We start from the raw sequence: 105139 nt of genomic DNA, 5'->3' as shown, positions 1-105139 counted from the left end.
GTCGCCTGCCAATGCCTGCTGCAAGCCGCCGCACAGAACATCAAGAAGATCGCCATGGTCCTGACAAAGACGCCAAAGGCAGCCAGCGCATGAGCGGCTACAGCCGTTTGCAACTCCTCGCCAGTGCAGTCACAAAACGCGACCCCCTCCCAAAAACAAAACCCGCCGAAAAATATGGCGGGTTTGTCAGCGGTCTGACGGGGCCTTCGGGCCCCGTTTTTTTGTTTCCCGTCATGCAAGAGCATAATAAATTACATAAAAGTTGCTAGTGTAAATATATTACAAATATTAATTGGGAAAAATATTATAAATAGTTTATTGTTACTAAGTAAAGTAATCCATAATTAGTGTCAGAATAGACACATATGCTTTCATAAAGGACTATTTATTCTAAAATTGGAATTGATGATTTTGAATAATTCATTCTATCACGTCTCGTCTGAAAAATTCTGGAGACAGTGAAATGAAAATCAAGAGCTTGTTGTTCGGCTCGACCGCAGCGCTGGTTGCTACCACGGGGGCATATGCTGCGGATGCTATTGTAGCGCCGGAGCCTGAATCCGTTGAATATGTTCGCGTTTGCGATGCCTATGGCGCGGGATTTTTCTACATTCCGGGCACAGAAACCTGCCTGCGCATATCCGGCTATGTCCGCTACGACTTGAAGGGCGGCGATAATGTCTACGGTCGCGGCTTTGTCGATGATAAGGGTAAGGTCGATACGGGCCGTGATACCTGGGAGAACAAGGCCCGCTTTACGCTGCGTCTCTCCACGGCTTCGGAAACCGAGCTCGGCACCCTGAAGACCTATGCCGAAACCCGATATGATTGGGCCGATGGTGTTGATGGTTCGACCGGTTCTCTGCGCTTTGCCTATATCCAGCTTGGCGGCCTGCGTCTCGGTCTCGATGAATCAGCTTTCGTTACCTTTCCGGGTTATCTCGGCGACGTCAAGAACGATGACGTGATCCTCGCTGGCGGTTATCGCACCAATCTGATCAGCTATACGTTCACCGGCGGCAACGGCTTCTCCGCCATCCTGTCGCTCGAACAGGGCAACAATGAAGATACGGACAATAAATACGGCTTCAACGGCGTCATCAAGGATTACACGCCGCATGTTGTCGGTGGCCTGAAATACGAAGGCGGTTGGGGCAAGATCGCAGGCGTCGCCGCCTATGATGCCCGTAACGAAGAGTGGGCAGGGAAGGTTCGCGCCGACGTGAACATTACGGACCGTTTCTCGGTTTGGGCAATGGGCGGCTACAAGTCCAACAAGGACGAATACATCACGCAGACCGACAGCAGCGGCAACGTGCTTGGCTCGGTTCGCGCGATCAGCAGCTTCTACGGCACCTGGGGCGGCGATTGGGCTGTCTGGGGTGGTGCAGCATTCAAGGCGACCGATAAGGCCGTCATCAATGCGCAGGTCGCCTATGATGGCACCAGCACTTTCGCCGCCACTGCCAACGTAGCCTATGAAATGGTTCCGGGCTTCACGGTTACGCCGGAAGTTTCCTATACCAAGTGGCAGGACAGCAAGTCCTACCTCAACGGCAAGGATGCCGTTCAGGGCATGGTCCGCTTCCAGCGCTCCTTCTGATGCTGATATGGGAGGCCGGAGTGGCCTCCCATTTTGCCTGAGCATTTCCGAGCAAAAGTGTGAAACGGTTTGCGTTCGTAAATGCGGAGAAATCCACTAGGTGTGCGGCCCCACGATTCCGTTAAAACAGGAACCGCTCCAAGCAATAAATTTATCTGCTTGCTCCGATGTGACAGCCTGGGAATACTTTAAAAATTTATTGCCTCGATAAAATATCGAGTTGAATAGAATATTATTGAAAAACGAAATGAAATAACGGTCAGACCATTTTTAGTATGGAAAAATTGTAATTTGCATTTTTATGTTCTTATACTATGTTTGATGAACCATTCGATAGCGTAGAAGGACTGCGCTGTTTACAATTCTGATCTCCAGTCGGATGAATGGTACGGCGAGCTTCGGCTCGCCGTTTTTGTTTTCGGCGCATTGGAGCGCGAGAAATGGAAAAGGCCGGACTGATCCGGCCTTTCCACTGTGTGGCTGCGTTGGAGATACTATGGACTGACTGGCACGTCCTAGAGCATTTCCAGCAAAAGTGTGAAACTGTTTGCGTTCGGAAATGCGGAGAAAAAAATAGATAGAGCGGTTCTGACGATTCCGTTAAAATAGGAACCGCTCTATCGCGAGAGCTTCATGTGCCGGTTGACGTCCTTATAGAGCAGGTAGCGGAACTTGCCCGGACCGCCTGCGTAACAGGCCTGCGGGCAGAAGGCGCGCAGCCACATGAAGTCGCCGGCTTCCACTTCCACCCAGTCCTGATTGAGCCGATAGACCGCCTTGCCTTCCAGCACGTAAAGCCCGTGTTCCATCACATGGGTTTCGGCAAAAGGAATGACGCCGCCCGGCTCAAGCGTGACGATGGTTACATGCATGTCATGGCGCAGATCGTTCGGGTCGACAAAGCGCGTCGTGGCCCATGCGCCATTGGTATCCGGCATGGGATTGGGGGCGATGTCCTTTTCGTTGAGGAAGAGCGGCTCTGGAACGTCGAGGCCGTCGACATATTCATACGCTTTGCGCACCCAGTGGAAACGGGCCGTCGCCGCGCCGTTGTTGCGCAACGTCCAGCCGCTCTTCGGCGGCAGATAGGCATAGCCGCCCTCGGTCAGCGTGTGGGTCTTGCCTGCAACCGTTACCGAAACCTCGCCTTCCACCACGAACAGCACGCCTTCCGCGCCTTCATCCAGTTCGGCGCGGTCGCTGCCGCCGCCCGGCTGCACTTCCATGATGTATTGCGAGAAGGTCTCGGCAAAGCCGGAGAGGGGACGCGCGATCACCCAGGCCCGTGTCTTGTCCCAGAAGGGCAGGAAACTGGTCACGATGTCGCTGAACGTACCCTTGGGGATGATCGCATAGGCTTCGGTGAACATGGCGCGATCGGTGAGAAGCTGGGTCTGCGGCGGCAATCCGCCCGTCGGTGCATAATAGGTGCGAGTGTTCTTGTCGTTGCCCATGGGGAATTCCTTATGTGAGAAGCTGGCATTCGCGGCGCGTCAAAAGGCCAGTCATGAAATCGTAGATTGAAAGCGCCCGGAAGCGAACCTTCCGGGCGGCGGGGATCAGTAGAGCGCTTCGGGCAGAATATCCTTGAGGCGCAGGTGAGCGATGCGTTCCACCTGGGCGCAGGCCGTTTCAAATTCCGTATCGCGGTCATTGGAAACGCGGCGCTGGAAGGTGTCGAGGATTTCCTTCTTGTTGCGTCCCCTTACAGCGATAATGAAGGGAAAGCCGAATTTCGCGGTATAGGCGTCGTTCAGTTCGGTGAATGCCTGCTTCTCCGCGTCGGTCAGCGCGTCGAGACCGGCCCCGGCCTGCTCGGCGGTGGATTCCGCAGTCAGCCGCTTTGCCTGCGCCAGCTTGCCCGCAAGGTCGGGGTGCGCTTTCAGCACAGCCAGCCGTTCTTCAGGCGTGGCGGCGCGGAACACCTTGGTCATGGCTGCGGCGAGGCCAGAAGCGGTATCTTCCTCAAGGGTAAAGCCCGCATCATAGGCCCGTTCCGCGATCCATGGCGAATGCTCGAAAATGCTGCCATAGCGCGCGACGAATTCATCTTTACCGGCCTTCGATGGCACGACATCGGCAGTGACAGGCTTGTAGTTTTCGTGCCAGTGGCGGGCAATATCGACGCGCTTGGCGACCCATACCTTGTCGTGGCTCTGCACGTAATCCAGGAACCGTTCGAGCGCTGCGACACGGCCAGGGCGCCCGACAAGGCGGCAATGCAGGCCGATGGACATCATCTTCGGCGCGCCTTCCGCGCCTTCGCGGTAAAGCACGTCGAACGTGTCTTTCAGATAGGTGAAGAACTGGTCGCCGGAGTTGAAGCCCTGCGGCGTTGCAAAACGCATGTCATTGGCGTCCAGCGTATAGGGCACGATCAGATGCGGGCCTTTCGGCCCCTGAACCCAGTAAGGCAGTTCGTCGGCATAGGAATCGGCGGAATAGAGGAAACCGCCTTCTTCCATCACCAGTTTCAGCGTGTTGTCGGAAGGTTTGCCCTGATAGATGCCGAGCGGACGCGAGCCGGTGAGTTCGGTGTGAAGACGAACGGCTTCGCGGATATGTTCGCGCTCGATCTCTTCGGGAACATCCTTATATTCCCACCAGCGCAAGCCGTGGCTGGCGATTTCCCAGTCGGCTTCCTTCATGGCTGCGACGGCTTCCGGATTGCGCGCCATGGCAAGTGTCACGCCATAGACGGTAACGGGCATGTTGCGGCGGGTGAAGGCGCGCCACAGGCGCCAGAAGCCGGAACGGGCGCCATATTCGTAGATGGATTCCATGTTGAGGTTGCGCTGGTCTTTCCAGGCTTGCGCGCCGACAATCTCGGACAGGAGGCATTCGGAGGCCGGATCGCCGTCGAGAACGCAGGATTCGCCGCCTTCCTCATAGTTGACGACGAATTGAACAGCGATATTGGCTCCTCCCGGCCAGCGCGGATCTGGCGTGTTGCGCCCGTAGCCGACGAGATTGCGCGGATATTTCATTGCAAATCTTCCCTCATTTCGTTCATTTCGCCTATGATAATAAAGATTTACCGCTCTTATTCCCCTTCAAAAATTTGAAAGACATCCAACGATACCCATCTTCCCCTATGCAGCAGATAGCGAAATACTGAATGCTGGGAACATGGTGTGGTTTGCGGCCCCCATAGCCAGCGGCGACGTTGGGCAGAAATAAACCACCAGAAATCAAAAGCTTGCAACATTTTCCAGTGTTCGTCACGAGAGAATCAGCAAGCTGCAGGAGTGCAAATGGGTCAGGAAAAGAGCGGTAGTGGCCGGTTGACGACGCATGTCCTCGATACGGTAAGCGGCAAACCGGCGGCAAATCTGCGCATCGAATTGCGCCGCGTCGGAAATCAACAGGCAGAGACCATCCGGGAAATCCGCACCAATGACGACGGCCGTTGCGGCGAGCCGCTGCTGTCGGGCGAGAATTTGCGGACAGGCTCCTACGAGCTTCTCTTCCATGTCGGCGAATATTTCGGCAAGACCGAAGGTGTCGTGCCGTTCCTCGATGTCGTTCCCCTGCGCTTTGGCATTTCCGATGAAAAGGCGCATTATCATGTGCCGCTTCTCGTTTCGCCCTTTTCCTATTCCACCTATCGCGGGAGCTAAGCGCCATGAACCAGCCGGTGCATCAGTCTGTGCGACACACCATCCGCTTTCTTCTGAACGGTGAAAAGATCGAACTCGACCGTGTTTCGCCGACCGAAACGCTGCTCGACTATTTGCGCCTGTCCGCCAAGCTGCGTGGCACCAAGGAAGGTTGCGGCGAAGGCGATTGTGGCGCGTGCACGGTGCTGGTCGGCAAGATTTGCGATGGCAAGCTCGTTTATGAAAGCGTCAATGCCTGCATCCGCTTCATGGGTTCGCTCGATGGCTGCCATGTGGTGACAATCGAGCATCTGCGCGGCAGCGACGGCGGCCTGCATCCGGTGCAAAAGGCTATGATCGAGTTTCACGGCTCGCAATGCGGCTTCTGCACACCGGGCTTCGTCATGTCGCTCTATGCTTTGTGGATGCGCGAACCGAAGCCTGCCGATGCGCAGATTGAAAAGGCCTTGCAGGGCAATCTTTGCCGCTGTACGGGCTACGAGGCCATCATGCGTGCCGCCCGCGCCATTTCCGACTATGGCACGGCCATGGAAGACCCGCTCGCAGCCGAGCGCGCCCATGTTCTTGAACAATTGACGGCGATGCGTGATGGCGTGCGGGTGGAAGTGGGCGAAGGCAAGGATCGGTTGATCGTGCCTGCCGATCTCGACGATTTTGCCACCATTCTGGCGGCCGAACCAAAGGCGACCATCGTTGCGGGTTCGACCGATGTGGGCCTGTGGGTTACGAAGATGATGCGCGACATTTCTCCGGTCGTCTTCATCGGCCATCTGGAGGAACTGCGCTCCATCCGCGAGGACAATGGCGTTGTCACCATCGGCGCAGGCGTGACCTATACGGAAGCGTTCGGTTTTCTCGCAAAGCGCATTCCCCAGCTTGGGCAACTCATCAACCGCATCGGCGGCGAGCAGGTGCGCAATATGGGCACGATCGGCGGCAATATCGCCAATGGTTCGCCGATTGGCGACACCCCGCCACCCCTGATCGCACTCAATGCTACGCTGACCTTGCGCAAAGGGGCGGAGCGCCGCACCATACCGCTGGAAGAGTTCTTCATCGCCTATGGCAAGCAGGATCGTCAGCCGGGCGAATTCGTCGAAGCCGTGCATGTGACGGTTCCGGCGAAAGGCAGCCATTTTGCCATTTACAAGGTGTCGAAGCGCTTCGAGGAAGACATCACCGCGACGCTGGGTAGCTTCCACCTGACGCTCGACGCGGTGGGCAATGTGGAAACAATTCGCATCGCCTATGGCGGCATGGCGGCCACGCCGAAGCGGGCAAACGCGGTGGAAGCGGCACTAATGGGCAAACCATGGACCGAGGCCACGGTAGAAGCGGCATTGGAAGCCTATTCGCAAGATTATACGCCCTTGAGCGATATGCGCGCGACGGCGGATTACCGGCTGCTCGCGGCGCGCAATCTGTTGCGGCGTTTCTTCGCCGAAACGGAAGGCAGTTACACGCCGCTGCGCGCGGCGGAAATCGCTGTGGCGTGAGGAGGCAATCATGAACAAGCATCCTGCAAGTGAATTGAAAGCTGCCCGCATTGTCGGCGGCGTTGCGACCGACCAGAAGCATGACTCCGCCCACAAGCATGTGACGGGAACGGCCGTCTATATCGACGATATTCCGGAGCCCGAAGGCACGTTGCATATCGGGATCGGCTATTCCTCCGTCGCACATGGCTCTTTCAAGTCGATTGATTTGTCGGCAGTGCGCGCCGCGCCCGGCGTGATCGACGTGCTGACCTATAAGGACGTGCCCGGCGAAAACGACGTCTCGCCCTCGGGCATGCATGACGATCCGATCTTTGCCGTCGACAAGGTCGAGTTCCACGGCCAGCCGATCTTTGCGGTGATCGCCAAAACCCGCGATCAGGCACGCCGCGCCGCGCGTCTGGCGAAAATCGAATATGAGGAAACGCCGGGTATCTATTCCATCAGCGCGCTGGACGGTCTGAAGGACAGGCTCGTCACCACGCCGCTGACGCTGAAGCGCGGCGATGCACGCGCGGCCATCGACGCCGCGCCGCATCGCATCAAGAACCGCATGTATCTCGGCGGGCAGGATCACTTTTATCTGGAAGGCCAGGTTTCGCTGGCCGTCCCCGGCGAGGACGAGGACGTCACCGTCTATTGTTCCACGCAGGGACCGACTGAAACCCAGCATCTGGTTGCGCACGCGCTCGGCGTTCCGAGCCATTCCGTGACGGTGGAAGTGCGCCGCATGGGCGGTGGTTTCGGCGGCAAGGAAACGCAGGCCAACCAGTGGGCGGCGATTGCGGCAATTGCCGCCAAGAAGCACAAGCGCGCCATGAAGATCAGGCTCGACCGCGACGAGGACATGACCTCGACCGGCAAGCGCCACGACTTCATCATCGACTATGAAGTCGGCTTCGACGACGACGGCAATATTCTGGGCATCGACTATCTGTTTGCGCTGAATGCCGGTTTCTCGGCAGACCTTTCCGGGCCGGTCGGCGACCGCGCATTGTTTCACTGTGACAATGCCTATTTCTTCCCGGCGGTGCATGCGCAGTCGGCGCCGCTCTATACGAACACGGTTTCCAACACAGCGTTTCGCGGCTTTGGCGGCCCGCAGGGCATGGTCGGCGCGGAACGCGTGATCGATGAGGTGGCGTTCGCCGTCGGCAAGGACCCGCTCGAAATCCGCAAGCGCAATTTCTACGACGAGATGGGGAAGGATGGCACGCGCAATGTCACGCCCTACCACCAGAAGGTCGAGGATTGCATCATCCAGCGCATCGTTGCGGAACTGGAGGAAAGCGCGGATTACGCAAAGCGCCGCGAGGCGATCCGCGAATTCAACGCGAAAAGCCGCTATATGAAACGCGGTATCGCACTGACGCCGGTAAAATTCGGCATTTCCTTCACCAAGACGGAGTCCAATCAGGCTGGCGCTCTGGTGCATGTCTATAATGACGGCTCGGTGCATATGAACCATGGCGGCACGGAAATGGGGCAGGGGCTTCATATGAAGGTGGCGCAGGTTGTGGCCGAGGAATTCCAGATCGACATCGACCGGGTGAAGATCACCGCGACCACCACCGCCAAGGTGCCCAACACGGCGCCGACGGCGGCTTCTTCCGGTGCCGATTTGAACGGCATGGCAGCGCAGGACGCCGCCCGCCAGATCAAGAAACGCCTCATCCATTTTGCGGCACAGCAATATCAGGTGCCGGAAGATCAGATCGTCTTTCTTCCCAACCGCGTTCGGGTCGGCAATCAGGAAATCAGCTTCAACGATCTTGTGAAGCAGGCTTTTATCGGTCGCGTGCAGCTTTCGGCGGCAGGCCATTACAAGACGCCGAAAATCCACTGGGACCGCGCCAAGGGCCGCGGCCACGCCTTCTATTACTATGCTTACGGAGCGGCCTGTTCCGAAGTTTCCGTCGATACTCTGACTGGCGAATATGTGGTGGAGCGCACCGATATTCTGCATGATACGGGGCGTTCCCTGAACCGCGCCATCGATATCGGCCAGGTTGAAGGCGGCTTCGTGCAAGGCATGGGCTGGCTGACGACCGAGGAGCTTGTATGGGACGACAAGGGGCGGCTTCGCACCCATGCGCCTTCCACCTACAAGATCCCGCTGGCTTCCGACCGGCCCAAGATCTTCAATGTCGCGCTGACCGACTGGTCGGAAGCCTATGAGCCGACGATCCATCGCTCCAAGGCCGTCGGCGAGCCGCCGCTGCCGCTGGGCCTGTCGGTGCTGCATGCTCTGGCCGATGCCGTCGCCAGCGTTGCCGATCACAAGGTCTGCCCGCGTCTTGATGCGCCTGCGACGCCGGAACGTGTGCTGATGGCCATCGAACGGCTCCGCAAACAAAAGGGCTAGGGAAATGCCGGGCGCACGCGACGATATCCGGGCTTTTCTCAACCGGCGTTCTGCCCGGAATTCTCAGGACTGCGTGCTGGTTGAAGTCACCGACGTGAAAGGCTCCGCGCCCCGCAATGCGGGGGCGTGGATGCTGGTGGCCCGCAACATGATCTTCCGGACTATCGGCGGCGGTCAGCTTGAATATATGGCGATCGATCATGCCCGGAAAATCCTGGCTGGCGGCAAGGACACACCCATGGACGTTCCACCCATGAATGTGGCATTGGGCCCGGAAATCGGCCAGTGCTGCGGCGGAAGGGTGGGCTTGAGCTTCAGGCGGGTGAACCGCGGGCTGACGGATGAACTTGTCAGCAAGGTGGATGCTGAAATAGCAACGCGTCCGCATGTCTATATCTTCGGTGCGGGCCATGTCGGTAATGCGCTGGCCCATGCGCTTTCGCTTACACCCGTCCGGGTCGTTCTGGTGGATACACGGGAAGCAGAGCTGATGGCCTGCGATGTGCCGGGGGTCGAAACCTGTCTTTCAGCCATGCCCGAGCAGGTGGTGCGTTCCGCGCCGCCGGGCAGCGCTTTCATCATCCTCACCCACGACCATGCGCTGGATTTCCTGATCGCCGCCGAAGCATTGCAGCGGCGCGATGCGGTCTATGTCGGCATGATCGGTTCGAAGACCAAGAAGGCCACTTTCAAAAATTGGTTGAAACGCGAGGTCGCAGACGAAGATTTATTTGAAAATCTCGTGTGTCCGGTCGGCGGTACGGTCGTGAAGGATAAAAGACCGGAAGTAATCGCGGCGCTGGCCGCAGCCGAAGTCCTGACAGCTGTTCTGGCATCCGCCCGTATAGCGCAGCCCGCCTGATCCGGCGGGCTTTTTCAACTGCATTAGAGCGGTTTGAACCGCCCTATGCCAAAGCCTCGCGGATCAGCCGCTGGCACCGTTCCGTCATGAAATCGATGATGAGGCGCACCTTCGGGTCCTGAAAGCGCTTGTGCGGATAGATCGCAGCAAGCTGGATCGGGGCCGGTGGCGTGCTTTCGAGGATGGGGACCAGCCGTCCGTCGCGGATATATTCCTTCACTTCGAACAGCGGCTTGTTGATGATGCCCCGCCCGCCGAGCGCCCATTGCGTCAGCACGTCGCCGTCGTCCGAGTCGTAAGGCCCGGTGACTTCGAACTTGCGCAACCCTTCCGGCGTTTGCAGCGACCAGTAATATTCCTTCGAGCCCGGAAAGCGCAGCAGAAGACAATCATGCTTGTCGCCAAGCAGCTCGTCCGGTGACTGCGGAACCCCGTGTTTCTCCAGATATTCAGGCGCCGCGCAGATCACGCGCTCGCAATTCATGATGCCGCGCATGCGCAGGTTCGAGTTTTCCAGAACGCCGAGCTTGAAGGCCACATCGACACCTTCGCTCATGATGTCCACTTCATGATCCGACAGGCGAAGCCGCACTTCGATATCCGGATATTTGTCGTGAAACTCCGGAATGCCGGATGCAATCAGCCGTCTGCCGAAGCCGAGTGGCGCGGTGATGCGAATCGATCCCTTCGGATTTTTCGCCAGTTCCGCCACGGCCGCTTCCGCTTCATCCACAGCTTCGAGGATTTTCAATGCGCCGTCATAGAATACGCGGCCATGTTCGGTCGGCGTGAGTTTGCGCGTCGTCCTGTTGAAGAGCCTCACTCCCAGATGCTTCTCCAACTCCTTGATTCGATTGCTTGCAACTGCCGGCGATGCGCGCTGGTCGCGCCCCGCCGCAGATAGATTTCCCAATTCGACAACGCGCACAAAAACGCGCAGATTATCAAGATATGACATGCGGACTTCCACCAATTGTATATTTTTTTTTGAAAGTGCTGGTCGTGATGTGACGTTCCCTGAACCTGATTCCTTTGGCACATAATGCAACAACGAACAATGGGCTAAGAATTGGCTCAAGAAACGGGATAAGAAATGGGAGTCCCTGATGTATGATTTTGCCGTAGCCTGGGACTGGCTGGGCTTCGCAGCGCGGTGGCTGCACGTGATTACCGCGATTGCGTGGATCGGCTCGTCCTTTTATTTCATCGCGCTCGATCTGGGCTTGCGCCAGCGTCCCGGCTTGCCGGAAGGTGCGCATGGCGAGGAATGGCAGGTCCATGGCGGTGGTTTCTACCACATCCAGAAATATCTCGTCGCGCCCGCGCAGATGCCGGAACACCTGACCTGGTTCAAATGGGAATCCTATGCCACATGGCTGTCGGGCTTCACGCTGCTCTGCATCGTCTATTATGCTGGCGCTGATCTGTACCTGATCGATCCGAATGTTCTCGATGTTTCGCGCCCGGTCGCCATCGGCATTTCGATTGCTTCGCTGGCCTTCGGCTGGATCGCCTACAACACGATCTGCAAGCTCATGCTCGGCAAGAGTGACACGCTTTTGATGGTGCTTCTCTATGTCATCCTCGTGCTGGTGGCCTGGGGTTATACGCACCTGTTCACCGGACGCGCAGCCTTCCTGCATCTGGGCGCATTCACCGCGACGATCATGTCCGCCAACGTGTTCATGATCATCATTCCGAACCAGAAGATCGTGGTGGCCGATCTGATCGCTGGCCGCAAGCCGGACCCGAAATACGGCAAGATCGCCAAGCAGCGCTCGACGCATAACAACTATCTGACGCTGCCGGTTCTGTTCCTGATGCTGTCGAACCACTATCCGCTGGCTTTCGGAACCGAGTTCAACTGGATCATCGCTTCGCTGGTGTTCCTGATGGGCGTCACGATCCGCCACTGGTTCAACACGCAGCACGCTCGCAAGGGCAGCCCGACCTGGACCTGGCTCGTCACGGTCATCCTGTTCATCGTCATCATCTGGCTCTCGACGGTGCCGAAGGTGCTGACCGGCAAGCCGGAAGAACAGAAGGTCTCGGCCTTGCAGCAGTCTTTCATCTCGGACCCGCACTTCGGAAAAGTGCGGGATACTGTTCTGGGGCGCTGCGCCATGTGCCACGCCAAGGAGCCGGGCTGGGAAGGCATTATTGCGCCGCCGAAGGGCGTTGTGCTGGAAACCGACCGGGACATTGCGGCCCATGCGCGTGAAATCTATTTGCAGGCAGGCCGCTCTCATGCCATGCCGCCCGCCAATGTGACCGGCGTGAGCGCTGAAGAGCGCCAGCTTCTTGCCTCCTGGTATCAGTCCGCCACGCAAGGCCAGAAATAAGGACAATTTGATGACCAAGCTTCTGATCCGCGGCCGCGTGCTGACCTTTCGTGACGAGCCGCAAAGCCTCGATGACAAGGCCGCCTACCGCTATATCGAAGACGGCGCCGTTCTGGTCGAAGATGGCCGTATCCTGCGTCTTGGGGATTATGCTGAAGTAAGTCGCGAGGCAGGCAGCGACGTAAAAGTCGCCGACCATCGCCCGCACCTGATCCTGCCGGGCTTCATCGATACGCATATCCATTATCCGCAGACGCAGGTCGTCGCTTCCTATGCGGCCAATCTGCTGGAATGGCTCAACACCTATACGTTCGTGGCCGAGCAGAAATTTGCCGACGAGCAGCATGCCGAATTTATCGCGGAGCGCTTTCTTGACGAGCTGATCCGCCACGGCACCACCACGGCGGTTGCCTATTGCTCGGTGCATCCGCAGAGCGTCGATGCTTATTTCCGCGCCTCGCAGCATCGCAACATGCGCATGCTCGGCGGCAAGGTGATGATGGACCGCAATGCGCCGCCTGCACTTTGCGATACGGCGCAGTCCGGCTATGACGATACGAAAGCGCTGATCGCGCGCTGGCAGGGCAAGGGCCGCCTCGATTATGTGATAACGCCGCGCTTCGCGATCACCTCCACGCCGGAACAGCTTGAGGCAAGCCAGGCGCTTGTCCGGGAACACCCCGGCAGCTACATCCAGACGCATCTGTCGGAAAACCACGACGAGATCACCTTCACCAAGTCGCTCTACCCGGATGCGCCGGATTACCTCGGCATTTACGAGCATTACGGCCTTCTGGGAAACAAGACCCTGCTCGGCCATTCCATCCATCTGGAAGAACGCGAAGTGCGCGTCATGGCGGAAACCGGCTCGGTTGCCGTCTTCTGCCCGACCTCGAACCTGTTCCTCGGCTCTGGCCTTTTCGACCGGGATCGCCTGAAAGCATCGGGCGTGCGCATGGCGGTGGCGACCGATGTCGGCGGCGGCACCAGTTTCTCCATGCTGCGCACCATGGATGAGGGTTACAAGGTTCTGCAATTGCGCGAACAGCGCCTGAACCCGTTCCAGTCCTTCTATATGATGACGCTTGGCAATGCCCGCGCGCTTTCGATGGAAGACAGGATCGGCACGCTGGATGAAGGCACGGAAGCCGATATCGTCGTGCTGGATTCGTCCGCCACGTCACCGATGCGGCTGCGCATGGCGGCTGGCGCGACGCTGGAGCAGGAGCTCTTCCTGTTGCAGACATTGGGCGATGACCGTGCCGTCATCGAAACCTATGTGGCGGGAAAGCCGCTCAAGGCTGAACTATAAAGCTTCATCGCTGCGCTTCCCCCTCATCCTGAGGTGCGGAGCGAAGCGAAGCCTCGAAGGACGAGGGCACGCGCAGCGCGGTTTCCCTCAGCCCTTCGAGACGCTCCCCTTCGACAAGCTCGGGGAAGCTCCTCAGGATGAGGGAAAGAGGGGCGCAGAGCGTCGATTAGCCCAAATTCACTGTGCGCGTTAAAACTCTTCCGGGCGCTTGCCGCCGATAGCTCTGGTGAGTTCGTCGGCGGTTGCGCGGATCAGCGGCCCGAATTCCTCAAGCTTCTTTTTCGGCAGGCGTACGGCAGGGCCGGAAACGGAAATGCCCGCAATCGCCTCTCCATATTCATTGAAGATGGGAGCGGCGATGCAGCACATGCCGAGCGTGTGCTCTTCATCGTCAACAGACCAGCCACGCGTCCGGGTGGCCTGAATGTCTTTCAACAGCGCAGGCAGGCTGTCGAGCGTGCGCTGCGTAAAATGTTCCAGCGTGCGCCCCGAAAGCGCATGCGCGATTTCCTTGTCCGACCAGGTGGACAATATGGCCTTGCCGATCCCGGATGCATGGATAGGCCCGCGCCGTCCGGGCCGGAAAAAGGCGCGCATCGGCGCATGGCTTTCAATCTGCGAGATAAACACCACATCGCCGCCGTCCTCGACGCCGATATTGGCGGTCTCGCCTGTCGTTTCCATCAATGTCTTGAGATAGGGCCGTGACAGAATGCCGAGCTTGCGGAACCGGCGAAAGGCATTGCCGATTTCAAAAGCCTTCACGCCGATAGTCCAGTCTCCGCTTTCCAGATCGTGGGAAACCATCCCATGATTTGCCAGCGACGACAGAAGCCGGTGCACGGTCGAAGGGGCCATGCCGCTCTCCTCGGCGAGGTCGGTCAGCGTTGACCCGTCATTTTCAGCAATCAGCGCCAAAAGCTTCAGGCTCCGGTCGAGAACCTGCACAGACGAGGGCGCAGCGTTTTCCGCCGCCTTGCGACCCCGCTTTACCTTTGCCTGCTCCATCGACTGTCTCCGAATCCCGCCTCAACTCAGAAAATACCACTATCGCATCCATTGCCGGTCGGAAAGGGAGCTGCGGATTATCTCCATTCCGTTGAAAATCTTTATTTCCATATAATGGTATGCATTTCCATTTTTTGATAATAGCATTGGTAAATGGATTAGAGTTCCATAGGAGGAATGGCCATGGCCAGAATGCGTGCAGTCGATGCAGCCGTGCTTGTGCTGGAAAAAGAAGGGATCAATTGTGCCTTCGGTGTACCGGGCGCAGCGATCAATCCATTTTATTCGGCGATGAAGGCGCGCGGCTCGATCCGCCACATACTGGCGCGTCATGTCGAGGGCGCTTCGCATATGGCGGAAGGCTATACGCGCGCCAAGCATGGCAATATAGGCCTGTGCATCGGCACCTCCGGCCCCGCCGGAACGGATATGATTACGGGTCTCTATTCGGCTTCCGCCGATTCGATCCCGATCCTCTGCATCACCGGGCAGGCCCCGCGCGCGCGTCTCGACAAGGAAGACTTTCAGGCGGTCGATATCGCCAAGATCGCAGCCCCTGTCACCAAGTGGGCGGTAACGGTCATGGAACCGGCATTGGTGCCTTACGTCTTCCAGAAGGCGTTCCATATCATGAAGTCGGGCCGTCCCGGTCCGGTCCTGATCGACCTGCCGATTGACGTCCAGCTTGCCGAAATCGAATTCGACATCGACACCTATCAGCCGATGGAAGCCTACAAGCCCGCCGCAACGCGGGCGCAGGCTGAAAAGGCGCTCGCCATGCTGAACGAGGCGGAACGCCCGTTGATCGTCGCGGGCGGCGGCATCATCAATGCCGGTGCATCCGATCTTCTGGTCGAATTCGCCGAGATTACCGGCATTCCGGTCATCCCGACCCTGATGGGCTGGGGCGTCATTCCTGACGATCATCGCCTGATGGCGGGCATGTGCGGCCTCCAGACCTCGCACCGCTATGGCAATGCCAATCTGCTGGCCTCCGATGTCGTCATCGGCATCGGCAACCGCTGGGCGAACCGTCATACGGGCAATGTCGACACCTACCGGAAGGACCGCAAGTTCATCCATATCGACATCGAGCCGACCCAGATCGGCCGTGTCTTCGCGCCGGATTTCGGCATCGTTTCGGATGCGGGCAAGGCGCTGAAGCTGCTGCTCGACATTGCGACGGAATGGAAGTCGGCAGGCAAGCTGCGCGACTGGTCGGGCTGGGCGAAGGAATGCCAGGAGCGCAAGCGCACCATGCTGCGCAAGACGCATTTCGACCAGACGCCGCTGAAGCCGCAGCGTGTTTATGAAGAGATGAACAAGGCGTTCGGCCGCGACACCTGCTATGTGACGACCATCGGCCTCAGCCAGATCGCGGGCGCGCAGTTCCTGCATGTCTATCGTCCGCGCAACTGGATAAATTGCGGTCAGGCCGGTCCGCTTGGCTGGACGCTGCCTGCGGCTCTGGGGGTTCGGGCTGCCGATCCCGATCGCCCGATTGTTGCGCTTTCCGGCGATTATGATTTCCAGTTCCTCATCGAAGAACTGGCGGTCGGGGCACAGCACAAGCTGCCTTACATCCATGTGGTCGTGAACAATTCCTATCTCGGCCTCATCCGGCAGGCGCAGCGCGGCTTCAACATGGATTTCGAAGTGAGCCTAGCCTTCGACAACATCAATGCCGATGGCGATGCGGAAAAGGGCTATGGCGTCGATCACGTGGCGGTCGCTGAAGGTCTCGGCTGCAAGGCGATCCGGGTGCGCAGCCCCAACCAGTTCGCCGAAAGTTTTGAACAGGCAAAAGCGCTGATGGCCGAGCATCAGGTGCCGGTTGTTCTGGAATTCATCCTCGAACGCGTTACCAATATTTCCATGGGTGTCGACATCGATCAGGTTGTCGAATTCGAGGAACTGGCCGAACGTGGCGAAGATGCGCCGACTGCGATTGCGGCATTGTTGGACTAAATTCAGAGGAGATAAGAAATGCCGAGATTTGCAGCCAATCTCACCATGCTTTTCAACGAAGTGCCTTTCATGGACCGCTTTGCGCTGGCCGCAAAGGCCGGGTTCACTGGGGTGGAATATCTCTTCCCCTATGAGTTCAACCGGCATGAGCTGAAGGCAGCACTGACCAAACACAACCTGGCGCAAGTCCTGCACAATCTGCCTGCGGGCAACTGGGCTGGCGGCGAGCGCGGCATTGCGGTTCTGCCGGATCGTATAGACGATTTCCGGCGCGGCGTGGCCGATGCCATCGATTACGCCACGACGCTCAACTGTTCGCAGGTCAACTGTCTTTCCGGCATCGCGCCGCAGGGCGTGGACCCAGATGTGCTGCGCGCCACTTTCGTCAGCAATCTGCGCCTGGCCGCGAAGGAACTGGGCAAGCACGGCATTCGCCTGCTGATCGAGCCGATCAATCACTACGACATTCCCGGCTTCTATCTCAACACGGTGGAGCAGGCGGTTTCGATCATCGATGAAGTGGGCAGCAACAACCTGTTCATCCAGTATGACCTTTACCACCAGCAGCGCACGCGCGGCGAATTGGTCGCCACCTACGAACGCTACAAGCCGCTCATCGCCCATATCCAGCTTGCCGACAATCCGGGCCGCAATGAGCCGGGCACCGGCGAGATCAATTATCCGAACGTGTTCGAAGCGCTGAAAAACGCTGGATACAAGGGCTGGATCGGCTGCGAATACAAGCCGAAGACCACCACCGAGGAAGGTCTGGGCTGGTTCAAGCAGTATGAAGCCGAACGGCTGACTGCATAATTTTGATTAGGGAGTAAACGACATGGCCAAGATAGGCTTCATCGGACTGGGGATCATGGGTACGCCGATGGCGCGTCATTTGCAGGATGCGGGACACCAGATCTTCACCTCACGGTTCAATCCTCCGCCGCGTCAGGAGCTGATCGATAACGGCCTGCAGATTGTGGAAACGCCAAAGGCCGTTGCCGAAGAATGCGACACGATTATTCTCATGCTTCCCGATACGCCGCAGGTGGCCGAAGTCATCTTCGGGGAGGGCGGCGCAATCGGCGGTCTTGGCCAGGGCAAGCTGCTCATCGACATGAGCTCGATTTCGCCCATCGAAACGAAGGAATTTGCAAAGAAAGTCCGCGCCACCGGTGCGGAATATATCGATGCGCCGGTTTCTGGAGGTGAGGTTGGCGCGAAGAACGCAAGCCTTTCCATCATGGCGGGCGGTTCGCAGGAATCGTTCGACCGTGCCCTGCCGCTCCTGAAGCTCATGGGCAAGAACATTACCCTCGTCGGCGATTGCGGCGACGGCCAGACCACCAAGGTTGCAAACCAGATCATCGTCGCACTCAATATTGAGGCGGTTGCCGAAGCGCTGGTTTTTGCTTCCAAGGCGGGCGCTGACCCGGCAAAGGTGCGCGAAGCCCTGATGGGCGGCTTTGCATCGTCGCGCATTCTCGAAGTGCATGGCGAACGCATGATCAAGCGCACTTTCGATCCGGGTTTCCGCATTTCGCTGCACCAGAAGGATTTGAACCTTGCGCTGCAAGGCGCAAAGGCGCTTGGTGTTTCGCTGCCGAACACGGCCACGGCGCAGGAACTGTTCAATTCCTGCGCGGCGCATGGCGATGACGGTCTCGACCATTCGGGTCTGGTGCGTGCACTGGAGAGGATGGCGAACCACGACGTCGCTTGACGTCTCAGGCGAACTCTCTGGAGGGAGAGGGCGGAGCTGGCTGCTTGGAGGAGGTGGCCGGCTCCATTGATTTTATATCTCGGGCGGGGAATAGTGCCGCCGTAACATGCCAGCATCGGGAAACTCATGACTGCCATCACCGATCCCAAGAAGTTTCTGACCAGTCTGTTCGACGCTGCCGTTGCGGCTGCCGATCCTGAGCTGGTGATCCGCGCCAATCTTCCGGCCAAGCCGAAAGGGCGCACGATTGTCATCGGCGCGGGCAAGGGCTCGGCCCAGATGGCGGCGGCTTTCGAGCGGGCGTGGGCCGAAAAATATGACGCTCCATTGGAGGGCGTGGTGGTCACGCGCTATGGCTACGGCGCGCCTTGTGAGCGTATCGAGATCATCGAAGCGGCGCATCCGGTCCCCGATGAAGCGGGGCTTGCCGCCTCCAGGCGGCTGTTCGATGCCGTGTCGAACCTGACCGAAGATGACCTCGTGGTGGCACTCATCTCCGGCGGCGGGTCCGCCCTGTTGCCGTCGCCCCCTGACGGGCTGACGCTGGAGGACGAAATCACCGTCAACAAGGCATTGCTTGCCTCTGGCGCGCCGATTTCGGCAATGAATGCTGTTCGCAAGCACTTGTCCACCATCAAGGGCGGCAGGCTCGCCGCCGCCGCGCATCCGGCAACGGTGTTCTCGCTCGTTGTCTCGGATATTCCGGGCGACAATCCGGCCTTCGTGGCTTCCGGCCCGACCGTGCCGGACTCCACCAGCCGCGACGAGGCTTTGAAAATCATCGAACGCTACCGGCTGGATTTGCCCGAAGCCGTTCTTGCCCATATCAGGAGCGAAGCCGCCCACGCGCCGAAGCCGGACGACAAAGTTTTCGCCCGAAACGAAGTGCGCGTGATTGCATCCGCCGCCGTTTCGCTGGAAGCGGCGGTGAAGGAGGCGGCGCGCCACGGTGTGGAAGCGGTGATCCTGTCGGACGCAATGGAAGGTGAGGCGCGGGAAGTGGCGCATGTCCACGCGGCGATTGCCCGTGAGGTGGCCGACCGCGACCGTCCGTTCAAAAAGCCGGTGGTCATTCTGTCAGGCGGCGAAACCACTGTCACCATTCGTGGGAAAGGCGGCAAGGGCGGACGCAACAGCGAGTTCCTGCTGTCCTTCGCCCTCGATATCGATGGCTATGACAATATCCATGCGCTTGCCGCCGACACGGATGGCATCGATGGTTCGGAAGACAATGCGGGCGCTTTTGCCGATGGTTCCACGGTTTCGCGCTTGCAAAAAGCGGGCGAGGATGGTGCGGCGCGTCTCGCCAACAACGATGCATGGACGGCATTCGACTCTATCGGCGATCTGTTCGTGCCGGGACCGACCGGCACGAATGTTAATGACCTGCGCGCGATTTTGATATCGGGCTAGTTTCGTCATCAAGGAGAATGCGGTTTGCCGCTCCGTCGAGGTCCTCATACTGGCCGTTTTTCAACGACCAGAGAAAGGCGACAAGGCCAAGCAGGCCCAGAAACAGCGCAATGGGGATGAGAAAGATAAGTCCGCTCATTTGTGCGCTTCCTTGATGGCGGCAACAGGCGCGATTGCTTTCTGCGTCTGCTGCTTTTGTTTTGCGGCCCGCAACCGCAATGCGTTGCTGACGACCACGATGGACGACAGCGACATGGAAAGCGCTGCCACCAGCGGGGTGACATAGCCGAAAATCGCTATCGGCACGGCGATTATATTATAGCCGATGGAAAGCGCAAAGTTCTGGCTGATCAACCGGCCCGCTTCCTTCGATACGGCAAAGGCAAGCGGCACTGCCGACAGGCTTTCACGCAGGAAGACGAAATCGGCTGCATTGCGGCCAATGTCGGCAGCGGTGGCAGGCGCCATGGAAACATGGGCGGCAACAAGGGCCGGAGCGTCGTTCAAGCCGTCGCCGACCATCAGCACCTTGCTTCCTTCCGCCGACAGTTTCTGCACCAGTTCCGACTTGTCGGCAGGCAGCACCTCCGCGCGGAAATTGTCGACGCCAAGATAACCTGCAAGCCTCTCGACGGCAGGCAGCCGGTCACCGGAAATGATGCCGAGCTTCAATCCGTTTCGCTTCAGTGTGGCGATGGCGCCCGCAGCGTCTTCACGCGGCTGATCCTCAAAACGGAAGGTCTGGACCAGCTTGCCATCAATGGAAAGACAGGTTTCAGGGCCGTCGGCATGAGGCAGGGCGGCGCTCTTGTCCGCCCAGTCGCGCTTGCCAAGCCGATAGACGGCACCGTTCAGCTCCGCTTCGATACCGGCACCCGGCACTTCCTCGATACGGGTAAAGGCCGTCATCGGCTTTGCGCCGGAGAATAGCGCCAGCGCCCGCGACAGCGGATGGCGCGAATAAAGCGACAGTTCGGCGGCGATTTCCAGATTGTTGGGATCGATGGCGTCGGCATTGATCAGCCGAGGCTGACCGAGGGTCAATGTGCCGGTCTTGTCGAAAATGGCGGTGTCGACTTCGGCCATCCGCTCCATGGCGGAGCCGTCCTTGATCATGATGCCGTTTTCGAACAGGCGGCGCGCCGCGACCACCTGAACGATCGGCACTGCAAGGGCGAGCGCACAGGGACAGGTGATGATGAGGGTGCAGATCGCGATATAGATCGAGCGATACCAGTCGCCGCCGGTGTAGAACATCCAGCCGACAAAGGCCGCGAAAGCGATGCTATGGACCATCGGCACGTAAAGCTCGGAAGCGCGGTCGGCAAGGCGACGGTAGTAGGCGCGCCCGCCTTCCGCGACATCCATCAGCCGCACCATTTCAGCCAGGAAGGAATCCTTGGCTTCCGCCGTCGCGCGAATGACGAGCGGCGTGGAAAGATTGAGCGTGCCGGCGCGGATATCCGAGCCGGGGCCGACAGGCACCGCATCGCTTTCACCCGATGCAATGGCGCAATCGAGTTCCGAACGGCCTTCCTCCACCTTGGCATCGACCGGAACCCGCTCGCCTGCTGCAAGGATGATGCGCATTCCGGGGCGGATTTCGTTGACCGGCAGGTAATTGCGTTCGTCATTTTCGCCGATCACCACCGCGCCGCGAGAACCCAGTTGCGCCAGACCGCGCACGGCGGAACGGGCACGGGCGCGCATCATATAGTCGAGCGTGCGGCCGATCAGCAGGAAGAACAGCAATGTCACCGACGCATCGAAATAGGCGTGCTGGCCGTGATGCAGGGTTTCATAAACGCTCATGCCGAAGGCAAGCGTGATGGCGAGCGCAATCGGCACATCCATGTTGACGCGTCCCGCGCGCAGCGCATTCCATGCGGAAACATAGAAAATGCGGCCCGAATAGATCAGCGTCGGCAGGGCGATAAGGCCGGAAATCCAGTGGAACATGTCGCGGGTCGCGGCATCCGCGCCCGACCAGACCGCAACGGACAGCAGCATCACATTGCTGGAAGCGAAGGCCGCGACGCCAAGCGCGATCAGAAGTCGCGTGAAGGTCGGGTCTTTCTCCTGCGCCATGTCGAAAATATGCGCCTCGTAACCGAGCCTGCGCAATGGGTCGACGACATTGGGCGGCGTCTCGCCGTCCTTCCAGCGCACGGTCACGCGGCGCGCCGTCAGGTTGACGCGAACATAGGCAACGCCCGAAATCTTCCCGAGCGTCTCCTCGATATTCTTGATGCACAGGCCGCAGTGAACGCCGGGAACCGACAGGTCGAGCTGGCGCAGGCCATCGCCGAGCGCACGGCTTGCGACCTGCATTTCATCTGTCGAAACGGCCTGAACGACGGTCGCTATCTGTGCATTCTCGACGCAGCAGCTCATAGTATCCTCCCATCCTTCACCAGAACGCGGATGATATGGCGATAAGGGTCTTCAAGACCGGCATCGGCATTCACTTCCATGATCCATGCGCCTTCGCCAAGTTCCAGCGGCGCGGTCAGCACGCCGGGTTCGCGAACGGTGAGCGTGACCTTGGTGTCGTGCTCATCACCGACCGGGCGCTTGAATTCCACGGTGCCGCCGGTCATGGCGACCGCCTTGCCGTCGCGGTCGGCCAGCTGCCAGGCAAAGACGCCGTTTTCAAAAGAAGGCTTCGACTGCCAGTTCAGCGCGGCCTGTTCCTTACCAGTCTCAGCCTTGTCGTTGAATTCCTGGCTGGCGACATAGGTGTTCTGCACGACCAGCCCGCTCCAGCTATGGATCGCGTTATAGGCCATGGTCAGGTTGACCGCGATAATGACACCGAAGAAGGCAACCATAATGCCCAGCATGTGCCAGCCGGTGAACGTGCCTGCGGTTTTCGACTTGATCGACATTATCTGCCCTCCGGTGCCATGAAAGTTGCCTTGTAGCGTGCATGTTCCGCGCCGTCCGCGTCACGCACTTCGATTTCATAGTCGTGGCGATGTTCGGTAATCGCATCATGCGGCAGGGTGACGAACACGCGCAATGTCTTCAGACGGTCCGGCTCCACCGGAATATCGTAATTGCCGCCCGCATCTGCGGTTTCATCCTGAACGGTCAGCGTTGCCCCCGGCAGTCCTTCTATGGAAAGGCGGAAGGTGCGCGGCGTCGGGATCATGTTGAGCAGCTTGACTGTATAACCATTGCGGATCGATCCGTCCGACAGAAGCACATATTGCGGATTGCGGTCATGCAGCACGTTGATGCCGATACGCTGGCGCGTCGACAGCGAGATGACGAGCGTCAGGCCGATCAGCGCCCATATGGCGAAATAGAACATGCTGCGCGGGCGCAGCACCTTCTTCCACGACAGGCTCTGCACCTTGTCAGAAAAGCTGTTCGGCGCCTTGTAGACCCGGGCGGGATCGATAGAAGCCGTGCCGTTATTGGTCGCGAGCGCCATGTTTGCATTGTAATCGGCAAGCGTCGCATAGGAAATGAGGCCGCGCGGCTTGTCGATCTTGTCCATCACCGAATTGCAGGCGTCGATACACAGCGCGCAGGTGATGCACTCAAGCTGCTGGCCGTCGCGAATGTCGATGCCCATCGGGCAGGCGGCGACACAGGCATTGCAATCCACGCAATCGCCCACGGTTTCGCCCGCCGCAATCGCCTTCTTGGAGTGACGCGAACGCGGCTCGCCGCGCCAGTCATTATAGGTGACGGTGAGCGAATTTTCATCCAGCATCGCGGCCTGAATGCGCGGCCACGGGCACATATAGGTGCAGACCTGCTCGCGCATCAGCCCGCCGAAAACATAGGTGGTGGCGGTGAGGATGGCGACGGTGAAATAGGCGACGGGCGCCGCCTTTCCGGTCACAAAATCCATGAGCAGCTGCGGCGCGTCGGCAAAATAGAAAATCCATGCACCGCCCGTCAGCACGCCGATCAGCAGCCAGACGGAATGTTTCGTCACGCGCTTCCAGAGCTTGTCGAAGGTCCATGGCGCCTTGTCGAGCTTCATGCGGGCGTTGCGGTCGCCTTCGATGGCGCGCTCGACGACGAGATAAAGATCGACCCAGACGGTTTGCGGGCAGGTATAGCCGCACCAGGCGCGGCCCGCGACGGAGGTCACGAGAAACAGGCCGAGGCCCGCCATGATGAGCAGGCCCGCGACGTAGTAGAATTCCTGCGGCCAGATTTCGATGAAGAAGAAATAGAAGCGGCGGTTGGCGAGATCGATCAGCACTGCCTGATCGGGCGCATAGGGACCGCGATCCCAGCGCAGCCAGGGCGTCAGATAGTAGATGCCGAGCGTAATGAGCATGACAATCCACTTGAAGCGCCGGAACTCGCCCTGCACGCGCTTCGGAAACACTTTCACCCGCGCCGCATAAAGCGATTGGCGGGTCTTGGGGGAATTGACTGCCTGAACGTCAATGCGTTCGACATCGTCTGACATTTTTCGCTCCTGCCGCACTGGGCCCTGGGCAAGCTCAGAGGCTAAAGGGGAGTAGGGGAATATGGGAGTAAGGGAGTATGAGAAGGGGAGTGTCGTTTCGGACGTTCACAACCAAAACATACTCCCCTATTCCCCTACTGCCTTACTCCCTTTTCTTCATTCACCTCCGCCCAACGAATGGACGAAGATGGCAAGCTGCTTGACGGTAGCATCGCCAAGGCGCGTCTCCCATGCGGGCATGACGCCATGCTTGGGATGCGAGACCTGACGCGCGATGGCGTCCTCGCCGGAACCATAGAACCAGATGGCATCGGTGAGGTCCGGTGCGCCGAACTCACGCAGTCCCTTGGCGTCCGCGCCATGGCAGACAGCGCAGTTTTCAGTGAAAACCTTCTTGCCTTCCGGCACCATGTCGGGATTGTGCGGCGTGCCCGACAGGCTCACCACATAGGCGGCGACATCGCGGATCTGCTGCGGTTCCAGCACGTCGGCAAAAGCCGGCATTTCGGAAACGCGGGTGTCGGCATCGTCCTTCGAACGCACGCCATGACGGATGGTCGTCACGATGTCGTCGATGGAACCGCCCCACAGCCAGTCGTCGTCGTTGAGGTTCGGATAGCCGGGCGCACCTTGCGCGCCGGAGCCATGACATTGCACGCAATTGACGCGGAAGGCAGCAGCGCCACCGGCAATCGCATATTGGCGCAGGTTTTCATCCGCCAGAATCTCGTGCACGTCCTTGGCCTTGATCTGGTCGATGATGCCCTGCTTTTCTGCTGCAACCTGCTGCATTTCCTGATGCAGCGCACCACGGCTCGACCAGCCGAGCATGCCGCCGGTTGAACTGGAAATCAGCGGCCAGGCCGGATAGGCGATCACATAGGCAAGCGCCCAGAAGATGGTCGCGTAGAATGTCCACAGCCACCAGCGGGGCATTGGATTGTCGAGTTCCTTGATGCCGTCCCATTCGTGGCCGGTGGTCGCGACGCCGGTTACTTCGTCGATTTGCTTGTCAGTCATTTGCGTCATCCTTGAAAGGAATGTCCTTCGCGTGGTCGGCTAGCTGCTTGCTGCCTGGCCGGAAGGCGTAGAGAACGACGAAGAGAAAAAAGAGCGCCATGCCGAGCAGACCCCAGCTATCGGCGAAAGTGCGCATGGTATTGTAATCCATCGCTAAATCTCCGCTTTATCTCGCTTTGGGGGACTGGTCGTAGGTCGAGAAATCGACCAGCGTGCCGAGCATCTGGAGATAGGCGATGAGTGCGTCCATCTCCGAGATCATCTGCGGGTTGCCGTCGAAATCACCGACCTTGGCCTTGGGATAGCGTGCCTCGACGCCGGACGTGTCGGCATCCGGCGTGGCCTGTGCCTTCAGATCGTCAAGCGCGTTGTCGATCATTTCCTGGCTGTAGGGCACGCCAACCGCCACATTGGCCTTCAGATTGGCCGCAATGTTGGAAGCCTCCAGCGGACGGTCCTTCAGGAAGGCATAGCTTGGCATGACCGATTCCGGCACCACGTCGCGCGGGCGGACGAGATGCTGCACGTGCCACTCGTTCGAATAGCGGCCGCCGACGCGCGCGAGGTCAGGCCCCGTGCGCTTGGAGCCCCACTGGAACGAATGGTCGTACATGGATTCCGCCGCAAGGCTGTAATGGCCATAGCGCTCGACCTCGTCACGGAAAGGACGGATCATCTGGCTGTGGCAGAGATAGCAGCCTTCACGCACATAGACGTCGCGGCCCGCCAGTTCCAGCGGTGAATAGGGGCGCATGCCCTCCACCTTCTCGATGGTGTTTTCGAGATAGAAGAGCGGTGCGATTTCAACGATGCCACCGACCGTGACCACGGCGAGCGATGCGATCAGCAGCAGCGTTGCATTTTTCTCCAGCTTGGAGTGGTTCTTTAGTATCGACATAAATCACACGCTCCTTATTCGGCAGGCTGCATGACCGCACCGGCAACAGTCCGGGTGCCGCCCATCGGCGCTTCGTTGCGCAGATTGCCGCGAATGGTCTGATAGACGTTCCATGCCATCACGAGGCCACCGGCGAGGTAGAGCACGCCGCCAAGCGTACGGATGACGTAGTAGGGGAACATGGCGAGCACGGTTTCCGCGAAGGAATAGACGAGGAAGCCCTGATCGTCGTATTCGCGCCACATCAGGCCCTGCTGGATACCGGCAACCCACATGGCCGCCGCATAGAGGACGATGCCGAGCGTCGCCAGCCAGAAGTGCCAGTTGACCATGCGGATCGAATAGAGCCGCTGACGGTTCCACAGCTTCGGCGCCAGATAGTATACGGCGGCGAACGAAATCATGCCGTTCCAGCCGAGCGCGCCCGCATGAACATGACCGATGGTCCAGTCCGTATAGTGCGACAGCGAGTTGACGGCCTTGATCGACAGCATCGGGCCTTCAAAGGTCGCCATGCCGTAGAAGGCGATGGCCGCGACCATCAGGCGGATGATCGGATCGGTGCGGACCTTGTCCCATGCGCCCGAAAGCGTCATCAGGCCGTTGATCATGCCACCCCAGGACGGCATCCACAGCATGATGGAGAAGACCATGCCGAGCGTCTGCGCCCAATCGGGAACAGCGGTGTAGTGCAGATGGTGCGGGCCAGCCCAGATATAGAGGAAGATGATCGACCAGAAGTGCACGATGGACAGGCGGTAGGAATAGACCGGACGCTCTGCCTGCTTCGGCACGAAATAATACATCATGGCCAGGAAGGGCACCGTCAGGAAGAAGGCGACGGCGTTGTGGCCATACCACCACTGGGTCACTGCATCCTGCACGCCTGCAAAGGCGGAATAGCTCTTCACGCCGAGGAACGAGACCGGAATCGCCAGGTTGTTGACGATGTGCAGCATGGCGATGGTGATGATGAAGGACAGGTAGAACCAGTTCGCCACATAGATATGCGGCTCCTTGCGCTTCAGGATCGTGCCGAGGAAGACGACCAGATAGGCGACCCAGACGATGGTGAGCCAGATGTCGACATACCATTCTGGTTCCGCATATTCACGGCTCTGCGTGATGCCGAGCAGGTAGCCGGTCGCGGCCATCACGATGAAGAGCTGATAGCCCCAGAACACGAACCATGCGAGGTCGCCGCCGATGAGGCGGGCGCGGCAGGTACGCTGCACGACATAGAAGGACGATGCGATCAGCGCATTGCCGCCGAAGGCGAAGATCACCGCAGAAGTGTGCAGCGGACGCAGACGGCCGAAGTTCAGATAGGGTTCCAGATTGAGATCGGGAAAGGCGAGCTGCGCGGCGATAACCACACCGACCAGAAAACCGGCCACACCCCAGAAAACCGTTGCGATGACACCATAGCGGATCGGGCCGTCCATATAGGTGGACTGGTCGACCTTTTTGGGCGTCAGGCCGTAATTGGCATTCCGCATCAGAAGAATGGTGAAGATGGCCAGTGTAGCGAACAGAATCCACATATGGTTTCTGAACAGCTCATCATGGGAAAATCCGGCCAGAAGCACGGCAAAAAGTGCTCCCAGACCGGAAAGGACTGTTCCAGCGGCGTAGTTCATGAAATCCCCTCGCAGCGCATGACAAGAGCTGCCTCGGATGAGACAGCAATAGCGATAGGTTTCCTATCTGCGCCCGGGAGGCGGGTGTCATTGATCTAAATCAAAGAGCGGCGGAAAGAATTGTGGCAGCGCCGAAGGCGGTCGTGTTTCCGCCTTCCGGCAGATCAGCCGATCGGTATGCCGGGAACGACGAATTCCGCCCGAAGACCGCCCTCGGGGCGGTTTTGCAGCTGAAATTCGCCGCTCATCCGCTCAACTGCCATCTTCACGATGGCGAGGCCAAGGCCGCTGCCGGTCTCGTTGCGGTGCGTGCCGCGGAAGAAGCGCTCGGTCACATGCGGCATTTCGCCTTCGGGAATGCCAGGGCCGCCATCCTCCACGACAAGCCGCAGCTTTCCGTTTTCCGTCTCGATGCGGCAATGCACGGTTCCGTCCTTCGGCGAGTGATTGACTGCATTTTCAATCAGGTTGCGCGCCGCAAGCGTGAAGAGATGCGGGGAGGGCAGTTGCACCAGAGGCATGTTTTGCGGCAGTTCGATGGAAACGCCGCGCTGCGCCGCGAGCATCCGCATGTCGGTGGAAACCGCGACCAGAAGCTGGCACGCCGGTTCATATGCGGATGTTTCCAATTCCTCGCCGGTTTCGAGTGCCGCCAGATCGAGCAACTGGTTGACAAGGCGGCTGGTGCGGTCGACGCCCGCCGCGATCTGGCGCACCGCATTGGCGCGCATGGTGTCATCCTTTGCGCTTTCGGCAATCTGCGCCTGTGTCTTGAGCCCGGCAAGCGGCGTCTTCAACTCATGCGCGGCGAAGATCGCAAAGTTGCGCTCGCGCTCGCGCGCTTCTTCAACGCGATGGAAAAGCCCGTTCAGCGCCGTGACGGCGGGCGCAATTTCGCTTGGCAAATTCTGTTCGGGAAGCGGCCGCAAATCCTCCGCCCGCCGCTTGGAAAGCACCGACGCAAGGCGGCTCAGCGGATTGAGGCCGCGCCGCACGCACAGCCAGATCATGAGCGCCAGAACGGGCAGCATCAAGAGGGCGGGCAGGACAAGGCCGGTCACGACATTCCGCACCAGCCTTTCGCGAACGCTCAGGCTGTCGCCCACCATGACGCGCAGGCCAAGCTGGGTATTTTCCACCGCGAATACCCGCCAGCGGTCGCCCGCAACTTCGGTATTGGAAAAGCCGTTCGCCACATTGGTAAGCCGCACGCCGGGCGCGCTTTCGGAGCGGCCCACCAGCTTGCCGTCGAGCGCCCATATCTGGCAGAACAGCTGCCGGTCATAGAGCGGAAAATCCGGCATCGGCTTCAGCGAGAGCTGCCCGCCATCGCCTTCCGGCCCCACCTCCACCCGATGCTCGGTCAGAAGCGAATTGACCATGCGCGCGGCCTCCATCAGGCGTGCATCGAGCACTTTTTCAAGCTGCGACTGGGTGCTGATATGAATCCACACCACCGCGAAAAGCCAGACAAGGCATGTCACGCCGATCAGTATGCCGGTCAGGCGGCTGCGAATGGAATTCATGCGTTTTTCCCTGCCAGACGGTAGCCGACCCCGCGCACCGTTTCGATGAAATCAGAACCGAGTTTCGAGCGCAGATGGTGGATATGCACTTCCACCGCATTGCTTTCCACTTCCTCCTGCCAGCCATAAAGCGCCTCTTCCAGCGAGGATTTGGAGAAGGTGGCAGCGGGTCGCTCCATCAAGGCGCGCAGGATCGAGAATTCGCGCCGGGTCAGCCGGACGGGTTCGCCATGGAAACGCACCGACATTTCCGCCGGGTCGAGCTCGACGCCGCGCCACTCAAGCAGGGCATTGGCGCGTCCGGCGCCCCGGCGCGCAACTGCGCGCACGCGGGCCGCAAGCTCGTGCAGATCGAAGGGCTTGCCGACATAATCGTCCGCACCGGCATCAAGGCCCGCAATGCGCTCGGGCACCTGGTCGCGCGCGGTCAGCAGCAGAACCGGCGTCTCGTCGCGGGCGCGCCGCATGGATTTCAGAATATCGAGGCCGGAACCATCGGGCAGCATCAGGTCGAGCACCACGGCATTGTAATTCTGCGCGGCAAGCGCTGCTTCCGCATCGCCGCAACTGGAAACGGCATCCACGGTGAACCCGGCAAGCCCCAGCCCGACGGTCAGTCCGTCGAGAAGGATTATGTCGTCTTCCACCACGAGTATGCGCATGAAATCCCGTTTCCGCCTTTATTGATGTTTAACCCGGCACGGGCTTTTCCCCGCGTCACCTTAAGGCTGCCTTAAGGTGACGGGCACATTCGGCTCTTGCAACATGATAAATTTGTCCCGAATCGAATTTGTGCGGAAAATCATAATGCGTTTCCTTGCGAGCCTTGCCGGCTTCTTCATCAGTTTGTTTCTCGCGCTTGGCCCGGCATTGGCCGCGAACCCCCTGCCGGTCGATCAGGCTTTCCGCCTGAGCGTAACGAAGGATACGGATGGCCGTCTTGTGCTCAACTGGCAGATTGCAAACGGTTATTATCTTTATCGCGACCACATAGAGGCGAAGGACGGGCAGGGAAACGCGCTTGCCGTCGACACGCAACCCGGCCTGCCGAAAGACGACCCGAATTTCGGGCGGCTTGAAGTCTATTACACCCACGCCACAGCAAGCGTGAAGGCGGATGGCAAGCCGCTGGAACTGACCTATCAGGGCTGTCAGGAAGACGGCATCTGCTACCGTCCGGAAACGAGGACCATCGATCCGGTCACGCTCGCAATATCGAGCGAAATGGGGCAGAAGGCCAAGGCGTTGACGCAGGCATCGGTATTTGCTCCGGCTGCATCGCAACCAACCCCGCAAGACATGGCCTTCGCCCTTGCACCCGAAAAGGGCATGGTCGAGGGGCTGCTTGACCGGGGCGGCACCGGGCTGGTGATCGCCGCATTTCTGGCTTTCGGCGTGCTGCTTGCCTTCACCCCTTGCGTTTTTCCCATCTATCCCATCCTGGCCGGAACGCTGGCGCGGGAAGGGGAGAAACTGACGGCAAAGCGCGGCTTCGTGCTTTCGTCCGTCTATGTCGTCAGCCTGGCGCTGGGCTTCGCCGTGGTCGGCGCAATCGCAGGCTGGTCGGGGCAGAATCTGCAAATGGTGCTGCAATCGAAATGGACTGCCCTTGCCCTCGCCGGAATCTTCACGCTTCTGGCGTTGTCCATGTTCGGCCTGTTCCAGATCCAGCTTCCCAATTCATGGGTCAGCGCGATTTCGTCGCGGACCGGCCAGCGCACGGGTTCAAAACGCTCGGCAGCGATTCTCGGCTTCTCGTCGGTGCTGATTGTCGGCCCTTGCGTGACGGCGCCGCTCGCAGGGGCGCTGCTCTATATCGCGCAGACCGCCAATGTCGCGCTCGGCGCTTCCGCCCTCTTTGCGCTTGGCATCGGCAAGGGACTGCCGCTCATTGCTTTCGCAACGCTCGGCGCAGGCACGCTTCCACGCGCAGGCGCATGGATGGAAACGGTGAAGCAGGTTTTCGGCTTCGGTTTTCTCGCCACCGCAATCTTCATGGCCGCGCCGCTGTTGCCGCCCGGCGTGGACATGGTGCTGTGGGCGCTTCTGCTTTTCGGGGCTGCAAGTTTCGCATTCCTCAAAATTCCGGGGCGCAGCGTTGTCGCCCGCACCATCGGCACGGCAGCTTTCGTTTACGGTGTCATTTTGATGCTTGGCGTGGCTTCTGGTGGAAAAGACCCGTTGCAACCGCTGGCCGCATTCGGTAACCGTGGCGGCAATCAGAATCTGGCCGCGCTGCAATTTGCGCCGGTCGAGACTGTTTCTTCCCTTCAGGAGAAACTTGGCAAAGCGCGCGGCGACAAGCCGACGCTTGTCTATTTCACGGCGGATTGGTGCGTGAGCTGTTCCACCGTGGAGCGCCGGGTTTTGCCCGATGCTGACGTGAAGAAGGCGCTGGAAGGCTATCAGCTGGTCAAGGCAGATATTTCTGAATTGACCCAAGGCAATGCCGACCTGATGGCAAAGCTTGGTGTAGCCGGTCCGCCGACGATGATCTTCTTCGATCGCATCAGCAAGGAAGCGGAAGGGACCAGATTGGTGGGCGATGTCACGGCCGCCTCTATCGAACGTTCGGTCGGCCTTGTGAGCGCGGGCCGGAAGCAATGATCACTGTATTGAAACTGGCCTGGGGGCTTTGAAATTGACTGTATCTGATGAAAAGCGGGGTGCCCGGGCATCCCTGGTGCGGATCGCGCTTGTGGCCTGCTTGCCATTTGTTGCCGCGGCATGCACGACCGCGTCGGCGGACCGGCCCATTGCCGTCACCATGCCGCAGCCGGCGGCCGTCGCGCCCGAACCTGTCGCAGCCGAGCCGGTGAGCCAGCCTGCACCGGAAGTGCAAACGGCAAGAAGCGAGTATGCCTCCATGTATGGCGCGGTGAACGACCGCGGCAATCTCATCCCGGCGCTCGATGTCAACAAGATCTCGGAGCGCAATCTGCGCCGCGAAGTCGACTATGTCACGAATGAACCTGTCGGCACCATCGTCGTTGATCCCTATGCGCGCTATCTCTACCTCGTGCAGCCGGGCGGCAAGGCGATCCGTTATTCGGTGGGCGTTGGCCGCGCGGGCCTGACTTTCTCGGGCGATGCCAAGGTCGCCTACAAGGCGCAGTGGCCGCGCTGGACGCCGACCGCCAACATGATCAAGCGCAATCCGGAGCATTACGCAAAATACGCGAAGGGCCTTGAGGGCGGCATCCGCAACCCGCTCGGTGCCCGCGCGCTTTATCTCTATCGCGATGGCAAGGACACGCTTTACCGCATCCACGGCACCAACGAGCCCTGGTCTGTGGGCAAGGCCGCATCGTCCGGCTGCATCCGCCTCTATAATCAGGACATCCTCGATCTCTACAAGCGCGCCAATTCCGGTGCGCGTGTCGTCGTGTTGGATAAATCCCAATCGGGCAAAGGAGCAAGCTCATGATGAACCGTCGTCAGATACTGGCCGCAACGGCGGCAGGTGCCGCAACGATTGCCATTTCGGGCGGCGAAAGCCTCGCACAGCGCGTGCCGACGGTTGCGGAAGTACTCTACGACAAGGAAATCCCGGTTCTGGGCAACCCGAACGGCAATGTCACCATCGTGGAATATTTCGACTACCAATGCCCCTACTGCAAGAAGGGGCATGGCGAGTTGATGCGCGTGGTCAAGAATGACGGCAATGTCCGCCTCGTCATGAAGGACTGGATCATCTTCGGCGACACCTCGGCCTATGCCGCGCGTCTGGTTCTGGCTGCGGAAAAGTCCGGCAACTATGTGAAGGCCATGGAAGCGCTGATGGCAACGCCAGGCCGCCTTACGCCGGAACAGGTGGACGTGGCGCTGAAGAAGGGTGGGCTTGATCCGGTAAAGCTGAACGCTGCCTATAAGGCCGATTCCAAGCGCATCAATGCCATTCTTGAGCGCAATATGGATCAGGGCGAAGCCTTCAATTTTGGCGGCACGCCATCCTTCGTCATCGGCACCAAGCTTTATGGCGGTGTCATGAAGGAGCCGGAACTGCTCGAAGCGATCAAGGAAGCGCGGAAGTCCTGAACTCGGATGATTGACGAAAGGGCGGAGTAAAATTCCGCCCTTTTTGATTCAGGCTCCAAGCGAAGGCGCTGGCGGCAATATCTTCACCAGTTGTTGGCAACGGAAGTGCAATCGATGTTCGAAAAGCCTGTTTCCAAACGTCTGCTGGAAGATCACGTTGCACCGTACAGTGATCCCATTGCCTTTAGCCAGGGGCAGGCTGTATCCCTGACCGGGAAAGCTGAAATCTGGGACGGCTACCGATGGCTATGGGCTGTCGGACCCGATGGCCGTGCGGGATGGATTCCCGATGATTGCATCACCTTCGTAGATGGCCGGGCCGTCACCCTGCGCGATTATTCCGCCATGGAACTGACCTGCAATAAAGGTGCTACGCTCTTTGTTATCGAGGAAACGCATGGATGGGCATGGTGCCGCGCGCCCAATGGGGTCTGCGGCTGGGTGCCGTTGAACAAGCTTGCCTGACTTTTCTCGCGAGCCGACAACAGATTTCGCTTGCGAATCGCATAAGTGTACGCTTATGTGTTCGTATGAATGAGAGCGATATATTCAATGACATATTCCGGGCGCTTGCCGACCCGACCCGCCGGATGATCTTCGAGAAGCTGGCAGCGGGCAGCATGAATGCAAGCGCGCTGCGGGAAGGCATGACAATCAGCCAGCCTGCCATGTCGCAGCATCTGGCGGTGTTGCGCGGCGCGGGACTGGTGCGCGAGGAACGCGAAGGGCGCTTCGTCAATTATGAAGTCGATCCGAACGGGCTCTCCCTCATCGCCAACTGGCTTGCGAAATACCGCGCCTACTGGCCGGAACGTATCGACGCTCTCAAAACCTTGCTGAAGGATATGGACCAATGACCGACCGGCAGGAAGAACACCGCGAAAATGGCATCGAGCTGGAATATGAGCTGGATGCCGCGCCGCAGAAAGTCTGGCGCGCGATCAGCATTCCGGAGTTTCGCGAAAACTGGCTCCCATCCGAGGCATTGGCCGATCCCGAACCTGCTTCCTGCAAGCCCGGCGAGGAGATCAGCTACCGGATGCGGGAAAGCCAGCCGCCCTTTCTGGAAAGCATGGTCACGTTCCGCATCGTGCCGGGCATTGCCGGTGGCACCTGCCTGCGCGTCATCCATGAATTGAACGATGCGCGGGTGAAACATGCCGCACCGGTTGCCGCCAACAGCAACCGGATGCCGGTCATGCGCGCCGCCTGAAGCACCCACATCCTGATTTTGGAAGAGAGGAGTTCGCCCATGCGCGAAACGATGCAACTCGTCCCTATGGTCGTCGAACAGTCGAGCCGCGGCGAAAGGTCGTTCGATATCTATTCGCGCCTGCTGCGCGAGCGGATCATCTTTCTCAACGGCGAAGTGAACGACACCGTATCCGCGCTGATCTGCGCGCAATTGCTGTTTCTGGAAGCGGAAAATTCCAAGCAGCCGATCAATCTCTATATCAATTCGCCGGGCGGCGTCGTGACCAGCGGCCTCGCCATCTATGACACGATGCGCTATGTCCGCGCGCCGGTGCACACGCTATGCATGGGGACGGCGCGTTCCATGGGGTCCTTTCTGCTGATGGCGGGCGAGCCCGGCCATCGCGCCGCCCTTCCCAATGCCAACCTGCTGGTACACCAGCCCTCCGGCGGCTTTCAGGGGCAGGCATCGGACATTTTCATCCATGCCGAGGAAGCCCAGCGAACCAAGCGGCTGATGACGCGGCTTTATGCAGAACATTGCGGGCGCACCTATGAAGAGGTGGAACGCGCGCTTGACCGCGATAATTTCATGACCGCCGAGCAAGGGCTCGAATGGGGATTGATCGACCGCATTCTTGAGCACCGATCTGAGTGAACCGGACCGGTGCTCAAGCGGAGCCTGTCCGGAAACCGCTTTGCACTTTTCGGGATACGCCTTGGAACGGCGAGAAGTTGCTGCGGCCTGAAAAAGCGACGGCCTTCTGTCGTCGGCTGCCGTTGTATATGTCCGTCGGGGACAGTATCAACGCAGGATGGATAGAAATCACGCAGCAATCCCCGAAGAAGCGGCGAAGGCCCTGACCGTTCTGCAAGAATGTCTGGGGCCGTCCTTGCAGGCCGTATATCTGCACGGCTCCGCCGTGAATGGCGGTCTTCGCCCCAACAGCGATGTCGATCTGCTGGCGGTCAGCGACCGGCCACTGGCACCCGAAACCGGGGCGCATCTCGTTGACCGTCTGATGCAGATTTCTGGCCGGCACCCGGCCAGACCCGGCCTGCCAAGATGCCTGGAAGTGATGATCTTTCTGCGGCAGGATCTTGCTGAACCCGGCTATCCCGCGCGTTGCGCCTTCATTTATGGAGAATGGCTGCGCGACGAATTCGAGGCGGGAACCGTGCCGCAGCCGCACACCGATCCCGAATATACGCTGGTGCTGGCGCAAGCCGCTCAGGAAGCCATAAGCCTCGTTGGCCCCGTGCGCGAACATCTTCTGCCGCCCATGCCGCACGAAGATGTTCGGCGGGCGATTGCCGATGCTTTGCCTGCCCTCGTCGGCAATCTTTCAGGCGACGAGCGCAACGTCCTGCTGACGCTTGCCCGCATGTGGTACACGCTCGAAACCGGAAAATTCGCGCCGAAAGATGCCGCTGCCGAATGGGCACTGCCGCGTGTTTCGCCCGAAACCGCGTCGGTCCTTGCGCTCGCGCAGGCGGCCTATCGCGGCGCTGCCCTGGACGACTGGCGGAATCGCCCGACGCTCGCACAACAGGCAGCGGACGAGCTGGCGCAGCATGTGTGGTCTCTGGCCTGAAAACCGTCAGGCCGCAGTTTGCTTTTGCCGCCGTTCGGGTACGGGAAGGCTGTCGGGAATATCGGAATGCAGGAAGTGCAGAAGCGTGTCCTGAACCGATGACAGCCGGTGCACGCAATCGCGCCAGCCGAACGGAATGTCCTTGGGCATGGGCGGTATCCGGCGCGGTTGCTCTCCTTCCTCCAGCTCGCAATTGGCGATGACCACCTGCAAGGCTTCCGCCAGCCATGGCGGCGGCGGGGCTTCCTTCTTGCGCAGCGCATTGCCCAGCGCTTCGCCGAACAGCAGCGCCGATGCGTAGAGGCGGATGCCGCGACGGTCGTAGCGGCCTGCCATTTCCGTCACCTCGCGCGCCACCAGCCGCCCGCGCAGCGACCAGCGCGCGTTGCTGCGCGCCAGCGCAATACCGTCGCCGAGAGCGATCACCGCCCGGTGCGCCGATGTAAACTGGTTGATCGCACTTTGCGCCCGCACCGGGTCCTGCTTTTCCAGCGCGATAGCCGATTGTTTAAGCCCGTTTGCAAGACGGTCGATCAGGCCGCGAGCCGCCTTGTCGATCAGAAGCAGCGGGCTCGGCGTCATCAAAATCTGGCTGAACAGCAAGCCCACGCCCGCGCCCACCAGAACATCCACCAGCCGTGTCACGCCAGCGACCTGCGGCCCCATGGCAAGAACCAGGATCGCCGAAACGCCCGACTGGATGGCAATTGCAGGCGCCATGCCGAAAGAGGTTGCCAGCACCATGGCAACGAAAGTCACGATGCTTGTGTGGAAGACCGGAACTGTTTCCCGCAAGAGCAGCGAAAGCTCGCCCACCAGCACGCCGGTCGTGACCCCGACGATCACGCCAATCGCCTGCTTGCCATGGTTGGGCAGGTTCGGCGCCAGACAGATCACCGCCGTTACCATGGCAAAGACGGGTTTCGGCTGGTTCAGAAGCAGCTGGCAGATCAGCCAGGCGACCCCGCCCGCGAAGGAAGCAATCAGGGAATCGCGCCAGCTCGCGGACCATTGCTGAACGACCTTCTTCGCGCGCTGCCGCATCGGTTTCTCCATCCGGCACATCCCGAAAAGCGTGAAGCGGTTTTCGGACAAGATGTACCTAAAAACAAATAAATAGAGCGCCGATCCGATTCAATCAGATCGAAACGCGCTCTTATTATCGGCAGCTATCTATGGCAGCGTTTTCCCGCCTCAAGGCTTGAAGAAGTTTTCATACTGGTCCGGCTTGAAACCGACCGTCAGCGTTCCATCCTTGTCGAGCACCGGGCGCTTGACCATGGACGGCTGCGCCAGCATTAGCGCCCGCGCCTTGGCGGCATCGACGTTCTGGCGTTCTTCCTCGGGCAGTTTGCGAAACGTCGTTCCGGCCCGGTTGAGCAATTGCTCCCACGGAATATCCTTCAGGAAACGGTCGAGCGTTTCACCGTCGAGCCCTTCCTTCTTGTAATCGTGAAACGCGTAGTCGATGCCGTGGTCTTCAAGCCAGGTGCGCGCCTTCTTCATGGTGTCGCAGTTCTTGATACCGTAGATGGTCACGCTCATATTCGACTCCTTCAATCATTTTGTTGCGATCAAAGGCCATCGAAACCTCGGTTTCAACCTCTATCTGGAATCGTGAAAGATTATGCCCAGCGTATGCCGCTCGCCAGAGCGGATGCGGCTGACGCCGTGCCGCATCTTGACGCGGTAATCCCCGCGTGTTCCCTGCATCGGGCGGTCATTGACCGCGAAGACCACGCCGTCTCCCCGTCGCAGCGGCACGACTTCCGCCCGGCTTTGCATGCGCGGGCGCTGTTCGGTCAGGACGAACTCCCCACCCGTGAAATCCTTTTCCGGCTCGGACAGCAAAATCGCCACCTGCAACGGAAAAGCGATATCGCCGTAAATGTCCTGATGCAGGCAATTATAATCGCCCTCCACATATTGCAGGATGAGCGGTGTCGGCCGGGTCTGTCCCGCCGCGTGGCAGCGTTCCAGAAACGCATCATGGGTCGGCGGAAAGCGGACATCCGATCCCAGCCTTTCGCTCCACCGATTGGCGATGGGGGCAAGCTGCGGATAGAGCTTCTGACGCAGATTCAAAATTAAGGCAGGAATGGGATTTGCGTAATATTTGTATTCTCCGCGCCCAAAACCGTGTTTTCGCATCGAAATAACGCTTCGAAATGCGGCCAAATTGTAGTAGCCGGCGGCTATTTCGCGGCAATCCTGTGGCGAAATTATGTTTTTGAGGATTGAGGCACCGAACTCGTCCAGTTCGGCACCGATTTTTTGCCAGTCATAGGCAGGGATATCACTCACGCCTGGCCCTCCCGCTTGAGAAGATCGCGCTTGCGCTCAATGCCCCAGCGATAGCCGGAAAGACCGCCATCGTTGCGCACCACGCGGTGGCACGGGACCGCGACGGCGATCTTGTTGGCGGCGCAGGCTTGCGCTACCGCCCGCACCGATTTCGGCGCGCCGATGCGCTCGGCAATTTCGGTGTAACTCACTGTTTTACCGACAGGAATTTCCCGCAGGGCCTGCCACACCCGCTGCTGGAACGCGGTTCCCTGTAGATCGAGCGGCAGGTCGAGACCGATGCGGGGCGCTTCGACGAAGCCCACCACTTTGGCCACCATATCCTCGAAATCGCGGTCCGCGCCGATGAGATTGGCCTGCGGAAAGCGCCTTTCCAGATCGCGGATCAGCTCTTCCGGGTCGTCGCCCATCAAAATCGCGCAGACACCCCTGTCGCTCGCAGCCACCAGTACCGCGCCGAGCGTTGACTGGCCGATGGCGAAACGGATATCCGCATTTTTGCCGCCTTGCTTGTAAGCCTTTGGAGTCATTCCCAAAATTCCGTCCGAAGCCTCATAGAAGCGGCTGCTGGAATTGTAACCGGCATCATAGATTGCGTCGGTTACGCGGATTTCCGGCGCATCGAGTGCTGCTCGCATCTTCTTCGCGCGGTGCGCATCGGCATAGGCTTTCGGGGTCAGCCCCGTGAACTCCTTGAAAATGCGGTGAAAATGGGCGGAGCTCGCTTTCACCGAAGCCGCTATTTCTTCAAGGGAAGGCACTTCTTCCGCCGTCTCAATGAAGCGGCAGGCACTCGCGACCATATCGGCATAGCGGGTGCTGTTCTGCGTCGCCAGCGTTTCGGAGAGATGCGGCTTGCAGCGCATGCAGGGCCGGAAGCCTGCGCGTTCCGCATCCTCGCAACCATCGAAAAACTGTACGTTTTCGCGCTTTCCGCGCCGCGACGGGCATGACGGACGGCAATAGACGCCGGTGGTGCGCACTGCATAGACAAATGTCCCGTCCGACGCCTTGTCGCGGTCGAGCACCTTCTGCCAGCGATTTTCGTCAGGGTCGTGGGTCTTCATGGTCATAAGGTTCATGTCCGTATTCCTTCAATATGAGCATGAAGGAAGGCTAATGCCAGCGCGCCGAGGCTACACTCCGCTGCTTGCTTTCAAATTAGAAACAGTGCCGTTGCCGCATCTGCTTCCAGCTTTTATGCCACGCGGTAAACCCGCAGGCAAAGACCAGCAGGCTATTGGCGCGCCGCCCCAATGGCCGGTGCAGCGGCAAAAGGCGGGAAACGGTTTCAGCGTCATTCCAGGTGATCGATCCGATCAGAAAAATTGAATTGTCCCGCCGGGCGCGAGGTTTATGTTCCTGGCGAACAACAGAGACCTCCCTCGAATGAACCAGCAAATTTTTCCCCGACGCAACACTGCCGTCCGCTATGCCTTCGGCGGTTTTCTCGCCATGGCCGCCGCCATGGGGATCGGGCGCTTCATCTATACGCCGATCCTGCCCGGAATGATGGCCGATATCGGCTTCACCGCCGCCGATGCCGGTTTTATCGCGTCTGCAAACTATATCGGCTATCTGCTGGGGGCGGTCGTTGCCGGCTACGGCTGGTCTGCGGGCATCGAACGGGCAAGCGTGATCGCGGGCCTGATAATCAGCGGTTTGCTGTGCGCGGCCATGGCGCTTTTTGACGGCGTATGGCTGTTTTCCATCATCCGCTTTGCGGCGGGCTTCATAAGCGCGGTGACGATGATCCTGTCTACGGCAATCGTGCTGAGCCACGTCACGGCGGCGGAAAAGGCGGGGCTTGGCGCCTTGCATTTCGGCGGCGTTGGCAGCGGCATAGCGCTTTCCGCCGTTCTGGTGGCGCTGATCCGCTTTGCCGGACTTGATTGGCGCGCAGACTGGATCGGCGCTGCGGTCCTGACCATCGTGATGGTTGTTCTGGTTGCGGCTTTCGTGAAGGAAGGTCCGGTCGGCGGAAACAGCGGCACGCGTGAGCCGCCGCTCCCCAAAAGCCTCGCCTTCAACGCGCTGGCGCTGGCCTATGGGATTTTCGGCTTCGGCTATGTCATCACGGCGACGTTCCTGATTGCAATCGTGCGCGCGACCGATGGCGGTCCGCTGATGGAAGCGTCCGTGTGGGTGGTGACCGGCCTGACGGCTGCGCCCTCGATCTGGCTGTGGGGTCCGGCTGCGAAGAAGTTCGGCCTTTTCCACGCATTTGCCCTGACCGCCATTCTGGAGGCCATCGGCGTTGCCGCGAGCGTGGTTCTGGCGCCGCCGCTTGGGCCGCTTGTGGGCGGCGCGCTTCTCGGCATCACCTTCATGGCATTGACCGCGTTCGGATTGCAGATTGCCCGCACGCTCGCACCGGCGTCACCGAAACGCGCTCTGGCGCGAATGACCGTCTGCTTCAGCATCGGCCAGATCGTCGGCCCGCTGGTGGCAGGCTTCATGGCGCAGCGCTCCGGTTCGTTCACCTCGGCAAGTCTGGCCGCAGCGCTCTCGCTGGTGGTCGTCGCGGTGCTAGGCATCGTGGCGGGACGCGCTGCCGGAACAAGGGGCTGAAAACCTTACAGGAATTTAACTGGTAAAGGCGCAAGGACCGGCTTCTTATGAGGATAGTTCCTCAAGAGTTGGATGAAATCCGGTGTTTGTGTCGTTCTTTCCCCGCCCGAAACTGTTCTTCTGGTCCGCTCTCGGCTGGTGCCTGCTGGCGATAATCGGCTGGTACGAGGGAGGAGAAAGGCTGGGCGCAACATTCGGCCTGCCGCCGCTGGCGCATGACGCTGCGCCGATCATCGGCGCAAGCGTCTTCTGGTCGGCGCCGTTTCTCTGGTTCTATATTTATTTCGCGGTGGCGGTGGTCGCGTTCTATCTGTTCTGGGCGTGGTTCTCTCCGCATCCGTGGCAGCGCTGGTCGATACTCGGATCGGCGCTGATCCTGTTCACCACCTATTTCGGCGTGCAGGTCAGCGTGGCGGTCAATGCCTGGTATGGGCCGTTCTACGACATGATACAGAAGGCGCTGACAACACCCGGCGCCGTAAGCGCGTCCGATTTCTACTGGGGGCTGGTCACTTTTGCCAAGATTGCTTTTATTAGCGTTACGATCAGCGTTTTGAGCCTCTTCTTCGTCAGCCATTATATCTTCCGATGGCGCACGGCGATGAATGACTATTATGTCAGGTACTGGCCGAAACTGCGTTCCATCGAAGGCGCTGCACAGCGTGTGCAGGAAGATACGATGCGCTTTTCAACGACGCTGGAACAGCTCGGTGTCAATCTGGTGAAAGCTATTCTGACGCTGATCGCCTTTCTGCCGGTCCTGTTCAGCTTTTCCGAGAAAATCACCGAGTTGCCGGTTATCGGCACAATACCACATGCGCTTGTATGGGCGGCTGTTTTCTGGGCTGCCTTCGGGACCGGTCTGCTGGCGCTGGTCGGCATCAAGTTGCCTGGGCTGGAGTTCAACAACCAGCGCGTGGAAGCGGCTTACCGCAAGGAACTCGTCTATGGTGAAGATCATGACGATCGCGCCGGGCCAGTCACAATGGCCGAATTGTTCCGCAACGTCCGGCACAATTATTTCCGGCTCTATTTCCACTATGTCTATTTCAACGTGGCCCGCATTTTCTATCTGCAGGCCGACAATATTTTCGCGACCCTGATCCTCATACCGTCCATCGTGGCTGGAAAGCTGACGCTTGGCCTGATGAACCAGATCATCAATGTATTTTCGCAGGTACAAGAATCGTTCCAGTATCTCGTCAAATCGTGGACGACGATCATCGAGCTGCTGTCGATCTACAAGCGTCTGAGAGCTTTTGAGGCAACTATCCGCGACGAGCCGCTACCCGCGCTGGATCTCGAAAATCTGGAAACACTGCCTTCGGCCTAAAGTCAGGACCTGTTCTGGCCTGCGTGGACCGTCTCCCTGTCGAGACTGTCCAGATAGTCGCTGTAGGTCGTGCATTTGACGTCCGGCTTGGTGCAGACTTCCGTCACCAGCCGTTCCATGGCGCGCCAGTAGGCGCCGTCATTCATCAGCACGAAATGAAAGCCAAGCTGAAGCGGAATGCGCTCGCCCGCATATTGCCTGTCGAAGGCTGCCCGGAAAGCCTTGTAGGCCCGCTCCTCGAACGCCGCCGATTGCAGCACGGCTTCCTTGCCCTTCGAGTGGCGGACATAGAGATTATAGTCCATCGCCACGATGGGGCGCTGCGACGGGCCTTCCGGGATAAGCGGCAATCCAAAGGATGCGAACCGGCCGGCAATGATCGGTTCTTCCGGGCCGCGGGTGACGGACGACGCTTGATAGCGAAAGCCGTTCGCCTTCAGCACATCCTGCACCGGCTTCGATGCGGCGAGATAGGGCGCGCGGAAGCCGGCAATGCCGTTCAGCGCCAGATCGCGCCAGCCTTCCGGCTCGCCTTCGATGCCGTTATTCTTGTAGGCGTCAGCGGTGATGCGGCGGAATTCCCTGATCTCCTTGTCCCAGTCGGCGGTCGACCAGTCGGTGCCGTCGAAATGGCCGCAGCCATGGCTGGCGATCTCGTTTCCTTCCAGATGCGCCTGCCAGATATTGCCAAGGCGGGCGACGACTTCATCGCGGCTGAGCGCGAAGCCGACATTGGACGATCCCGCCCGCTTGCGTGGCGGCTGGTAATCCCGCCGGTTCTGCTTGGTCATCAGGAAGACGCAGGACAGGAAATAGGTGAAATGCGCGTTGTTTTTCTTCGCCAATTCGCGCGAGCGGGTCCACAGCGCATTGTCGTGCGCGCCATCGAAGGAGATCAGCACATATTGCGGCTTTGCGGGCGCCGGTTCCGCCTGCGCGGTGCAGGTGGAAAGAGCCAGGGCTGAAAGAAGAACAGGGCGGGGGGAAAGAAAGCGCATGGACCACTAAACGAGGGGGGGGGAGGAGGAAGGGTTCCGAAGAATTGTCACAAGAGCGGTTCCTATTTTTACTGAATCATCGGAACCGCTCTAACTATTTGTTTTGTCGCATTCTCCAACGCAAAACCGTTTCACGCTTTTGCTGGAAATGCTCTATTCCTTGAATAAGGCTATTGTCGGACCGAAATGCACTTTGTGACACGTGTTTCGGCTTATTTCACAGACGGGTCTTACATATGGCGACAATTCCGACTAAAAGCGCCAGAACATCTATTTCGTAAACCAGTTTCAAGAACGATGGCAGGTCCATGGCAGACGACAGTTTCATTCGCGAGGTAAACGAGGAACTCCGTTCGGAACGGGCAAAGCAGGTCTGGAAGAATTTCGGCCCGGTCGTGATTGGTGCTGCCGTTGCGATCGTTCTGGGAACGGCTGGCTGGGTCGGCTATCAGCACTGGACCGACAGCAAGGCTTCCGCTTCCGGCGACAAGTTTCTGGCCGCGCTCGATCTCGCCTCGGCAGGCAAGAACGATGAGGCGCTTGCTGCGCTCGACGATCTCGAAAAGACCGGCTACGGCTCCTATCCGGTGCTGGCGCGTCTTCGCGCCGCTTCGGTGATCGCCGACAAGGGCGATGCCGCCGGTGCCGTGAAGGCTTTCGATGACGTTGCCGCCGACAACGCAGTGCCCGCGCCGCTGCGCGATGTGGCGCGCTTGCGGGCAGGCTATCTGCTGGTCGACAGCGGTTCTTATGACGATGTGGCCAAGCGCGTGGAAACGCTGTCCGCCGACGGCAATCCGATGCGTTCAAGCGCGCGGGAAGCCCTGGGGCTGGCGGCATGGAAGGCCGAGCGTTTCGATGATGCGGTCAAGCTGTTCCAGCAGATTGCCAATGACAATCTTGCTCCGGCCAATACCCGCCAGCGTTCCAATACGATGCTCGATCTGATGCGCAGCGCGGGCGTCAAGGTGCCCGACGCGCAAAATACGTAATAAACAAGCGCATCCCGAAAAGTGTGAAGCGGTTTTCGGATAAGATGCGCGTCAGGATAAATAAATAGAGCGGTTCCACGTTTCGATCGAAATCGGAACCGCTCTGATTTCTGGAGTTATCTTCTCCCATGGGTTTCACAGTCGCCATCGTCGGGCGTCCCAATGTCGGCAAGTCCACGCTGTTCAATCGCCTCGTCGGCCGCAAGCTGGCGCTGGTCGATGACCTGCCGGGCGTCACGCGCGACCGGCGCATCCACGATGCCAAGCTTTACGATCTGAAATTTCAGGTCATCGACACAGCCGGTCTGGAAGAAGCTGCCAATGACAGTCTGGAAGCGCGCATGCGCGCCCAGACCGAGGCCGCCATTCAGGAAGCGGACGTGATCCTGTTCGTCATCGATGCCAAGGCCGGTATCACGCCGACCGACAGCACCTTTGCCGAAGTGGTGCGCCGTTCCGGCAAGCCGGTCGTGCTGGTGGCCAACAAGGCGGAAGCGCGCGGCGCGCAATCCGGCATGTATGACGCTTTCCAGCTTGGCCTTGGCGAACCATGCCCGATCTCTGCCGAGCACGGCCAGGGCATGCCCGACCTGCGCGACGCGATTGTCGAGCTTTTGGGCGAAGAGCGCGTCTTCGCCGACGAGAAGGAAGAGGAAGCCGCCGACGAGGTTTTCACACCGAAGGCTGTCGGCGAACTGATCGGCGACGACATCGAGGACCCGGACGAAGAAGAAATCCCAGCCTACGATGCCACCAAGCCGATGCGCATTGCCATTGTCGGACGCCCGAATGCTGGCAAGTCCACGATGATCAACACGATGCTCGGCGAAGACCGCCTGCTGACCGGACCGGAAGCAGGCATTACGCGTGACTCGATCTCGGTGGATTGGGAATGGCGGGGCCGCAAGATCAAGCTGTTTGACACGGCTGGCCTCCGCCGCAAGTCGCGCGTGCAGGAAAAGCTCGAAAAGCTGTCGGTCGCCGACGGCCTGCGTGCCATCCGGTTTGCGGAAGTCGTGATCATCGTGCTCGACGCGACGATCCCGTTCGAGAAGCAGGATTTGCAGATTGCCGATCTCATCATCCGTGAGGGCCGGGCGCCGATCATCGCATTCAACAAATGGGATTTGATCGAAGACCGCCAGATGGTCCTCGCCGATCTTTACGAAAAGACGGCCCGCCTGCTGCCGCAGGTGCGCGGGCTTCGCGCCGTGCCGATTTCCGGCGAGCGCGGACAGGGCATCGACAAGCTCATGGAGAATGTCGTCAAGACCCACGAAATCTGGAATCGCCGTATTTCAACCGGGCGTCTCAACCGCTGGCTGACGGGTGTCATCGCGCACCAGCCGCCACCGGCAGTTTCGGGTCGCCGCCTGAAGGTGAAATATATGACGCAGGTAAAGACCCGCCCGCCGGGCTTCGTCGTCTCCTGCTCGCGCCCCGATGCGATGCCGCAATCCTATGTGCGCTATCTCATCAACGGCCTGCGCGAAACTTTCGACATGCCGGGCGTGCCGATCAGGCTTTCCTTGCGCACCTCGGACAACCCGTTCGCAGGCCGTGCCAAAAAGAAGAAGTGACAAAAAGCCCGGAGCGATCCGGGCTTTTTCTGTTTCCAAAGGTGAGGCGCATCATGCTTTCGGCAGCACAAATTCGACACGCCGGTTTTGCGCCCGCCCGTCGGGATTGTCTTTGCCTTTGATTTCGTTGGGCGCGACAGGCTCGCTTTCGCCATGCCCCTCCGGTTTCAACCGCGCGGATTGAACGCCATTGCTGACGAGAAACCGGACCACGGCATCGGCGCGGTTTTTCGACAGTTTATCGTTGTAGCTGTCCGACCCTTTCGAATCCGTATGGCCGACAACGCGAACGGCAGAATCCGGCATGCTTTCCAATATTCTGGCAATATCGGTCAGTGTCGCCTTGGCTTTGCCCGTCAGTTTGGCACTGTCGAAATCGAACAAAATATCACTCGTCACGGAAAGGACGATGCTTTCGTCCGTTTCCCGCATGGTGATATTGCCGCTTTTTTCGACAATTTGTTGCGCAGCGCTGGACAGGCCCCGTGCTTTGCCATCGGTGCTGCCCGATGCTGCAACAAGATCGCGGATCTCCGGTACGAGATCACGGATATAGGCACTGTTGTCGGTGCTTGTGTCTTGCGCGGATGCGATGGATGGCAGGCAAAGCGCGGCGAGGCCGAGAACGATGCTGCCCAGGGTAAGACTGGTCATGGCTCGCCCCTATTCGGCGGGAATGGCAAAAGGCCCGAGCGGCTCGACCCCCTTAATATAGAGCGTCACCTTCTGGCCCTTCGGTGGCGCGGGAAAGACGCCGTGCCAGACGCCGACGACCTGGCCCGTGCCGAACAGGGAAACCGAAGCAGGCGCGAGCGGCTTGCCTTCGGAGTCCTTCAGCAGAAGATATTTTTTGTCGCCCGCGAGAAGATAATATTCATTCTCGTAATCTTTGTCCGACAGTTCTCTGTAAAGCGTCGTCGAAACACTCCCGCCTTCCTTGGCATTGATGAAACGGACCTTGACGGTCACCTTGTCGCCATCAGCCACGACACCGCTAACCTCTGCGGTGGCCTGACCGCTGCTGTGATAGCCGCTTGCTATGGGCTGTCCGGTTGTCGCCTGGGCATTGGCAATGTGAGGAAGCGTACTGGCCGAAAGCAGGGCAGCCGCAAGAACGGTACGGGATAGAAACGCCATGTTTATCGCTTTCATCTGTTGGGGGGCTTGGGAATAGCGAAACCGGATGGACAACATCTGGCATTGCCAAGGTGGTGAAAACAAATAAGCGGAGCAGTTCACGGATGTGACTGAAAGGTGAACTGCTCATGATGCGTTGCAGAAACCTAGCAGGCAGACGAAAGAGATCATGTAAACTTTCGAGACAGCCATTAATATTTGCGCGACCGGGAATTTTTCTCATTCGGGTGGCAATGATTGCAATCGTGATCGCAACCAGTGCTTAATTTCGCACTTTCGGGTTGAGCTTGGCTCTGGCGACTGCTAATCCGCCCGCTCCCCGATTTCCTCCAAAAAAGGTGCAGTAATGACGAAGGCTGACCAGAGCCCATTTGATGGCGTGACTTTGGGCATCGATTTCGGCACGACCAACACGGTTCTTTCCGTTGCCGCGCCGGATGGCACGACTGCCGTTCTGAGTGTGCCGAAGGATGGGGTTGATATTACCGGCTACCGTTCGGTTCTCTGCTTCTGGCAGGATCGCGAAACCGGGGAGCGCACCGTCGAAAGCGGGCCATGGGCGATGGACGTATTCGTCAATGCGCCGCACTCCACGCGCATGCTGCAATCGTTCAAGACATTCGCGGCCTCGAAATCCTTTACCGACACGCCGGTTTTCGGCAAGCGGTTCAAGTTCGAGGATATCCTGACCACTTTCCTCAACACGGTTGCCGCGCGGCTGGGTGACCGTCTGCCGCCAAAGGGCAATCGCGTGGTTATTGGCAGGCCCGTGATCTTTGCGGGCGCATCGCCTGATGAAGCGCTGGCCATGCAGCGCTATGAAAAGGCGTTTCGGGCGTTCGGCTTCACCGACATTCATTATGTTTATGAGCCGGTCGCCGCTGCCTATTTTTATGCGCAGGAACTGACAGCCGCATCCACTGTTCTGGTGGCCGACTTCGGCGGCGGCACCAGCGACTTTTCCATCGTGCGGTTCGACGTGGGCAGGCAAGGCTTGAGCTTCACGCCGCTCAGCCAGACGGGTGTCGGCATCGCGGGCGATACGTTCGATTACCGTATCATCGACAATGCCGTTTCGCCGCTGCTTGGAAAGGGGACTGAATATCAGTCCTTCGGCAAAAGGCTGACCGTGCCGAACCATTATTATGCAAATTTTGCGCGCTGGAATACGCTGTTCCTGATGAACTCACCGGCCACCATTCGCGATCTGGACGAACTGGCCCGGCAAGCGGTTGACCCGAAGCCGCTCGAACATTTCATCAACCTGATCGAAAACGATTACGGCTACGAAATTTACCGCGCCGTATCGGACCTCAAGGTGCGCCTTTCAACGCAGCGCATGTCGGAACTGCACTTCAAGGCCGACGATTTTGAAATCCGCACCGACATTACCCGCAATGATTTCGAAAACTGGATCGCGGAGGATGTGCGCCAGATCGAAAACTCGGTGCAGCAGGCGGTCGAGAAAGCAGCGCTGGAAACCTCGTCTATCGACCGGGTTTTCCTCACGGGCGGCACGTCTTTCGTGCCGGTCATCCGCACCGTGTTTGAAAGCCGCTTCCCCGATGCCGAGGTGACAAGCTCGAACCAGTTCGATTCCATTGCCAACGGCCTCGCATTGATTGGGCAGAGCGCGGATATCGAACGCTGGTCGGTCAAGAGTTAGTGCGGTTTCAACGATCCCGTTAAAGCAGGAACCGCTCGAAAGGCATTTGAAAGATCAGGGCAGGATTTCAATCGGCGTCCCGGTCGGAACTCTGGCCCATATGTGACGCATTTCCGCATCGGTGACGGCAATGCAGCCATCAGTCCAATCCCAGAGCCGGTGTGCGGATGCCAGCCAGCCCCAGCCATTCGGCAGGCCATGGATCATAATATTGCCGCCCGGTGCGTGACCGGCTGTCGCTGCGGCCTGCTTGTCGTTTTCGTTCGGATAGGAAATATGCAGGCTCAGATGCGCCATCGAACGCGGGTTGCGCCAGTCGATGACGTAACGCCCTTCCGGTGTCTTTTCATCGCCTTCGCGCTGCTTGTGCCCGCCATCGCCGTTGCTGCCGAGCGATATGCGATAGGTGCCGATTGTCCTGCCTTCGCGAAGCAGGAACATCTGACGACTGGCCTTTTCCACGCGGATCGCATCGGCCTGCTGGTCGGACGGTGCGGCAAGGGGAGGCTCGACGAGGCTGATCCGGGCCATGACCTTCGTATAGCCGAACAGGCCAATAGCGATGAGCGCTACGGCGAAAAGGATTTTCTTGGTCATGCCCCACACTTCGAATAGATCTGTATCCGGTCGCTTGTCACCAATAATTGGGGCCTTCACAAGGCAACTATGATCTGTGGAGCCGTCCCTCCCACTTAGCACTACAGTTGCATTCTTCGTGATGCCGGGCTGCAAAAAGCAATTTGTCTGCGTTCCGGTGCTCACGTACCTTTAAGTACGCTCCGCTCCGGTACTCGAAAATCACTCTTTTCGCCACGGCCTGACGAATTTGCAACTGTAGTGCTAGGAAGCGGTTGCCGTATCGGCAAAACAGGCGGCGATTTCCTTGTTGGCGCCGAGCTTTTCAGCCCATTTGACCAGATCGGGCATCTCGCTTCTTTCAGCCATCCCGCCCCAGACGTCCTTCAGTTTGGGTACCTTGCCGGAAAGGTCGAAAAAGAAATAGCCCGGATCAGCCACCGGGACATCCGCATAGGCGACCGCCCAGTTGCCATATTGCATGAAGCTCTCAATGTTGACGGAAGCCGGTTTGACTTTCTTGCCGAGGCTTTGCGCGATGAGAGACCTGTAGTCGGATTTCTGTTGCTTGGTCAGTGTCGTCGTCACGCCGTCACAGGCAGATTTGGCGAAGGCACTGCCTGTCGGAAGAGCCATCGCAACAGCAAGCAGAAGCGCCGCACGGGCAGGCGAAAAATATGTGTTCATTCTTTCCCTCAGAAAAATGTCCACTTCATTTAAGCAGCATAACCAATCCGTCGCCGATGCATAAGGGGATTTTGACAGGCGCATTGCCGATGCGGAACAGCGCCGATAAAGTCCGGTCGCTAAAATAGAAAGGAGTCGGCCTTTTCATGCCAAGTGATGCCAAAGCCGGGCGTTTCACCGACGGTCTTCGTCAGAACGCCGAACCATTCTGGTCGCAAGCCGTCGGCCATCGCCTTGTCCGCGAAATTTATGCGGGTACGGCCGCGCCCGATGTCATGACGCGCTATCTGGTGCAGGACCATCGGTTCATCGACTGCTTTTTATCACTGCTGGGCGGAACACTCGTCAATTGTGACCGGATGGAAGCCAAGCTGACTTTAGGCCGCTTCATCGGCATGATCAGCAGCGATGAAAACTCCTATTTCGAGCGCGCTTTTGCAAAACTTGCGGTCTCCGACGCCGAGCGTTTCGATGCGCCTGACGCGGCGCCAACTGCTGCATTCAAGGATCTGATGCTGGAGGCTGCGCGCTCCGGTTCCTATGCGGTCTGCCTGTCAGTGCTGACGGTCGCCGAATGGCTTTATCTCGACTGGGCTGAAAAAGCGCCGAAGCCTTCGCCTGACGATTTCATTTTTTCAGAATGGATCGTGCTGCACGACAATCCATATTTTGTGGAGTTCGTGGGCTTCCTGCGTTCGGAGCTGGACCGGGTCGGCCCGGCGGCGGAAGAACGATGCCGGCAGTTCTTCCGCCGCGCAGTAGAACTGGAAAAGGCATTCTTCGACGCCGCCTATGAGAGCCGCAACTAATCAGTTACTGGCGGCAGGGAAGGGGCAATTGCTGTCTCCTTCCTCGCATTTGAGGTATTTCTTGAGGTCGTTGATGCGCTGTTGCGTAAGGCCGGACAGGCAGATCGAATAGGCCATGCCCGAAATGCTGCCGCCGCCCGCTGTCTGCATGTCGCATTCGGCATCACGAAACGCGATCCAGGCGCGCTGCGACTGAACCAGCTTTTTCTTCAGGTCGGCATCGTCGGCGCGGCGCTGCAAGGTCTTGAACACCTTGTTCAGCTCGGCATCCGACTTCTTGTAGGCTTTGCCATAACATTCATTGAGTGCGGCTTGCGAACTGGCGTTCTGGCAGTCATCGGCCTGTGCCGTGGCAACGACCGCAAATGAACTCAACAGGGCGCCAAAAATCCCGATTTTCAACCCGCGCATAAAATTACCCCCAATGCAGTGATCACAATATCGCAGATAGAGCGGCTGTCGTGAAAGAAAAGATGGTATCTAGGACGAGGACTTGATCAAGTCTTCATCCTAATCCTAATCCTCAAAGCGGCTCGATCCCTCACGGTCGCGCTCATAGCCATGCATTGCGGGGAAAGACGGCAGCCAGCTTTCGCGGCGGATGGTCCACAGTTCATAGGTCGGCTTGAACTGATCTGGCGCATCGAGCGAGCCGAGATTGATTTCGATCTCATCGCCGCTGTGTCCGAAAACGGACGACCCGCAGCGCGGGCAAAAATGGCGTCCCGCATAGTCGCGGGTTTCACCCTCGACCGTAACCGCAGTTTCGGGAAATATCGCAGAGGCGTGAAACAGCGCGCCGTGATGCTTGCGGCAATCGAGGCAATGGCAGATGCCGACCCGGTAGGGCTGTCCCGCCGCTTCGAAGCGAACATTGCCGCACAGGCATCCGCCCAAGACCTTTTCCATGATGCACCTCCTCACCGTAGCTGCCCGGTATTCGCAAAGCAGGATTCGCTTAAACCCTGCATTAACCATATTCGTTCATGGTTAACGCGCTGCTGATAATGACTGTATTCGCCAGAGCTGCAAGCGCGTCCTCACCCATCGGACAAGGCTAATACTCCGTTATCGCCGCATCGGTTTAGTCAGTGTGAGTGGAGTGTGCGGTGCGTCTTGTATCTTTACGAGCGCTGTTTGGTCGAAGGAAGGCCGTTGTCGAGCCGGTGTGGCATTACCCTGTCACGGGCTATTGCCCGGAAGAGGGGCGCTATTACGCCGTCCGTGCAAAGCCGCGCCAGACAGTCCATAAGCCGCACCGTCTGGTGCCGCTGGTTCTGGCGGCCATGGCATATCTTTTCAACGCCAATACAATTGCCTTTCAGGACATGGCGAGCCTGGTGCCCTCGGCCGACATGGGAACGCACCGCTGGACCGCCTTTGTCGCCAAGGCGCCGGTCGGCTCCGTCCATCAGGCCGAAATGCCGTTCGTGGATGCAACGACCGTGACAGGCAGCATCGCCGCCAACGGCATCGAAGTACCGGGCATAGGCCGCGTTGCGCTCTCCGGCGGACGCAAGACGGCAAAACTCGGCACGGACGATCCGAACCCCGACGAAAACCGCATCAATCGTTCCGACAAGACGGGTCGCCTGGTCTCGGTGAAGCCGAAGGCCCCCGCCAAGGCCTTCACTGCCGGCAGCATGTTCGACAAGATCAGCATGATCACGCGTCCGCCGGAAAAGACGGACACGAAGATGGCTTTCTCCAGCAAGCTGGAAGGCAAGGAAATCGGCATCACCATGGCTTTCCATGCGGTGAAGCCGCCAAAGCCGCGTTCTGAAATGCCGACCCAGCTTGCCAAGCTCATTACCAATGACCAGCCGGATGTGCTGGCCCTTGGTTATGCGCCTGCAACGCCGGATTATGGCAAGACCTCGCCTTTCGAAAGCATTTTGAAGCCGCAGCCCGATGAAGGCCGCTTCGTGCCGCCGATCAGCGAACAGGATCATGAATGGGCGGCCACGCCCCTGCCGCCTTCCGCTTTCAGCTCGAGCGAACAGAAATGCCTTGCCGAAGCAGTCTATTATGAAGCGCGCGGCGAAACGGTGAAGGGACAGGTTGCGGTCGCCCAGGTTGTCCTCAACCGCGTGCGCAATCCCGCCTATCCGGGAACGATCTGCGGCGTCGTCTATCAGAATCGCGATTGGCTCAATGCCTGCCAGTTTTCCTTTGCCTGCGACGGCCAGAAGCACCGCGTCACCGAAATGCCGCAATGGCGCATGGCGCAGCAGGTGGCAAAGACGGTCTCGGCTGGCCAGATATGGTTGCCGGAAGTCGGTTCCGCCACCCACTACCACGCGACCTATGTTCGCCCGTTCTGGGCCCCGACCATGAAGAAGGTCACCAAGATCGGTCTTCACGTTTTCTACCGGACCTATGGCGGCGGGTGGAGCTGAGCGCCCATCGCCGGATCGGCGGGTCTCAACTCACGTTTTTGTTAGCGGACTAAACGGTCGAACAGGCGCATAAGATCGGCTTTCATCTCAAGCCGGGCATGGTGCAATCATCCAAAAACGATTCCGTTTTTTTAGCCAATAATGTGGCCAATCTGGTTCTTTGGTCGGAAAATGAGTCGCACCAATATCTAAGTAATTGAGATTACTTGATAAAAAACCTTCTGGACCAATGCCTGCACCGCCTTGACTAGCGGACGGCGTGTCAATATGTTGCGCGCAACTTGGAAATGGGATTGAAAACCTCGTATTTCTTGAAAAAAGGAGCTGCCAATGGCGCGCGGGACTGAACCCGGAAAGCCATCCGGTGCGATCAAGAATACGAAGAATGAACCCGGTTCCGGGGAACTGGATCAGCGTTTGAACCGCCTTGAGGCCGAGCTGGCCAAAAAGGGTGTGCTCAAGCAGCCAGTTTCCGAGGATGAGCGATCGGCGACGGCAAGTTCGGTCGCGCAGGCCATGAAGATCTCCAGCGAGTTCATCGCAGGGGTTCTGGTCGGTGCGCTGATAGGCTGGTTCATCGATCGTGTCGCCGGTACGTCGCCCTGGGGATTGATCGTATTTCTCCTTCTGGGCTTCGGTGCGGGCGTCCTCAACGTGCTTCGTTCCGCTGGATATGTTGCCGAACAGGGCGGCATCAAGTCTAGCGCGGAACAGAACGACAAGAAATAGGGCTTGACGGGCTTCACGGTAAAGTTCGTTCAAGTGTAAGTGAACAAACGGGCCTTCTGGTCCGAGACTGAAACGCCTTTGGGCAGCAAGCTTGCCTTCAGGCAGCAGAGTTGCCTTCGGGCAGGCCAAATTGCCTTCGGGCAGGGAAGACAGACGAGGTTAAGGTGGCGAACGATCCGATCCATCAGTTCCAGGTTTCCCGGTGGATTCCCATCGACGTAGGCGGTGTGGACCTTTCGTTCACGAATGTTTCGGCCTTCATGGTCGCAACCGTCGTGGTCGCATCGGGCTTTCTCTACCTGACGTCTTCGGGCCGCGGCCTGATCCCGACCCGTCTTCAGTCGGTGTCGGAAATGGCTTACGAATTCGTGGCCACCAGCCTGCGGGATTCCGCGGGATCGAAGGGTATGAAATTCTTCCCCTTCGTCTTCTCGCTGTTCATGTTCGTTCTGGTCGCAAACTTCCTCGGTCTTTTCCCGTATTTCTATACGGTTACCAGCCAGATCATCGTGACCTTCGCGCTTGCCGTTCTGGTCATCGGCACGGTCATCATCTACGGTTTCTTCAAGCACGGTCTCGGCTTCCTCAAGCTGTTCGTGCCGAGCGGCGTTCCTGGCATCATCGTGCCGCTGGTTGTCGCCATTGAAATCATTTCGTTCCTGTCGCGTCCGATCAGCCTGTCGGTTCGTCTCTTCGCGAACATGCTGGCCGGCCACATCACGCTCAAGGTTTTTGCGGGCTTCGTCGTCTCGCTGGCAGCCCTCGGCCCCATCGGCATCGGCGGCGCTGTCCTGCCGCTCATCATGACGGTCGCGATCACCGCACTCGAATTCCTCGTAGCCTTCCTGCAAGCCTACGTGTTTACCGTTCTCACCTGCATGTACATCAACGACGCAGTACATCCGGGACACTGAGTTCAAGCCGGCGGGCGACCGCCAGAACTGAAATCCGCGCTTATATTCAAATCCAGAAGGAGCTTAACATGGAAGCGGAAGCAGCAAAGTACATCGGCGCCGGTCTCGCCTGTTTCGGTATGGCCGGTACGGCTCTCGGCCTCGGCAATATCTTCGGCAACTACCTCTCCGGCGCTCTGCGCAACCCGTCCGCTGCTGACAGCCAGTTCGGCCGTCTGGTGTTCGGTTTCGCCGTTACGGAAGCTCTGGGCATCTTCTCGCTGCTCATCGCGCTTCTGCTCCTCTTCGCCGTCTAATCAACGGTCGCAAGAAACGGGCTGGCCGCGATCTGTATCTCGAATGCAGCGCGGCTGGCTTTTGCATATGACGTCTGAGTAAGGCGCGATCCTTTTCCATCTGGATCGGATTGTGCTGGATTAAAGGGGAAATCTGGATGTTCGTGTCCACGGCGTTTGCCCAAACCGCCACCGAATCGCAACCGGCACCTGCTGCTGGCGAGCACGGCGCAGCCGATGCTGTGCACACCGAGACCGGGGTCGCCAACGATGCCGGACACGGCAGCGGCGTATTCCCGCCGTTTGATTCCACCCATTATGCTTCGCAGCTTCTGTGGCTGGCGATCACGTTCGGGCTTTTCTATCTGTTCATGTCGCGCGTGGTCCTGCCGCGCATCGGCGGCGTGATCGAAACCCGTCGCGACCGCATCGCTCAGGATCTCGAGCAGGCAGCCCGCCTCAAGCAGGATGCCGACAACGCTATTGCTGCCTATGAGCAGGAACTGGCCCAGGCCCGCACCAAGGCTGCTTCGATTGCAGAAGCTGCACGCGAGAAGGGCAAGGGCGAAGCCGACGCGGAACGCGCTTCCGCCGAAGCAGCGCTGGAAGGCAAGCTCAAGGAAGCCGAAGAACGTATCGCCGCGATCAAGGCCAAGGCCATGAACGACGTCGGCAATATTGCCGAGGAAACCACTGCGCAGATCGTTGAACAGCTTCTGGGCACCAAGGCCGACAAGGCATCGGTAACAGCAGCCGTCAAGGCCGCCAACGCCTGAGGAGAGGACAATGGACGCTACATTCTGGGCACTGATTGGCCTCATCATCTTTCTGGCGATCCTCGCCTATCTGAAGGTTCCGGGCATGATCGGCCGGTCGCTCGACGAGCGCGCTGACCGTATCAAGAACGAACTGGAAGAAGCCCGCACGCTTCGCGAAGAAGCCCAGCAGCTGCTGGCTGAATATCATCGCAAGCGCAAGGAAGCCGAAAAGGAAGCAAGCGACATCGTTGCTTCCGCCGAGCGTGAAGCCAAGGCGCTTCTCGAAGACGCCAAGCGCGCGACGGAAGAATATGTTGCACGCCGCAACAAGCTTGCCGAGCAGAAGATCGCAACGGCTGAAGTCGATGCCATCAATGCGGTTCGCGCTTCGGCAGTCGACCTCGCAGTCGCCGCGGCTGGCAAGATCGTTGCTGAAAAGGTCGATGCGAAGGTCGCAGGCAACCTGTTCAAGGATGCTCTGGCGCAGGTCAAGTCGAACCTGAACTGATCACGGCTCGCATAGTTTTCAGAAAAACGCCGCCTCGCAAGGGCGGCGTTTTTGTTTTACGTGCGGAAGTGTTTTTAAAACCGCTCTGGTCCGGGACCAGTTTTCATTCCGCCCAGGCTGCGGAACAGCGGGCGGTACTCTTCCAGGGCGAGATCATCCAATGCTTCCGCTTCCTGCGGTGTGAACCATCGCAGCTCCGTGTGCTCGCGGTCGCGAATGGCAGGCTGACCGTCCCATGCGGTGGAGGTATAGAGATGGAATGACGCTGTCGGATTTACGATCTCTATATAGTCGTGAGAAAAGAAAACGAACGCAGCGTCAGTCCAAGTTCTTCCTTGATTTCACGCCGGAGCGCGCTTTCGAAACTCTCACCTGCTTCCACGTGACCGCCCGGAAAACTCCACCGGTTCGGATAGGCGCGGCGATCAGGGCTGCGGCGTCCGAGTAGGACGCCTTCGGGCCCGATGAGAACTGCGTTGACGATATCCGGCATAAGGGGCTCCCATGGTCCGGAATTAAAATCAGTGTTCGTTATCGGTCAGTTGCGCAAGCGGCAGCTCTCCCTGTGACTTGACCGTCTGAATAGCGAAATTGCTTCGAATGTCGATGACGCCGGGAAGACGCAGCAGCGTGCCGGACAAGAACCGCTCGTAGGCGGCGAGATCGGCCACCACGACATGCAACAGAAAATCGGATTCCCCGGATACGAGATGACAGGAGAACACTTCAGGCAGAGTTTGCACCGAAGTGCGGAACGCCGTTGCTGTTTCCTCGTGATGACGCTCCACCCGGATGCCGACGAAGACCGTCAGCCCAAGCCCAACCGCATTGCGATCCAGGGCTGCGTGATAGCCCCGAATGACGCCCGCCTTCTCGAGCATCTTGACGCGGCGCAGGCAGGGAGAGGGCGAAAGACCGACTTTTTCTGCCAGCTGGACATTGGAAAGCCGGGCATCTTCCTGAAGTGCAGTCAGTATCTTGTGGTCGATGGCGTCGAGTTTGATTTTTGGCATGATCTCGCAACTTCAGTTGATTCATTGGCTGATTATACCAAAACCGGAAGACATTGCGCCACAAATCGCAAGGACATGCGCTTCTGTTCGCGGATATTCTCGAACGTGCAACTGTTTCGCAGTCGGTTTTAGGAACTTTCGCGCCGCGGTTAGCTTGGCATGATTTCTACAGGCGATAGCAATGAGCGAGATGTGGTTATACGCGGGGGCATTGGCTGCCGCTTTTCTTATTCCGGGACCGGATATGATCCTGTTGCTCCAGACCGGGGCAGCGCGGGGCAGGGGCCATGCACTGGCAGTTGCGGCTGGCCTTGCAATCGCGCGCACCTGCCATGTGGCTCTTGCTGCACTCGGTCTGGCGGCGCTTCTGCATGCCTTTCCCGTCGCGTTTCAGTGCGTGCGGATCGCAAGTGCTGGGTATCTGGTCTGGCTTGCTATCGGGATTCTGCGCCATCCCCTGCCGACAGTGGACGCGGTTGGCGGCCTGTGTGAACGGCGGTCCTATCTGGCTTCGGCCCGCAAGGGGCTTCTCACCAATTTGCTCAACCCGAAAGCGCTGCTTTTCTGTTCCGTCCTGCTGCCGCAGTTCGTTCACCCCGCAAATGGCAGCATCGCGCTGCAATTTGCGGTTCTTGGCGGCATCATGACGACGGTCGGCTTGTTGTTCGACACGCTCTATGCCTTTACGGGCTCCTCGCTCGGAACCCTGTTCAAACGTTATCCCGCCATACAGTCGGTCCAGCGCTGGGGTTTTGCAGCGCTGCTGTTCGGCTTTGCTGCCAAGCTGGCGACGGTTTAAACGCCGAAGCGATCCTTGATGGGGGCGAAAGTGTAACGGTGGATGCCGGGTACGGGACCAGCAGTCTCGATGGCGGCGCGGTGCCTTTCGGTGGCATAGCCCGCATGAATTTCCAACCCGTAGGGTGGATGCGCCGCACCGGCCCTGATCATCATGCGGTCCCGCGTGACCTTGGCGACGATGGAAGCCGCGGCGATCGAAATGGAGCGCTGATCCCCTTTGACGAGAGCAGAACCCGGGCAGAGAAGTCCCGGCGGAACATCGCGGCCATCGATCAGCGCGTGGCAGGGCCGCAGCGTCAGGCCGATGGATGCGCGCCGCATCGCTTCAAGCGCTGCCTTCCGGATATCGCTTCCGTCGATGCTGCGTGCGCTGAGGCTTGCAACCGAAACCGTTATGGCCTTCGCCAGAATGACGTCGTAGAGCGCCTCGCGTTTTGCAGCCGTAAGCCGCTTGGAATCGTCCAGCCCGTCCGGGAGATTGTCGATATCGAGCACGACGGCAGCGGCAACCACCGGGCCAGCCAGGGGGCCGCGTCCGGCCTCATCTATGCCGACGATATGTTTCAATCCACGTGCAAGCAACCTTTTCTCTTCCGAGAAGTCAGGCGCGATCGGGATATCAAAGAGGAGCGGAGAATCAGAAGCCGAGCGTTTCATTTGGCGGCAATGCTCGCATTGCTTCCGATTCTCCGCAAGGGCCCTGCTCGAGGATGGTGGCGTGAAAGCAGGCAGCCCCTCCGTCTGAAGGACAATCAGACGGAAATTCAACAGGCAACTGGCAGGCTGTGCAGGATTGGAACCGCTCCAACTATTTGTTTCATCGCATCATCCAACGCAAAACCGGCGCACACTTTTGCTGAAAATGCTCTAGAACAGCGAAAGCTGCTTGCCTCCCTTTTCGACCGGCTCGAACAGATCGGTACGTAATTGAAGGCGGCGTGCATTGAAGCCGAGCTTGCGCGCGGTTATTTCGAAACGGCGACCGATCTGCCATGCATAGGGGCCAGTGCCGCGCATGCGCTTGCCCCATTCGGCATCGTAATCCTTGCCGTCCCGCATGGAACGCACCAGCGACATGACGTGCCGGTAGCGATCCGGATAATTGCGCAGCAGCCAGTCCTTGAACAAGGGCGCGACTTCCAGCGGCAGGCGCAGCAGGACATAGCCGGCCTCGCGCGCGCCTTGCGCATAGGCGGCATCCAGAATGCGCTCGATCTCGTGATCGTTGATGCCGGGAATGACCGGCCCCATCATGACGGAGGCTGGAATGCCCGCATCGGCGAGTTTGCGGATGGCCTGAAGGCGCAGTGTCGGCGTCGAGGCGCGCGGTTCCATCGTGCGCGACAGATGAGCATCGAGCGTGGTGACCGACAAGGCGACCTTGGCCAGCCCTTTCTCCGCCATGCGGCTCAAAATATCGATGTCGCGCACGACGAGCGCGGATTTTGTCACGATGCCGACCGGATGATTGGCCGCCTCCAGCACTTCGAGAATTTCGCGCATGATGCGCCATTTCTTCTCGACCGGCTGATAGGGATCGGTATTGGTGCCGATGGCGATTGTCTTCGGTTGATAGCTGGGCTTGGCCAGCTCGCGCTCCAGAAGACGTGGGGCATCCGGCTTGGCAAACAGGCGGGATTCGAAATCGAGACCGGCAGAAAGCCCCATGTAACTATGCGTCGGCCGGGCAAAGCAATAGATGCAGCCATGCTCGCAGCCGCGATAGGGATTGATCGAGCGATCGAAACTGATGTCGGGTGAATCATTGCGGGTGATGATCGTCCGCGGCTTTTCGATCTGCACATCGGTCTTGAACGGCGGCAATTCCTCAAGCGTGGTCCAGCCGTCGTCGAAGTCGTGGCGCGTGGTCGGCTCGAAACGCCCGGTCGGATTAATGCCCGCGCCGCGCCCACGCCGCCGGGCGTGATCGATGCGCAAGCCGGCCTCGCCGATCACCGCATTGGCGTGATCCGCGCGCCCGCTACCGAAGGCAGCCCTGTCGGCCTGCTTGATGATATCTGCCTGCTGGATCACTTCCATCTTCGTCTCCCTGAATGGAAACATCTGGCCTTGTACAATCACGGCGACAGCGAACCCTGTCAGGTCCGGCAACTCTTCCGTTGCGCGTGCTGTGCCGCCATGCGACTCTGTTCTGATGAATCTATTCCTATAATAAGAATTAGAACAAAGCAAGAACATAAAAGTGTCGGCTTTCCGGTCACACGTTCTTGATATATGAAGCGCTCATGTTATCCGTCGTCATCGAGACCCTGAATTCTGAACGAGCGCTGGCTCACACGCTTTCGGCACTGGTGCCGGCTGTTGTGGAAGGTTTGTTGCGTCGCGTGACGGTTATCGACAGGGGATCGTCGGATGAAACCGCTCTGGTCGCGCTGGGGGCGGGCTGTGCGTTTCATTCCGAAATGGACATTGAGGCGGCGCTCGATGAAATCCGCACGCCATGGGCGCTGCTGCTGAGGCCCGGCGCTATCCCGCAGGAAGGCTGGGAGGAGGCGCTGCGTCGCCATATGGAAAATGGCGGCGGGGCCGCGCGCTTTTCATTGCCGGAAGATAGCGGTTTGGGGACGGTCCGCAAAATCTTCGGCCACAAGACGACGCTCGATGCCGGACTTCTGGTGCGCCTCGATGTGGTAAAGCCGCTTCTGCTTGATGGCGTGGCGTTCGATCAGCTTCCGCAGCGTTTGAAGCCCATCCGGCTCAAGCATTCCATCCTGCCGCCCGACGAAGACTGAACAAGCAAAAGGCGAAGCCAGAAGCTCCGCCTTTTTCAACCGACATGTGGGTTTTCAGGACGGGACGCTTTGGGTCGCGATTACGAACCAATCGGGTCTTTCGGCTGAGAGATGTCCAGCGGCCCGTTCGGTGGCAGCAATGTCCTCGTAGATCGCATAGCAGGTGGCGCCTGATCCCGACATTTGTGCGTAAAGCGATCCGCTCTCGCGAAGCAGGTCGAGCTTGGCGCCGATCCGCGGTGCAAGTTTCAATGCCGGGGACAGGAGATCATTTCGGGTTGTTTGCAGATAAGCGCAAAGAGAGCCGATATCCGGGTGCGAGGCAAGTGCCAGCGCTGGATGATCGCGCTTTTCAAGCGCGCGAAAAACATCTGGGGTTGCAACGGCAGTCCCGTCATTGACGAGCAGCATGGGCAAGGCGGGGAAGCCGCTGACCGGGGTTAGCTCTTCACCGATTCCGCGGGCGGCAAGCGGCGTCCCCTTCAATGCGCCATGCAGACACATGGGCAGGTCCGCGCCGAGGCCGAGCCCGATTGAGGCAAGCCGATCGAAACCGAGACCGAGCCTCCACAACTCATCGAGTGCGAGCAGGGTTGCGGCTGCGTCGCTCGATCCGCCGCCGATGCCTGAAGCAATCGGAAGGTTCTTTTCCAGATGGATCGCGACAGGCGGCGAAATCCGCTGTGTCTCGCCGCGCAGCGCCTCGCGGGCCTTGAGAATCAGATTGCCGCCGTCGAGCGGTATGCCCTTTGCGAAAGGACCGCTGACCGTAAAGCTGTCCTCTTCCGCAATTTCGACCCGAATAATATCGCCATAGCGCGCAAAGACCACCAGCATGTCGAGCAGATGATAGCCATCGTCACGACGCCCCGTCACATGCAGCGCGAGATTGATCTTGGCGGGAGCCAGACGCGTCACCGCACGCGGAGAACCGGCATCGGCATGTGTTTCGGTTTTCGGGAACATGTTCATTTCTGCTGGTGGACCTGAACACGAGTGACGGCGATCGCACCGCTTCGCCGGCAATTGTTCGTGACGGAAAGGTCAGTCCTTCTTGACGTAATATTCGCCGGTCTTGGGGTCCTGCACCAATGTGCCGTGAGCCCGGTTCTGCGCTTCCTTTTCCGCCTGACGCACGCGCTGCGACACGCGCGCGGCTTCACGCTTGAACGAGCGGTAGCCGTACCAGGCGGCGGCGATGATCAGCAGCAGAAATATGAGCTGGGGCATGGCCTCAATTCCTTAAGGTTGCGCATCGGATTGCCGGATCGCGAAGGCCGAAACGCCGTATATTCATGGAGGGGCGGGAAGCGGCCCGCCCCGCTTTTTGACACCATATCATGGTGAAACGAAGGAATTCAAAGCATTGGTGGGAAAATCGGCGGTGTTTTTCGCCGAAGCATTATTTTTCCCAATATTCTTTAAAGCCCGTAACGTGCCCAAAGCGCTTTTTCCTCTGCTACCGAAAGCAGGCCGTCGCCCAGATGCGCGGCGATGGAAGCCGGTTCAAGATTGCCAAGCGCCATATCCACGCCGGGAACCTTGCGTCCCAAAAGGCCGCGCTTCTGTTCAACCAGCTTCAGCTTGACCTTGTCGCCATAGGTTTTGCGCAGGAAGCTGCGCATGTCGCCAAGCCCGTCGATCAGGCCAAGCTGTTGCGCCTTGATGCCGGTCCAGAACAGCCCGGTAAACAGGTCTTTGTCGTCTGCAAGCTTGGTTCCGCGCCGTTCCTTCACCATGTCGATGAAGGTTTCGTGGATTTCGAGTTGCAGCGATTTCAGCCGTTCGATGTCAGCCTTCTTTTCTGGCTGGAACGGATCGAGCGTCACCTTGTTGGAGCCAGCCGTATAGACCCGGCGCTCAACGCCGATCTTCTTCAACAGTTCAGGGAAACCGAACGAGGCCGACACCACGCCGATAGAGCCAACGATGGACGATGGATCGGCGATGATCTCATCCCCCGCCAGCGCGATCATGTATCCGCCCGAGGCGGCGACGTCTTCGACGAAGATGAAGACCTTTTTCTGATGTTCAGCGGCAAGATCGCGGATGCGCCTGTAGATCAGCCGGGATTGTACGGGTGACCCGCCGGGCGAGTTGAGCGAAATGGCAACGGCAGGCGCTTCCTTGTCGGTGAACGCCTTTTCAAGAACCGCTGCCGCCGACGCCAGTGAGAGCATCGGCCGGAAGGCAGAGCCGCCGGACATGATCGCGCCATGCAGTCGCACGACTGGTATCTCGATCGAAACCGGGCGGAAGCGGCGTGGAACAAGACGCGTCAATAAACCGGGCAAGGCAAACTCCTGAACTGAAATCTCTCAGCCGCAATGTAGGGAGCAATATGGGAAACACAAAGAAAACCGCCCGGAAATTTGTTTCCGGGCGGCGGTATTTGTTTCGTCAGGCGTTTTTCGGCTTCGTGACCAGCCGCAGCAGAATATAGCCGCAAATCGCCGACAGGCCTGAACCGGCGAGCACGCCGATCTTGGTTTCGGCCTGCATGAGTTCGGACGGGAAGGAGAGGAGGCCGATGAAGATGCTCATCGTGAAGCCGATCCCGCACAGGACCGCTACGCCGTAAAGCTGCACCCATGTCGCGCCGAGCGGCTTTTGGGCAAGGCCCGTCTTGATGGCGAGCCAGGCTGCGCCGAAAACACCAAGCTGCTTGCCGATGAAGAGGCCGAGCATGATGCCAAGCGTGAGTGTGTCCCGCATTACCGAGGCGTCGAGACCTGCGAACGATATGCCCGCATTGGCGAAGCCGAAAACAGGCACGATGAAGAATGCGACGGGCTTGGCCAGCGCATGTTCCAGCACATGCAGAGGCGAGGTCATATCGTCGGGCTTGCCGGGCGCGGGTTTCAGCGGAATCATCAGCGCCGTCACCACGCCTGCGACCGTTGCATGAACGCCGGAATTCAGCACGAAGAACCACAGTGCTGCCCCGCCGACCAGATAAGGCAGCAGCTTCATCACGCCCATGCGGTTCATGGCGAACAGAACCAGGGCGGCGGCGAAAGCCGCGCCAAGATAGGGCAGGGAGATTTCAGCCGTGTAGAAAATGGCGATAATCACGACCGCCGCAAGATCGTCCAGAATGGCGAGCGTCGCCAGAAACACCTTGAGGCTGGAGGGGACCCGCGATCCCAGCAGCGACAGCACGCCAAGCGCAAAGGCGATGTCGGTTGCGGAGGGCACGGCCCAGCCGCGCACCTTGGCGGGATCGTGCCAGTTGAGCGCGGTAAAGATGATGGCTGGCAGGATGACGCCGCCAGCGGCGGCAATGCCGGGCAACATGCGGTTTGGCCAGCTTGCCAGCTGTCCGTCGAGAAACTCGCGTTTGATTTCCAGGCCCACGAGCAGGAAGAACACCGCCATCAAGGCGTCGTTGATCCAGTGAGAAAGGCTGAGCGGTCCGATATAGAGGTGCAACGCTTCGAAATAGACGTGCGAGAACGGAGAGTTCGCCACAATGAGCGCGAGTGCTGCCGCCGCCATGAGGCTTATGCCGCCTGCGGATTCGCTATCGAGGAAGCGCCGCATGATCGATACGGGGCGGCTATTGTCTGGGCTGTGGTTCATGGGTTCCCGTTGCCTGTTCTTATCTGTTTGTTGTCTGCGCGTTTTCGGAAAAGGGCGGCGGGGAGCCGCAGAACGAAAATTGCGGTTTAGGAATATTGGCTCGAATATAGGGTTTCAATCAAAATCACCTGCCTTGATTGAAATAGGCAAGTTCTGGGTCGTTGGAACTTATGAAATGCTGCCGTGTTATCCGATCCGGGAGGAGACCGCGATGGCGCTCACAGCAATTTTTGCCCAGCTCACCTGTTCCGATCTTGAACGCAGCACGGAATGGTTTGCGACGATCTTCGACCGCAACCCCGATGCACGGCCGATGGACGGGCTGGCGGAATGGCATCATGGGCCAAGCGCGGGGTTCCAGCTTTATCTGAACCCGGCCGATGCGGGGCATGGTACGCTGACGCTGATCGTCGGCGATGTGCGGGCCGAACATGCGCGGCTTTCATTCGATGGGATTCGCCCCGGAAATATCGAAGCCGCCGACTATATGATGATTCTGAAATTGCGCGACCCCGACCGCAATCTGGTCGTGCTGGCCCAGCCGAGAAGTCAGAGCGCATCCCGAAAAGTGTGAAACGCTTGCTCTAAATGAGGGCATCAAGCCCGTTATTGATGCCGTCGGCGCGCGGCGTGAAACCATGCCCCTCGCCGCCATGGAGAATGAGCGCCGGCATCAGGGAAAGACCCGCGCGGCTCCCGCGTGTGCCTGTCGCGACGATGCGGATTGCCGCCGCGTCTGGCCGTGGCTGGACGGGGACGATCTTCACGCCGCCAAACCGTCCTGAAAGTGCTTCGAGAATGGCAGAAATGGAACCGGGGCGGGCGATGATGGCAATGCCGCCGCCGGGTTTCACGATGGCTGCCGCGGTGCGCACCCATTGGTCGAACATGCCTTCGGGCATGACATGCGCTTCCGCCTTCAATGGATCGGGGGTGCTGCGATCCCGCGCTTCGTTGAAGGGCGGGTTCATGATGGCGAAATCGAAGCTGTTGTCGGCAAGTCCGGCGGCGATGCGCGCCTTGCCTTTGAGCGATACGTCGGCTTCGATCACGCTGATGCGCCCTGCCAGAGCGGCATTCAGTGGATGGTTGATGCTCTTGCGGGCAAAACCGGCCATGAAACCGGAACGCTCGACGAGGGTGATCGCGGCTCCGGGGCAGCGGGAGGCGACGGCAAGCCCGGCAGCGCCCGCACCGCTGCCAAGATCGGCCACGCGCCCGGCGAAACCGTTTGGAACAGCGCTTGCCAGAATCATCGCATCCACGCCGGAGCGATGGCCTTTCAATGCGGGCTGGACGAGATGAAATGCCCCACGATGAAACACATCCAGCGTTTCTGCGGCCTCATTTTCAGTTTCCGAACCTGTTTCCGAATTCATTGATCGCGCAGTTCGTGTTCCATCTCGGCATCAATCAGAATTTGCCGCGCTTCCTCAAGCTGCTCCTCGCTGACCAGAAGCCGGCGCGGTAGCACGCCCAAAGAGCCTTCGATGATGCTCATATTCGTGTCGGCAATGAAATAAGCGATCCCGGCCTCTTTCATCAAGGCCTCGGCAAAGGACAGCAGAACGGAATCATTCGTGCGCATAAGTTCGATCATTTGAACAGTTTGTAGCGAATGCACCGCATTGACAACAGCTTCCTTCAATGGTGAACAGGCGTTGGAATAGTAACGCTTTGAGGGCGCTTTGGGGGCAGTTGCGTCTTGAGCAATCCGGGCAGCTTTAATAGTGTGGCCGGGCAGCTAGGAGAAATGGCATTGGGTGTGGTTCTGAATCTGGACGGTAAAAAGAAACAGGAAGGATCGGTTCAGCCGCTTGTCGATCTGACAAAGGCCGATATGGCGCGGGTGAACCAGATGATCCTTTCCCGCGCCGGATCCGATGTCGAAATGATACCGGAAGTCGCCAATCATCTGATTTCCTCGGGCGGCAAGCGCCTGCGCCCCATGATGACGCTCGCGGCAGCGCGCATGTTCGGCTACGAGGGCGACGGCCATGTGCGTCTCGCGACGGCCGTGGAATTCATGCACACCGCCACGCTTCTGCACGATGATGTGGTCGATGAAAGCGATTTGCGCCGCGGCAAAAGCACGGCGCGCATGATTTGGGGCAATCAGGCGAGCGTTCTCGTCGGCGATTTCCTGCTGGGGCAGGCCTTCAAGATGATGGTCGATGTCGGTTCGCTTGATGCGCTCGACGTTCTGGCAACCTCGGCTTCGGTGATTGCCGAAGGCGAAGTGATGCAGCTTGCCGCCGCCAAGAACATGGAAACCACCGAAGACGAATATCTGGCGGTCATCAAGGCCAAGACTGCGGCGCTGTTCTCGGCGGCGGGTGAAGTTGGCCCCATCATCGCAGGCGCGCGGGAGGCGGATCGCGCAGCCTTGCGCGACTACGGACTTAATCTCGGCCTTGCCTTCCAGCTTGTCGATGATGCGCTGGATTATGGCGGCTCGGCGGTCGATCTGGGCAAGAATACCGGCGACGATTTCCGCGAAGGCAAGATCACTCTTCCGGTGATTCTCAGCTATCGCCGCGGCACCGACGACGAGCGCGCTTTCTGGAAGAACGCGATCGAAGACGGCGCCAGTGACGACGCCTCGCTCGAAAAAGCCATCGGCCTGATGACGAAGCACGGCGCGATTGCCGACACAGTGCAGCGCGCGCGGCATTTCGGCGAAATTGCCCGCGATGCTCTGGCGCCCCTGAAAGCAACGCCCCAGAAGGATGCGCTGATCGAAGTCATTGATTTCTGCATCAGCCGCGTGAACTGACCGGCAGTTATTGCGACACTCCGGCCAGCGCCGATACTCAGGAAAAGCATTCTCACGGATGCTTTTCTTGCCCCGCCATCCCAAAAAGGCCATGCTTGGGGTGCCTTTTCCGGCAAAGAGACAGCCTGTACGGCTCTTGAGGGTTTACTTGCCGGTATCTGTCACAGGGATTTGAGAAGAGGATAGGGCTTTATGCGGCAAGGATCGAAATACCGCCCGCTTTATGGTTTGCTGCTCTCGCTTCTGGCGGGAATAGCGATCCCGACAAGCGGTGCTTTGGCCAAGGCGACAACCGATCCCGTACCGCCTCCTGTCCGCGCCGGGTCGTTCGCCGGGGCCTATCTTGCCGGACGTACTGCCGAATCCGATAATAATCTCGCCGCCGCCGTCGATTTTTATCGGCAGGCCATGGCATTCGATCCGAATAATGCGCAGATCAAACAGGATTTGCTGCTGGTTCTGCTGACGGAAGGCCGTTTCAAGGACGCCCTGCCGCTGGCGGAAGAATTGAAGAACATCCCGGACATCGAGCGTTTTTCGCGGGTGGCGCTGGCCATCGACGCCATGAACCGCAAGCAATATCGCAAGGTCGGGCCGCTTCTGATGCTGTCGATGCAATCCGATATGGATCGCCTTGCGACCGGCTTCATGAATGCATGGGTGAAGGTCGGGCAGGGCAATCCCAAACAGGCGCTCGCCGACATTCAGAAGATGCAGGGGCCGGAATGGTACGGCTTGTTCCGCACTTATAATTCCGCGCTGATTGCCGATCTTGCCGGTCAAAAGCAGGAAGCGCGTGATTTCTACCAGCAGGCCGTCGATGACAGGCCGGGCGGAAGCGCTGCACCTGACACATATGAACGCATCGTGATGGCCTATGCCTCCTTCAAGCTCCGTCAGGGCGACAAGGAAGGCGCGATCAAGACGCTGAAAGATGCCGAGGAACTTCTCAACGGTCGCATGACGATCACCGAAATGCGCGAAAAGATCGAGGCAGGCGAAAAATATGGCCGCCTGATCAAGACCGCTCAGGAAGGTGCCGCCGAAGCGCTCTATACGCTTGGCACCGCGATCAATCGCAGCGGCGCGGAAGCTTTTGCAAAGCTATATCTGCAGATGTCGCTGCCGCTGCGCCCCGACAATGATGCGACGCTTTATCAGCTGGGTGATATTTCCGCGAAATTGCGTCAGCCGGAAAAGGCCATCGAATATTACGGCCGCGTGCCGGAGAAATCGCCTTACCGCCGCGATGCCGAAATGCAGCGAGCGCTCAATCTGGCCGAAAACAGCCAGTCGGCGGAAGCCATCAAGCAGCTCAAAATTCTTCTCGACCGCGACAAGACGGACATGCGCACCTATCTGGCGCTCGGCGGCGTCTATGCGCAGGACAAGAATTTCGCCGATGCGGCGAAGATCTACGATGCTGCTGTCGAGCAAATAAAGACGCCGGAGCGCAAGGACTGGCCGGTCTTTTATCAACGCGGCATTGCCTATGAACGCCTGAAGGAGTGGGACAAGGCAGAACCCAATTTCCGCAAGGCGCTGGAGCTTTATCCCGACCAGCCGCAGGTGCTGAACTATCTTGGTTATTCCTGGGTGGACCGCGGCGAGAATCTCGATGAAGCGCTGGGCATGATCAAGAAGGCGGTCGAACTGCGCCCGCAGGACGGTTATATCGTCGACTCGCTTGGCTGGGCCTATTACATGCTTGGCCGCTATCCGGAAGCGGTGATCGAACTGGAAAAGGCGGTCAAGCTTCGTCCGGAAGACCCGACGATCAACGACCATATGGGCGATGCCTATTGGCGCGTCGGTCGTCTTCTCGAAGCGACGTTCCAGTGGAACCACGCCATTGCAGGCAAGCCGGAGCCTGAAGAGCTGACCAAGATCGAGGAAAAGCTCAAGAAAGGCTTGCCGGATATTCCGGGGAAATCTTCCGCCGATGCGGCAAAGCCTGTTGAGCAAAAGCCGGACGCACCTGCTCCATCGCCTGCGCCTGCCGGACCTTCCGGCACGGCTCCTGAAAAGCCGGCAACGGATTAACTGCTTCGGGCTGCCGGTTTCAGGGTGGTGTGACACCGAAACCGGCAGCCTGTGCTTGACCCTGCCGTGCTGACAAATTAGACCGGGCCATCATTTCAATTACGAGGCCCGACCCCGTGTCCAGTACGTTGCCAGCACATATGCATCCCACCCGTTCCTTTCAGGGTTTGATCCTGACGCTCCATAACTATTGGGCTGAGCGAGGTTGCGCCATCCTGCAACCCTACGACATGGAAGTGGGCGCGGGTACGTTGCACCCGGCGACGACGTTGCGTGCGCTCGGACCGCGCCCGTGGAATGTTGCCTATGTGCAGCCGTCGCGCCGCCCGAAGGATGGCCGCTACGGCGAAAATCCGAACCGTCTCCAGCACTATTACCAGTATCAGGTTCTTCTGAAGCCAAGCCCGCCCAATTTGCAGGAACTCTATCTCGGTTCGCTGAAGGCCATCGGCATCGACATGAACCTCCACGACGTGCGCTTTGTCGAGGACGACTGGGAAAACCCGACGACGGGTTCGTGGGGCCTCGGCTGGGAATGCTGGTGCGACGGCATGGAAGTGTCGCAGTTCACTTACTTTCAGCAGGTCTGCGGCATCGAATGCTCACCGGTTTCGGGCGAACTGACCTATGGTCTGGAACGCCTCGCCATGTATGTGCAGGGCGTGGACAATGTCTACGACCTCAACTTCAATGGTCTCGAAGGCGACGAGAAGGTCACCTATGGCGACGTGTTCCTGCAAGCCGAGCAGGAATATTCCCGCTACAATTTCGAGATGGCCAATACCGAAATGCTGCATCAGCACTTCATCGATGCGGAGCGCGAATGCGAGGCCGTTCTGAAAGCTGGCAGTACTGGTGAAAATTCTCTCCATAAATGCGTTTTCCCGGCCTACGACCAATGCATCAAGGCGTCTCACGTCTTCAACCTGATGGATGCGCGCGGCGTGATCTCGGTTACCGAGCGCCAGAGCTACATCCTGCGTGTGCGCAATCTTGCGCGCCAGTGCGGCGAAGCGTTCCTGTTGACGGACGCCGGTGGTTTCAATTTCAAGCGTGAGGGCGAGTGATATGCCTGATTTGTTGCTCGAACTCTTTTCCGAGGAAATTCCAGCCCGCATGCAGCGCAAGGCCGCAGGCGATCTGAAAAAGATGATCACCGATGGTCTGGTCGATGCTGGCCTGACCTATGAAGCCGCAACCGCGTACTGGACGCCGCGCCGTCTGGCGCTCGACATTCGCGGTCTCACCGTGCGTTCCAAGGACGTGCATGAGGATATCAAGGGCCCGTCGATCACAGCCCCGGAACAGGCAATTCAGGGCTTTCTGCGCAAGGCAGGCCTGACGGATGTCTCGCAGGCGCATGTGCACTCCGATCCGAAGAAGGGTGATTTCTACGTCGCCCATCTGACGAAGCCCGGCCGCGCGGCGGAAGAAATCATCGCCGAACTGGTGCCGCAGACGATCCGCAACTTCCCATGGCCGAAATCCATGCGCTGGGGTGCGGCTTCTGCCAAGCCCGGTTCGCTCCGTTGGGTGCGCCCGCTGCAATCGATCCTCTGCACCTTCGGCCCTGAAACCGAGGAAACGCAGATCATCGATTTTGATGTCGACGGCATCAAGTCGGGTAACGTCACCTACGGTCATCGTTTCCTGAGCGACGGTCAGGCAATCAAGGTGCGCCGTTTCGAGGATTATGTCGAAAAGCTGGAAAAGGCTTTCGTGGTGCTCGACGCCGAGCGCCGCAAGGAAATCATTTCGCAGGACGCCCATAATCTCGCCTTCGCTTCCGGTCTTGAATTGGTTGAGGACGATGGGCTTCTGGAAGAAGTGTCGGGTCTCGTTGAATGGCCGGTCGTGCTGATGGGCGAGTTCGAGGAAGAGTTTCTTGCCATTCCGCCGGAAGTCATCCGCCTCACCATCCGCGCCAATCAGAAATGCTTCGTCACCCGCAAGCAGGGCGAGGCGGAAGCGCTTTCCAACAAGTTCATTCTGGTGTCCAACATCGCGGCCCGCGATGGCGGCACGGAGATCGCCTACGGCAACGGCAAGGTCGTGCGCGCGCGTCTCTCCGATGCGCTCTATTTCTGGCACACCGATCAGCATGATCTGCCGGATCTCGACAAGCTGGCCTCTTCGGCACAGAAGTTCGGTCTCGATCTGAAGAAGCCGCTTGATCAGCGCATGGCGCGTCTGGATGCGCTGAATGTGACCTTCCACGCCAAGCTTGGCACGCAAGGCGAGCGTGTCGAGCGCGTTCGCGAACTGGCCGCGCAGATTGCGCCGCTGGTCGGTGCCGATCCGAAGCTTGCCACCCGCGCCGCTGTTCTGGCCAAGGCCGATCTCCAGACGGAAGTTGTCGGCGAGTTCCCCGAGCTACAGGGCGCCATGGGCCGCAAATATGCGTTGCTTCAGGGCGAAGACGAAGCCGTCGCCGCAGCGCTTGAGGAACATTACAAGCCGCAAGGTCCGTCCGATGTGGTGCCGAAGAACCCGGTTTCGGTTGCTGTGGCTCTGGCCGACAAGCTCGACACGCTGGTCGGCTTCTGGGCTATCGATGAAAAACCCACCGGCTCGAAAGACCCTTATGCGCTGCGTCGTGCGGCTTTGGGCGTGATCCGTCTCCTGCTGTCGCAGGAATGGAAATTCTCGCTGCTGCCGCTCTTCCGTTCGGCCTTTGCTGCGTTGAAAGAAGGTCAGGTCCAGCGCAAGCTGCGCGAGTTTGAAGCCAAGCTTGCAGCAGAAAACTCCGGCGATGTTGACGGCGAGCAGGATGTGGACAACGCATTGGCCAGCTATGAAAAGCAGGCTCGCGCCGAGGCGGAAGCATCGTCCGAGCCGGTGCTGGCCGATCTCCTCTCCTTCCTTCACGACCGTTTCAAGGTGCATCTGAAGGAAGAGGGCGCACGTTACGACGCCATCGACGCCGTGCTGACGCCGGAAGCCGACAATCTGCTGCTGGTCGCGCGCCGTCTGGAAGCGTTGATCGTCTTCATCAACGAGGAAGACGGCAAAAACCTTCTGGCTGGCACCAAGCGCGCCGCCAATATTCTCGCAGCCGAGGAAAAGAAGGGCACCAAGGTCGCTGACCGCGTCGATGCTTCCCTTCTTCGCGAGGCGGAAGAAAAGGCATTGTTCGAAGCTGTTACTCTGGCGTCAACCGAGGCAGAAGCTGCCATCGCCCGCGAGGATTTCAACGGCGCGATGCTGGCACTCGCAAAGCTGCGCGGTCCTGTCGATACGTTCTTTGAAAAGGTGCTGGTCAATGACGAGGACGAGAATGTCCGCGCCAATCGCCTGGCATTGCTCGACCTGATCCGCACGGCCACTGGCAAGGTGGCTGATTTCTCGAAAATCGCCGGCTGATACTCAGCCCAAGCGACACCTTTCCCTCATTCAGAGGAGCCTCCCTGAGCTTGTCGAAGGGAGGCGTCTCGAAGGGCTGAGGGAAAATGCACAACGCCGCCTCCCCAAGATGAGGAGCGAGGCGGCGACGTCATTTTGCTTATTTCAAACCGGGTCTGAGTTCGAGGGAGCCGAGGTCGGTTTCGCCGGATGCCACGGCCCAAGCATCGCCGACGACACGCACTGGCTTGGCGGGGTCAAAATCCTCCGCTGGCGTGGCGACGGGTTCAAGTAGGTCGTCTGGGACAGGCTGGCCTTGCATCCGCGCCATATAGGCGCGGGCGCGCTTGCGGCGGGCTTCGATCGCCTTCTGTGCGTCGAGTTCCGCAGCCTTTTTCTCCGCGCAAGGGCCGCAGACTGGCAGGCCGTTGGCGCCAATCTTGTCAAAGCCGATATAATCGATGGAGCCGACCTGATAGGTTGTTGGCGCGCTTTCATTTCCGTTTGCGAAAGCAATCGCGGGCAGTCCGATGGCCGTCAGCGAAATAGCGATAAATCGCGATAACATTATTCACCTCACGCATGAATAAAATCACCATGCCCGGAAAAACCTAACAAAACGCAATTTTTCATGCGTAATTGTGATCGTCTTGCCGTGATTGTGTCTCCAGCAGGTCTGAGCTTGCTTGCGCAGGGGCTTGAGCTTGTGTAGGCAGAACGAGCTTAACTTGGGACGCCCGAGAGGCGGAAAACCAGTGTCCGATATAGTCAAATTCGATGATGAGGCAGTCCAGCGCGCAGTGGAGGTGCTGCGGCGCGGCGGTCTCGTCGCCATTCCGACCGAAACCGTTTATGGCCTCGCCGCCGACGCTTCGAACGGCGAGGGCGTGGCCGGAATCTTCGCAGCCAAGGGACGCCCGCAATTCAATCCCCTGATCGCCCATGTAAGCGGCATTGCCATGGCCGAGCGCTATGTCACTTTCGACGTCCTGTCGCGCAGGCTCGCGGAAATATTCTGGCCCGGCCCGCTGACTATCGTTCTGCCGCTGAAAGACAAACAGGATACGGATCGCCCCATCCATCCGCTTGTGACGGCGGGACTGCAAACGCTGGCTATCCGCATGCCGCTTGGCCGTGTGCGCGATATAATCAGGGAACTGGATAGTCCGGTGGCGGCGCCAAGCGCCAACACGTCCGGCCGCATCAGCCCGACAAGCGCCAATGCCGTTGCAAGCGATCTCGGCGACAAGCTTGATCTGATCCTCGATGCCGGTCCATGCGGCGTCGGCGTCGAATCCACCATCGTCAAGGTTGACGGCGATAGGGTGCATCTTCTGCGTCCGGGCGGGCTGGCCGCGGAAGAAATCGAGGCTGTCATCGGTGAAAAGCTGGTGCGCGCCGACCACACTTCCGCAATTCAGGCGCCGGGCATGATGGTCTCGCATTATGCGCCTGACGCGGCAATGCGGCTCAATGTCGGTTCGGTGAAGCCGGGTGAGGCCCTGCTTGCCTTTGGCCCGCAGCGCGTGGCCGGTGCAGAAAGCGCCGCAACGATCATGAACCTGAGTGTAGGTGGCAATCTGCGTGAAGCAGCAGCCAATCTGTTCGATTTCATGCGCAGGCTTGATGCAACGGGTGCCGCTACCATCGCTGTCGAACCCATCCCTTTTGACGGTCTCGGCGAGGCCATCAACGACCGTTTGAAACGCGCGGCGGCCCCGCGCTAATCCTCCCTTTGAATTCAAGAGACAGACTATGCTGGACACCGCTCTGATCGAAAGCTTCTCCGCCATCGTGGGTGAAAAGAACGCGCTGACCGCGCCGGAAGACCTCGCCGCTTATCTCGTTGAGCAGCGCGATCTTTATCATGGCCGCACGCCGCTCGTTCTTCGCCCCGGTTCGACAGAAGAAGTTGCGGCGATCATGAAGCTTGCCACCGAAACCAAGACGCCTGTGGTGCCGCAAGGTGGCAATACGGGGCTTGTCGGCGGACAGCAGCCCGATGAAAGCGGTACGGCCATCATTCTGTCGCTGGGTCGCATGAACCGCATCCGCAATCTTGATACGGTCGGCAATCTGGTGACGCTGGAAGCCGGCGTGATCCTGAAGAACCTTCAGGATGCCGTTGAAAAGGCCGGTCGCCTGTTTCCGCTGTCGCTGGGTGCCGAAGGCTCGTGCCAGATTGGCGGCAATCTTGGTTCAAACGCGGGTGGGACGGCTGTGCTAGCCTATGGCAATATGCGCGAGCTTTGCCTTGGGCTTGAAGTCGTGCTGCCGACCGGCGAAATTCTCAACGATCTTCGTTATGTGAAGAAGGACAATACCGGCTACGACCTGAAAGACCTTTTTGTCGGTTCGGAAGGCACGCTTGGCGTCATCACGGCAGCAGTGCTGAAAATCTTCCCGCAGCCGAAGGGCAAGGGCGTGGCCTATGCGGGCCTGCGCAACCCGGAAGATGTGCTGCGCCTGTTCCAGCTTGCGACCGAACATGCAGGTCCGTCGCTGACCGGCTTCGAACTGATGCCGCGTGTTGGCGTGGAGTTCACCGTGCGTCATGTCGATGGCGTGCGCGATCCGCTCGAAAGCCCGCATGACTGGTATGTGCTGATCGACATTTCCTCCTCCCGCTCGGAAGAGGATGCGCGCACGACGCTGGAAACGATCCTTACCGAAGCATTCGAGAACGACATCATTCAGGATGCCGCCATCGGCGAAAGCGTGGCTCAGGCGCAATCCTTCTGGAAGATGCGTGAGGAAATGTCCTGGGCGCAGAAGCCGGAGGGCGGCTCGATCAAGCACGATATTTCCGTGCCGGTCGCTTCCATCCCTGCCTTCATCCATGAAGCCAATACCACGACGCTGGAAATGATCCCCGGTGCACGCGTCGTCTGCTTCGGCCATATCGGTGACGGCAACCTGCATTATAACGTTTCGCAGCCGGTGGGCGCCGACAAGGAAGCCTTCCTTGCACGCTGGCACGAATTGAACCATCGTATCCACACGATCGTTGCGAGCTATGGCGGTTCGATCTCGGCGGAACACGGCATTGGCCAGTTGAAGCGCGAGGAACTGGCCTTCTTCAAGCAGGATATTGCGCTCGACCTGATGCGCCGCATCAAGGCGGCCTTCGACCCGGCGGGCATCATGAACCCCGGCAAGGTGTTATAGGAAAAGGAAAACGGCCCTTACAATCGGGGGGCCGTTTTTTATGACTGTTCGAAATCGAAATCATCATCCAGTGCAATCGCCGGCGGGCGCTCGCGTCCATGGGGGATGGCAAAAATAAGGATGGTGTCGGCGTGGATTTCGTAGTCGATGAGATAGGCCCCCATCACAAAACGGCGGATGCCGGGAATGGGTAATTCCTCCGTGAAATGCCCCATCTGCGAAAATTGGGCAAGATCGCGTTTCAGGCGTTTTAAATCTTCGCTCAATTGCAGAGCCGCCCGTGGGCTGCGCAACTTCAGATAAGCGATCTCGGATTTGATATAGTCCCGTGCAGCCGGAGAGACGATAACTTTCACGCAGCCGCGCCCTTGATGATTGCCTCTGCTTCCTCAATCACCTCATCAAGATCAAAACCTTCGCCATTTTCGATGGCGCGGCGAGCCTTGGCGATGTCCTTGATCTCCTTGCCTTCGGCTGCGAGGTAGGCCTTCATCGCCCGAACAATCACCCAGCTTCTGCTTCGCTCCGAGATATGGGCGATTTCTTCGATTTCTGCGAGTACATCACGCGGAATACGCATGGTGATCGGATCAGATAGGGATTGGTTTTTCACGATTTTTTCCTCTATTTGTAATACAAAATAGCTTGAGAAGGACATTTCGTCAATTGCTGGCGAGGATTGGCGACATGGAGGCAAGATTGAACAATCGTAAACGCTTCTTCAGAAGAATTTCCGAATTCTTACACCTGGTTGCATTCTGCTAACCAAAGGAAAAGGCAGGGAAAAGTTAACCCAACTCATTAAGCTCATCGGTAAGGATCAGCGCCTATTCTCCATCTCAACAAAGAGCAAAAGCTCAACAAGGGAAGTCGGAATAACCGGCTCCCGAGACAAAAGAGACAGAGAGACAGAGGCGTCGAAAATGATGAGCAAGGGACTGAAGCCCGATTGGGCAGGACGGGAATTGCGGCTCGATCCGTTTCACTTTCCGCAGGTCGTGACCTATGCAACCCACGACGGGCGCACCGATGTAACCTTCACCATCAACGAGCGCGGCGCGGTGATCCGGCAGGTTCTGCCGTCAAGCGGCCTGCCTATGTCCATCGCTCTTCCGGCCAACGCATTTGTCGGCGTTGCCGCTCGCGCGGTGGAAGATGAGTTTGGCGAAATCACGGTGACGCTGGAACTGATGCATGAAGATCCGCAGCTTTCCGTTCCCCTGCTTGTCGCACATGATCTGACCGACGTTGCCGCCGACTGGCGCGCCTGGGCCGCAAGCTTCAACCTGCCGATGATGCTGGTCGAGGAAGATGGCGTTGCCCGCCCGCTTTACAAAAGCACCGGCGCGGTCCGCAGTGGCGAGCCGCAGGCTCGCCGTCAGGGGCAGGAGCCGCGCCGCCGCCGTCCGCGTTTTCTCGCCCGCCGCAAGACCGGTACGCTTGGCGTTCGTCTGGTGATCTCCGGCAAGGAAATCATCGCGCGGAACTGATCTTTGGAATTGAAAAAGCCACTCGGTTAGAATGGCTTATTACAAGATTTGGCTGACCTCCAAAAAGCCCCCGAATGTCTTGGGGCGCATCCCGAAAAGTGGAAACCGGTTTTCGGAAAAAGATGCGCCCGAAAAAAAAGACGTTCGGGTTTATTTTTTTCGACTGAGGAATGCCATGACAGCCTCGCGGGCTTCATCCGAAGTGAGCCGTTCGGCGAAATGCCTGGCTTCACGCGCAATGCGTTCGGAAACTTTTTCAGCGGGCAGGCGCATCAGCGCACGGGCAATCTGCATGGCCTGCGGCGGTTTGGAGGCGATTTCTTCCGCTGCCTTCATCACTTCCGTTTCCAGTGCATCGTCGGCAACGACCTGATAGACGATGCCGGCTTCCTGTGCAGCTTCCGCGCTAAAACCATGGCCAAGCGCCAAGAGAGCGAATGCTTTCTGATGCCCCATCAGCGGTGGAGCCAGCAGGCTGGAAGCCGCTTCCGGTACAAGGCCGAGATCGACAAACGGCGTGCGGAACAGGGCGCGCGACGTTGCAAATGTCAGATCGCAATGCAGGTGGATCGTAGTACCGATGCCGATAGCCAGCCCGTCGACGCCGGAAACGATAGGCTTCTTCGCGCTGGAAAGAGCACCCAGAAAATCCAGAATGTCGTTGCCGAGATCGCCGCCCGATGCCGCGACCATGAAATCCTGCATGTCGTTGCCGGATGAGAACGCCCCCGGCACTCCGAGAAACGCATGCACGCGCACCGCGTCATCGGCGTCGCCATCCTTGAGCGCCTTTGCCATGGTGGCATACATGGCGCGCGTAATGGCATTCTTCTTGTCGGCCCGGTTGAGGCGGATGATCTGGATCGCGCCTTTGCGCTCGATCAGGATATGTTCGCTCATGCTTATGCCTCCAGCGCTGATTTGGCGGCGGCAAGGCTGGCGGCGCCGGTGATGACGGTGTCCTTCAGGGAGGACACTTCGGCAAGCATGTTTTCCGCGAAGAAGCGGCTCAGAACCGCACGTCCGTTATCGTCACCCGCAAGCGCTGCACGCGCGAGGTAGGCGCCGCCCGAAACGAGCGACAAGAGGCGCTGGTAAGGCGTGGCCCCGGCAAGGGCAGCCTCAAGCTGTCCTTCCGCCACAGCCTTTTGCAGCCATTCGGTGGCCTCGCGGGCTTGCGTGATTGCCTTGGAAAGACGTGCGCCGGTTTCGCCAAGTTCCGGGCGATTGGACGCGCTGGCCTTGTCGGCATCTGCCTGCAATTCTGCAAGAAAGCCCTTGATGTGCTCGCCCTGCCCAAGCGGCAGCTTGCGCATCACCAGGTCGATGGCCTGAATGCCGTTGGTGCCTTCATAGATCGGGGTGATGCGGGCGTCGCGCAGCAATTGTGCCGCCCCCGTCTCCTCGATGAAGCCCATGCCGCCATGAATCTGAACGCCAAGCGAAGCGACATCCACGCCTGCATCGGTCGCAAAACTCTTCGCGAGCGGCGTCAGCAGTCCGGCGCGGTCCGACCAGAACTGCTGGTCTGCGCCGTCCGTCGCATGGCTCATGTCGATGGCATGCGCGCAGGAATAGGTGATGGAGCGGGCAATCTGCGTCAGCGCCTTCATGGTCAGCAACATGCGCTGAACATCCGGGTGCTCGATGATCGGGCTCATGCCGCCTTTGGGGTCTGCGCCGACAGCACGGCCCTGTTTGCGCTCCTTGGCATAGGCAAGGGCTTGCTGATAGGCAGCTTCGGCCACGCCGACGCCCTGAATGCCGACCAGAAGGCGGGCATTGTTCATCATGGTGAACATGCAGGCCAGCCCGCGATTTTCCTCGCCGATCAGGTAGCCGACCGCGCCCTGTTCCTCGCCCTTCACGAAACCGTCGCCATAGATCATGGTGCAGGTCGGAGAGGCGTGGATGCCCATCTTGTGCTCAAGGCCGGAGCAGAACAGATCGTTGCGGCGGCCAAGCGACCCGTCCTCGTTGACGAGAAACTTCGGCACGAGGAAAAGCGAAATGCCCTTTGTGCCAGCCGGGGCATCGGGCAGGCGCGCCAGCACCAGATGCACGATATTGTCGGTCAGGTCATGTTCGCCATAAGTGATGAAAATCTTCTGGCCGAAGATGCGGTAGGTGCCGTCACCGGCACGTTCCGCGCGGGTGCGAAGGACACCGAGATCGGAACCGGCGTGCGGTTCGGTGAGGTTCATGGTGCCCATCCACTCGCCGCTGATGAGCTTTTCGAGATAGATGTCTTTCAGTTCCTTGGAGGCGTGCTTCTCAACCGCTTCGACCGCGCCCATGGTCAGCGTCGGAGCAATAGCAAAGGCCAGTGTGCCGGAGTTCCACATTTCGCTGACTGCCACCGACATCATCGTGGGCAGGCCCTGGCCGCCATAGTCCGGCGTGCCGGTCAGCGAGTTCCAGCCGCCTGCGATCCAGTCGCGGTAAAGCTCCTTCCAGCCCGGCGCGGTGGTGACGACGCCGTCCTTGACGGTCGCGCCATGCTTGTCGCCGGTTATGCGCAGAGGCTCGACGCGCTCTGAGGCAAACTTGCCGGCTTCTTCCAGAATGGCTTCCGCCAGATCGGCGGAAAATTCAGGGAAACGGTTGTCATCAAGAGCTTTTTCCAGCCCTGCAACCTTCATCAGCGTATGGGAAATTTCAGAAACCGGCGCGCGATACATCTTTCCTCCAAATATGATTTGCTAGCTTCTCCTCAGAAGCCCCCTGCATCGGCGCTGTTCGCATTCCGGCAGGCGCCAAAACGGCTATCCGACATAAGAGCTATCGGCTTATTACGTAAACGTCAATGTTTTCGATACACGTCATCGTGATGGGATGGCGGACAGCCATCCACAGGCAAAAGCCCTCAGCCGCAACGGCCAGGGCGCTTAAAAAAGAGGATTATTGCGGGGTGATGAGGCTGATCGGCGATGTCAGGACTGTTTCTCACGCTCGACAGCACGCCAGCCGATATCGGAGCGATAGAAGCCTTCCGGCCAGTCGACGCGTTTCACGGCTTCATAGGCTTTGGCCTGCGCTTCGGCGACCGTATCGGCGATTGCCGTGACGTTCAGCACGCGACCACCATTGGCAATGATGTTGCCCTCCTTCTCCGCCGTACCTGCGTGGAACACCTTGACGCCATCCATGCCTTCGAGCTTGTCGAGGCCACGGATCACGCTGCCCTTTTTCACATTGGACGGATAGCCTTCCGCAGCCATCACCACCGTCAGCGCCGGCTGGTCTTTCCAGTCGAGCGAGACTTCATCAAGCTTGCCGTCCACGGCAGCATTGATAAGTGCCAGCAGGTCGCTATCGAGGCGCATCATCAGCACCTGACATTCCGGATCACCGAAACGGGTGTTGTATTCGATCAGTTTCGGGCCGTCCTTGCCGATCATAAGGCCGAGGAACAGGATGCCGGAGAACGGCGCGCCGATTTCGGCCATGCCGCGCATCGTTGGCTCGATCAGTTCGCGCATGGTGCGTTCGACGATTTCCGGCGTCATCACCGGAGCGGGGGCATAGGCACCCATGCCGCCGGTATTCGGGCCGGTATCGCCATCGCCGACGCGCTTGTGATCCTGTGCCGAGCCGAGCGGCAAAGCGGTCTTGCCATCGCAGATACAGAAGAAGCTTGCTTCTTCGCCGTCCAGAAACTCCTCGACCACCACTTCTGCACCGGCAGAGCCGAACGCGCCTTCGAAGCAGGCATCCACCGCATCGAGGGCTTCATCGAGTGTCATCGCCACGACCACGCCCTTGCCTGCGGCAAGCCCGTCGGCCTTGACGACGATGGGTGCACCCTGCTGGCGGATATAGGCCTTGGCCTTGGGCGCATTGTTGAAGCGACCATAGGCGCCTGTTGGAATATCGAAGCGCGCGCAGAGATCCTTGGTAAAACCCTTCGATCCTTCAAGTTGTGCCGCAGCCTTGGAGGGGCCGAACACGCGGATACCCTCAGTGCGCATTTCGTCGGAGAGGCCAGCCACGAGCGGCGCTTCCGGCCCGACCACCACGAGGTCGATCTTCTTGTCCTTGGCGAAGGCGATCAGTGCCTTGTGGTCATCGACGCTGATGTCGACCAGTTCGGCGACCGTCGCAATACCCGGATTGCCGGGTGCGCAATAGAGCTTTTCGAGCAAAGGAGAGGCGGCAAGTTTCCATGCAAGAGCGTGCTCGCGTCCACCGGAACCGATCAACAGAACTTTCATGCCTTGCTCCCTGTGCTTGAGGAAAGTAAACACTTAACTAACCCGGCTCTGTATTGCCCATCGCACACGCGGGCAAGGGCAGGCTCGCGATTTTTGCAGAAAAAGCGGGTAGAGTCGTTCAGTTTCGAGAAAGCAGGCGGTCATGCAGCAACCACAGGCGAATTCCGATATCCAGTCGCGCATGGCGCGTGGGCGGGTGAAGGATGCTCCGTCCGGCCATTGGGTTTATCACGTCCTGCCGCACTGGCTGTGGCCTTATGCGCAGCTTGCCCGCTGGGACCGTCCCATTGGCTGGCAGCTTCTGCTCTGGCCATGCTGGTGGTCGGCCGCGCTCGTGGCGGGCGCAGGCGCAAAGCCCGGCGATGGCGCATGGGCCGTCATGCCTTCTATCTGGCATCTGTTTCTGTTTCTGGTCGGCGCCATCGCCATGCGCGGTTCTGGCTGCACCTATAACGATCTTGTCGATCAGGATATTGATGACAAGGTGGACCGCACGCGCTCGCGTCCGCTGCCGTCGGGGCAGGTCACACGCAGTCAGGCCAAGCTGTTTCTGGTCTTGCAGGCGCTGGTAGGTCTCGTGGTGGTGCTGCAATTCAACTGGTTTTCCATCGGCCTTGGCATTTTCTCGCTTCTGATCGTCGCCGCCTATCCCTTCATGAAACGAATTACCGACTGGCCGCAATTTGTGCTTGGTCTCGCTTTCTCATGGGGCGCGCTCATGGGCTGGGCCGCGGTGGAAGGCTCGCTCGCGCTTCCGCCGGTGCTGCTCTATTGTGGCGCTATCCTGTGGACGATCGGCTATGACACGATCTATGCACATCAGGACAAGGAAGACGACGCGCTGGTGGGCGTACGCTCCACGGCGCGCCTGTTCGGCAAGCACACCAAGACGGCGTTGATGGTCCTCTATGGCGGGGCTATCGGCTTCTTCGCGGCAGCTTTCGCCGTGGCTGAGGTGCCGATGCCAGCGCTTGCCGGATTGCTCGCCGCAGGCGTGCATCTCTATCGCCAGATCATCGTGCTCGATATCGACAATCCCGACCAGTGCCTGAAACTGTTCAAATCCAACAATATCGTGGGCTGGCTGATCTTCCTCGGGCTTGTTGTCGGAAGCCTGTGGGTAGCGGTCAAGCCGCTGGTATAAATAAGAAGGCCACCGGAAACGGTGGCCTTGCTTTATCGGATCAGGGATAGAGCCTGTCCTTGTTCCAGTCGCCCTCCGGCGTCGGCCGCGTGAAAAGCACGCGGTCATGCAGGCGGAAGGCCCGATCATGCCAGAATTCAATCGAGACCGGGCGGATACGGAAACCCGACCAGTAGGGCGGGCGAGGAATATCGCCGATGGCATATTTGGCGGTATATTCCGCGACTGCCTTTTCCAGCGCGAACCGGCTTTCCAGCGGACGTGACTGTTTGGATGCCCATGCGCCGATGCGGCTACCGCGCGGGCGCGAGGCGTAATAGGCATCAGCTTCGGCGTCGCTGACTTTCTCCACCACGCCGCGCACGCGCACCTGACGCCGCAGCGTCTTCCAATGGAAGCACATCGCGGCCTTTTCCGCCGACAGGATTTCCTTGCCCTTGGTGCTTTCATAATTGGTGTAGAAGACGAAGCCCTGCTCGTCAAAATCCTTCAGCAGCACCATGCGCACATTGGGCAGGCCGTCGGGGTCAACCGTCGCCAGCGCCACCGCATTCGGATCGTTCGGTTCGCTCTGTTTGGCATCGGCCAGCCAGTCGGCAAAGAGCTTGAACGGCTGGGAGGATTCGGTGAAGTCGTCGCTTGCGTTTGTCATTTTGGATTTTCAACAGCCTGTCGGAAATTTGTGGGGCATCCTGCCAAAGAATCCCCGCAGTCGGAGTCTAAGGGGAGCTTCTTCGATAACCGCCGTTTTGTCCATCGCTTTGCCGGGATGTGTCGTCGCAGGCCTGCATGGCTTTACTTGACACACAACTTCTTGTAGGGCGCCCGGTCAAGGTAGGGGCTATGCCAGAACTCGATTTCCTGACGCTCTATATAGTCATATTTTTAAATTCACTGACGGTCTGTATAATCTGGACCGCTATCGCCTTCTCTTATCGGAAGTTCAGGCCGGCCCGGATATGGCTTCTTTCGACGGCACTTCTGCTTGTCGGAGGCTTCGTTCTTTCGCTGCAAGGCAATGAGGGGGCGTTCTGGCCTGCTGTCATCGGCAACACCATCATCATCTACGGATTTTGTCTGGCCTACATCGGCGCGCGCCATTTCTACGGTCAGAGAGGCGGCTGGCGGATGGCGATGGGAATATCGCTCGCAAGTTTCGCCGTCATGGCCGCGTTTCATGCGAGCTGGCAGGGGCGCAACATCGCCTATGCGGTGGGCCAGTCGGTCCCCATGGCGATGACGGTGTTTTACCTGGCACGGCAAAAGAGCCTCGGTCTCGGCGGCCGTATCGCCATCGTCGCTTTTTTGCTCGGCATCATCGGGCATGCGATCGAGACATCGCTGAACATCGCCGCATGGGCGGGAGAATTCGACCAGTCGCTTTATTTTGCTATTGAGAGTTATGCGCTCGTCTGCGTGATCTATAGCGGCATGATCTGGAATTTCGGTTTCATCGTCATGGCGATGAATCGCCTGCACGGCGATATGGCAAAGGTCGCCGAGACCGATGAATTGACCGGACTCCCGAACCGGCGCCATTTCATGAAAAGGCTGGCGAGGGCGGAGCTCGCATTCAGCGAAGACGGGGCGGCTTATAGCGTCATGCTGATCGATATCGACAACTTCAAGCAATGGAACGACACATATGGCCATGCGCTGGGCGATCAGGCCCTTGTGCATTTTGCCGATATTGGAGTCGATGTCCTCAATCGGCGCGGCGTGCTGGCACGCTTTGGAGGCGATGAATTTTCGATTTTGCTGCCTGGAATGCATGAGCAGGAAGCGACGGAAATCGCCCGTGAAATCGTCGGGGCTATCAACCATGCGCCGCTTGTTTTCAATGGCCGGAAACTCGTCTTGACGGTGAGCGTCGGCATTGCGAGCGAGGAACCGGGTAACGAAACGAGTGATCTCGACGTTTTTGCGCGGGCCGATCTGGCGCTTTACAAGGTAAAGCAGGCAGGTCGAAACGGCTATGCCACCCGCACGACGACGGTGAATGTCCCAGATTCTCCTTTTTCTGAAAGACAGCTGGTCCCTGGGTGAGTGGTGGCTGCCCAAAGAAAATGGATAGCCGGGAACAACCTTTGACGGCTGAATAATTTGCGGGAGTGGCCGTTGTGCTCCGATTCCGATTTGTTTACCTTTCCGGCACACCGCTTGTTAACTCAAGCTCACTCATAATCTCTGCATCTTAAGCGTGTAGAAATAAGGGAATAGCGTTGGCCGTTGAGACGCTTCGCCACAAATATAATCTCTGGAGCCTCGGCTGCGGCGCGAATGTGCTGCGCAAGGCCGCGATCGGCATATGCCTTTTTTCGCTTGCCGGTTGCGCCATGGGTGGCGTGAGCATTGAAAAAGCCGTCCCTGATTCTTCCACGATCACCGGTTCCGTGAAGCACGCACAGCCGGTCGAAACCGATACCGGCAAGCTTTCCGACCAATCCGCGATAAAGAACGTGGTTTCTGCGCTTAATTTTACGGAATGGGGCAAGAAGCCCGTACCGTGGGCCAATCCCGATACGGGTAGCCAGGGCACGATCACGACAATTGCCGAAAACAGCAAGAACAATCAGCTCTGCCGCGAGTTCGAAACCTCGCGCGAAGCTTTTGACGGCGTTTCCATCTATCGCGGCGAAACCTGCATGCAGCGCGGCGGTCAATGGACCGTGACTTCGTTCGCCCCGATCTGAAAAGAAAAGCCTGACCTGACTGGAACTTTTCCAGACAGATGCGCATATTATGGGCAACGAGTCTTACTCATCTCACAGTCATTTTCCTGAAAGAGGAACTATATGCGCGATCCCTATAGCGTGCTGGGCGTCGCCAAAACGGCGAAGCCCGATGAAATAAAATCGGCTTTTCGCAAGCTGGCCAAAAAGCACCATCCGGATCAGAACAAGGACGATCCGAAGGCGCAGGAGCGCTTCGCAGAACTGAATCAAGCCTATGAAATTTTGGGCGACAAGGACAAGCGCGGGCAATTCGATCGCGGCGAGATCGACGCCGAGGGCAAGCCCGCTTTCCAGGGCTTCACAGGCGGACAGGGCTTCGGCGGCGCACATGGCGACCCGTTCGCCGGTTTCCGGCAGGGCGGCGGCAACAGCCATTTTGAATTTCGTTCCGGCCCCGGCGGCTTTCAGCAGGGCGGTGGCTTCGGCGGCGCAGAAGATATCCTGAACGATCTTTTTGGTGGCGCTTTCGGCGGCGGGGGCAGGGCAGGCGGCGCAAGGCAGCGTGGCCCATCCAAGGGGGCAGACCTTTCCGCCTCCATCGATATTACGCTGGAACAGGCCGCAGGCGCGGAGAAGGTCGAAGCGATTTTCCCGAACGGCAAGCACCTCAAGATCAAACTGCCGAAATATGTCGAAGACGGCCAGACCATTCGCCTGAAAGGGCAGGGCGAGACCTTGATGGGCGGAACGGCAGGCGATGCGCTGGTCACTATCCAATTCAAGGCGCATCCGCGGTTTCGCCTGGAAGGCCGTGACGTGCATGTAGACCTGCCGGTCGAGCTTGCAGATGCGGTGCTTGGCGGCAGGCAGGAGGTTGAAACGCTCGACGGGCGGATTGCGGTGAAAATACCGGCATGGTCAAGTTCCGATCGCGTGCTGCGCCTGAAGGAAAAAGGTCTTCCGCTGAAAGCTGGCGGGCGCGGCGATCTTTATGTTCACGTGCGGATCATGCTGCCGGATGGCGGCGACACGGAACTGGAAGAATTCCTGCAAAAACGCAAACAAGCCTGAACAGGTCTTCAATCGTTTGAAGCCGGGTGTTGTCTCTTTGCGGCAGTAAAGTGACAATGCCCGGCTTTTTCACTGCAATTGCTTGAAGGAGAGCCGAGGCTGTGCGATAGGGCAACAAGTTAATTGTTTTCAATGAGGACCCCTAATGACCGCACAGTCAGGTTTGTTGCAGGGCAAGCGTGGATTGATTCTGGGCGTCGCCAACAACCGCTCCATCGCATGGGGTATTGCCAAGGCCGCTCGCGATGCAGGCGCAGAGCTCGCATTCACCTATCAGGGCGATGCATTGAAGAAGCGTGTCGAGCCTCTGGCTGAAGAGCTTGGCGCTTTCGTTGCCGGACATTGCGATGTGGCGGATGCCGCCAGCATCGATGCTGTTTTCGAGACGCTTGAGAAGAAGTGGGGCAAGCTCGATTTCGTCGTGCACGCCATCGGTTTTTCCGACAAGGACGAGCTGACGGGCCGCTATGTCGATACATCGGAAGCCAATTTCACCAACACGATGCTGATTTCGGTCTATTCGCTGACGGCGATTTCGCGCCGCGCGGAAAAGCTGATGGCTGACGGCGGCTCGATCCTGACACTGACCTATTATGGCGCCGAAAAGGTCATGCCGAACTACAATGTCATGGGTGTCGCCAAGGCTGCCCTTGAGGCCAGCGTGAAATATCTGGCCGTTGATCTTGGACCGCAGAACATTCGCGTCAATGCGATTTCGGCAGGCCCGATCAAGACGCTCGCCGCCTCCGGCATCGGCGATTTCCGCTATATCCTCAAGTGGAACGAGTACAATGCGCCGCTGCGCCGTACCGTCACCATCGAGGAAGTGGGCGATGTCGGCCTTTATTTCCTTTCCGACCTGTCCCGTTCGGTGACCGGTGAAGTTCATCACGCGGATAGCGGTTATCATGTCATCGGCATGAAAGCGGTCGACGCGCCGGATATTTCGGTCGTGAAAGACTGAAGCAGCGAATATCAAATCCCGAAAAGCTGACCGGCTTTTCGGGATTTTTCTTTCCCGATGCGGGGAAGCTATGCAGACAACGACTGACGGCATATTGGGGTAGAGCTGTGGCTCGGGAAATCATCTACTTTTCGCGTCACGGCGAGACGGACTGGAATGTTTCGCAGCGCATTCAGGGACAGCTCGACATCGATATCAATGCCCATGGCCGCACCCAGGCGGATCGCAATGGCGATATGCTGAAATCGCTGATCGGTGACGGCGCGGGCTTCGACTTCGTGGCAAGCCCTCTGCGTCGAACCCGCGAAACGATGGAGCGCATCCGCCTGCGCATGGGGCTCGACCCTTATGATTACCGCACAGACCCGCAGCTGATGGAAGTCAATTTCGGCGATTGGCAAGGCTTCATGATGGAAGACATTGCCAAGGAACGCGAAGATCTTCTGGAAGCGCGCGCTCGCGACAAGTGGAATTTTGTGCCGCCGGGCGCAACCGCTGAAAGCTATATGAGCCTCTCGCGCCGTATCGGGCGCTGGGTGGAGGCTGTGGAATGGCCTACCGTCTGCGTGACGCATGGCGGCTGCATTCGCACGCTGTTTTACCTTTACGGCGATATGGACGGCCACTCTGCGGCAAATCTATCCATCCCGCAGGACAAGCTTCTGAAGTTCGAAAACGGCAAGCTTGAGTGGATTTGAGACACGAGCAGTCGACGACTGAACCGATCAAATATTGAAAGCCACATTTCGGGGGGGGGGGATGATGCTCGGTTCTAAAGGTCTTACGTTCAAATTTCAGCAGGTCGATGTCTTCGCGTCCCGACCGTTGGGCGGGAATCCGCTGGCTGTCGTTGTCGATGCAGATAGTTTGGACGACACCCAAATGGCTGCGTTTGCAAACTGGACCAATCTGAGCGAGACCACTTTTCTGCTAAAGCCGACAAAAATCGAGGCAGACTATCGCGTCCGGATTTTCACCCCGTCGCGTGAGTTACCTTTTGCGGGACACCCGACTTTAGGGAGCTGTCATGTCTGGCTCGCTTCGAATGGGAGAGCCGATGGTGGGGAGGTCGTGCAGGAATGCGAGGCCGGATTGATCCGCATACGCAGGAACGGCGACATGCTTTCCTTTGCCGCCCCCGAGCTCATCAGAAGCGATGCCCTTGAACCGCAATTGCTGCAACGTATCGCAGGAGCCTTGCATATCAGCATGGACACTATTGTTGATGCGCGGTGGGTCGACAACGGTCCGGGCTGGCTGGCTGTCCTTCTGAAAAGCAGGGAGGACGTTTTAGCCCTTCGTCCAGATTTCGCGGCAATTTCTGGCCTGCGGGTTGGTGTCGTCGCACCATGGAGACAGGCCGAGGACGGTTCCGCTGCCGATTTTGAAGTCCGGGCTTTTACAGCGGCTGGCTTTGAAGATCCGGTTACAGGAAGTCTAAACGCGGGCATAGCCCAGTGGTTGATCGGCAGTGGTATAGCGGACGAATCCTATGTTGCCAGCCAAGGCACTGCCCTTGGGCGGGCAGGGCGCATTCACGTGCGGCGCGAAGTCGATGGCATTTGGATTGGCGGCAATGTCGTTACATGTGTTGACGGGCACGTGACCCTTTAACCGATCATTCAACGCGCGCGAATTAGCCCGTCAAGGTCTGCTTACGGCGCTTCCTGAATATCGGTGATGAAGCGCGTGCTGTCGACCATATCATAAATGATAAGGACCTTCATGCCCTTGTTGATTGCGCTATAATCGAACTCGCCAGGCAGCTTGTATGTCTGGCCGTCATCCAGCGTAATGGTTTCGCTGTCCTTGTTGATACCGGTGATCTTGCCTTCGGCATCGTCCGCCATCGCTACCGTGGAGAAAAGCGAAGCAACGATGAGGATTAATCCGACCAGATAATGCATGACTTTCCGTTCCTTTGGTTGTGCCTCGGATTGGGTTGTCGCCTGACCGATTCGACACGATTGTCGCTATTTGGTGTTTTGGCGCGTCGCGCCGGATATCCCACAGTGTAGCGTTCTGAATGTGTCAAAAAAAATGCCGGATATCGATCTTCAGAAGGAAATTTTACGTCGCCGGAGAGCTTGATTTGACCGGCGTCAAAAAGCCCAATAAAACCGGCGCGTAAAGTAGCTGCTCTCTCCTTGGCCTGCTCCGGACAAGGACAATTTATTCAGGCGTCGCGCATGTCTCACAATAGTTTCGGCCATCTGTTCCGCGTAACCACCTGGGGCGAAAGTCACGGTCTGGCGCTCGGTTGCGTTGTTGACGGCTGCCCGCCCGGCATCACGTTCACGGAAGCTGAAATTCAGGCCTATCTCGACAAGCGCAAGCCCGGCCAGTCAAAATATACCACGCAGCGCCGCGAACCCGATCAGGTGCGCGTGCTTTCCGGCGTTCTTCTGGGCGATGACGGTGTGACCATGACGACCACCGGCACGCCGATTTCGATGATGATCGAGAATACCGATCAGCGCTCCAAGGATTATGGCGAGATTGCTCGCCAGTACCGTCCCGGCCATGCCGATTACACCTATGACGTCAAATATGGCATTCGCGACTATCGCGGTGGCGGGCGTTCGTCGGCGCGTGAAACCGCAGCCCGTGTTGCGGCTGGCGCCATAGCGCGCAAGATCGTGCCGGGGCTGGAAGTCAAGGGCGCGCTGGTTGCCATGGGCGTGCACGGCATCGACCGCCGTCGCTGGAACTGGTCCGAAGTGGACAACAATCCTTTCTTCTCGCCGGATGCGGGTTCGGTCGAATTGTTCGCGGACTATCTCGATGGCATTCGCAAAAGCGGATCGTCGGTCGGTGCGGTTATCGAGATTGTTGCTGAAGGCGTGCCTGCTGGCATTGGCGCGCCGATCTATGGCAAGCTTGATCAGGACATTGCCAGCCTGCTGATGTCGATCAACGCCGTGAAGGGCGTCGAAATAGGCAATGGTTTCGAGGCGGCGCGTCTTACCGGCGAAGAAAATGCCGACGAAATGCGCATGGGCAATGACGGCAAGCCGTTGTTCCTGTCCAATCATGCAGGCGGCATTCTGGGTGGCATCGCAACCGGCGCGCCGGTTGTGGCGCGTTTCGCTGTCAAGCCGACCTCGTCGATTCTGACCCCGCGCCGCTCTGTCGATAAGGACGGCCAGGAAGTGGATGTGATGACCAAGGGCCGTCATGATCCATGCGTGGGCATTCGCGCCGTGCCAATCGGCGAGGCGATGGTAGCTTGCGCGATTGCCGATCATTATCTGCGTCATCGCGGTCAGACTGGCCGCGTCTGATTCATTTGGGGCCAGACTGGCCATAATCTAACCGGCGATTGGGCCAGTCGGTTGTCTGACATATAGAGGTCGAAATGAGCTATAATCAGAAACAGGTCGTTGATGCGCTTCGTGCATTCGAACGCGGCGAAATCGTTGTAGTCATGGATGATGACGGGCGCGAGAACGAAGGCGACCTGATTGTCGCCGCCGTGCATTGCACGCCGGAAAAGATGGCCTTCATCGTTCGTCATACGTCCGGTATCGTCTGCACGCCGATGACACGCGAGGAAGCCAAGCGGCTCAACCTCGCACCCATGGTTGCTGAAAACGAATCTGCCCACACGACAGCGTTCACTGTGACGGTCGATTACCGCCATGGCACCACGACCGGCATTTCGGCGGAAGACCGCACGCTGACCGTTCGCAATCTGGCCAATCCCAATGCAGGCGCTTCGGATTTCGTGCGTCCCGGCCATATTTTCCCGCTGGTTGCCCGCGAAGGCGGCGTTCTGATGCGGTCCGGCCATACGGAAGCCGCTGTCGACCTCTGCAAGCTCGCAAATCTCCCGCCGATCGGCGTGATCTGCGAGCTGGTCAACGATGACGGTTCCGTCATGCGCGGCCCCGACGTAAAGGCTTTTGCCGAAAAACACGCTCTGCATCGGGTCACTGTTGCCGACCTCATCGCCTATCGCCAGCGCAAGGAAACGCTGGTCAAGCGCGTTGGCGATGCACTTGTAAGCACCTGTGCGGGAAGCGCCCATGCCTACACATATGAACTGCCATGGGAACCGATGCAGCACGTTGCTGTCGTATTCGGCGACATTCGTGACGGTGAGGAAGTGCCGGTTCGCCTGCACCGCGAAGATGTGCTGAACGACGTTTTCGGCAAAGGCAGCAGCAATCTTGACGCCATCATGGAAAAGATGGGCAAGGAAGGCCGCGGCGTACTGGTCTATCTGCGCGAAGGCTCTGTCGGCGTTCGTTCCGATCATCACGATACCCGCGCTCGCGATGCGATCCAGGGCGAGCATGAAAGCCACGCCGAAGCGGTTGCCCGCGAGGAAGAGTGGCGTCAGATCGGTCTTGGCGCACAGATATTGAAGGACCTCGGCATCACGTCGATTGTGCTTCTGGCGTCGCGCGAGCGCCATTATGTCGGTCTCGAAGGCTTCGGCATTCACATCGCCCGCACGGAAATCATCTAACCGCGTTTCAGACAGATCAGGCGCATGGCCGTCATGGTCATGTGCCGGTGAGATGCTATAGTGAAACTATGACGACACGGCTTTACTGGCATCCGATCTATCTGGAACATTTGACCCCACCCGGCCATCCCGAGCGCCCGGATCGCATCCGGGCGCTGATGAGTGAACTCGAGGGGCCGGATTTCTATCGGCTCGACCGAGTTGAAGCACCGCGCGCCGACGAGACGGCTGTGCTTCTTGCGCACCCGGAAGAACATCTGGAAGCGATACGCGCCGGAATACCCGAGCCTTCTCCGGACGAGGAAGCACCGGCGCCAGTGGTGCGGCTCGACGGCGACACGTATGTCAGCCCGAAAAGTCTGGAAGCCGCGCTGACGGCAATCGGTGCGGCCACGGCTGCGGTCGATGATGTATTTTCGGGAACTGCAAATAATGTGTTCGTTGCGGCTCGCCCGCCGGGACATCACGCCGAACGTTCCACAGCAATGGGTTTTTGCCTTTTCAACAATGTTGCGATTGCTGCCCGCCATGCACAGCGCCGCCACGGTGCCGAGCGCGTCGCCATCGTCGATTGGGACGTGCATCACGGAAACGGAACGCAGGATATTTTCAAGGACGATCCAAGCGTCCTGTTCTGCTCGACGCATCAGTTTCCTTTATATCCCGGCACGGGTGCGAAGGATGAAACCGGCGTCGGCAATATCTTCAATGCGCCGCTTTCCCCCGATACCGGAAGCCGCGAATTTCGCGAGGCATTTAATAGTCGTGTATTGCCTGCCTTGGACAATTTCCGGCCAGATTTGATCCTTATTTCGGCGGGCTTCGATGCTCATTTTCGCGATCCGCTGGCCGAGCTTAATCTTGACGAAGCGGATTTTGATTGGGCGACGGGCAAGCTCATGGAGCGGGCAGAAAGGTTCTGCGATCACCGGCTAGTGAGTGTGCTCGAAGGTGGATATGATCTAGAGGGCTTGTCGCAGTCCGCGTCTACGCATATTACGCGGCTGTTGAAAGGATGAATCATGGTAACCGAACCGTCCAACGCCGACATTGCGGTAATGAGCTTCGAGGATGCGCTGAAGCAGCTTGAGAAGATCGTCGACGATCTGGAGCGGGGCGACGTGCCGCTGGAGGAATCCATTCGCATCTATGAGCGCGGCGAAGCCCTGAAGAAGCATTGCGACACGCTTCTGAAATCCGCCGAGGACAAGGTGGAGAAAATCCGCATTGGCCGCGATGGGCAGCCGGTCGGAACGGAACCGCTGGACCCTGAGTAATATCGGTCAGAGTGTTTCCGGTCAGAAGAGCGTTTTGAGCGGGGTGATGTAAGGTGCTAAAACGCCGCTCAGCATGTAGGGGCCAAGTCCCCAGGCAAGCGTCCATCCTGCAGCGCCGATAATATTGGCGGCCAGAAAATGCGGCGGGTTCATCTTCATTGAACCCGCAACGATGCCGTTAAGCTGCCGCAGCAGCACGACGAAGCGTGCCGTTGCGACCACATAAATTCCCTTGCTGTCGAAGAGTTTTTCAAACTGCTCCAGACGTTCCGGCGTGAGTTTGACGAGATGGCCGTATCGCAAGATCAGTCGGCGTCCACCAAAACGCCCGATCAGATAGCCTGTGCAATCACCTAGCACCGCGCCAACAAAAACCGCGAGAAGCACAGCTTCGATGTTCAGCGTTCCGTGCAGCGCAAGCAGCGAGCTTGCTATGAGGGCGCTTTCGCCGGGCAAGGGGGCGCCGAAGGATTCAAAATATACGATAAAGAAAAGCGCCAGCGCGCCATATGCGGCAATATAAGGTTCCAGAAAGCTCATTGATTTGCAGGTCTTTCGGCAAATGCCGATCTGATCCCAGTCAGATCGAAACACGATAAAAGGCCCCGGACGAGCCGGAGCCTGAAATCTGTATCTATCACATCAACCGATGGAACGCTTGCCGGTAATTGCGTGGTACACCCACAACACGATTATTGAACCGACTATCGCAATAACAAGACTGATCGGATCGAACGCGCCGGTGACGCCACGTCCAAAAAGCTGAGACGAAATCACACCGCCGACGATGGCGCCGACAATGCCGAGAGCAATATCCAGGAAAAGGCCCTGGCCGCTTTTATTGACAATCTTGCTGCCGATGAAGCCGGCAATCAAGCCTAGTATTATCCAGCTTATAACAGACATCTAATATCTCCCGATGCGTAAATACATTTTTGCATCACGCACTTAGGAAATTTTCACACTGCTACAAAATTTGCAAGGTATAATGCTTGTCAAAATGGGAAACCCATTTACCTTTATCTTACCGAATGCACAGTTGGCATCGGATAACAGGGAGTATCGTGTGATGGGAAGTTATGACGACAACTCGGGCAATTCGCCTATTCCTGGCGGAAGCCTGGCGAAGCCGGTTCTGATTGCGCTCGGCGCCCTGCTGATCGGCAAGATGTTGAAGGGCCATGGCGACGATACGGCGGCTGCTCCGGCGCAGCCTGTGCCTGTGCCGGATCAATCGCAGGCAGGCGGCGGGCTGCTCGGCGGCATCCTTGGCGGGCTTGGGGGTCTGCTCGGCGGTGCGGCTGCCGGAAATGCTTCTGCGGCTCCCTCCGCGCCGGGACCTCTCGGCGGCGGACTCGGCGGTCTTCTCGATCAACTCAAGCAGGCTGGTCTTGGCGACAAGGTGGATTCGTGGGTTGGTCAGGGTTCCAACCATCCAATCGAGCCAGGGCAGCTTGGCGATGCGCTCGGCCAGAAAACGCTCAGTGAAATTGCGGCGCATGCCGGCATCGATCAGCAGGAGCTTCTGGACCAGCTCTCGCAGGTGCTGCCGGGCCTGGTGGACAAGCTGACGACGAACGGACAGGTTCCCGACACCAGTGCGCTTTCCAAGCTGTTGCAAGGGCGCTGACAGGATTTTGCATGGAGACTGAACCGCACCGCTCGTCGGTGCGGTTTTGTTTTGAATGCGCTTTCGATAAACTGCAATCAGCTCTTATATAAGCTCTACAGATTAATGGCTGGAGTCGCGTTTCATGAGTTTCTTTCCGTGTCCTGATCCGGTTCTTGGCGACAAGACCTCGGTTGATAGCATCGAAACGCTGGTCATCCCGCGTACAAGCGACATTGGCGGGCTGGAAGTGCGGCGCGCTTTGCCAACGGTGCGTCGCCGTCTGGTGGGGCCGTTCATTTTCTTCGATCGCATGGGGCCGGCTGTTCTGCGCGATGGCGATGCGCTGGATGTGCGCCCGCATCCGCATATCGGCCTTTCCACGGTGACCTATCTTTTTGACGGGCATATCCGGCATAGGGATAGTCTCGGCACTGAAATGGTCATCCGTCCTGGTGATGTGAACCTGATGACGGCAGGCCGGGGCATTGTGCATTCGGAACGGTCGCCGGAAGAGGAACGCAACGGACCGTTGTCGATTTCCGGCATTCAGACATGGCTCGCGCTTCCCGACGCGCTGGAAGAAATCAACCCGGAATTTTTTCATACCAATGCTCCCGATCTGCCGGTGATGGAGGACCGTGATTTTTCCGGCCGCCTGATCATGGGGGCCATGCTGGGGCTGAAGTCTCCGGTAATCCAACATGCCGATACGCTCTATGCAGATATTCGAATTGAGCCGAACGGACGTTTCCCGATCCCGCCCGTGGCTGAAGAACGTGCTATCTATACCTTGCAGGGCAATGTCGGCATTGGCGGAGAAGTGTTCCCGCCTGATCGCTTGCTGGCCTTTCGCCCCGGCGACGATATCGTAGTGCAGGCCGGACCGGAGGGAGCGCATATCATGCTTTTTGGCGGTGCGGCCCTTGGCTCGAAGCGCTATGTATGGTGGAATTTCGTATCCTCTTCACGGGAGAGGATTGAGCAGGCCAAGGAAGAATGGCGAACCGGGCGTTTTGATATTGTGCCCGGTGACGAAAAGGATTTCATACCTTTGCCTGAATGAAATGAATTGAGTTGGGACACGATGTCTCCCTGCTTGATCCCGTCGCGTAGCTGCTATACCGACAACAAGGCCGAACCAGAAACAGGTTGTTTTAATGTCCCGACCCCTGACCCCATTGCTCGATAAGGCGCCGACCCCGGATCGCCTGCGTGCATTGCCGGAATCCGACTTGCCGCAGCTCGCGCAGGAATTGCGCGCGGAGTTGATCGACGTGGTTTCGACCACTGGCGGGCATCTGGGCGCGGGACTGGGTGTGGTGGAACTGACCGTGGCATTGCACCATGTCTTCGATACCCCGCACGACCGCATCATCTGGGACGTTGGCCATCAGGCCTATCCGCACAAGATTTTGACCGGGCGTCGCGACCGCATCCGCACATTGCGCCAGACCGGCGGCCTTTCTGGTTTCACCAAGCGCACTGAAAGCGAATATGATCCTTTCGGGGCGGCGCATTCGTCGACATCGATTTCGGCTGGCCTCGGCATGGCCGTCGCATCCGATCTTTCGGGCGAAAAGCGCAATGTGATTGCCGTCATCGGCGATGGTTCCATGTCGGCAGGCATGGCCTATGAAGCGATGAACAATGCCGGTGCGCTCGATGCGCGCCTTATTGTCATCCTCAACGATAATGACATGTCGATTGCGCCGCCGACCGGCGCAATGAGTGCCTATCTGGCGCGTCTTGTCTCCGGCAAGACTTACCGCAGCGTCCGCGAAGCCGCCAAGCAGGTCGCCAAAAAACTGCCGAAGTTCCTTCAGGACAAGGCCCGCAAGTCGGAAGAATATGCGCGTGCCTTTTTCACTGGCGGCACGCTGTTTGAAGAGCTTGGCTTTTATTATGTCGGCCCCATTGACGGGCATAATCTGGATCATCTGCTGCCGATCCTGAAAAATGTGCGAGACACGCAGGAAGGCCCGGTACTGATCCACGTGGTCACGCAAAAGGGCAAGGGTTATGGGCCTGCGGAAGCTGCCGCCGACAAATATCACGGCGTCAATAAATTCGACGTCATAACCGGTCAGCAGTCGAAACCGCCCGCAAATGCGCCGAGCTATACCAAGATTTTCGGCACCAGCCTGATCGAAGAAGCCCGTCACGACCACAGAATAGTGGCGATCACTGCCGCCATGCCGTCGGGCACCGGGCTTGATCTTTTTGGCGAGGTGTTCCCGCAGCGCACATTCGATGTCGGCATTGCCGAGCAACATGCGGTGACTTTCGCCGCCGGTCTCGCAAGTGAAGGTTTCAAGCCGTTCTGTGCGATCTACTCCACCTTCCTGCAGCGCGGCTACGATCAGGTCGTGCATGACGTTTCGATCCAGAACCTGCCGGTGCGCTTCCCTATCGACCGCGCCGGTCTGGTTGGGGCCGATGGCCCGACCCATGCAGGCTCGTTCGATACAGGATTCCTTGCCGCTCTCCCCGGTTTCGTGGTGATGGCCGCTTCCGACGAGGCCGAACTGCGCCATATGGTGCGCACGGCCGCTGAATATGACGAAGGTCCGATTTCCTTCCGCTATCCGCGTGGCGATGGTGTCGGTGTCGATCTGCCTGAACGCGGGCAACTGCTTCAAATCGGCAAAGGGCGCATCGTGCGCGAAGGCACGAAGGTTGCGCTGCTGTCCTTCGGGACGCGCTTGCAGGAATGCCTTGCCGCCGCCGATGAGCTGGGCGCTGCCGGTCTATCGACCACGGTTGCTGATGCACGTTTTGCCAAGCCGCTCGATCATGATCTGATCCGCCGCTTGGCGCGTGAACACGAAGTGCTGGTGATGGTGGAAGAGGGTGCGGTTGGCGGTTTTGGCAGCCACGTGCTGCAATTCCTCGCCACGGACGGACTTCTGGATCGTGGCCTCAAAGTGCGCGCGCTGGCCTTGCCGGACAGCTATCAGGACCACGGCAAGCCGGACGCCATGTATGCCGAGGCCGGTCTCGACCGGACGGGCATCGTGCATGCGGTGTTTGCCGCTCTTGGTCGCGACCAACTGACTACCTCCCACCGTGCCTGAACCGGTTGGCGATAAGAACCTGCGGCTCGACCAGTTGCTGGTGGAGCTTGGGCTGTTTGCAACGCGCTCGCGGGCGCGAGATGCAATCCAGCGCGGTACGGTCAAGGTGGACGGCAAGACCGTCACCAAGCCGGGCCAGACGGTTCTGCGCACGGCGAAGATCGCCGTTGATGATCCGGCAAGCGCCTATGTCTCCCGCGCTGCCCTGAAGCTTATTGCGGCGCTCGACCATTTCGACCTTGATGTGAAAGGACGCACAGCGCTCGACATTGGCGCTTCGACAGGCGGCTTCACGCAGGTGCTTCTGGAGCGGGGTGCAAGCCATGTTCTGGCTATCGATGTCGGCCATGACCAATTGCATGAGTCCCTGCGCGCCGATCCTCGTGTAACCAACAAGGAAGGGCTCAATGCTCGCGGGCTTGAGCTCTCCCATCTGGATGGGCGCGAAATCGATTGCGTGGTTTCGGATGTGAGTTTCATCTCGCTCAAACTGGCCTTGCCCCCGGCATTGGCCTTGGCGCAAAAAGATGCTATCTGCGCGCTTCTCGTAAAGCCGCAATTTGAAGCGGGGCGCGAGGCCATCGGCAAGGGCGGCATTTTGCGCGATCCGAAAGATGGCGAACGCATTGCGGAAGAACTGAAATCATGGCTGGAAACGCAGGCAGGTTGGCGTGCGCTCGGCCTCTGCCCATCGCCTATCGAAGGCGGAGATGGCAATCGTGAATATCTCCTGGCAGGAAAGAAAGACCGATGACGACCCAGATTACAATCCGCTCGATTGGCGCGGGCGGCGATGGCGTCGCCAACCTTCCAGACGGTCAGATTTATGTGCCTTTCACGCTGCCGGGCGAGGTGGCCAATGTCGCGCGTGATAAGAACCGAGCGACGGTTATGGCGCTTCTGGAAACATCGCCTGAGCGTCGGGCGCCCGCCTGCCAGCATTTCGAGGATTGCGGTGGCTGCGCCTTGCAACACTGGCAGGATGAACCCTATCGTCTGTGGAAGCGCGAACTGGTCGTCTCCGCGCTGAAGGGCAGGGGGATTGATGCGGAAGTTGCGCCTCTGGTCGCTTGCCAGCCACGTACGCGCCGCCGCGCTGTTTTTGCGGCGCGCAAGACGGAGAAGGGCGTCCTGCTTGGCTTCAATCGTCACTTGAGCCACGAAATCATCGACATCGTTGAATGTGCGGTAACTGTTCCCGAGATCATTGCGCGGCTTGACGATTTGCGTGAAGTTGGTGCTTTGATCGCGCCTGGCTCCAAGCCCTTCAAGCTGGCGGTGACGTTGACTGCATCCGGTCTTGATCTCGCGGCGAGCGGCTGCGGCAAGCTGAGCGACGATCAACGGCGCGCGCTGACCGCTCTTGTCATGAAAAAGGGCTTTGCGCGTCTTTCGCATGAAGGCGAAATCATCGTTGAGCCGAAAAAGCCGCTCATTCACTTCGGCAAGGTGCCGGTTCCGGTGCCGCCCGGCTGCTTCTTGCAGGCAACGACCGATGCGGAAGAAGCAATGGTGCAGTTGGTGCTGGATCATGTCGGCAAAGCCAAGCGTGTCGCGGACCTGTTCTGCGGCGTCGGCACATTTGCACTGCGGATTGCGGAAAAGAGCGCGGTTCATGCGGTCGAGAACGACGCGCTGGCGCTTGCGGCTCTTGATCGAGGCGTGCGCCATGTGCAGGGCTTGAAGCCCGTCTCGGTCGAGCGACGCGATCTGTTCCGCCGGCCACTGATGCCGAAGGAACTGCTGACCTATAATGCCGTGGTTTTCGATCCTCCGCGGGCAGGCGCAGAAGAGCAGGCGCTTGAACTGGCGAAATCCAAGGTGGAAAAGGTTGTCGCGGTTTCGTGCAATCCGGTGACGCTGGCTCGCGACCTCGCCATTCTGACAAAGGGCGGTTATCGCGTCACGCGTGTCACGCCGATTGACCAGTTCCTCTGGTCGCCACACGTTGAAGCTGTGGCGACACTGGTAAGAAAGTAAGTCTTCAGCACACACTGATTTGATTTTGGAGCGCTGGCCTGATTGGGTCAGATCGGCGCTTTAACCTTTTGTTTTGACACGCATCTTTTCCGAAAAAATAATGTGGCCGAAAATGGCTATTTGCCCGCATGTAGCGCTTGAGAATCGCCATTTTCGCGCCATTTGATCGCTAATTATATACTATATGAAAAAGTATATTATGATTGTCGGTTATAGGTGAGTATATATTCCTATAACTATAAAAATATATTGTAATTTTTTATATTTCTGCAATCGTTATTTATTATTTCGAGGAGGGGTATAGATTGAGTCATTACACGTTGGATAACTCTTGGTCGGAAGCCGACCGTCGTTTAGGGTTGCTTGAACTTTATCTTGATGAAGGCACAAAAAGGCGAGTTAAGCAGTTAGGGCATGTGGGGCGCGGTTCTCATTGCCTTGAAATTGGAGCTGGACGTGGGTCCATCGTTAAATGGCTTTCGGAGATTGTCGGGGACACCGGAACTGTAACTGCGATAGATATAAATACGAATTTAATTAGGTCTATAACGTCGAAAAATGTAAGAATACTGCAACAGGATGTGACAAAAGAACCGATCCCGGTGGAAGAGTTTGATTTTGTTCATGCCCGTTGGACGTTGTGTCATATCTCACATAGAGAAGAAGTTTTGGAGAAAATTATCCGCGCATTGCGTCCTGGAGGACTTCTCCTTTTGGAAGAAATTGATTTTACTTCGCTCATTTCCACCCAGAACTCGCCATATCGAAAATTTTTCGAGTCCATAGTTAAAATGCTTTCTCGTAGAGGTGGCGATGGAAATTGGGCTCGGTCCCTGGTGGAGCGTATTTCCAAGAGTGAGTTTAATGGCGTAGGTTTTGAAAGCAATGTGCAGATTATTCAGGGAGGAAGTCTTCTCGGTAAGTTTTGGGCGCTAACGGGGCAACAGCTGCGTGAAGAATTACTCGATACCGGACACATCAGTCTGGAGCAGTTCAACGAAGCTGTGGCTGCATTAAAAGCTCCTAATTGTTTTGGCTTTGGAGGGACCGAAATCGCGAGCTGGGGCCGGAAGCTGCCTCGATAAGCAGCACGATTTCAGGTGGCGCACAGATATCCGGAAGCGGTGCCGATTTTCTGGCGGAGGTACATACACAACAACCGGTTCACGCTTTGGCCGGGAATACCGGGTACGTTTCTTGGTCTCATCTATGAGCAAAGGAAACATCTCGCAAACTAGATCACAGTTTGCGAGATGGGTGTCTTACATCTTCTCGATGATCTTCTGGTCGCCTTCATGCGCCTTGCCATTGGCGGCGATGATGGCGGGAACGATGTCTTCCGCCTTGTCGATCACCAATGGCTTTACCTGATGCGCGGTATGCAGGAAGCCTTCTGCCGCCATATGCTCAAGCAGTGAGAGCATAGGCTGCCAGAAATTGTTGATGTTTGCGAAAACCATCGGCTTGCGATGCTTGCCGAGTTGCGCCCAGGTCATCATTTCCACGATTTCTTCAACCGTGCCGATGCCTCCCGGCAGCGTGACAAACGCATCCGATTTCTGGAACATAAGGTGCTTGCGCTCATGCATGTCGCCGACGACGATGAGCTCGGTCAGCTGTTGGGCCTTTTCGAGGCTCGCTTCCTTGTCGAGCAGGAAGGTCGGGATGATGCCGGTAACCTCGCCGCCAGCTTCCATCACGCCTTGCGCAACCGCGCCCATGATGCCGCGCGTGCCGCCGCCATAAACAAGGCGCAGGCCGTGTTCGGCAATGGAGCGGCCAAGCGTAACGCCCGCTTCGCGATAGATGGGATTCAGGCCCGTAGACGAGCCGCAATAAACACAGATGGATCGAATCTCAGACATGATTTCTTGTGCGCTTTTGGCCTTTCAGCGTCAAGCGCTTGCGATTTCATTTAGCGGAGAAGTTTGTGGTCACGGGCCAGTCCTGTTGGACATTTGTGGCGATTGTTATATCTCAATCAGTATGTGTTCCAGATCGAGAAGTGGATTGGATATGAAGAACTGGGTTGTGTTTCTCGGGCTTACCTTTGCCGCCTCATCCACATCAGCGGGCGAGATCAACATCAAGCTGCCGGACGACACCGAAGTGACGACCAACTCCGTTCTCTACAAATGCGGCGAGAATAATGTTTCGGTAACCTACTACAATGCCGGTGATATTTCGCTTGCCGAACTGGAGCTGGAAGACGAAACCGTCATCGCCTCCAACGTCCTCTCCGGCTCTGGAGCCAAATATGCCGGCGGCGTTTATATCTGGTGGACCAAGGGCGAAACGGCCGATCTTTATAACCTTATGGACGATCCGGACCAGTCGAAGCCGACAAACTGTGTAGAACAATAACCCTGCTAATAAAAAGCCTCGTACCTTTTGCCGTTTCGGTGCAGATTTCTTGTGGGGGGAAGCCAAAAGCTATAAACCCGTCATTATAGTCTCTGGCGTGGGTTTCGAAACGAAATGCAAAAGAACAGGTTAGGATTGCTCGGTATCGGGCTCGTCGCAATTGTTGTCGGGCTCGGCCTCTATTGGAATGCAACACGATCCCGCATTGAGGTGCCGCAATCCAATGTGGCTGCGCCAGTGTCTGGCGATGTGCCAGCGCAGCCTCAAGCAACACCATCGGAGACCAAAGCGCCAGAGGCGACCAACCCTGCGCCCAATGATGCGAAGCCGCAAGCCGCGCAATCCGAAGAGCCTGCCAAACAGGCCGATGCCGCTCCCGCAGAACACCCGAACAAGACGCCGGTTTTCGATCTTCTTCGCGTCGAGCCTGACGGTTCGGTCGTGATCGCCGGCAAGGCGCTTCCCAATGCCGATGTCGAGGTTGTGGCAGGGGCAAACGTTGTCGGAAAGGCAAAGGCCGGAGCCACTGGCGATTTCGCCGTTGTGCTGGATGAACCCTTGAAAGCGGGCGACCACCAGCTTGTCTTGCGCTCGACCGGTGCGGACAACAATGTTGCCACTTCCGCACAAACCGCCATTGTATCGGTGCCAGAAACCAAATCGGGACAGGTGCTGGCGCTGGTCGAGGAGCCCGGTCAGGCAAGTCGCCTGATCACAAAGCCGGAAACGGCGGCGAAACCGCAGGAAAATACGGAAGCTGCTTCCGAAGCTCCGGACAAGGCTGACAAGCCGGAATCCAAGCCTGTGCAGGATTTGCCGATTGCCATTGAAGCAGTGGAGATCGAAGGCCAATCCGTGTTCGTGGCGGGTAAGGCCAAGGGCGGTAATCGCGTGATCGTTCACGCCAACGATACGCTGCTCGGCGCAAGCCCCATTTCACCTGATGGCCGTTTTCTGGTGCAGAGCAAGCAGCCCCTCAGTGTCGGCGATTATATCATTCGCGCTGACCTGCTTGACAATGCCAATCGGGTTTTGGCGACAGCTCGCGTGCCGTTCCGCCGCGAAGCCGGTGAAAATATTTCAGCCATTGCCCCCGATACGGATGGTCAGGCGACCGCGCCTTCGGGCGTGCATGGCGAAGCTGCGGCCCCGCTCCAGAAAGTTGAAGGTTCTGTCATCATCCGGCGCGGAGACAATCTCTGGACGATCTCCAAGCGCACCTATGGCAAAGGCACCCGATACACGACAATCTATCTCGCCAATCGCGACCAGATCCGCAATCCGGACCTGATCTGGCCGGGGCAGGTGTTCAATATGCCGAAGGAACCTTTGGGTGAGGACGAGGTCAAGCGCCAGTTGGAAGAGCACAGGAACTGATGAGCGTTTTTGCAACCGAACTGCGCTTTCCTGTAAGGGACGGCGCGTTTCGGTCGGGAGACCAGTCACGATAGTGTGTTCCCATTTGCTGGCCTTTTCTGGAATGAACGTCTCCAAATCTTGAACTTCAGGGCATAATCGTATATCGTCGATAGACGATGAAGATAGTTCTGGACAAAAACTTGGCCGAAGCAGCCCCCGATGTGGCGCAGCTCGGCATTGATGATGAAGCGGCGGCGCGCATTTGCGCCGCGCTGGGGCATCCTGTCCGTATTCGCATTATCCGCCAGTTGATGATGGAGGAGGCCTGCTGCTGCAAGGATATTGTCGGCAAGCTCGACCTCGCTCAATCGACGGTTTCTCAGCACCTCAAGGTTCTCGTGCAGGCGGGTCTGGTCGACTACCGGCCCGAGCGCCAAACCTCTCGTTACAGCATCAACTGGCCGCAACTGTCCGCGATTCGCGCGCATCTTGCCACTTTCTCCGGTGACTGCTGCGTCAGCTCTGTTTGATTGAAAGACCCTGATATGAGTTCCCCCAAAACGGTTTCCGCCGACTCCGGCGAGACGTTCAAGACACTGCGAAATCTCTGGCCCTATATGTGGCCTTCCGACAGGCCGGACCTTCGCATGCGCGTCGTCTGGGCCACGTTCTATCTGGTGATTTCCAAGATCGTGCTGATCCTCGTCCCCTATTTCTTCAAATGGGTGACGAACGCCTTGACCGGCCAGCTGAACCCGCCGGATTATCTTCCGCTGTTTCTGGTTGGTGCGGTGATGCTGGTGTTGGCCTATAACGGCGCCAAGATCGTACAGGCCGGTCTCAACCAGCTTCGCGACGCATTGTTTGCGAGTGTCGGCCAATATGCGGTGCGCCAGCTTGCCTATAAGACCTTCGTGCATATGCATCAGCTGTCCTTGCGGTTCCATCTGGAACGACGCACAGGCGGGCTTTCGCGCGTCATCGAGCGCGGCACCAAGGGCATCGAAACCATCGTTCGTTTCACGATCCTCAACACACTGCCCACCATCCTGGAATTTGCGCTGACGGCGGTGATTTTCGCCTTCGCCTACGGCATCTCATACCTTCTCGTGGTGGCTGCAACCGTCTGGCTCTATACTTGGTTCACGATCAAGGCGAGTGACTGGCGCATCAATATTCGCCGCGAAATGAACAATTCCGATACGGACGCCAACACCAAGGCGATCGACTCGCTGCTCAATTTCGAAACGGTCAAATATTTCGGCAACGAGAAAATGGAAGCCCAGCGCTTCGATGCTTCGATGGCGCGTTATGAAAAGGCGGCAACCCAGACCTGGACCTCGCTCGGCTGGCTGAACTTCGGTCAGGCCGTCATCTTTGGTGTCGGCATGGCGGTTGTCATGGTCATGTCGGCGCTGGAAGTGCGGGCCGGGACGCAATCCATCGGCGATTTCGTTTTCATCAATGCCTTGCTGATGCAGTTGTCCATTCCGCTCAACTTCATCGGCTTTATCTATCGTGAAATCCGTCAGGGCCTGACCGATATCGAGCAGATGTTCGACCTTCTCGATGTAAAGCAGGAAGTCGTCGACAAATCCAATGCGCCAGCATTGAAAATCGAACACGGCGCAATTCGCTTCGACGACGTGCATTTCGCCTATGATGCGAA

The 105139-nt window shown here is 58.5% G+C and carries 109 protein-coding genes and 1 pseudogene (1 of these 110 running past the window's edge); 63 read left to right on the top strand and 47 right to left on the bottom strand.

The genetic code is table 11. The annotated features are described in order from the left end of the window. The first annotated feature begins 463 nt into the window (after positions 1 to 463). On the top strand, positions 464 to 1603 hold the full coding sequence (locus AC0TNJ_RS07505) for a porin (protein WP_473770729.1): 1140 nt from the start codon (positions 464 to 466) through the stop codon (positions 1601 to 1603). A 617-nt stretch (positions 1604 to 2220) separates the two neighbouring features. Here the strand turns inward: AC0TNJ_RS07505 and AC0TNJ_RS07500 are convergent. Both AC0TNJ_RS07500 and puuE read right to left on the bottom strand, forming a co-directional pair. Next, positions 2221 to 3057 carry a bifunctional allantoicase/(S)-ureidoglycine aminohydrolase gene (locus tag AC0TNJ_RS07500; protein ID WP_473768771.1) on the bottom strand — a complete coding sequence of 279 codons (837 nt, stop codon included), beginning with the start codon at positions 3055 to 3057 and terminating at the stop codon, positions 2221 to 2223. 105 nt (positions 3058 to 3162) lie between these two features. Beyond that, positions 3163 to 4590: an allantoinase PuuE gene (gene puuE / locus AC0TNJ_RS07495; RefSeq protein ID WP_122000600.1), complete on the bottom strand. Its 1428-nt coding sequence runs from the start codon at positions 4588 to 4590 to the stop codon at positions 3163 to 3165. A gap of 267 nt (positions 4591 to 4857) precedes the next feature. Between puuE and uraH the strand changes: the two genes are divergently transcribed. From uraH to xdhC, 4 genes are read left to right on the top strand one after another with little or no spacing between them, the layout of a single operon-like run. After that, on the top strand, positions 4858 to 5223 hold the full coding sequence (uraH, locus tag AC0TNJ_RS07490) for a hydroxyisourate hydrolase (RefSeq protein ID WP_122000599.1): 366 nt from the start codon (positions 4858 to 4860) through the stop codon (positions 5221 to 5223). Positions 5224 to 5240: 17 nt separating this feature from the next. Beyond that, a complete protein-coding gene (gene xdhA / locus AC0TNJ_RS07485; protein WP_473770735.1) occupies positions 5241 to 6719 on the top strand; it encodes a xanthine dehydrogenase small subunit in 1479 nt (492 codons plus the stop codon). A 10-nt stretch (positions 6720 to 6729) separates the two neighbouring features. Next, the gene (gene xdhB / locus AC0TNJ_RS07480; RefSeq protein ID WP_473770728.1) at positions 6730 to 9084 is read left to right on the top strand and encodes a xanthine dehydrogenase molybdopterin binding subunit; all 2355 of its coding nucleotides are present in this window, start codon (positions 6730 to 6732) and stop codon (positions 9082 to 9084) included. Between the two features lie 4 nt (positions 9085 to 9088). After that, on the top strand, positions 9089 to 9946 hold the full coding sequence (gene xdhC / locus AC0TNJ_RS07475) for a xanthine dehydrogenase accessory protein XdhC (protein ID WP_473770727.1): 858 nt from the start codon (positions 9089 to 9091) through the stop codon (positions 9944 to 9946). A 43-nt stretch (positions 9947 to 9989) separates the two neighbouring features. On the opposite strand, the gene AC0TNJ_RS07470 is transcribed toward xdhC, so the two are convergent. Then, the gene (locus AC0TNJ_RS07470) at positions 9990 to 10904 is read right to left on the bottom strand and encodes a LysR family transcriptional regulator (RefSeq protein ID WP_473768767.1); all 915 of its coding nucleotides are present in this window, start codon (positions 10902 to 10904) and stop codon (positions 9990 to 9992) included. A 148-nt stretch (positions 10905 to 11052) separates the two neighbouring features. Between AC0TNJ_RS07470 and AC0TNJ_RS07465 the strand changes: the two genes are divergently transcribed. Together AC0TNJ_RS07465 and guaD are read left to right on the top strand one after the other, a co-directional pair. Further along, positions 11053 to 12288 carry a urate hydroxylase PuuD gene (locus AC0TNJ_RS07465; RefSeq protein ID WP_473770726.1) on the top strand — a complete coding sequence of 412 codons (1236 nt, stop codon included), beginning with the start codon at positions 11053 to 11055 and terminating at the stop codon, positions 12286 to 12288. 10 nt (positions 12289 to 12298) lie between these two features. Continuing rightward, on the top strand, positions 12299 to 13600 hold the full coding sequence (guaD, locus tag AC0TNJ_RS07460) for a guanine deaminase (protein WP_473770725.1): 1302 nt from the start codon (positions 12299 to 12301) through the stop codon (positions 13598 to 13600). 189 nt (positions 13601 to 13789) lie between these two features. Here the strand turns inward: guaD and AC0TNJ_RS07455 are convergent, their stop codons facing one another. Continuing rightward, positions 13790 to 14608 carry an IclR family transcriptional regulator gene (locus AC0TNJ_RS07455; protein ID WP_122000593.1) on the bottom strand — a complete coding sequence of 273 codons (819 nt, stop codon included), beginning with the start codon at positions 14606 to 14608 and terminating at the stop codon, positions 13790 to 13792. A gap of 183 nt (positions 14609 to 14791) precedes the next feature. On the opposite strand from AC0TNJ_RS07455, the gene gcl reads away from it, so the two are divergent. The 4 genes from gcl (at position 14792) to AC0TNJ_RS07435 (ending at position 19709) form a co-directional block, all read left to right on the top strand. After that, positions 14792 to 16576 (top strand): glyoxylate carboligase, encoded by a 1785-nt coding sequence (gene gcl, locus AC0TNJ_RS07450; protein WP_473770724.1) that lies wholly within the window; start codon positions 14792 to 14794, stop codon positions 16574 to 16576. 18 nt (positions 16577 to 16594) lie between these two features. Then, entirely contained in the window at positions 16595 to 17389 is a 795-nt protein-coding gene (gene hyi / locus AC0TNJ_RS07445; RefSeq protein WP_473768763.1) for a hydroxypyruvate isomerase, read from the top strand. A gap of 22 nt (positions 17390 to 17411) precedes the next feature. Then, positions 17412 to 18296: a 2-hydroxy-3-oxopropionate reductase gene (locus AC0TNJ_RS07440; protein WP_122000591.1), complete on the top strand. Its 885-nt coding sequence runs from the start codon at positions 17412 to 17414 to the stop codon at positions 18294 to 18296. A gap of 126 nt (positions 18297 to 18422) precedes the next feature. Then, positions 18423 to 19709, top strand: a complete 1287-nt coding sequence (locus AC0TNJ_RS07435; protein ID WP_473770723.1) for a glycerate kinase type-2 family protein — start codon at positions 18423 to 18425, stop codon at positions 19707 to 19709. On the opposite strand, the gene ccoS is transcribed toward AC0TNJ_RS07435, so the two are convergent. The 10 genes from ccoS to AC0TNJ_RS07385 all read right to left on the bottom strand — a co-directional run bounded on the left by ccoS (position 19675) and on the right by AC0TNJ_RS07385 (position 29893). Continuing rightward, complete coding sequence (gene ccoS, locus AC0TNJ_RS07430; protein WP_473770722.1) at positions 19675 to 19848, bottom strand: cbb3-type cytochrome oxidase assembly protein CcoS; 174 nt, start codon at positions 19846 to 19848, stop codon at positions 19675 to 19677. The two genes, AC0TNJ_RS07435 and ccoS, sit on opposite strands and share 35 nt — an antisense overlap. Continuing rightward, positions 19845 to 22103: a cation-translocating P-type ATPase gene (locus AC0TNJ_RS07425; protein WP_473770721.1), complete on the bottom strand. Its 2259-nt coding sequence runs from the start codon at positions 22101 to 22103 to the stop codon at positions 19845 to 19847. Before AC0TNJ_RS07425 ends, ccoS begins: the two co-directional genes overlap by 4 nt. After that, positions 22100 to 22597, bottom strand: a complete 498-nt coding sequence (locus AC0TNJ_RS07420; protein WP_122000587.1) for a FixH family protein — start codon at positions 22595 to 22597, stop codon at positions 22100 to 22102. Before AC0TNJ_RS07420 ends, AC0TNJ_RS07425 begins: the two co-directional genes overlap by 4 nt. After that, positions 22597 to 24147, bottom strand: coding sequence for a cytochrome c oxidase accessory protein CcoG (gene ccoG / locus AC0TNJ_RS07415; protein WP_473770720.1), 1551 nt, complete (start codon positions 24145 to 24147; stop codon positions 22597 to 22599). Before ccoG ends, AC0TNJ_RS07420 begins: the two co-directional genes overlap by 1 nt. Before the next feature lie 156 nt (positions 24148 to 24303). Continuing rightward, entirely contained in the window at positions 24304 to 25167 is an 864-nt protein-coding gene (ccoP, locus tag AC0TNJ_RS07410) for a cytochrome-c oxidase, cbb3-type subunit III (RefSeq protein WP_122000585.1), read from the bottom strand. Beyond that, a complete protein-coding gene (locus AC0TNJ_RS07405; protein WP_121980627.1) occupies positions 25160 to 25318 on the bottom strand; it encodes a cbb3-type cytochrome c oxidase subunit 3 in 159 nt (52 codons plus the stop codon). Before AC0TNJ_RS07405 ends, ccoP begins: the two co-directional genes overlap by 8 nt. A gap of 15 nt (positions 25319 to 25333) precedes the next feature. Continuing rightward, positions 25334 to 26065 (bottom strand): cytochrome-c oxidase, cbb3-type subunit II, encoded by a 732-nt coding sequence (gene ccoO / locus AC0TNJ_RS07400; protein WP_473768755.1) that lies wholly within the window; start codon positions 26063 to 26065, stop codon positions 25334 to 25336. Positions 26066 to 26079: 14 nt separating this feature from the next. Then, complete coding sequence (ccoN, locus tag AC0TNJ_RS07395) at positions 26080 to 27705, bottom strand: cytochrome-c oxidase, cbb3-type subunit I (protein ID WP_122000583.1); 1626 nt, start codon at positions 27703 to 27705, stop codon at positions 26080 to 26082. Between the two features lie 164 nt (positions 27706 to 27869). Next, positions 27870 to 29231, bottom strand: a complete 1362-nt coding sequence (locus AC0TNJ_RS07390) for an ATP-binding protein (RefSeq protein WP_122000582.1) — start codon at positions 29229 to 29231, stop codon at positions 27870 to 27872. Further along, positions 29228 to 29893 carry a response regulator gene (locus AC0TNJ_RS07385; protein ID WP_473770719.1) on the bottom strand — a complete coding sequence of 222 codons (666 nt, stop codon included), beginning with the start codon at positions 29891 to 29893 and terminating at the stop codon, positions 29228 to 29230. The genes AC0TNJ_RS07390 and AC0TNJ_RS07385 overlap by 4 nt, the downstream gene beginning before the upstream one ends. Before the next feature lie 145 nt (positions 29894 to 30038). Between AC0TNJ_RS07385 and dsbD the strand changes: the two genes are divergently transcribed. The 8 genes from dsbD to ant(9)-Ic all read left to right on the top strand — a co-directional run bounded on the left by dsbD (position 30039) and on the right by ant(9)-Ic (position 36058). Then, complete coding sequence (gene dsbD, locus AC0TNJ_RS07380) at positions 30039 to 31838, top strand: protein-disulfide reductase DsbD (RefSeq protein WP_473770718.1); 1800 nt, start codon at positions 30039 to 30041, stop codon at positions 31836 to 31838. 82 nt (positions 31839 to 31920) lie between these two features. Beyond that, a complete protein-coding gene (locus tag AC0TNJ_RS07375; RefSeq protein WP_473770734.1) occupies positions 31921 to 32658 on the top strand; it encodes a L,D-transpeptidase in 738 nt (245 codons plus the stop codon). Further along, positions 32655 to 33269: a DsbA family protein gene (locus AC0TNJ_RS07370; protein WP_473770717.1), complete on the top strand. Its 615-nt coding sequence runs from the start codon at positions 32655 to 32657 to the stop codon at positions 33267 to 33269. Before AC0TNJ_RS07375 ends, AC0TNJ_RS07370 begins: the two co-directional genes overlap by 4 nt. Before the next feature lie 114 nt (positions 33270 to 33383). Beyond that, positions 33384 to 33734, top strand: coding sequence for an SH3 domain-containing protein (locus AC0TNJ_RS07365; RefSeq protein WP_473770716.1), 351 nt, complete (start codon positions 33384 to 33386; stop codon positions 33732 to 33734). Positions 33735 to 33799: 65 nt separating this feature from the next. Then, a complete protein-coding gene (locus AC0TNJ_RS07360; protein WP_473770715.1) occupies positions 33800 to 34126 on the top strand; it encodes an ArsR/SmtB family transcription factor in 327 nt (108 codons plus the stop codon). Beyond that, complete coding sequence (locus AC0TNJ_RS07355) at positions 34123 to 34482, top strand: SRPBCC family protein (protein ID WP_473768748.1); 360 nt, start codon at positions 34123 to 34125, stop codon at positions 34480 to 34482. The genes AC0TNJ_RS07360 and AC0TNJ_RS07355 overlap by 4 nt, the downstream gene beginning before the upstream one ends. A gap of 39 nt (positions 34483 to 34521) precedes the next feature. Next, complete coding sequence (locus AC0TNJ_RS07350) at positions 34522 to 35121, top strand: ATP-dependent Clp protease proteolytic subunit (RefSeq protein ID WP_112590509.1); 600 nt, start codon at positions 34522 to 34524, stop codon at positions 35119 to 35121. A 157-nt stretch (positions 35122 to 35278) separates the two neighbouring features. Further along, complete coding sequence (ant(9)-Ic, locus tag AC0TNJ_RS07345) at positions 35279 to 36058, top strand: aminoglycoside nucleotidyltransferase ANT(9)-Ic (protein WP_473770714.1); 780 nt, start codon at positions 35279 to 35281, stop codon at positions 36056 to 36058. A 6-nt stretch (positions 36059 to 36064) separates the two neighbouring features. Here ant(9)-Ic and AC0TNJ_RS07340 read toward each other — a convergent pair whose 3' ends face one another. The 4 genes from AC0TNJ_RS07340 to ada all read right to left on the bottom strand — a co-directional run bounded on the left by AC0TNJ_RS07340 (position 36065) and on the right by ada (position 39444). Next, positions 36065 to 37102, bottom strand: coding sequence for an FUSC family protein (locus AC0TNJ_RS07340; protein ID WP_473770713.1), 1038 nt, complete (start codon positions 37100 to 37102; stop codon positions 36065 to 36067). Positions 37103 to 37252: 150 nt separating this feature from the next. After that, entirely contained in the window at positions 37253 to 37603 is a 351-nt protein-coding gene (locus tag AC0TNJ_RS07335) for an ArsC family reductase (RefSeq protein WP_122000573.1), read from the bottom strand. Positions 37604 to 37663: 60 nt separating this feature from the next. Further along, positions 37664 to 38362, bottom strand: coding sequence for a 2OG-Fe(II) oxygenase (locus AC0TNJ_RS07330; RefSeq protein WP_473770712.1), 699 nt, complete (start codon positions 38360 to 38362; stop codon positions 37664 to 37666). Then, positions 38359 to 39444, bottom strand: coding sequence for a bifunctional DNA-binding transcriptional regulator/O6-methylguanine-DNA methyltransferase Ada (ada, locus tag AC0TNJ_RS07325; RefSeq protein ID WP_473770711.1), 1086 nt, complete (start codon positions 39442 to 39444; stop codon positions 38359 to 38361). Before ada ends, AC0TNJ_RS07330 begins: the two co-directional genes overlap by 4 nt. Here ada and AC0TNJ_RS07320 point away from each other — a divergent pair. The 3 genes from AC0TNJ_RS07320 (at position 39443) to sbmA (ending at position 42266) form a co-directional block, all read left to right on the top strand. After that, positions 39443 to 39694: a hypothetical protein gene (locus AC0TNJ_RS07320; protein WP_473770710.1), complete on the top strand. Its 252-nt coding sequence runs from the start codon at positions 39443 to 39445 to the stop codon at positions 39692 to 39694. The two genes, ada and AC0TNJ_RS07320, sit on opposite strands and share 2 nt — an antisense overlap. Positions 39695 to 39751: 57 nt before the next feature. Next, positions 39752 to 40933, top strand: coding sequence for a YbfB/YjiJ family MFS transporter (locus AC0TNJ_RS07315; RefSeq protein WP_473770709.1), 1182 nt, complete (start codon positions 39752 to 39754; stop codon positions 40931 to 40933). Between the two features lie 82 nt (positions 40934 to 41015). Then, a complete protein-coding gene (gene sbmA / locus AC0TNJ_RS07310; RefSeq protein ID WP_473770708.1) occupies positions 41016 to 42266 on the top strand; it encodes a peptide antibiotic transporter SbmA in 1251 nt (416 codons plus the stop codon). A 2-nt stretch (positions 42267 to 42268) separates the two neighbouring features. Here the strand turns inward: sbmA and AC0TNJ_RS07305 are convergent, their stop codons facing one another. Further along, complete coding sequence (locus tag AC0TNJ_RS07305) at positions 42269 to 43264, bottom strand: polysaccharide deacetylase family protein (RefSeq protein WP_473770707.1); 996 nt, start codon at positions 43262 to 43264, stop codon at positions 42269 to 42271. 308 nt (positions 43265 to 43572) lie between these two features. On the opposite strand from AC0TNJ_RS07305, the gene AC0TNJ_RS07300 reads away from it, so the two are divergent. Together AC0TNJ_RS07300 and der are read left to right on the top strand one after the other, a co-directional pair. Next, positions 43573 to 44256: a tetratricopeptide repeat protein gene (locus AC0TNJ_RS07300; protein ID WP_473770706.1), complete on the top strand. Its 684-nt coding sequence runs from the start codon at positions 43573 to 43575 to the stop codon at positions 44254 to 44256. 128 nt (positions 44257 to 44384) lie between these two features. Beyond that, entirely contained in the window at positions 44385 to 45836 is a 1452-nt protein-coding gene (gene der / locus AC0TNJ_RS07295; protein WP_122000566.1) for a ribosome biogenesis GTPase Der, read from the top strand. Between the two features lie 51 nt (positions 45837 to 45887). Here the strand turns inward: der and AC0TNJ_RS07290 are convergent, their stop codons facing one another. Together AC0TNJ_RS07290 and AC0TNJ_RS07285 are read right to left on the bottom strand one after the other, a co-directional pair. Further along, positions 45888 to 46490: an OmpA family protein gene (locus AC0TNJ_RS07290; protein ID WP_473770705.1), complete on the bottom strand. Its 603-nt coding sequence runs from the start codon at positions 46488 to 46490 to the stop codon at positions 45888 to 45890. A 9-nt stretch (positions 46491 to 46499) separates the two neighbouring features. Further along, complete coding sequence (locus tag AC0TNJ_RS07285) at positions 46500 to 46973, bottom strand: hypothetical protein (protein WP_473770704.1); 474 nt, start codon at positions 46971 to 46973, stop codon at positions 46500 to 46502. 346 nt (positions 46974 to 47319) lie between these two features. Between AC0TNJ_RS07285 and AC0TNJ_RS07280 the strand changes: the two genes are divergently transcribed. Beyond that, positions 47320 to 48639: an Hsp70 family protein gene (locus AC0TNJ_RS07280; protein ID WP_473770703.1), complete on the top strand. Its 1320-nt coding sequence runs from the start codon at positions 47320 to 47322 to the stop codon at positions 48637 to 48639. Between the two features lie 54 nt (positions 48640 to 48693). Here AC0TNJ_RS07280 and AC0TNJ_RS07275 read toward each other — a convergent pair whose 3' ends face one another. Together AC0TNJ_RS07275 and AC0TNJ_RS07270 are read right to left on the bottom strand one after the other, a co-directional pair. After that, a complete protein-coding gene (locus AC0TNJ_RS07275; protein ID WP_473770702.1) occupies positions 48694 to 49236 on the bottom strand; it encodes a L,D-transpeptidase family protein in 543 nt (180 codons plus the stop codon). 243 nt (positions 49237 to 49479) lie between these two features. Further along, positions 49480 to 49902, bottom strand: a complete 423-nt coding sequence (locus tag AC0TNJ_RS07270) for a hypothetical protein (RefSeq protein ID WP_473770701.1) — start codon at positions 49900 to 49902, stop codon at positions 49480 to 49482. 146 nt (positions 49903 to 50048) lie between these two features. Here AC0TNJ_RS07270 and AC0TNJ_RS07265 point away from each other — a divergent pair, with 146 nt between their 5' ends. Further along, entirely contained in the window at positions 50049 to 50711 is a 663-nt protein-coding gene (locus tag AC0TNJ_RS07265; RefSeq protein WP_473770700.1) for a TenA family protein, read from the top strand. Here the strand turns inward: AC0TNJ_RS07265 and AC0TNJ_RS07260 are convergent, their stop codons facing one another. Continuing rightward, positions 50712 to 51122, bottom strand: coding sequence for a lysozyme inhibitor LprI family protein (locus tag AC0TNJ_RS07260; RefSeq protein WP_473770699.1), 411 nt, complete (start codon positions 51120 to 51122; stop codon positions 50712 to 50714). It abuts the gene before it with no gap. 105 nt (positions 51123 to 51227) lie between these two features. Continuing rightward, a complete protein-coding gene (locus tag AC0TNJ_RS07255) occupies positions 51228 to 51620 on the bottom strand; it encodes a GFA family protein (protein WP_473770698.1) in 393 nt (130 codons plus the stop codon). Between the two features lie 200 nt (positions 51621 to 51820). Here AC0TNJ_RS07255 and AC0TNJ_RS07250 point away from each other — a divergent pair, with 200 nt between their 5' ends. The 6 genes from AC0TNJ_RS07250 to AC0TNJ_RS07225 all read left to right on the top strand — a co-directional run bounded on the left by AC0TNJ_RS07250 (position 51821) and on the right by AC0TNJ_RS07225 (position 56294). Continuing rightward, positions 51821 to 53110, top strand: a complete 1290-nt coding sequence (locus AC0TNJ_RS07250; RefSeq protein WP_473770697.1) for a cell wall hydrolase — start codon at positions 51821 to 51823, stop codon at positions 53108 to 53110. 330 nt (positions 53111 to 53440) lie between these two features. After that, entirely contained in the window at positions 53441 to 53839 is a 399-nt protein-coding gene (locus AC0TNJ_RS07245; RefSeq protein ID WP_473768729.1) for an AtpZ/AtpI family protein, read from the top strand. Positions 53840 to 54003: 164 nt separating this feature from the next. Then, complete coding sequence (locus AC0TNJ_RS07240) at positions 54004 to 54753, top strand: F0F1 ATP synthase subunit A (protein ID WP_036585971.1); 750 nt, start codon at positions 54004 to 54006, stop codon at positions 54751 to 54753. A 68-nt stretch (positions 54754 to 54821) separates the two neighbouring features. Further along, entirely contained in the window at positions 54822 to 55049 is a 228-nt protein-coding gene (locus AC0TNJ_RS07235) for a F0F1 ATP synthase subunit C (RefSeq protein ID WP_006466154.1), read from the top strand. Between the two features lie 137 nt (positions 55050 to 55186). After that, on the top strand, positions 55187 to 55804 hold the full coding sequence (locus tag AC0TNJ_RS07230; protein ID WP_122000555.1) for a F0F1 ATP synthase subunit B: 618 nt from the start codon (positions 55187 to 55189) through the stop codon (positions 55802 to 55804). 10 nt (positions 55805 to 55814) lie between these two features. After that, entirely contained in the window at positions 55815 to 56294 is a 480-nt protein-coding gene (locus tag AC0TNJ_RS07225; RefSeq protein WP_122000554.1) for a F0F1 ATP synthase subunit B, read from the top strand. A gap of 283 nt (positions 56295 to 56577) precedes the next feature. Here the strand turns inward: AC0TNJ_RS07225 and AC0TNJ_RS07220 are convergent, their stop codons facing one another. Both AC0TNJ_RS07220 and AC0TNJ_RS07215 read right to left on the bottom strand, forming a co-directional pair. After that, the gene (locus AC0TNJ_RS07220; protein ID WP_473770696.1) at positions 56578 to 56787 is read right to left on the bottom strand and encodes an NUDIX domain-containing protein; all 210 of its coding nucleotides are present in this window, start codon (positions 56785 to 56787) and stop codon (positions 56578 to 56580) included. Positions 56788 to 56815: 28 nt separating this feature from the next. Continuing rightward, positions 56816 to 57307 carry an Lrp/AsnC family transcriptional regulator gene (locus tag AC0TNJ_RS07215; protein ID WP_473770695.1) on the bottom strand — a complete coding sequence of 164 codons (492 nt, stop codon included), beginning with the start codon at positions 57305 to 57307 and terminating at the stop codon, positions 56816 to 56818. Positions 57308 to 57488: 181 nt separating this feature from the next. Between AC0TNJ_RS07215 and AC0TNJ_RS07210 the strand changes: the two genes are divergently transcribed. Further along, positions 57489 to 58106, top strand: a complete 618-nt coding sequence (locus AC0TNJ_RS07210; RefSeq protein ID WP_473770694.1) for a LysE family translocator — start codon at positions 57489 to 57491, stop codon at positions 58104 to 58106. Here AC0TNJ_RS07210 and AC0TNJ_RS07205 read toward each other — a convergent pair. After that, positions 58103 to 58765, bottom strand: a complete 663-nt coding sequence (locus tag AC0TNJ_RS07205; protein WP_122003154.1) for a ribonuclease HII — start codon at positions 58763 to 58765, stop codon at positions 58103 to 58105. The genes AC0TNJ_RS07210 and AC0TNJ_RS07205 overlap by 4 nt on opposite strands. 210 nt (positions 58766 to 58975) lie before the next feature. Then, on the bottom strand, positions 58976 to 60148 hold the full coding sequence (locus AC0TNJ_RS07200; protein WP_473768725.1) for a PA0069 family radical SAM protein: 1173 nt from the start codon (positions 60146 to 60148) through the stop codon (positions 58976 to 58978). A 206-nt stretch (positions 60149 to 60354) separates the two neighbouring features. On the opposite strand from AC0TNJ_RS07200, the gene AC0TNJ_RS07195 reads away from it, so the two are divergent. Then, complete coding sequence (locus AC0TNJ_RS07195) at positions 60355 to 60861, top strand: glycosyltransferase family protein (RefSeq protein WP_473770693.1); 507 nt, start codon at positions 60355 to 60357, stop codon at positions 60859 to 60861. Positions 60862 to 60915: 54 nt separating this feature from the next. Here the strand turns inward: AC0TNJ_RS07195 and AC0TNJ_RS07190 are convergent, their stop codons facing one another. The 4 genes from AC0TNJ_RS07190 to nhaA form a co-directional block, all read right to left on the bottom strand. Beyond that, positions 60916 to 61833 carry a 4-(cytidine 5'-diphospho)-2-C-methyl-D-erythritol kinase gene (locus AC0TNJ_RS07190; protein WP_473770692.1) on the bottom strand — a complete coding sequence of 306 codons (918 nt, stop codon included), beginning with the start codon at positions 61831 to 61833 and terminating at the stop codon, positions 60916 to 60918. Positions 61834 to 61905: 72 nt separating this feature from the next. Beyond that, on the bottom strand, positions 61906 to 62091 hold the full coding sequence (locus AC0TNJ_RS07185; RefSeq protein ID WP_122003158.1) for a hypothetical protein: 186 nt from the start codon (positions 62089 to 62091) through the stop codon (positions 61906 to 61908). Between the two features lie 191 nt (positions 62092 to 62282). Then, on the bottom strand, positions 62283 to 63155 hold the full coding sequence (locus AC0TNJ_RS07180; protein ID WP_122003159.1) for a S49 family peptidase: 873 nt from the start codon (positions 63153 to 63155) through the stop codon (positions 62283 to 62285). A gap of 106 nt (positions 63156 to 63261) precedes the next feature. After that, entirely contained in the window at positions 63262 to 64443 is a 1182-nt protein-coding gene (nhaA, locus tag AC0TNJ_RS07175) for a Na+/H+ antiporter NhaA (RefSeq protein ID WP_122003160.1), read from the bottom strand. A gap of 211 nt (positions 64444 to 64654) precedes the next feature. Between nhaA and AC0TNJ_RS07170 the strand changes: the two genes are divergently transcribed. Further along, complete coding sequence (locus AC0TNJ_RS07170; protein WP_473768721.1) at positions 64655 to 65017, top strand: VOC family protein; 363 nt, start codon at positions 64655 to 64657, stop codon at positions 65015 to 65017. Positions 65018 to 65027: 10 nt separating this feature from the next. Here AC0TNJ_RS07170 and AC0TNJ_RS07165 read toward each other — a convergent pair whose 3' ends face one another. Together AC0TNJ_RS07165 and AC0TNJ_RS07160 are read right to left on the bottom strand one after the other, a co-directional pair. After that, complete coding sequence (locus AC0TNJ_RS07165; RefSeq protein ID WP_122003161.1) at positions 65028 to 65822, bottom strand: methyltransferase; 795 nt, start codon at positions 65820 to 65822, stop codon at positions 65028 to 65030. Continuing rightward, positions 65819 to 66043: a putative signal transducing protein gene (locus AC0TNJ_RS07160; protein ID WP_122003301.1), complete on the bottom strand. Its 225-nt coding sequence runs from the start codon at positions 66041 to 66043 to the stop codon at positions 65819 to 65821. Before AC0TNJ_RS07160 ends, AC0TNJ_RS07165 begins: the two co-directional genes overlap by 4 nt. Positions 66044 to 66202: 159 nt before the next feature. Between AC0TNJ_RS07160 and AC0TNJ_RS07155 the strand changes: the two genes are divergently transcribed. The 4 genes from AC0TNJ_RS07155 to glyS all read left to right on the top strand — a co-directional run bounded on the left by AC0TNJ_RS07155 (position 66203) and on the right by glyS (position 72625). Beyond that, complete coding sequence (locus tag AC0TNJ_RS07155) at positions 66203 to 67219, top strand: polyprenyl synthetase family protein (protein ID WP_122003300.1); 1017 nt, start codon at positions 66203 to 66205, stop codon at positions 67217 to 67219. A 192-nt stretch (positions 67220 to 67411) separates the two neighbouring features. Next, entirely contained in the window at positions 67412 to 69262 is a 1851-nt protein-coding gene (locus AC0TNJ_RS07150) for a tetratricopeptide repeat protein (RefSeq protein WP_473770691.1), read from the top strand. A 140-nt stretch (positions 69263 to 69402) separates the two neighbouring features. Continuing rightward, a complete protein-coding gene (locus AC0TNJ_RS07145) occupies positions 69403 to 70329 on the top strand; it encodes a glycine--tRNA ligase subunit alpha (protein WP_122003163.1) in 927 nt (308 codons plus the stop codon). A gap of 1 nt (position 70330) precedes the next feature. Beyond that, positions 70331 to 72625 (top strand): glycine--tRNA ligase subunit beta, encoded by a 2295-nt coding sequence (gene glyS, locus AC0TNJ_RS07140; RefSeq protein ID WP_473770690.1) that lies wholly within the window; start codon positions 70331 to 70333, stop codon positions 72623 to 72625. Positions 72626 to 72764: 139 nt separating this feature from the next. On the opposite strand, the gene AC0TNJ_RS07135 is transcribed toward glyS, so the two are convergent. Continuing rightward, the gene (locus AC0TNJ_RS07135) at positions 72765 to 73172 is read right to left on the bottom strand and encodes a hypothetical protein (RefSeq protein ID WP_473770689.1); all 408 of its coding nucleotides are present in this window, start codon (positions 73170 to 73172) and stop codon (positions 72765 to 72767) included. Between the two features lie 187 nt (positions 73173 to 73359). Between AC0TNJ_RS07135 and AC0TNJ_RS07130 the strand changes: the two genes are divergently transcribed. Both AC0TNJ_RS07130 and AC0TNJ_RS07125 read left to right on the top strand, forming a co-directional pair. Next, positions 73360 to 74331: an L-threonylcarbamoyladenylate synthase gene (locus AC0TNJ_RS07130; RefSeq protein WP_473770688.1), complete on the top strand. Its 972-nt coding sequence runs from the start codon at positions 73360 to 73362 to the stop codon at positions 74329 to 74331. Positions 74332 to 74359: 28 nt separating this feature from the next. Further along, a complete protein-coding gene (locus AC0TNJ_RS07125) occupies positions 74360 to 75772 on the top strand; it encodes an FAD-binding oxidoreductase (protein ID WP_473770687.1) in 1413 nt (470 codons plus the stop codon). Positions 75773 to 75810: 38 nt separating this feature from the next. Here the strand turns inward: AC0TNJ_RS07125 and AC0TNJ_RS07120 are convergent, their stop codons facing one another. The 3 genes and pseudogenes from AC0TNJ_RS07120 to AC0TNJ_RS07110 all read right to left on the bottom strand — a co-directional run bounded on the left by AC0TNJ_RS07120 (position 75811) and on the right by AC0TNJ_RS07110 (position 76706). Continuing rightward, a complete protein-coding gene (locus AC0TNJ_RS07120; protein ID WP_473770686.1) occupies positions 75811 to 76128 on the bottom strand; it encodes a type II toxin-antitoxin system RelE/ParE family toxin in 318 nt (105 codons plus the stop codon). Further along, positions 76125 to 76385: a CopG family ribbon-helix-helix protein gene (locus AC0TNJ_RS07115; protein WP_473770685.1), complete on the bottom strand. Its 261-nt coding sequence runs from the start codon at positions 76383 to 76385 to the stop codon at positions 76125 to 76127. The genes AC0TNJ_RS07120 and AC0TNJ_RS07115 overlap by 4 nt, the downstream gene beginning before the upstream one ends. A gap of 108 nt (positions 76386 to 76493) precedes the next feature. Beyond that, positions 76494 to 76706, bottom strand: a pseudogene (locus AC0TNJ_RS07110) (hypothetical protein). Between AC0TNJ_RS07110 and AC0TNJ_RS07105 the strand changes: the two are divergent. Further along, a complete protein-coding gene (locus AC0TNJ_RS07105; protein ID WP_122003170.1) occupies positions 76696 to 77262 on the top strand; it encodes a DUF6101 family protein in 567 nt (188 codons plus the stop codon). The pseudogene AC0TNJ_RS07110 and the gene AC0TNJ_RS07105 sit on opposite strands and share 11 nt — an antisense overlap. Before the next feature lie 150 nt (positions 77263 to 77412). Here AC0TNJ_RS07105 and AC0TNJ_RS07100 read toward each other — a convergent pair whose 3' ends face one another. The 3 genes from AC0TNJ_RS07100 to purD all read right to left on the bottom strand — a co-directional run bounded on the left by AC0TNJ_RS07100 (position 77413) and on the right by purD (position 81476). Continuing rightward, a complete protein-coding gene (locus tag AC0TNJ_RS07100) occupies positions 77413 to 78162 on the bottom strand; it encodes a crotonase/enoyl-CoA hydratase family protein (protein WP_473770684.1) in 750 nt (249 codons plus the stop codon). 2 nt (positions 78163 to 78164) lie between these two features. Further along, positions 78165 to 79943, bottom strand: coding sequence for an acyl-CoA dehydrogenase family protein (locus AC0TNJ_RS07095; protein ID WP_473770683.1), 1779 nt, complete (start codon positions 79941 to 79943; stop codon positions 78165 to 78167). 252 nt (positions 79944 to 80195) lie between these two features. Next, entirely contained in the window at positions 80196 to 81476 is a 1281-nt protein-coding gene (gene purD / locus AC0TNJ_RS07090; RefSeq protein ID WP_473770682.1) for a phosphoribosylamine--glycine ligase, read from the bottom strand. A gap of 142 nt (positions 81477 to 81618) precedes the next feature. On the opposite strand from purD, the gene ubiA reads away from it, so the two are divergent. Then, positions 81619 to 82620, top strand: a complete 1002-nt coding sequence (ubiA, locus tag AC0TNJ_RS07085) for a 4-hydroxybenzoate octaprenyltransferase (protein WP_473768713.1) — start codon at positions 81619 to 81621, stop codon at positions 82618 to 82620. A gap of 40 nt (positions 82621 to 82660) precedes the next feature. On the opposite strand, the gene pdxH is transcribed toward ubiA, so the two are convergent. Then, positions 82661 to 83272 (bottom strand): pyridoxamine 5'-phosphate oxidase, encoded by a 612-nt coding sequence (pdxH, locus tag AC0TNJ_RS07080; RefSeq protein ID WP_122003175.1) that lies wholly within the window; start codon positions 83270 to 83272, stop codon positions 82661 to 82663. A gap of 137 nt (positions 83273 to 83409) precedes the next feature. Here pdxH and AC0TNJ_RS07075 point away from each other — a divergent pair, with 137 nt between their 5' ends. The 6 genes from AC0TNJ_RS07075 (at position 83410) to AC0TNJ_RS07050 (ending at position 88944) form a co-directional block, all read left to right on the top strand. Beyond that, on the top strand, positions 83410 to 84666 hold the full coding sequence (locus AC0TNJ_RS07075; RefSeq protein WP_473770681.1) for a GGDEF domain-containing protein: 1257 nt from the start codon (positions 83410 to 83412) through the stop codon (positions 84664 to 84666). Between the two features lie 236 nt (positions 84667 to 84902). Beyond that, complete coding sequence (locus AC0TNJ_RS07070; RefSeq protein ID WP_473768965.1) at positions 84903 to 85313, top strand: RT0821/Lpp0805 family surface protein; 411 nt, start codon at positions 84903 to 84905, stop codon at positions 85311 to 85313. A 102-nt stretch (positions 85314 to 85415) separates the two neighbouring features. Beyond that, complete coding sequence (locus AC0TNJ_RS07065) at positions 85416 to 86366, top strand: DnaJ C-terminal domain-containing protein (RefSeq protein WP_473770680.1); 951 nt, start codon at positions 85416 to 85418, stop codon at positions 86364 to 86366. A gap of 145 nt (positions 86367 to 86511) precedes the next feature. Then, positions 86512 to 87330 carry an enoyl-ACP reductase FabI gene (fabI, locus tag AC0TNJ_RS07060; RefSeq protein WP_006466187.1) on the top strand — a complete coding sequence of 273 codons (819 nt, stop codon included), beginning with the start codon at positions 86512 to 86514 and terminating at the stop codon, positions 87328 to 87330. Between the two features lie 107 nt (positions 87331 to 87437). Beyond that, entirely contained in the window at positions 87438 to 88028 is a 591-nt protein-coding gene (locus AC0TNJ_RS07055; RefSeq protein WP_473770679.1) for a histidine phosphatase family protein, read from the top strand. A 64-nt stretch (positions 88029 to 88092) separates the two neighbouring features. Next, positions 88093 to 88944, top strand: coding sequence for a PhzF family phenazine biosynthesis protein (locus AC0TNJ_RS07050; protein ID WP_473770733.1), 852 nt, complete (start codon positions 88093 to 88095; stop codon positions 88942 to 88944). A 41-nt stretch (positions 88945 to 88985) separates the two neighbouring features. On the opposite strand, the gene AC0TNJ_RS07045 is transcribed toward AC0TNJ_RS07050, so the two are convergent. Continuing rightward, positions 88986 to 89237 (bottom strand): DUF1344 domain-containing protein, encoded by a 252-nt coding sequence (locus tag AC0TNJ_RS07045; RefSeq protein WP_010658359.1) that lies wholly within the window; start codon positions 89235 to 89237, stop codon positions 88986 to 88988. 282 nt (positions 89238 to 89519) lie between these two features. On the opposite strand from AC0TNJ_RS07045, the gene aroC reads away from it, so the two are divergent. The 4 genes from aroC to AC0TNJ_RS07025 all read left to right on the top strand — a co-directional run bounded on the left by aroC (position 89520) and on the right by AC0TNJ_RS07025 (position 93081). Next, complete coding sequence (gene aroC, locus AC0TNJ_RS07040) at positions 89520 to 90614, top strand: chorismate synthase (RefSeq protein WP_122003183.1); 1095 nt, start codon at positions 89520 to 89522, stop codon at positions 90612 to 90614. A gap of 74 nt (positions 90615 to 90688) precedes the next feature. Continuing rightward, complete coding sequence (gene ribB, locus AC0TNJ_RS07035) at positions 90689 to 91804, top strand: 3,4-dihydroxy-2-butanone-4-phosphate synthase (protein WP_122003184.1); 1116 nt, start codon at positions 90689 to 90691, stop codon at positions 91802 to 91804. A 68-nt stretch (positions 91805 to 91872) separates the two neighbouring features. Further along, positions 91873 to 92823, top strand: coding sequence for a histone deacetylase family protein (locus tag AC0TNJ_RS07030; RefSeq protein ID WP_473770678.1), 951 nt, complete (start codon positions 91873 to 91875; stop codon positions 92821 to 92823). Between the two features lie 3 nt (positions 92824 to 92826). Beyond that, positions 92827 to 93081: an exodeoxyribonuclease VII small subunit gene (locus AC0TNJ_RS07025; protein ID WP_002963588.1), complete on the top strand. Its 255-nt coding sequence runs from the start codon at positions 92827 to 92829 to the stop codon at positions 93079 to 93081. Between the two features lie 21 nt (positions 93082 to 93102). On the opposite strand, the gene AC0TNJ_RS07020 is transcribed toward AC0TNJ_RS07025, so the two are convergent. After that, positions 93103 to 93621: a DedA family protein gene (locus AC0TNJ_RS07020; protein WP_473770677.1), complete on the bottom strand. Its 519-nt coding sequence runs from the start codon at positions 93619 to 93621 to the stop codon at positions 93103 to 93105. 102 nt (positions 93622 to 93723) lie between these two features. After that, entirely contained in the window at positions 93724 to 93987 is a 264-nt protein-coding gene (locus tag AC0TNJ_RS07015; protein WP_071633375.1) for a GlsB/YeaQ/YmgE family stress response membrane protein, read from the bottom strand. A 163-nt stretch (positions 93988 to 94150) separates the two neighbouring features. On the opposite strand from AC0TNJ_RS07015, the gene AC0TNJ_RS07010 reads away from it, so the two are divergent. From AC0TNJ_RS07010 to AC0TNJ_RS06985, 6 genes are all read left to right on the top strand, one after another. Beyond that, complete coding sequence (locus AC0TNJ_RS07010; protein ID WP_122003188.1) at positions 94151 to 94711, top strand: YidB family protein; 561 nt, start codon at positions 94151 to 94153, stop codon at positions 94709 to 94711. 124 nt (positions 94712 to 94835) lie between these two features. Further along, positions 94836 to 95756 carry a pirin family protein gene (locus AC0TNJ_RS07005; protein WP_473768707.1) on the top strand — a complete coding sequence of 307 codons (921 nt, stop codon included), beginning with the start codon at positions 94836 to 94838 and terminating at the stop codon, positions 95754 to 95756. Between the two features lie 94 nt (positions 95757 to 95850). Continuing rightward, the gene (gene dxs, locus AC0TNJ_RS07000) at positions 95851 to 97767 is read left to right on the top strand and encodes a 1-deoxy-D-xylulose-5-phosphate synthase (protein WP_473770676.1); all 1917 of its coding nucleotides are present in this window, start codon (positions 95851 to 95853) and stop codon (positions 97765 to 97767) included. Continuing rightward, positions 97760 to 98521, top strand: coding sequence for a TlyA family RNA methyltransferase (locus AC0TNJ_RS06995; protein WP_473770675.1), 762 nt, complete (start codon positions 97760 to 97762; stop codon positions 98519 to 98521). Before dxs ends, AC0TNJ_RS06995 begins: the two co-directional genes overlap by 8 nt. After that, positions 98518 to 99747: a class I SAM-dependent RNA methyltransferase gene (locus tag AC0TNJ_RS06990; RefSeq protein WP_473770674.1), complete on the top strand. Its 1230-nt coding sequence runs from the start codon at positions 98518 to 98520 to the stop codon at positions 99745 to 99747. The genes AC0TNJ_RS06995 and AC0TNJ_RS06990 overlap by 4 nt, the downstream gene beginning before the upstream one ends. Before the next feature lie 305 nt (positions 99748 to 100052). Continuing rightward, positions 100053 to 100832 (top strand): class I SAM-dependent methyltransferase, encoded by a 780-nt coding sequence (locus AC0TNJ_RS06985; protein WP_473770673.1) that lies wholly within the window; start codon positions 100053 to 100055, stop codon positions 100830 to 100832. A gap of 177 nt (positions 100833 to 101009) precedes the next feature. Here AC0TNJ_RS06985 and AC0TNJ_RS06980 read toward each other — a convergent pair whose 3' ends face one another. Next, the gene (locus AC0TNJ_RS06980) at positions 101010 to 101612 is read right to left on the bottom strand and encodes an LOG family protein (protein WP_473768702.1); all 603 of its coding nucleotides are present in this window, start codon (positions 101610 to 101612) and stop codon (positions 101010 to 101012) included. 151 nt (positions 101613 to 101763) lie between these two features. Between AC0TNJ_RS06980 and AC0TNJ_RS06975 the strand changes: the two genes are divergently transcribed. The 4 genes from AC0TNJ_RS06975 to AC0TNJ_RS06960 form a co-directional block, all read left to right on the top strand. Continuing rightward, positions 101764 to 102111: an MliC family protein gene (locus AC0TNJ_RS06975; RefSeq protein WP_473770672.1), complete on the top strand. Its 348-nt coding sequence runs from the start codon at positions 101764 to 101766 to the stop codon at positions 102109 to 102111. Positions 102112 to 102225: 114 nt separating this feature from the next. Then, on the top strand, positions 102226 to 103488 hold the full coding sequence (locus tag AC0TNJ_RS06970) for an Ig-like domain-containing protein (RefSeq protein WP_473770671.1): 1263 nt from the start codon (positions 102226 to 102228) through the stop codon (positions 103486 to 103488). Positions 103489 to 103670: 182 nt separating this feature from the next. Further along, positions 103671 to 104000: an ArsR/SmtB family transcription factor gene (locus AC0TNJ_RS06965; protein WP_473770670.1), complete on the top strand. Its 330-nt coding sequence runs from the start codon at positions 103671 to 103673 to the stop codon at positions 103998 to 104000. Between the two features lie 15 nt (positions 104001 to 104015). Next, a protein-coding gene (locus AC0TNJ_RS06960) for an ABCB family ABC transporter ATP-binding protein/permease (protein ID WP_473768699.1) crosses the window boundary here: on the top strand, positions 104016 to 105139 show its 5' portion. Its footprint extends 763 nt past the window's final position; the window shows 1124 of its 1887 coding nt (coding positions 1-1124); its start codon is at positions 104016 to 104018; the stop codon falls past the right edge of the window.

The sequence above is a fragment of the Ochrobactrum sp. PL_is483 genome (genome assembly GCF_055816855.1).
The sequence above is the reverse complement of the archived record's forward strand: the minus strand, read 5'-3'. Positions and strand labels throughout refer to the sequence as shown.

Coding starts and splice junctions, on each gene's coding strand:
- AC0TNJ_RS07065 (WP_473770680.1), top strand. CDS start 85,416: ATGCGCGATCCCTATAGCGTGCTGGGCGTCGCCAAAACGGCGAAGCCC.
- AC0TNJ_RS07230 (WP_122000555.1), top strand. CDS start 55,187: ATGTTCGTGTCCACGGCGTTTGCCCAAACCGCCACCGAATCGCAACCG.
- glyS (WP_473770690.1), top strand. CDS start 70,331: ATGCCTGATTTGTTGCTCGAACTCTTTTCCGAGGAAATTCCAGCCCGC.
- AC0TNJ_RS07465 (WP_473770726.1), top strand. CDS start 11,053: ATGTATGATTTTGCCGTAGCCTGGGACTGGCTGGGCTTCGCAGCGCGG.
- AC0TNJ_RS07125 (WP_473770687.1), top strand. CDS start 74,360: ATGCTGGACACCGCTCTGATCGAAAGCTTCTCCGCCATCGTGGGTGAA.
- AC0TNJ_RS07275 (WP_473770702.1), bottom strand. CDS start 49,236: ATGACCAAGAAAATCCTTTTCGCCGTAGCGCTCATCGCTATTGGCCTG.
- AC0TNJ_RS07145 (WP_122003163.1), top strand. CDS start 69,403: ATGCATCCCACCCGTTCCTTTCAGGGTTTGATCCTGACGCTCCATAAC.
- AC0TNJ_RS07030 (WP_473770678.1), top strand. CDS start 91,873: ATGACGACACGGCTTTACTGGCATCCGATCTATCTGGAACATTTGACC.
- AC0TNJ_RS07365 (WP_473770716.1), top strand. CDS start 33,384: ATGTTCGAAAAGCCTGTTTCCAAACGTCTGCTGGAAGATCACGTTGCA.
- AC0TNJ_RS07095 (WP_473770683.1), bottom strand. CDS start 79,943: ATGTATCGCGCGCCGGTTTCTGAAATTTCCCATACGCTGATGAAGGTT.
- puuE (WP_122000600.1), bottom strand. CDS start 4,590: ATGAAATATCCGCGCAATCTCGTCGGCTACGGGCGCAACACGCCAGAT.
- xdhC (WP_473770727.1), top strand. CDS start 9,089: ATGCCGGGCGCACGCGACGATATCCGGGCTTTTCTCAACCGGCGTTCT.
- AC0TNJ_RS07260 (WP_473770699.1), bottom strand. CDS start 51,122: ATGCGCGGGTTGAAAATCGGGATTTTTGGCGCCCTGTTGAGTTCATTT.
- AC0TNJ_RS07435 (WP_473770723.1), top strand. CDS start 18,423: ATGACTGCCATCACCGATCCCAAGAAGTTTCTGACCAGTCTGTTCGAC.
- ccoO (WP_473768755.1), bottom strand. CDS start 26,065: ATGTCGATACTAAAGAACCACTCCAAGCTGGAGAAAAATGCAACGCTG.
- AC0TNJ_RS07185 (WP_122003158.1), bottom strand. CDS start 62,091: ATGCCCCAGCTCATATTTCTGCTGCTGATCATCGCCGCCGCCTGGTAC.
- AC0TNJ_RS07020 (WP_473770677.1), bottom strand. CDS start 93,621: ATGAGCTTTCTGGAACCTTATATTGCCGCATATGGCGCGCTGGCGCTT.
- AC0TNJ_RS07285 (WP_473770704.1), bottom strand. CDS start 46,973: ATGGCGTTTCTATCCCGTACCGTTCTTGCGGCTGCCCTGCTTTCGGCC.
- AC0TNJ_RS07210 (WP_473770694.1), top strand. CDS start 57,489: ATGAGCGAGATGTGGTTATACGCGGGGGCATTGGCTGCCGCTTTTCTT.
- fabI (WP_006466187.1), top strand. CDS start 86,512: ATGACCGCACAGTCAGGTTTGTTGCAGGGCAAGCGTGGATTGATTCTG.
- AC0TNJ_RS07440 (WP_122000591.1), top strand. CDS start 17,412: ATGGCCAAGATAGGCTTCATCGGACTGGGGATCATGGGTACGCCGATG.
- guaD (WP_473770725.1), top strand. CDS start 12,299: ATGACCAAGCTTCTGATCCGCGGCCGCGTGCTGACCTTTCGTGACGAG.
- dxs (WP_473770676.1), top strand. CDS start 95,851: ATGTCCCGACCCCTGACCCCATTGCTCGATAAGGCGCCGACCCCGGAT.
- AC0TNJ_RS07025 (WP_002963588.1), top strand. CDS start 92,827: ATGGTAACCGAACCGTCCAACGCCGACATTGCGGTAATGAGCTTCGAG.
- AC0TNJ_RS07425 (WP_473770721.1), bottom strand. CDS start 22,103: ATGAGCTGCTGCGTCGAGAATGCACAGATAGCGACCGTCGTTCAGGCC.
- nhaA (WP_122003160.1), bottom strand. CDS start 64,443: ATGAACCACAGCCCAGACAATAGCCGCCCCGTATCGATCATGCGGCGC.
- AC0TNJ_RS07370 (WP_473770717.1), top strand. CDS start 32,655: ATGATGAACCGTCGTCAGATACTGGCCGCAACGGCGGCAGGTGCCGCA.
- AC0TNJ_RS07170 (WP_473768721.1), top strand. CDS start 64,655: ATGGCGCTCACAGCAATTTTTGCCCAGCTCACCTGTTCCGATCTTGAA.
- dsbD (WP_473770718.1), top strand. CDS start 30,039: ATGCGTTTCCTTGCGAGCCTTGCCGGCTTCTTCATCAGTTTGTTTCTC.
- AC0TNJ_RS07405 (WP_121980627.1), bottom strand. CDS start 25,318: ATGGATTACAATACCATGCGCACTTTCGCCGATAGCTGGGGTCTGCTC.
- AC0TNJ_RS07300 (WP_473770706.1), top strand. CDS start 43,573: ATGGCAGACGACAGTTTCATTCGCGAGGTAAACGAGGAACTCCGTTCG.
- AC0TNJ_RS07050 (WP_473770733.1), top strand. CDS start 88,093: ATGCTCGGTTCTAAAGGTCTTACGTTCAAATTTCAGCAGGTCGATGTC.
- AC0TNJ_RS07385 (WP_473770719.1), bottom strand. CDS start 29,893: ATGCGCATACTCGTGGTGGAAGACGACATAATCCTTCTCGACGGACTG.
- AC0TNJ_RS07235 (WP_006466154.1), top strand. CDS start 54,822: ATGGAAGCGGAAGCAGCAAAGTACATCGGCGCCGGTCTCGCCTGTTTC.
- AC0TNJ_RS07150 (WP_473770691.1), top strand. CDS start 67,412: ATGCGGCAAGGATCGAAATACCGCCCGCTTTATGGTTTGCTGCTCTCG.
- ccoG (WP_473770720.1), bottom strand. CDS start 24,147: ATGTCAGACGATGTCGAACGCATTGACGTTCAGGCAGTCAATTCCCCC.
- ubiA (WP_473768713.1), top strand. CDS start 81,619: ATGCAGCAACCACAGGCGAATTCCGATATCCAGTCGCGCATGGCGCGT.
- AC0TNJ_RS07205 (WP_122003154.1), bottom strand. CDS start 58,765: ATGAAACGCTCGGCTTCTGATTCTCCGCTCCTCTTTGATATCCCGATC.
- AC0TNJ_RS06970 (WP_473770671.1), top strand. CDS start 102,226: ATGCAAAAGAACAGGTTAGGATTGCTCGGTATCGGGCTCGTCGCAATT.
- AC0TNJ_RS07195 (WP_473770693.1), top strand. CDS start 60,355: ATGTTATCCGTCGTCATCGAGACCCTGAATTCTGAACGAGCGCTGGCT.
- AC0TNJ_RS07190 (WP_473770692.1), bottom strand. CDS start 61,833: ATGAACATGTTCCCGAAAACCGAAACACATGCCGATGCCGGTTCTCCG.
- AC0TNJ_RS07200 (WP_473768725.1), bottom strand. CDS start 60,148: ATGGAAGTGATCCAGCAGGCAGATATCATCAAGCAGGCCGACAGGGCT.
- AC0TNJ_RS07340 (WP_473770713.1), bottom strand. CDS start 37,102: ATGCGGCAGCGCGCGAAGAAGGTCGTTCAGCAATGGTCCGCGAGCTGG.
- AC0TNJ_RS06990 (WP_473770674.1), top strand. CDS start 98,518: ATGACGACCCAGATTACAATCCGCTCGATTGGCGCGGGCGGCGATGGC.
- purD (WP_473770682.1), bottom strand. CDS start 81,476: ATGAAAGTTCTGTTGATCGGTTCCGGTGGACGCGAGCACGCTCTTGCA.
- ccoP (WP_122000585.1), bottom strand. CDS start 25,167: ATGACTGACAAGCAAATCGACGAAGTAACCGGCGTCGCGACCACCGGC.
- AC0TNJ_RS07265 (WP_473770700.1), top strand. CDS start 50,049: ATGCCAAGTGATGCCAAAGCCGGGCGTTTCACCGACGGTCTTCGTCAG.
- AC0TNJ_RS07350 (WP_112590509.1), top strand. CDS start 34,522: ATGCGCGAAACGATGCAACTCGTCCCTATGGTCGTCGAACAGTCGAGC.
- AC0TNJ_RS07290 (WP_473770705.1), bottom strand. CDS start 46,490: ATGACCAGTCTTACCCTGGGCAGCATCGTTCTCGGCCTCGCCGCGCTT.
- AC0TNJ_RS07135 (WP_473770689.1), bottom strand. CDS start 73,172: ATGTTATCGCGATTTATCGCTATTTCGCTGACGGCCATCGGACTGCCC.
- ada (WP_473770711.1), bottom strand. CDS start 39,444: ATGAACCTTATGACCATGAAGACCCACGACCCTGACGAAAATCGCTGG.
- AC0TNJ_RS06980 (WP_473768702.1), bottom strand. CDS start 101,612: ATGTCTGAGATTCGATCCATCTGTGTTTATTGCGGCTCGTCTACGGGC.
- AC0TNJ_RS07015 (WP_071633375.1), bottom strand. CDS start 93,987: ATGTCTGTTATAAGCTGGATAATACTAGGCTTGATTGCCGGCTTCATC.
- AC0TNJ_RS06975 (WP_473770672.1), top strand. CDS start 101,764: ATGAAGAACTGGGTTGTGTTTCTCGGGCTTACCTTTGCCGCCTCATCC.
- AC0TNJ_RS07215 (WP_473770695.1), bottom strand. CDS start 57,307: ATGCCAAAAATCAAACTCGACGCCATCGACCACAAGATACTGACTGCA.
- aroC (WP_122003183.1), top strand. CDS start 89,520: ATGTCTCACAATAGTTTCGGCCATCTGTTCCGCGTAACCACCTGGGGC.
- AC0TNJ_RS07105 (WP_122003170.1), top strand. CDS start 76,696: ATGATGAGCAAGGGACTGAAGCCCGATTGGGCAGGACGGGAATTGCGG.
- AC0TNJ_RS07505 (WP_473770729.1), top strand. CDS start 464: ATGAAAATCAAGAGCTTGTTGTTCGGCTCGACCGCAGCGCTGGTTGCT.
- AC0TNJ_RS07005 (WP_473768707.1), top strand. CDS start 94,836: ATGAGTTTCTTTCCGTGTCCTGATCCGGTTCTTGGCGACAAGACCTCG.
- der (WP_122000566.1), top strand. CDS start 44,385: ATGGGTTTCACAGTCGCCATCGTCGGGCGTCCCAATGTCGGCAAGTCC.
- ccoS (WP_473770722.1), bottom strand. CDS start 19,848: ATGAGCGGACTTATCTTTCTCATCCCCATTGCGCTGTTTCTGGGCCTG.
- AC0TNJ_RS07010 (WP_122003188.1), top strand. CDS start 94,151: ATGGGAAGTTATGACGACAACTCGGGCAATTCGCCTATTCCTGGCGGA.
- uraH (WP_122000599.1), top strand. CDS start 4,858: ATGGGTCAGGAAAAGAGCGGTAGTGGCCGGTTGACGACGCATGTCCTC.
- AC0TNJ_RS07245 (WP_473768729.1), top strand. CDS start 53,441: ATGGCGCGCGGGACTGAACCCGGAAAGCCATCCGGTGCGATCAAGAAT.
- AC0TNJ_RS07280 (WP_473770703.1), top strand. CDS start 47,320: ATGACGAAGGCTGACCAGAGCCCATTTGATGGCGTGACTTTGGGCATC.
- AC0TNJ_RS07045 (WP_010658359.1), bottom strand. CDS start 89,237: ATGCATTATCTGGTCGGATTAATCCTCATCGTTGCTTCGCTTTTCTCC.
- AC0TNJ_RS07305 (WP_473770707.1), bottom strand. CDS start 43,264: ATGCGCTTTCTTTCCCCCCGCCCTGTTCTTCTTTCAGCCCTGGCTCTT.
- gcl (WP_473770724.1), top strand. CDS start 14,792: ATGGCCAGAATGCGTGCAGTCGATGCAGCCGTGCTTGTGCTGGAAAAA.
- AC0TNJ_RS07225 (WP_122000554.1), top strand. CDS start 55,815: ATGGACGCTACATTCTGGGCACTGATTGGCCTCATCATCTTTCTGGCG.
- AC0TNJ_RS07470 (WP_473768767.1), bottom strand. CDS start 10,904: ATGTCATATCTTGATAATCTGCGCGTTTTTGTGCGCGTTGTCGAATTG.
- ribB (WP_122003184.1), top strand. CDS start 90,689: ATGAGCTATAATCAGAAACAGGTCGTTGATGCGCTTCGTGCATTCGAA.
- AC0TNJ_RS07500 (WP_473768771.1), bottom strand. CDS start 3,057: ATGGGCAACGACAAGAACACTCGCACCTATTATGCACCGACGGGCGGA.
- AC0TNJ_RS07420 (WP_122000587.1), bottom strand. CDS start 22,597: ATGTCGATCAAGTCGAAAACCGCAGGCACGTTCACCGGCTGGCACATG.
- AC0TNJ_RS07455 (WP_122000593.1), bottom strand. CDS start 14,608: ATGGAGCAGGCAAAGGTAAAGCGGGGTCGCAAGGCGGCGGAAAACGCT.
- AC0TNJ_RS07100 (WP_473770684.1), bottom strand. CDS start 78,162: ATGAGCGAACATATCCTGATCGAGCGCAAAGGCGCGATCCAGATCATC.
- AC0TNJ_RS07220 (WP_473770696.1), bottom strand. CDS start 56,787: ATGCCGGATATCGTCAACGCAGTTCTCATCGGGCCCGAAGGCGTCCTA.
- AC0TNJ_RS07075 (WP_473770681.1), top strand. CDS start 83,410: ATGGCTTTACTTGACACACAACTTCTTGTAGGGCGCCCGGTCAAGGTA.
- AC0TNJ_RS07270 (WP_473770701.1), bottom strand. CDS start 49,902: ATGAACACATATTTTTCGCCTGCCCGTGCGGCGCTTCTGCTTGCTGTT.
- AC0TNJ_RS07255 (WP_473770698.1), bottom strand. CDS start 51,620: ATGGAAAAGGTCTTGGGCGGATGCCTGTGCGGCAATGTTCGCTTCGAA.
- ccoN (WP_122000583.1), bottom strand. CDS start 27,705: ATGAACTACGCCGCTGGAACAGTCCTTTCCGGTCTGGGAGCACTTTTT.
- AC0TNJ_RS07320 (WP_473770710.1), top strand. CDS start 39,443: ATGTCCGTATTCCTTCAATATGAGCATGAAGGAAGGCTAATGCCAGCG.
- pdxH (WP_122003175.1), bottom strand. CDS start 83,272: ATGACAAACGCAAGCGACGACTTCACCGAATCCTCCCAGCCGTTCAAG.
- AC0TNJ_RS07160 (WP_122003301.1), bottom strand. CDS start 66,043: ATGATCGAACTTATGCGCACGAATGATTCCGTTCTGCTGTCCTTTGCC.
- xdhB (WP_473770728.1), top strand. CDS start 6,730: ATGAACAAGCATCCTGCAAGTGAATTGAAAGCTGCCCGCATTGTCGGC.
- AC0TNJ_RS07315 (WP_473770709.1), top strand. CDS start 39,752: ATGAACCAGCAAATTTTTCCCCGACGCAACACTGCCGTCCGCTATGCC.
- AC0TNJ_RS07360 (WP_473770715.1), top strand. CDS start 33,800: ATGAATGAGAGCGATATATTCAATGACATATTCCGGGCGCTTGCCGAC.
- hyi (WP_473768763.1), top strand. CDS start 16,595: ATGCCGAGATTTGCAGCCAATCTCACCATGCTTTTCAACGAAGTGCCT.
- AC0TNJ_RS07165 (WP_122003161.1), bottom strand. CDS start 65,822: ATGAATTCGGAAACAGGTTCGGAAACTGAAAATGAGGCCGCAGAAACG.
- AC0TNJ_RS07390 (WP_122000582.1), bottom strand. CDS start 29,231: ATGAATTCCATTCGCAGCCGCCTGACCGGCATACTGATCGGCGTGACA.
- AC0TNJ_RS07335 (WP_122000573.1), bottom strand. CDS start 37,603: ATGAGCGTGACCATCTACGGTATCAAGAACTGCGACACCATGAAGAAG.
- AC0TNJ_RS07355 (WP_473768748.1), top strand. CDS start 34,123: ATGACCGACCGGCAGGAAGAACACCGCGAAAATGGCATCGAGCTGGAA.